100 protein-coding genes (1 of these 100 only partly in view) are annotated in these 100814 nt (G+C 41.8%); 29 read left to right on the forward strand and 71 right to left on the reverse strand.

All coding sequences use genetic code 11. The features are described 5' to 3' along the window. The 3 genes in view from AC1DOV_RS28265 to AC1DOV_RS28275 are tightly spaced (at most 51 nt apart) and all read right to left on the reverse strand, a layout consistent with a single transcriptional unit that may run on beyond the window. Positions 1-1052, reverse strand: the 5' portion of a protein-coding gene (locus tag AC1DOV_RS28265) for a sensor histidine kinase (RefSeq protein WP_477551613.1). The gene continues 724 nt to the left of window position 1, outside the view; the window shows 1052 of its 1776 coding nt (coding positions 1-1052); it begins with the start codon at positions 1050-1052; the stop codon falls past the left edge of the window. Between the two features lie 3 nt (positions 1053-1055). Continuing rightward, a complete protein-coding gene (locus AC1DOV_RS28270; RefSeq protein WP_477551614.1) occupies positions 1056-2630 on the reverse strand; it encodes a response regulator transcription factor in 1575 nt (524 codons plus the stop codon). A gap of 51 nt (positions 2631-2681) precedes the next feature. Continuing rightward, the gene (locus AC1DOV_RS28275) at positions 2682-3584 is read right to left on the reverse strand and encodes an ArsR/SmtB family transcription factor (protein WP_441882064.1); all 903 of its coding nucleotides are present in this window, start codon (positions 3582-3584) and stop codon (positions 2682-2684) included. 159 nt (positions 3585-3743) lie between these two features. Here AC1DOV_RS28275 and arfA point away from each other — a divergent pair, with 159 nt between their 5' ends. Continuing rightward, a complete protein-coding gene (gene arfA / locus AC1DOV_RS28280; RefSeq protein ID WP_477551615.1) occupies positions 3744-5255 on the forward strand; it encodes an arabinosylfuranosidase ArfA in 1512 nt (503 codons plus the stop codon). Positions 5256-5326: 71 nt separating this feature from the next. Here the strand turns inward: arfA and AC1DOV_RS28285 are convergent, their stop codons facing one another. The 10 genes from AC1DOV_RS28285 to AC1DOV_RS28330 all read right to left on the reverse strand — a co-directional run bounded on the left by AC1DOV_RS28285 (position 5327) and on the right by AC1DOV_RS28330 (position 11965). Next, positions 5327-5746 carry a GreA/GreB family elongation factor gene (locus tag AC1DOV_RS28285; RefSeq protein ID WP_477512628.1) on the reverse strand — a complete coding sequence of 140 codons (420 nt, stop codon included), beginning with the start codon at positions 5744-5746 and terminating at the stop codon, positions 5327-5329. Between the two features lie 636 nt (positions 5747-6382). Further along, positions 6383-6583, reverse strand: a complete 201-nt coding sequence (locus AC1DOV_RS28290; protein WP_339208498.1) for a hypothetical protein — start codon at positions 6581-6583, stop codon at positions 6383-6385. A gap of 134 nt (positions 6584-6717) precedes the next feature. Continuing rightward, complete coding sequence (locus AC1DOV_RS28295) at positions 6718-6978, reverse strand: hypothetical protein (RefSeq protein ID WP_076270117.1); 261 nt, start codon at positions 6976-6978, stop codon at positions 6718-6720. Positions 6979-7190: 212 nt separating this feature from the next. Continuing rightward, entirely contained in the window at positions 7191-8069 is an 879-nt protein-coding gene (locus tag AC1DOV_RS28300) for a TolB family protein (protein ID WP_477551616.1), read from the reverse strand. A 221-nt stretch (positions 8070-8290) separates the two neighbouring features. Next, positions 8291-8545, reverse strand: a complete 255-nt coding sequence (locus AC1DOV_RS28305; RefSeq protein ID WP_477551617.1) for a hypothetical protein — start codon at positions 8543-8545, stop codon at positions 8291-8293. Next, the gene (locus tag AC1DOV_RS28310) at positions 8542-9231 is read right to left on the reverse strand and encodes a metal-dependent hydrolase (RefSeq protein WP_477551618.1); all 690 of its coding nucleotides are present in this window, start codon (positions 9229-9231) and stop codon (positions 8542-8544) included. The genes AC1DOV_RS28305 and AC1DOV_RS28310 overlap by 4 nt, the downstream gene beginning before the upstream one ends. Before the next feature lie 63 nt (positions 9232-9294). Beyond that, on the reverse strand, positions 9295-9912 hold the full coding sequence (locus tag AC1DOV_RS28315) for a cyclase family protein (protein WP_477551619.1): 618 nt from the start codon (positions 9910-9912) through the stop codon (positions 9295-9297). A 190-nt stretch (positions 9913-10102) separates the two neighbouring features. Continuing rightward, positions 10103-10369, reverse strand: coding sequence for a hypothetical protein (locus AC1DOV_RS28320; RefSeq protein WP_441882046.1), 267 nt, complete (start codon positions 10367-10369; stop codon positions 10103-10105). A 180-nt stretch (positions 10370-10549) separates the two neighbouring features. Beyond that, entirely contained in the window at positions 10550-11269 is a 720-nt protein-coding gene (locus AC1DOV_RS28325; RefSeq protein WP_441882043.1) for an MORN repeat-containing protein, read from the reverse strand. A 147-nt stretch (positions 11270-11416) separates the two neighbouring features. Next, complete coding sequence (locus tag AC1DOV_RS28330) at positions 11417-11965, reverse strand: GNAT family N-acetyltransferase (protein WP_477551620.1); 549 nt, start codon at positions 11963-11965, stop codon at positions 11417-11419. 181 nt (positions 11966-12146) lie between these two features. Here AC1DOV_RS28330 and AC1DOV_RS28335 point away from each other — a divergent pair, with 181 nt between their 5' ends. Genes AC1DOV_RS28335 through AC1DOV_RS28350 form a run of 4 tightly spaced genes read left to right on the forward strand, consistent with a single transcriptional unit; the run spans position 12147 to position 15877 of the window. Next, complete coding sequence (locus AC1DOV_RS28335) at positions 12147-12362, forward strand: alpha/beta-type small acid-soluble spore protein (protein ID WP_339208485.1); 216 nt, start codon at positions 12147-12149, stop codon at positions 12360-12362. A gap of 56 nt (positions 12363-12418) precedes the next feature. Then, positions 12419-13765: a spore germination protein gene (locus tag AC1DOV_RS28340; protein ID WP_477512623.1), complete on the forward strand. Its 1347-nt coding sequence runs from the start codon at positions 12419-12421 to the stop codon at positions 13763-13765. Further along, the gene (locus AC1DOV_RS28345; protein ID WP_477551621.1) at positions 13758-14828 is read left to right on the forward strand and encodes a GerAB/ArcD/ProY family transporter; all 1071 of its coding nucleotides are present in this window, start codon (positions 13758-13760) and stop codon (positions 14826-14828) included. The genes AC1DOV_RS28340 and AC1DOV_RS28345 overlap by 8 nt, the downstream gene beginning before the upstream one ends. After that, complete coding sequence (locus tag AC1DOV_RS28350) at positions 14825-15877, forward strand: Ger(x)C family spore germination protein (protein ID WP_477551622.1); 1053 nt, start codon at positions 14825-14827, stop codon at positions 15875-15877. The genes AC1DOV_RS28345 and AC1DOV_RS28350 overlap by 4 nt, the downstream gene beginning before the upstream one ends. 11 nt (positions 15878-15888) lie before the next feature. On the opposite strand, the gene AC1DOV_RS28355 is transcribed toward AC1DOV_RS28350, so the two are convergent. Both AC1DOV_RS28355 and AC1DOV_RS28360 read right to left on the reverse strand, forming a co-directional pair. After that, complete coding sequence (locus tag AC1DOV_RS28355) at positions 15889-16407, reverse strand: GyrI-like domain-containing protein (RefSeq protein WP_441882028.1); 519 nt, start codon at positions 16405-16407, stop codon at positions 15889-15891. A gap of 81 nt (positions 16408-16488) precedes the next feature. Further along, the gene (locus AC1DOV_RS28360) at positions 16489-17358 is read right to left on the reverse strand and encodes a LysR substrate-binding domain-containing protein (RefSeq protein ID WP_441882025.1); all 870 of its coding nucleotides are present in this window, start codon (positions 17356-17358) and stop codon (positions 16489-16491) included. 118 nt (positions 17359-17476) lie between these two features. Between AC1DOV_RS28360 and AC1DOV_RS28365 the strand changes: the two genes are divergently transcribed. Together AC1DOV_RS28365 and AC1DOV_RS28370 are read left to right on the forward strand one after the other, a co-directional pair. Beyond that, a complete protein-coding gene (locus AC1DOV_RS28365) occupies positions 17477-18622 on the forward strand; it encodes an MFS transporter (protein WP_477551623.1) in 1146 nt (381 codons plus the stop codon). Positions 18623-18727: 105 nt separating this feature from the next. Beyond that, the gene (locus AC1DOV_RS28370; protein WP_339208474.1) at positions 18728-18916 is read left to right on the forward strand and encodes a hypothetical protein; all 189 of its coding nucleotides are present in this window, start codon (positions 18728-18730) and stop codon (positions 18914-18916) included. 70 nt (positions 18917-18986) lie between these two features. Here AC1DOV_RS28370 and AC1DOV_RS28375 read toward each other — a convergent pair whose 3' ends face one another. The 7 genes from AC1DOV_RS28375 to AC1DOV_RS28405 all read right to left on the reverse strand — a co-directional run bounded on the left by AC1DOV_RS28375 (position 18987) and on the right by AC1DOV_RS28405 (position 26241). Further along, positions 18987-19172: a hypothetical protein gene (locus AC1DOV_RS28375; RefSeq protein ID WP_441882019.1), complete on the reverse strand. Its 186-nt coding sequence runs from the start codon at positions 19170-19172 to the stop codon at positions 18987-18989. Then, positions 19169-20461, reverse strand: coding sequence for a Ger(x)C family spore germination protein (locus AC1DOV_RS28380; protein WP_477551624.1), 1293 nt, complete (start codon positions 20459-20461; stop codon positions 19169-19171). The genes AC1DOV_RS28375 and AC1DOV_RS28380 overlap by 4 nt, the downstream gene beginning before the upstream one ends. Continuing rightward, the gene (locus tag AC1DOV_RS28385; RefSeq protein ID WP_441882206.1) at positions 20458-21546 is read right to left on the reverse strand and encodes a GerAB/ArcD/ProY family transporter; all 1089 of its coding nucleotides are present in this window, start codon (positions 21544-21546) and stop codon (positions 20458-20460) included. Before AC1DOV_RS28385 ends, AC1DOV_RS28380 begins: the two co-directional genes overlap by 4 nt. A gap of 2 nt (positions 21547-21548) precedes the next feature. After that, complete coding sequence (locus AC1DOV_RS28390; protein WP_477512618.1) at positions 21549-23219, reverse strand: spore germination protein; 1671 nt, start codon at positions 23217-23219, stop codon at positions 21549-21551. Positions 23220-23434: 215 nt separating this feature from the next. Next, entirely contained in the window at positions 23435-24133 is a 699-nt protein-coding gene (locus AC1DOV_RS28395; protein ID WP_441882011.1) for an NAD-dependent epimerase/dehydratase family protein, read from the reverse strand. A 198-nt stretch (positions 24134-24331) separates the two neighbouring features. Then, the gene (locus AC1DOV_RS28400) at positions 24332-24787 is read right to left on the reverse strand and encodes a GNAT family N-acetyltransferase (protein ID WP_339208471.1); all 456 of its coding nucleotides are present in this window, start codon (positions 24785-24787) and stop codon (positions 24332-24334) included. Between the two features lie 548 nt (positions 24788-25335). Next, the gene (locus AC1DOV_RS28405) at positions 25336-26241 is read right to left on the reverse strand and encodes a cation diffusion facilitator family transporter (protein WP_477551667.1); all 906 of its coding nucleotides are present in this window, start codon (positions 26239-26241) and stop codon (positions 25336-25338) included. 366 nt (positions 26242-26607) lie between these two features. Here AC1DOV_RS28405 and AC1DOV_RS28410 point away from each other — a divergent pair, with 366 nt between their 5' ends. Next, on the forward strand, positions 26608-26856 hold the full coding sequence (locus AC1DOV_RS28410; protein WP_076270138.1) for a hypothetical protein: 249 nt from the start codon (positions 26608-26610) through the stop codon (positions 26854-26856). Positions 26857-27225: 369 nt separating this feature from the next. Continuing rightward, positions 27226-28023, forward strand: a complete 798-nt coding sequence (locus tag AC1DOV_RS28415) for a polysaccharide deacetylase family protein (protein WP_477551625.1) — start codon at positions 27226-27228, stop codon at positions 28021-28023. 49 nt (positions 28024-28072) lie between these two features. On the opposite strand, the gene csaA is transcribed toward AC1DOV_RS28415, so the two are convergent. Continuing rightward, a complete protein-coding gene (gene csaA / locus AC1DOV_RS28420; protein ID WP_441882001.1) occupies positions 28073-28402 on the reverse strand; it encodes a chaperone CsaA in 330 nt (109 codons plus the stop codon). Positions 28403-28722: 320 nt separating this feature from the next. On the opposite strand from csaA, the gene AC1DOV_RS28425 reads away from it, so the two are divergent. Next, positions 28723-29640 (forward strand): aldo/keto reductase, encoded by a 918-nt coding sequence (locus AC1DOV_RS28425; RefSeq protein WP_430061836.1) that lies wholly within the window; start codon positions 28723-28725, stop codon positions 29638-29640. Positions 29641-29722: 82 nt separating this feature from the next. Here AC1DOV_RS28425 and AC1DOV_RS28430 read toward each other — a convergent pair whose 3' ends face one another. The 5 genes from AC1DOV_RS28430 to AC1DOV_RS28450 form a co-directional block, all read right to left on the reverse strand. Further along, positions 29723-29977, reverse strand: a complete 255-nt coding sequence (locus AC1DOV_RS28430) for a hypothetical protein (protein WP_441881998.1) — start codon at positions 29975-29977, stop codon at positions 29723-29725. Between the two features lie 119 nt (positions 29978-30096). Then, the gene (locus AC1DOV_RS28435; RefSeq protein ID WP_477512952.1) at positions 30097-31242 is read right to left on the reverse strand and encodes a Ger(x)C family spore germination protein; all 1146 of its coding nucleotides are present in this window, start codon (positions 31240-31242) and stop codon (positions 30097-30099) included. Between the two features lie 2 nt (positions 31243-31244). Then, positions 31245-32717: a spore germination protein gene (locus AC1DOV_RS28440; protein ID WP_477551626.1), complete on the reverse strand. Its 1473-nt coding sequence runs from the start codon at positions 32715-32717 to the stop codon at positions 31245-31247. Next, positions 32714-33811, reverse strand: a complete 1098-nt coding sequence (locus AC1DOV_RS28445; RefSeq protein ID WP_477551627.1) for a GerAB/ArcD/ProY family transporter — start codon at positions 33809-33811, stop codon at positions 32714-32716. Before AC1DOV_RS28445 ends, AC1DOV_RS28440 begins: the two co-directional genes overlap by 4 nt. 226 nt (positions 33812-34037) lie before the next feature. Then, the gene (locus AC1DOV_RS28450; protein ID WP_477551628.1) at positions 34038-34610 is read right to left on the reverse strand and encodes a histidine phosphatase family protein; all 573 of its coding nucleotides are present in this window, start codon (positions 34608-34610) and stop codon (positions 34038-34040) included. Between the two features lie 386 nt (positions 34611-34996). On the opposite strand from AC1DOV_RS28450, the gene AC1DOV_RS28455 reads away from it, so the two are divergent. Next, entirely contained in the window at positions 34997-36199 is a 1203-nt protein-coding gene (locus AC1DOV_RS28455) for a serine hydrolase domain-containing protein (protein WP_477551629.1), read from the forward strand. Positions 36200-36280: 81 nt separating this feature from the next. On the opposite strand, the gene AC1DOV_RS28460 is transcribed toward AC1DOV_RS28455, so the two are convergent. Both AC1DOV_RS28460 and AC1DOV_RS28465 read right to left on the reverse strand, forming a co-directional pair. After that, positions 36281-36826, reverse strand: a complete 546-nt coding sequence (locus tag AC1DOV_RS28460; RefSeq protein WP_477551630.1) for a GrpB family protein — start codon at positions 36824-36826, stop codon at positions 36281-36283. Positions 36827-36879: 53 nt separating this feature from the next. After that, positions 36880-37653 (reverse strand): HAD-IIB family hydrolase, encoded by a 774-nt coding sequence (locus AC1DOV_RS28465; protein WP_477551631.1) that lies wholly within the window; start codon positions 37651-37653, stop codon positions 36880-36882. Positions 37654-37866: 213 nt separating this feature from the next. Here AC1DOV_RS28465 and msrA point away from each other — a divergent pair, with 213 nt between their 5' ends. Continuing rightward, positions 37867-38382 carry a peptide-methionine (S)-S-oxide reductase MsrA gene (gene msrA / locus AC1DOV_RS28470; RefSeq protein WP_339209569.1) on the forward strand — a complete coding sequence of 172 codons (516 nt, stop codon included), beginning with the start codon at positions 37867-37869 and terminating at the stop codon, positions 38380-38382. A gap of 50 nt (positions 38383-38432) precedes the next feature. Here the strand turns inward: msrA and AC1DOV_RS28475 are convergent, their stop codons facing one another. Genes AC1DOV_RS28475 through AC1DOV_RS28485 form a run of 3 tightly spaced genes read right to left on the reverse strand, consistent with a single transcriptional unit; the run spans position 38433 to position 40040 of the window. After that, positions 38433-38633 carry a DUF4177 domain-containing protein gene (locus AC1DOV_RS28475; protein ID WP_477551632.1) on the reverse strand — a complete coding sequence of 67 codons (201 nt, stop codon included), beginning with the start codon at positions 38631-38633 and terminating at the stop codon, positions 38433-38435. 34 nt (positions 38634-38667) lie between these two features. Further along, positions 38668-39207: a histidine phosphatase family protein gene (locus AC1DOV_RS28480; protein ID WP_477551633.1), complete on the reverse strand. Its 540-nt coding sequence runs from the start codon at positions 39205-39207 to the stop codon at positions 38668-38670. Further along, on the reverse strand, positions 39204-40040 hold the full coding sequence (locus AC1DOV_RS28485; protein ID WP_477551634.1) for an AraC family transcriptional regulator: 837 nt from the start codon (positions 40038-40040) through the stop codon (positions 39204-39206). Before AC1DOV_RS28485 ends, AC1DOV_RS28480 begins: the two co-directional genes overlap by 4 nt. A gap of 141 nt (positions 40041-40181) precedes the next feature. Between AC1DOV_RS28485 and AC1DOV_RS28490 the strand changes: the two genes are divergently transcribed. Then, positions 40182-42107, forward strand: coding sequence for a glutaminase domain-containing protein (locus tag AC1DOV_RS28490; RefSeq protein ID WP_477551635.1), 1926 nt, complete (start codon positions 40182-40184; stop codon positions 42105-42107). A gap of 156 nt (positions 42108-42263) precedes the next feature. Here AC1DOV_RS28490 and AC1DOV_RS28495 read toward each other — a convergent pair whose 3' ends face one another. The 5 genes from AC1DOV_RS28495 to AC1DOV_RS28515 form a co-directional block, all read right to left on the reverse strand. Next, positions 42264-42971 carry an aspartate/glutamate racemase family protein gene (locus AC1DOV_RS28495; RefSeq protein WP_477551636.1) on the reverse strand — a complete coding sequence of 236 codons (708 nt, stop codon included), beginning with the start codon at positions 42969-42971 and terminating at the stop codon, positions 42264-42266. Positions 42972-43014: 43 nt separating this feature from the next. Beyond that, positions 43015-43398 (reverse strand): nuclear transport factor 2 family protein, encoded by a 384-nt coding sequence (locus AC1DOV_RS28500; RefSeq protein ID WP_477551637.1) that lies wholly within the window; start codon positions 43396-43398, stop codon positions 43015-43017. A gap of 39 nt (positions 43399-43437) precedes the next feature. Next, positions 43438-44199 carry a hypothetical protein gene (locus AC1DOV_RS28505; RefSeq protein ID WP_477551638.1) on the reverse strand — a complete coding sequence of 254 codons (762 nt, stop codon included), beginning with the start codon at positions 44197-44199 and terminating at the stop codon, positions 43438-43440. Further along, on the reverse strand, positions 44192-44719 hold the full coding sequence (locus AC1DOV_RS28510; RefSeq protein ID WP_477551639.1) for a GNAT family N-acetyltransferase: 528 nt from the start codon (positions 44717-44719) through the stop codon (positions 44192-44194). The genes AC1DOV_RS28505 and AC1DOV_RS28510 overlap by 8 nt, the downstream gene beginning before the upstream one ends. 101 nt (positions 44720-44820) lie before the next feature. Continuing rightward, on the reverse strand, positions 44821-45699 hold the full coding sequence (locus AC1DOV_RS28515; RefSeq protein ID WP_339208447.1) for a LysR family transcriptional regulator: 879 nt from the start codon (positions 45697-45699) through the stop codon (positions 44821-44823). Between the two features lie 148 nt (positions 45700-45847). Between AC1DOV_RS28515 and AC1DOV_RS28520 the strand changes: the two genes are divergently transcribed. After that, positions 45848-46726, forward strand: coding sequence for a DMT family transporter (locus tag AC1DOV_RS28520; protein WP_441911789.1), 879 nt, complete (start codon positions 45848-45850; stop codon positions 46724-46726). 45 nt (positions 46727-46771) lie between these two features. On the opposite strand, the gene AC1DOV_RS28525 is transcribed toward AC1DOV_RS28520, so the two are convergent. Continuing rightward, on the reverse strand, positions 46772-47140 hold the full coding sequence (locus AC1DOV_RS28525) for a DUF4180 domain-containing protein (protein ID WP_475448452.1): 369 nt from the start codon (positions 47138-47140) through the stop codon (positions 46772-46774). 231 nt (positions 47141-47371) lie between these two features. Here AC1DOV_RS28525 and AC1DOV_RS28530 point away from each other — a divergent pair, with 231 nt between their 5' ends. After that, the gene (locus AC1DOV_RS28530; RefSeq protein WP_477551640.1) at positions 47372-50410 is read left to right on the forward strand and encodes a family 43 glycosylhydrolase; all 3039 of its coding nucleotides are present in this window, start codon (positions 47372-47374) and stop codon (positions 50408-50410) included. Positions 50411-50512: 102 nt separating this feature from the next. On the opposite strand, the gene AC1DOV_RS28535 is transcribed toward AC1DOV_RS28530, so the two are convergent. Both AC1DOV_RS28535 and AC1DOV_RS28540 read right to left on the reverse strand, forming a co-directional pair. Next, positions 50513-50821 (reverse strand): hypothetical protein, encoded by a 309-nt coding sequence (locus AC1DOV_RS28535; protein ID WP_339208444.1) that lies wholly within the window; start codon positions 50819-50821, stop codon positions 50513-50515. Between the two features lie 105 nt (positions 50822-50926). Then, positions 50927-51805: a helix-turn-helix domain-containing protein gene (locus tag AC1DOV_RS28540; RefSeq protein WP_441881947.1), complete on the reverse strand. Its 879-nt coding sequence runs from the start codon at positions 51803-51805 to the stop codon at positions 50927-50929. A gap of 116 nt (positions 51806-51921) precedes the next feature. Between AC1DOV_RS28540 and AC1DOV_RS28545 the strand changes: the two genes are divergently transcribed. Next, on the forward strand, positions 51922-52704 hold the full coding sequence (locus AC1DOV_RS28545; RefSeq protein ID WP_441881944.1) for a phytanoyl-CoA dioxygenase family protein: 783 nt from the start codon (positions 51922-51924) through the stop codon (positions 52702-52704). 85 nt (positions 52705-52789) lie between these two features. On the opposite strand, the gene AC1DOV_RS28550 is transcribed toward AC1DOV_RS28545, so the two are convergent. From AC1DOV_RS28550 to AC1DOV_RS28570, 5 genes are all read right to left on the reverse strand, one after another. After that, the gene (locus AC1DOV_RS28550; protein ID WP_477551641.1) at positions 52790-54232 is read right to left on the reverse strand and encodes a serine hydrolase domain-containing protein; all 1443 of its coding nucleotides are present in this window, start codon (positions 54230-54232) and stop codon (positions 52790-52792) included. Positions 54233-54356: 124 nt separating this feature from the next. Beyond that, the gene (gene coaW, locus AC1DOV_RS28555; RefSeq protein WP_441881939.1) at positions 54357-55166 is read right to left on the reverse strand and encodes a type II pantothenate kinase; all 810 of its coding nucleotides are present in this window, start codon (positions 55164-55166) and stop codon (positions 54357-54359) included. Positions 55167-55214: 48 nt separating this feature from the next. Next, positions 55215-55934: an SDR family NAD(P)-dependent oxidoreductase gene (locus AC1DOV_RS28560; RefSeq protein ID WP_477551642.1), complete on the reverse strand. Its 720-nt coding sequence runs from the start codon at positions 55932-55934 to the stop codon at positions 55215-55217. 234 nt (positions 55935-56168) lie between these two features. Beyond that, positions 56169-56987: an alpha/beta hydrolase gene (locus tag AC1DOV_RS28565; RefSeq protein WP_477551643.1), complete on the reverse strand. Its 819-nt coding sequence runs from the start codon at positions 56985-56987 to the stop codon at positions 56169-56171. 43 nt (positions 56988-57030) lie between these two features. After that, the gene (locus AC1DOV_RS28570; protein ID WP_441881930.1) at positions 57031-58638 is read right to left on the reverse strand and encodes an ADP-ribosylglycohydrolase family protein; all 1608 of its coding nucleotides are present in this window, start codon (positions 58636-58638) and stop codon (positions 57031-57033) included. A 222-nt stretch (positions 58639-58860) separates the two neighbouring features. Here AC1DOV_RS28570 and AC1DOV_RS28575 point away from each other — a divergent pair, with 222 nt between their 5' ends. After that, positions 58861-59751: an AraC family transcriptional regulator gene (locus AC1DOV_RS28575; RefSeq protein WP_339208432.1), complete on the forward strand. Its 891-nt coding sequence runs from the start codon at positions 58861-58863 to the stop codon at positions 59749-59751. A gap of 65 nt (positions 59752-59816) precedes the next feature. Here AC1DOV_RS28575 and AC1DOV_RS28580 read toward each other — a convergent pair whose 3' ends face one another. The 6 genes from AC1DOV_RS28580 to AC1DOV_RS28605 all read right to left on the reverse strand — a co-directional run bounded on the left by AC1DOV_RS28580 (position 59817) and on the right by AC1DOV_RS28605 (position 69024). Next, positions 59817-61790 carry a glycosyl hydrolase family 28 protein gene (locus AC1DOV_RS28580; RefSeq protein ID WP_477512327.1) on the reverse strand — a complete coding sequence of 658 codons (1974 nt, stop codon included), beginning with the start codon at positions 61788-61790 and terminating at the stop codon, positions 59817-59819. Positions 61791-61834: 44 nt separating this feature from the next. Beyond that, positions 61835-62731 (reverse strand): carbohydrate ABC transporter permease, encoded by an 897-nt coding sequence (locus tag AC1DOV_RS28585; protein ID WP_477512270.1) that lies wholly within the window; start codon positions 62729-62731, stop codon positions 61835-61837. A gap of 17 nt (positions 62732-62748) precedes the next feature. Further along, positions 62749-63669, reverse strand: coding sequence for an ABC transporter permease (locus AC1DOV_RS28590; protein ID WP_139991467.1), 921 nt, complete (start codon positions 63667-63669; stop codon positions 62749-62751). 73 nt (positions 63670-63742) lie between these two features. Then, positions 63743-65467 carry an extracellular solute-binding protein gene (locus AC1DOV_RS28595; protein ID WP_477551644.1) on the reverse strand — a complete coding sequence of 575 codons (1725 nt, stop codon included), beginning with the start codon at positions 65465-65467 and terminating at the stop codon, positions 63743-63745. A 145-nt stretch (positions 65468-65612) separates the two neighbouring features. Beyond that, positions 65613-67235: a response regulator gene (locus AC1DOV_RS28600; RefSeq protein ID WP_477551645.1), complete on the reverse strand. Its 1623-nt coding sequence runs from the start codon at positions 67233-67235 to the stop codon at positions 65613-65615. Beyond that, on the reverse strand, positions 67228-69024 hold the full coding sequence (locus AC1DOV_RS28605; RefSeq protein ID WP_477551646.1) for a sensor histidine kinase: 1797 nt from the start codon (positions 69022-69024) through the stop codon (positions 67228-67230). Before AC1DOV_RS28605 ends, AC1DOV_RS28600 begins: the two co-directional genes overlap by 8 nt. 272 nt (positions 69025-69296) lie before the next feature. On the opposite strand from AC1DOV_RS28605, the gene AC1DOV_RS28610 reads away from it, so the two are divergent. Next, positions 69297-69875: an SGNH/GDSL hydrolase family protein gene (locus tag AC1DOV_RS28610; RefSeq protein WP_477551647.1), complete on the forward strand. Its 579-nt coding sequence runs from the start codon at positions 69297-69299 to the stop codon at positions 69873-69875. Between the two features lie 93 nt (positions 69876-69968). Continuing rightward, the gene (locus AC1DOV_RS28615) at positions 69969-70388 is read left to right on the forward strand and encodes a VOC family protein (RefSeq protein ID WP_475448423.1); all 420 of its coding nucleotides are present in this window, start codon (positions 69969-69971) and stop codon (positions 70386-70388) included. A gap of 515 nt (positions 70389-70903) precedes the next feature. Here AC1DOV_RS28615 and AC1DOV_RS28620 read toward each other — a convergent pair. Beyond that, a complete protein-coding gene (locus AC1DOV_RS28620) occupies positions 70904-71056 on the reverse strand; it encodes a hypothetical protein (RefSeq protein ID WP_339208423.1) in 153 nt (50 codons plus the stop codon). 177 nt (positions 71057-71233) lie between these two features. On the opposite strand from AC1DOV_RS28620, the gene AC1DOV_RS28625 reads away from it, so the two are divergent. Beyond that, positions 71234-71713 (forward strand): GAF domain-containing protein, encoded by a 480-nt coding sequence (locus AC1DOV_RS28625; protein WP_477551648.1) that lies wholly within the window; start codon positions 71234-71236, stop codon positions 71711-71713. Positions 71714-71840: 127 nt separating this feature from the next. Here AC1DOV_RS28625 and def read toward each other — a convergent pair whose 3' ends face one another. From def to AC1DOV_RS28655, 6 genes are all read right to left on the reverse strand, one after another. Next, positions 71841-72359, reverse strand: a complete 519-nt coding sequence (def, locus tag AC1DOV_RS28630; protein ID WP_477551649.1) for a peptide deformylase — start codon at positions 72357-72359, stop codon at positions 71841-71843. Between the two features lie 3 nt (positions 72360-72362). Continuing rightward, positions 72363-72605 (reverse strand): helix-turn-helix domain-containing protein, encoded by a 243-nt coding sequence (locus AC1DOV_RS28635; protein WP_076270562.1) that lies wholly within the window; start codon positions 72603-72605, stop codon positions 72363-72365. A gap of 226 nt (positions 72606-72831) precedes the next feature. Further along, positions 72832-73488, reverse strand: coding sequence for a GNAT family N-acetyltransferase (locus tag AC1DOV_RS28640; protein ID WP_477551650.1), 657 nt, complete (start codon positions 73486-73488; stop codon positions 72832-72834). Between the two features lie 173 nt (positions 73489-73661). Next, positions 73662-74147, reverse strand: coding sequence for a nitroreductase family protein (locus AC1DOV_RS28645; protein ID WP_441882197.1), 486 nt, complete (start codon positions 74145-74147; stop codon positions 73662-73664). Further along, positions 74134-74478 carry a hypothetical protein gene (locus tag AC1DOV_RS28650; RefSeq protein ID WP_441881895.1) on the reverse strand — a complete coding sequence of 115 codons (345 nt, stop codon included), beginning with the start codon at positions 74476-74478 and terminating at the stop codon, positions 74134-74136. Before AC1DOV_RS28650 ends, AC1DOV_RS28645 begins: the two co-directional genes overlap by 14 nt. A 104-nt stretch (positions 74479-74582) precedes the next feature. After that, positions 74583-75167: a GNAT family N-acetyltransferase gene (locus AC1DOV_RS28655; RefSeq protein ID WP_441881892.1), complete on the reverse strand. Its 585-nt coding sequence runs from the start codon at positions 75165-75167 to the stop codon at positions 74583-74585. A gap of 175 nt (positions 75168-75342) precedes the next feature. Here AC1DOV_RS28655 and pdxR point away from each other — a divergent pair, with 175 nt between their 5' ends. Both pdxR and AC1DOV_RS28665 read left to right on the forward strand, forming a co-directional pair. Then, the gene (gene pdxR, locus AC1DOV_RS28660) at positions 75343-76848 is read left to right on the forward strand and encodes a MocR-like pyridoxine biosynthesis transcription factor PdxR (protein WP_441881889.1); all 1506 of its coding nucleotides are present in this window, start codon (positions 75343-75345) and stop codon (positions 76846-76848) included. A 208-nt stretch (positions 76849-77056) separates the two neighbouring features. After that, positions 77057-78403, forward strand: coding sequence for a VWA domain-containing protein (locus tag AC1DOV_RS28665; protein WP_477551651.1), 1347 nt, complete (start codon positions 77057-77059; stop codon positions 78401-78403). Between the two features lie 52 nt (positions 78404-78455). On the opposite strand, the gene AC1DOV_RS28670 is transcribed toward AC1DOV_RS28665, so the two are convergent. The 4 genes from AC1DOV_RS28670 to AC1DOV_RS28685 all read right to left on the reverse strand — a co-directional run bounded on the left by AC1DOV_RS28670 (position 78456) and on the right by AC1DOV_RS28685 (position 85564). Further along, the gene (locus AC1DOV_RS28670) at positions 78456-79601 is read right to left on the reverse strand and encodes a low temperature requirement protein A (RefSeq protein WP_477551652.1); all 1146 of its coding nucleotides are present in this window, start codon (positions 79599-79601) and stop codon (positions 78456-78458) included. 167 nt (positions 79602-79768) lie between these two features. Next, complete coding sequence (locus tag AC1DOV_RS28675) at positions 79769-80230, reverse strand: GNAT family N-acetyltransferase (protein ID WP_477551653.1); 462 nt, start codon at positions 80228-80230, stop codon at positions 79769-79771. 134 nt (positions 80231-80364) lie between these two features. Then, complete coding sequence (locus tag AC1DOV_RS28680; protein WP_477551654.1) at positions 80365-82494, reverse strand: GMC family oxidoreductase; 2130 nt, start codon at positions 82492-82494, stop codon at positions 80365-80367. Positions 82495-82969: 475 nt separating this feature from the next. Further along, positions 82970-85564 carry a GH116 family glycosyl-hydrolase gene (locus AC1DOV_RS28685; protein WP_477551655.1) on the reverse strand — a complete coding sequence of 865 codons (2595 nt, stop codon included), beginning with the start codon at positions 85562-85564 and terminating at the stop codon, positions 82970-82972. A 143-nt stretch (positions 85565-85707) separates the two neighbouring features. On the opposite strand from AC1DOV_RS28685, the gene AC1DOV_RS28690 reads away from it, so the two are divergent. Next, complete coding sequence (locus tag AC1DOV_RS28690; protein ID WP_477551656.1) at positions 85708-86583, forward strand: AraC family transcriptional regulator; 876 nt, start codon at positions 85708-85710, stop codon at positions 86581-86583. A gap of 296 nt (positions 86584-86879) precedes the next feature. On the opposite strand, the gene AC1DOV_RS28695 is transcribed toward AC1DOV_RS28690, so the two are convergent. Next, complete coding sequence (locus tag AC1DOV_RS28695; RefSeq protein ID WP_477551657.1) at positions 86880-87278, reverse strand: hypothetical protein; 399 nt, start codon at positions 87276-87278, stop codon at positions 86880-86882. Positions 87279-87455: 177 nt separating this feature from the next. Between AC1DOV_RS28695 and AC1DOV_RS28700 the strand changes: the two genes are divergently transcribed. From AC1DOV_RS28700 to AC1DOV_RS28725, 6 genes are all read left to right on the forward strand, one after another. Continuing rightward, entirely contained in the window at positions 87456-88412 is a 957-nt protein-coding gene (locus tag AC1DOV_RS28700; RefSeq protein ID WP_076270575.1) for an ABC transporter permease, read from the forward strand. Positions 88413-88424: 12 nt separating this feature from the next. Further along, positions 88425-89354, forward strand: a complete 930-nt coding sequence (locus AC1DOV_RS28705; protein WP_477551658.1) for a carbohydrate ABC transporter permease — start codon at positions 88425-88427, stop codon at positions 89352-89354. Between the two features lie 87 nt (positions 89355-89441). Continuing rightward, positions 89442-90935, forward strand: a complete 1494-nt coding sequence (locus tag AC1DOV_RS28710) for an ABC transporter substrate-binding protein (RefSeq protein ID WP_477551659.1) — start codon at positions 89442-89444, stop codon at positions 90933-90935. Positions 90936-91080: 145 nt separating this feature from the next. Further along, a complete protein-coding gene (locus AC1DOV_RS28715; protein WP_477551660.1) occupies positions 91081-92844 on the forward strand; it encodes a sensor histidine kinase in 1764 nt (587 codons plus the stop codon). Beyond that, a complete protein-coding gene (locus tag AC1DOV_RS28720; RefSeq protein ID WP_477551661.1) occupies positions 92819-93580 on the forward strand; it encodes a response regulator transcription factor in 762 nt (253 codons plus the stop codon). The genes AC1DOV_RS28715 and AC1DOV_RS28720 overlap by 26 nt, the downstream gene beginning before the upstream one ends. A 29-nt stretch (positions 93581-93609) precedes the next feature. Then, complete coding sequence (locus AC1DOV_RS28725) at positions 93610-95130, forward strand: ABC transporter substrate-binding protein (RefSeq protein ID WP_477551662.1); 1521 nt, start codon at positions 93610-93612, stop codon at positions 95128-95130. Between the two features lie 129 nt (positions 95131-95259). Here AC1DOV_RS28725 and AC1DOV_RS28730 read toward each other — a convergent pair whose 3' ends face one another. The 7 genes from AC1DOV_RS28730 to AC1DOV_RS28760 all read right to left on the reverse strand — a co-directional run bounded on the left by AC1DOV_RS28730 (position 95260) and on the right by AC1DOV_RS28760 (position 100522). Continuing rightward, on the reverse strand, positions 95260-96261 hold the full coding sequence (locus AC1DOV_RS28730) for an NADP-dependent oxidoreductase (RefSeq protein WP_477551663.1): 1002 nt from the start codon (positions 96259-96261) through the stop codon (positions 95260-95262). A 65-nt stretch (positions 96262-96326) separates the two neighbouring features. Beyond that, positions 96327-96665 (reverse strand): ArsR/SmtB family transcription factor, encoded by a 339-nt coding sequence (locus AC1DOV_RS28735; protein WP_430061946.1) that lies wholly within the window; start codon positions 96663-96665, stop codon positions 96327-96329. A 209-nt stretch (positions 96666-96874) separates the two neighbouring features. After that, on the reverse strand, positions 96875-97213 hold the full coding sequence (locus tag AC1DOV_RS28740) for a hypothetical protein (RefSeq protein ID WP_477551664.1): 339 nt from the start codon (positions 97211-97213) through the stop codon (positions 96875-96877). 123 nt (positions 97214-97336) lie between these two features. Further along, positions 97337-97930 (reverse strand): YdeI/OmpD-associated family protein, encoded by a 594-nt coding sequence (locus AC1DOV_RS28745; RefSeq protein ID WP_477551665.1) that lies wholly within the window; start codon positions 97928-97930, stop codon positions 97337-97339. 680 nt (positions 97931-98610) lie between these two features. Beyond that, entirely contained in the window at positions 98611-98964 is a 354-nt protein-coding gene (locus AC1DOV_RS28750) for a hypothetical protein (protein WP_477551666.1), read from the reverse strand. 102 nt (positions 98965-99066) lie between these two features. After that, positions 99067-99468 (reverse strand): hypothetical protein, encoded by a 402-nt coding sequence (locus tag AC1DOV_RS28755; protein WP_477512296.1) that lies wholly within the window; start codon positions 99466-99468, stop codon positions 99067-99069. A 529-nt stretch (positions 99469-99997) separates the two neighbouring features. Continuing rightward, positions 99998-100522: a hypothetical protein gene (locus AC1DOV_RS28760; RefSeq protein ID WP_477512297.1), complete on the reverse strand. Its 525-nt coding sequence runs from the start codon at positions 100520-100522 to the stop codon at positions 99998-100000. Positions 100523-100814 lie beyond the last annotated feature (292 nt).

Here is a 100814-nt window from a genome sequence, read left to right on the forward strand (position 1 = left end):
ACGTTAATATAATTATCGAAGTGATTGGCCGTAATACGCGACATTTGTCTAGCGAGCATCGTCAACGATTTCGTCAATCTTCTTGATATAAGAAATACGATAATAAGTGCACTGAAAACAATGGCAATACAAATAAGCGCGACAGTCTTAAAATCAACCATCTCGCTGAGCACTGCTTGCTTGTCGATTAAATTAACGAGATAAAAATCATAAACGGGCAGATATTGAGAGAGCACCAAGTTGCTTTTCCCCAACACGCTTACATCTTTAAAATCTAATTTTTGCTCGTCAATTTCTTTGGCGTAACCGAGCAGAGCATCTTCTTGTTTTCCTATAAGCTCATGACGATTGCTCGAAACGACCAAACCAGATCGATCCAAAATAACGACATCATTGCCTCTGCTTGTGAAGCTTGAATAAAACCGTTTAAATTCACTTTCCTTTATTGCAAAATAAACAATGCCGTATTTTTTCGCGCTCGTCTTTTCCATAAGTGCCCTGGATGCAACGATAATCGGATCTTCTGCTGACGTATCAACCATGTTCTCAATATCCAACTGATAGATTAACCGCTTTGGCGCGACTAGCGTATTCTCGGTTAAGCGGCTATTTCTTAGCTTCTCCAAGGAACTCGGCCAATAATAGCTGTCTGTCGAATGGTTTTTACCATTAATCCCTGTGATCGTAATGGTGACGGGGTATGCAGCGACATTGGACTGAATCCGTTTCATTTGCATGCTGGCCTCATAATAACTGCTAACCGACGAAATAGCGTTTTTATCCGGCTTTGTGAGGAAACCTTTTATCGAACCATTTTGCAGCACATTATTGGAGGCGGTGACGATCGAATAGTTGAAGGATTCAAAGTTCGCTTTAATTTGACTGATGATTTTAGAATTTGTAATGCTGAAGGTATTCATGAACAGCTTCTCTGACATTTGTATCATGACGGTAGAGGTAAGCAGCGACACGGCAATGATGCTGACAAGCGTAACCGTAAACATTTTTATAAATAGGCCGTGATATTTAAATTTGTCCAAAAAAACTCTCATAACCTAATCCCTCTTCTTGCCCATGTATTGTTTTCTATAATGACTAGGCGACAGACCTGTCAGCTTCTTAAATACTTTCGTGAAATAACTGTGATCTGAGTAACCAACCATGCCGCTAATCTCAGAAATGGACGCTGCGTCTTGCTGCAGCAGCTCAGCCGCTTTCTCCACTCTGATTTTATTCAAATATTCACTAAAGCCTTCTTTATTATGCGCTGTGAAATAACTAGACAAATACGATGGATTAAAATGAAAATGCTTGGCGATCTCCGTCAGACTAAGCGGCTCCGCATAGTTCTCCCGAATAAATTGCAGCAGCAGCGTCATATTCGGGTTGCTGCTTGCTGCTCCTCTCACCTGAACCACGTCATTCACTTCGTTAATAAATGCTTGTAAGAGCGCAGCTGCCTCGTTAACATGAGAAGATTCACCAATGGATTTGAAATAGGCATACTTCGTTTCATCTAACTTTTTCATCGCTGGGTCAAGGCGGCCCAGTAAAATCGTTATATTAAAAATGACATTGCCTAAGAAGGATTTAAACTCGAAAACATCGGTTTTATATTGGCTTGAACGGCTATTCACATAATTGAGCAGCTCGCCAAACGCTTCATCGAATTGCCGTCTGTTCAAAAGCTCAGTAAATTGATTCATGTTGAAGACATCAATTTCATCCGAGGTTTTTGGAAGTTTGCCATGTACGATCAAACGATTGGAGGGCGGAAGAAAGTAACGGTAGGAGTTTAATTTCAGAAAACTGTTCTTGTAGTTCGAACCAAGCTGCCTCAAATCATCAAATGTCTCACCGATCGTCCAACCAATCTCATTCAACCGCTCTCCCGACCAAGCAACAAGCTCTCTGCCTGCTCTTACCAAGCTATGCTGATCGCTTTGATCCATATTGACGAGAAGTGCTGCCATATTAAGTTCTACCGGCAGTGCAAAATAAACCGCCTGCGGACATTCGCTGCTGAGTACCGCTTTCATTTTGTCGAGCCAATAGGAATCATCATATCTTTCCCTGCTCATGCTGTTCAGAGACTTCAAATCTGCCCCAATCAGCCGATAGCTGTTATGAGGAAATGCTTCTGCAAGGACGTGGTCATCCACATCGATCTCGTAACCGGATATTAGCTTCTCTACAATATGTTTAATGGATAAAGCCTCGTTAGTTGATTCCACTAGCTTCAGAGACGGAATTTTTTGCGCCGTTCGTTTCACCGTGTCTAATAGCTGAATAGCTTCAAGCTTAGGTTTTAAAATATAGTCAACTACGCCGCTTTGAAAGGTCGACCTCACATAATCAAACTCACCATAACTGCTCAATATGATGACTTCAATCTCTGGATATCTTGCCTTTATTGCACGAGTTAACTCTTCTCCGCCCATAACTGGCATAACGATATCAGTGATCACAATATGAGGCTCGACGCGCTCGATCAGCTCAAGCGCCTCTTTTCCATTTGATGCCTCTCCTACAATCTGGAAGCCCTCCTGCTCCCAATTTAACAGATGCTTAATTCCCTGCCTGACTAATAGTTCGTCATCTACAATAACAACACGACATGAAATTTCCATTCGTAAACCTCCGCCATCCCCGTCATTTTTTTCTATCAAATAAGAAGGCAATCATTCATAATAGCTGCGAATAACAATATCTTGGTCATAATTCCCGAACCCTTTTCCATAAAGGGTGAGACCGCCGCGGCCATGCGACGTATCATCCGCCCTTATGCGGAATGTCCACTGCGAACGATTCCATGATACATCATCAATCGTCATATCAGAAATTTGCTGACCATCGATAAATGAACCTTTTTTATTTATTCGAAGCACCTTTAATAAGCCATACTGGTTAACGTCAGAATGCCACCAATCTGGTGAATAACGGCCTCTCATCCGGCCGAAGTCGCCAGGACTCGTCCACATGCCAAGCTTTTGCTCATTCAGAGTAAATTGAATATCTGACGGCCAATTCTCATTGACATAGGGTGCCTCTGATCCAATTTCAAATGATATTTCAATTTCCTGTACGACCTGATCCTTAAATAAATAATTAGGAATTTTGTATTCAACAAAACCTCTAGTGAACCATAAAATCCCTGCTTGAACACGCTCAGGATCCATAAAATAAGTGGGCATGTCATAATGCCCGATCATCTTCTCCGTCGATGCAATGCCGCAGGTCGGAGCAGCTTCAATATCCGTATAATGTCCAACCGGCATGGACACTTCCTTATATTTTCTAGAACTCTCTGCATATTTAGACAGTTTAACTTGGAGATACTCTGCCGACAAGGAGCAATATTTATAAGTGCCTCCATTTATTCTGCGCATTCTATAACTAACTAGGCCGGCATTTTGCAGCTTGTTGACATGGGTGCTTACAATTGCGCTGCTCAAATACAACTCTGCAGCAAGCTCCTTTATATGCATCTCTTTGTTGTTCAGCAAATCAATAATTTGCAAGCGCACTTCGCTCGCAAGCGCTTCGTATACACGCAGCGACGCTGCATCGGTTGATAAATACATGTGAAACTCACCCGCTTTTACAATTAGTAATTTAGTTAATCCTAAAGCAATTCACAACAATCGTATTGAATGTATTTATTTATTATGATAAATATTAGATATTAAATCAACAAATATGAATTAGTTAATACATTAATTCAACTAGGAGGAAAATTATTCATGTCTATGAAATCTACCATGCATATTGATAAAAACTTCACACTTTCCGCAGTCGACCCACGGCTCTATGGATCATTCATTGAGCACTTAGGCAGAGCGGTATATGGGGGAATTTACGAGCCCGGCCATCCTACCGCAGATGAAAACGGCTTCCGCGGCGATGCATTGGAGGCCATTCGCTCTTTGAATGTGCCAATTATACGTTATCCAGGAGGAAATTTTGTATCCGGCTATAATTGGGAGGATGGCGTCGGGCCTAAATCCGAGCGCAAACGTCTTCTTGATCTTGCATGGTGGACAACAGAAACGAATGAAGTAGGAACAAACGAATTTGCAGATTGGGCGAAGCTTGTCGGCTCAGAAGTGATGATGGCTGTAAATCTTGGAACACGCGGCATTGATGCGGCTAGAAACCTTGTTGAATATTGTAACCATCCATCAGGGTCTTACTACAGCGATCTTCGCATTTCACATGGCTATAAAGAGCCTCATAAATTTAAAACCTGGTGCTTAGGGAATGAGATGGACGGACCTTGGCAAATCGGGGCAAAAACTGCTGTGGAATATGGAAGACTTGCGAATGAAACGGCCAAAGCAATGCGCTGGGTCGATCCATCCATCGAGCTTGTTGCTTGTGGCAGCTCATCTAGCGGCATGAGCACTTTCGCGGAGTGGGAAGCAACCGTGCTTGACCTTACCTATGATCAAGTGGACTTCCTATCGCTTCATACGTATTACAACAATAACGAAAACGATTCCTCCAACTTCTTGGCAAAATCGCTTGATATGGATCAGTTCATTTACAGCGTAACAGCCATTTGCGATTATATGAAGGCAAAGAAACGGAGCAAGAAAAAGCTGATGCTCTCGCTTGATGAGTGGAATGTATGGAACTCGATAGGCTCAAGCCGAGCAGAAGAGCTTTGGCAAGTAGCTCCACCTGAATTCGAGGATGTGTATACACTTGAGGATGCACTGGCTGTAGGCTGTTTCCTGATTACGCTGCTCAAACACGCGGACCGCGTAAAAATGGCATGTATCGCTCAGTTGATTAATGTCATCGCCCCAATAATGACAGAGACCGGCGGGCCATTATGGCTGCAAACGACCTATTATCCTTATCTTCACGCTTCCGTTTATGGAAGAGGAACCGTGCTTCATCCGATTATTTCATCACCAAAATACGATTCCAAGGATTTCACTGACGTTCCTTTTTTAGAAGCAATCAGCGTTTTCAATGAGGAACTAGGTGAAATTACTATTTTCGCCGTCAATCGTCATTTATCCGAAGGACTTGAGCTTGATGTAGATGTGCGCAGCTTCGGCGATGTAAGCATTATCGAGCATATCGTTCTGGAGCATGATGACTTGAAAGCAAATAATACGAAAACGAACCCAAGCAACGTCGTACCTCATAACCGCGGCACTGCCAAAGCTGATCATGGAAACGTTAAAGCGATGCTCGGTAAAGCATCTTGGAACGTGATCAGACTTCAAACTAACAGAGGTTAATTAAGCCTCTCAGAATAGAAAATATACTAAAAAACCGCTGAAGCTATAGCTTCAGCGGTTTTTTTCTAGTTCTATTGAATATGAAGCATTCGCATTCGCATAGCTCCAGCTGGCGTCTCAACCGATATAATATCTTCTATGCGGCTCATCAGCAGCTGTCTTCCGACAGGAGAGAGGAACGAAATGTTATTCTGCTCCGGATCTGCGTCATGGGGATAAACAATTTTGAACGTATCTGAGGTAGCGTCATCCAAATAAGAAATGGTAACCTCGCAGCCTATAAATACGGTTGATGGCAATCGCTCATCCGATGATTTCAGCTCTTTCTCGACAAACTGTACATATTCGGTAATAAATTGATAGATTTGCTTACGCTCTGACTCCTGTTTGGGCGCATGCGCATCAAGAAAAGCTTGCTTCTCTTCTCCCAAAACTACGAGCTGAAGCCTTAGTTGATCTCTAAGGGTATTTAAGGGAAGACTATGGTTCATAGTATACTTCACCCCCTAAAGACGTATTGCGCAGCGGCAAGGTTTGGACGATGATTCGCATCATTTGCTGCTTCCTCCTTATAAAAATATAGGCCTCTAAGAGTAGAGGCCTTGCTCCCATATTATCAGACTTCAATCAGAAGTCCAATCTCTAGTTTTATTTGATCGAACCATTGAATTAACCTAGCGCTTCTCTATCCTCATTTGTCTCGCAAGGCAGTAGCACAAGCATTGTATAAGGGAGTTTCATATTGTATAGAAGACTACTAGGAAAGGAGCTGACAATATTGTCTTGCAGACCATTTTGTCCGACAGTCCGGGTATATGATCCTCCAGTAACGGTTACCAGAGATGTTTTCCATCCACAAATCATAGAGGTAGTTCACCAAGTAAACGTTGTTACACGTCATCACTGTGTTCCTTGTGAAAAACACCTTTATCAATACTGCTATGTTGATGAAAATCAAGTAGGTGGCGAACAAGAAAACAGATCAAACCGTTCGCATAAACGCCATAAAAGCGAGAGATCCTATATTTCGAGAGCAAAAAAGAAAAAATCAAAAAAATAGTTGAAAGACAAAGAGAGCCTTCTTTCAGAGGCTCTCACTTTGTTCACTTTTACATAGAAATGCGTATTTAAGGTGTTGTAGCATCATCGTTTGTTATGGCATCATCCGTCGTATCAGGGGTGTTATTGGCGCCGTCTTCAATCACGTTGCTGTTGCCATTATTGTTAACATCCTTATCATTATTGCAAGCGGAAGCGGTAAAAATAACAACTATACTCATCATCGTTATCAAAAGCAATTTATTAAGCTTTTTAGTAGGTTTATTCATGCTCAGTGCTCCCTTCAGCTTCGTTGTATGATTATTCTTAAACAATACTTACCCCGCAGGAAATAATTGAATCAACAAAAAAAGACCGGAATCGGTCTCTTTTCTTTGAAATCGCCTATGAAAACGATATAGAGTCAATAAAATGATCCTTTGCGCATCTCAGTAAAATGAAATAATCCAGATCGATGATTCGATTCTCTTACCTTGTCGATCATTTCGCACAAGCTTACCATCGTATCCGTATCTCTTGTTGATGAAGCGATCTGATACAGCGTATTAAAGCTTCCTAAAGCATTCTCTTTATTAACTGCCCCGCTCTTCAAATTACTTAACACTCGTTCGCTCTCACTGTTAATGAACCAAACTATCCGCTTTCTGAAATTCGAATTAGTCATGAGCAACCCTCCGCTGTCAATAAAATAGCACCTGTTTAGTATAGCTTCATGAATAATAAAACGTTGTCGAAGTAAGAAGTCGAAAAAAAATATTTCACAACAAAAATCCCGCTCCTTCACGGTTAGTGAGAAGAGCAGGAATATTGTCATGCTACTATAAGCATATATTCGTTCTAAATGATGTATGGATTCGCTCCTTCAAACAAAAATAATTATATAAATTTATAGCTAACAAAAGCGAGCTCGCGGCTATCCGGCGACCAAGAGTTCACATTGATTGTGCCCTGGCCGCCAAATAATTCAGCAATGACAGCATGTGGTCCGCCTTTGCTTGGCATTAGACGAATTTCAACATCTTTATTGGCAGGATGATCGTTCGGCTCAACATCACCCTTGCGGTATGTAATATAAGCAACGGATTCACCATCGGGAGACACATGTGGAAACCAATTATTGCTCTCATCAAATGTCATTTGAGTCTGCTCGCTTCCATCAACGTTCATGCGCCATACTTGCATCAAGCCAGTTCTTGTCGAATTGAACCAAATATGTAGGCCGTCCGGCGAATATTCCGGTCCATCATCCAGACCAGGCGTATCGGTCAGCTGTGCTTCGATCCCGCCGTGAGCCGGTATCGTATAAATGTTGTACTGACCATTCCTTTCTGCACAGTAAGCGAGCGAGGCGCCGTCAGGAGACCAGCCGTGCAAATAGCTTGGCGCTAACGGTGTGATTAGGGCAGGCAAACCTTCAGATAATGAAAATATATAAATTCGTGATTTTCCATCTTCCTGCGTGTGATGGCTTACCGCTAATTGTGTATTGTCAGGTGACAAAACATGATCATTGTTGCAATGATTGGCATACCCCGACTCGATCAGCTTGCTTTCCCCAGTTGCTAGCTCAAAGGTGTAGAGCAAACCTCCGCTGTTATAAATAAGATGGTTGCCGTCTTTGGTCCAGTTTGGCGCTTCAATTAAATGATTAAATTCAGCCAAAACTATGCGTTCGCCAGTTTTCACATCGATCTTTTCAAGCATGCTGACTAATGTGCGCTCTTCATTATTTCGGGATTCTTGTGCAGCTTCCATCTCATATCTACCGCCTTATATAAGTATAATTTCTAAAATCTGCATTCACTTGTATCACGGCACCTCATTCGTGAACACGTGTTTATACATATTAAAAAATAAATCCTATTTCTTAAATAGGACTTAATTCTATGTTGTTTTGATCATTATGAACACGCGTTAACAGGTACATCATACACAAAACGTGAAATCGCTGTCAATCCTTTTTACTCTCAAACGCCTTATTTCATTACATCATCTTTCACTTGTGTCTTCTTATATTCCAAATAACGCATAATGGCCACAGGCAAATTCAAAACACCCATTGCCATCATACTGTATATCGGCCATAAGTCTTGGAAAGTAGGCATATGAACGCCGTTGCCAACAGGTCCAGTTTTGGGCTGACTCGCATCCCATAGCGCGTACCAAAGTAAACAGACTGACATTACGATTATAAAAACACATGTGACAATGTAAATGACATGCCTAGTCATACCGTTATTTTCTCGCCTGGTTTCAGTACTTTTCCGTTAATCCCTCTTTCTTGCAGCTGCTGCACGAAGCTTTCAGCCTCTTGGCGAATGGCAGGAAAAGTATTGTAATGAACAGGCACAACCAGCTTCGCGTTATACCAGATTGCTGCTTGAAGCGCATCATCTATCCCCATCGTATAATGATCGCCAATCGGAATAAAAGCGATATCGATCGAATGACGGTCACCAATCATTTTCATATCGCCAAATAATGCGGTATCGCCTGCATGAAGAACATTTAGTTGTTCCATATTTACAATGTAACCGGCAGGCATGCCACCGTACAAAATGGTTTTGTCCTCTTCGACAACGATTCCTGAGGAATGGAACGCTTGTACCATTTTAGCTTTGGCAAATCCCAAATCTAACGTTCCGCCAATGTTCATGCCCATCGTTTTTACACCCTTCCATGACATATAAGCCGCGAGCTCCGGGTTCGCAACAACAGGAGCATCATTGTTTAATGCAATCTGATCCGCATCTAAAATATGGTCCATATGAGCATGAGTGAGGAGTACCGCATCCGTCTTTATCTCCTCCGCTTTCGTAGTGGCAAGCGGATTGCCTCTCAGAAAGGGATCTATAATAAGTGATTTGTCCCCCGCGATCAATTGAATACAAGAGTGTCCATGATAAATAATATCCATAAAAACATCATCCTCCTTCGTTTTAGTTGAAAGCTTGGGCTTGCTTTACGTCTCATTATATCGTTATTCTTTTACGCGTGCGATCACTCGTGCAATGGATGAATCCGCTTGAATAAGAAGCGGCAGTGCTATAATTTCAAAAGCTTGAATGCCGATCAGCCGCTTTACATTCGCTAAATTTTCTATAATAAAAATATTGCTGCCAAACAAGCTTTTATGAATGGAAAAAGGATAGCGGTCAGGCGAAGGGGTATCTAAACCGATCATTTTCACCTTTTTTCGAATAAGCAAATCAACAAAATCGGCGGTCAAAGCCGGATAATCGCTGAAATAATAAGGTTTCCCATAAAAATCGCCGTGCCCAGTATGTAAAATAACGATCTGTCCCTCATGAATACGTGTTTCGTACTCTTCTTTGTAATCGACTACTGCAGCTCCAGTTACATCCAGCAGCACGCCATCTCCAACAAATTGCTCGACTGAGGTTTCTGTCATATATTTCTGAATGTCCAATAAGTGCATCGGGCCGTCGATATGAGTACCTGCATGCATATTAATCGATAATTGGTGATTATTGTACCCATCACTTTGAAAATGATTGCTTTGCACCAGAGTCGTCTCTATGTGCCCCGGAAATACCGGCATTCCGTCATGAATCATATGCGTCAAGTCTATGATCATACTGCCACATCCTCCTGCATGAATTGTCTTTATCTTACATAAAAACTATATCATATCAGAGTTGATTACGAAAATGAGCTTTAACGGCAGGGAGAGAAAAAATCCAAAATGGACTTGGAGTAGAATTGATTTGATTTAGATCAAGTAACGAGGAGAGTGAAGCATAAGTTTGAGGTTTATTGTTATTTGGTTAAATTGAAGTTTGCAGGTGTGAAGCTTTAATGCCCAGCGATATTTTCATAACCAATTGTTTCAATTGCTTCTGCTGAAGCACGGCTTCCTTAACAAAAAAAGCTTCATCACGAATCAATGCTGCAAGTGTATCCATCGCTGCTTTGGCTGCAAGGAACTCATCTTCAAGCAAATAATAAGCCGCTTGATAGGCATATGTTTCATGCTGCTTCAGGATGGATGCTTTCCATTGCAGCTCACCATTTCTTATTAATGTCGTATTCACAGCAACTATTCACCCTCCTGAAGTACCTTTTCCACGCGTTGTATGGATAAATTAACTATACACAACACCTCACCATCCACCTAGTACCATGTTTCTGTAGTACTTGACAAACGTGAAGGAGGATTAAAAAAAGGATGGCCCCTTCAAATAAGGAGCCATCCGCTTAAAATCTATTATGCATTAAGCCAAAGGCACCCGCTTAGCTAAGCTTTCAAACTTAATCAAATGCGTGTTTACTTGTGATTGAATGCCTTGTAAATATTTAAGTGTCGCTTTGTTCTGTTTTACCAAAGAAGGGTTTTCGTTGAATGCGACAGCGTAATGCTTCATCACTTTGCCCTTCATGAACTGAATGGTTGAGAAAGTACCATTTTTCCATGCTTCCTTCATCTTCACATTCGTACCGATCACTTGAAGATTCATCGTTGCATCTTTGTAGTTAAAGCTATATGCTGGCTCATCTTTCACATGCAATACGGAATATCCTGCTGTGAACTTGTCATTCGTAAACTGACCGAATTGGATCTTATGCGATTGTACACTGCCATCCGAGCGGATAATCTTCGTATTCAATGAACCATTGCCTGATTTAATATCGTTTTTCCAAGCGCCATCGTATGTAATTTCTGTGCCTTCGCTTGTAGATCTGCTCACAAATTTACCAAGCCCGCTTCGTTTGCCGTCCACCCAATCACCTGAATACGTTTTTGTTTGGTACCAGGACATTGTTCCCTTTCCATGCGGTTTGCCGTTTTTCAATTGTCCGTAATAGACGACGTTTTTTGAAATTTCAAGATACTCTTTTTTAACAGCGGCTTCTGCGGTGGTTCCTCCACTTGTTCCTGCAAAAACAACGACTACCAGAAACAAACTTAGCATAAGTGAACACATTTTTTTCATTGAACATCACTACCCCATTCTTTGTTTGTTTAAATTCATTCTATTAGGCTAATACACACCCTATGCGAATTTGAAACATTTCCCAAAAATGATGTTCGGCTAAGCGGATCATTTTCTCTTTTTAATCCCATTTTATTTGATGGATTTCTACTGAGCAGCATCCCTATCCTCAGTAATAATCGCATAAATCGCATGGTCTTCCCAAACGCCATTAATTTTCAAATATTTAGTGGAAAATCCTTCGTATCTAAAGCCAGCTTTCGTAAGGACTCGGATCGATGGCAAGTTTCTTGGCATCACTCCAGCTTGAATACGATGCAAGCCGATTTGATCAAACGCAAATTTGACACATAATGATACGGCTTCAGTCGCATAACCTTTGCCGTTATGCTCTTGATCAAGGAAGTAACCCAGATACGCATTTTGAAAAGGGCCTCGCGCGATGCCTGATAATTCGATTCTCCCTATAAGCTTATTCGACTCGTTATGAAACACGCCAAACACAAAACCTTGATCATTAGCCGCAGCTTGCAGGCTTGATTCAATCATTTTTTTCTGTTCTTCGACCGTAAAATAATGCTCTGGCCTTATAGGCTCAAATGGCTGAAAAAAATGAAAATTCCTTTGTCTAATTGCAAGCAGCTCTTCGGTATCCTTTATTTCTAATGGAGACAGATATATTTTCTCACCTTTCACAAACCATCACTCCTAAGCTTTTTATTTGTGTATGAAATGCCATTTTCCGCATCAATGCAATACTCATTATACTCATCTTTATAAGCATTGTAATTTTTTCGAAAAATCTGTTTTTAAACTTGCATACATTTACAATTTACAAACCATAATAACCTTACATCCCATGAAGGAGTGATAAAACATGAGCAGAAGAAGTTCGAATACTTTAGTCGTACCGCAAGCAAGACAAGCCATTTCTCAAATGAAAACAGAGGCAGCACAGCAATTAGGTGTACAGTTCTCGCAAGATGGTTATAACGGTAATTTATCGACTCGTGATGCAGGCTCAATCGGTGGATATATTACGAAGAAGCTCGTCCAAATTGCTGAACAACAATTAGGTCAACGCAACTTCTAAACAACAGCCAAAGGCCCTCCGCTTTGTGGAGGGCCTTAACTACGGGGTGGTAAACCATGAATCAACCATTATCCATGAACTTATATGATCAAGTAAACCAATATTTCGAAGAAAGCTCAGACTTCGTCAAAGAGGATTTTCTCATTCATAACAGAAAAATTCAACTTTGCTATTTTGAATCTCTAGTAAACATTAATGAGTCTAGAAATTCTTTACTTCTGCTCGAGCTCTATTCCAATGAATCGATCGATGTTTTCGATCAGATTTTTTCTACTTTTGGAGGGGCTTATGTGAAATCTCTAGATGAGATCGCACAATCATTATTACGAGGGAGAATTGGCCTCTTTTCTGAAGACGGTTCCACCATTTTAATGCTTAATTTATTGCATCCGCAAATCTCCCGAGCGATCAGCCCCCCTCAAACTGAAAGTGTACTATTATCATCATTCGATGCGTTTACGGAAGATATCAATACGAATATCGGCATGTTGCGATCCAAAATAACAGCCAATCATTTAATCGTCAGTTCTTATTCAGTAGGCTCGTTTAATCCCCGCCAAGTCAGCATGTTTTACATAAAAAGCAGGTCTCAAAAAAAATTTGTAAACCATATCAACTCCCTTTTGGAGAAACATAAAGACACTGAAATTGAAAGCATTCAAGATTTATCAAAAATGCTAGGATTGCCAAAGTACAGCCTTGTCCCTCCATTCCTTTCAACTGAGCTTCCTTCAGAATCCGTTCGGCATTTAATGGAAGGCCGCATCATCATTTTTTTGGATCATCATCCCTTTGCAATGGCTATGCCTGGTTTTGTGACCGATCTTTGGAGTATGCAAGGGGATCGCAACTATCCATTCGTTTATATGATTACCATACGCATGGTACGGATTCTCGGATTGTTCGTAAGCCTTCTAGCACCAGGTCTTTATGTTGCCTTGGTTGCGGTCAATCCAGAGGTTCTTCGTATTCAACTGGCTTTATCTGTGGCACTAAGCAGAGAAGGTGTACCTTATCCCGCACTCGTCGAAGCTTTGTTCATGCTTGGCATTTTGGAGATGGTTATCGAAGCGAGCATAAGACTTCCAAAGAGTATAGGACCCACCACTACGATGGTAGGGGGAATTATACTTGGCCAAGCCGTTGTTCAGGCAAAATTGGTCAGTAATTTATTAATCATTATTTTAGCTGCGACAACAATCGCCAATTTCACGTTAGTCAGCTACCAAAATGCGTATATGATTCGAATCCTAAAATACGTTGTTTTGTTAATCAGCGCGGTTTATGGCCTGCTAGGCACGCTCGTTGGGGTCGTCTGGATTTGTTTTTACTTATCAAGTATGACTACTTTCCACTACCCGTATGTGAACTCGAGTATAAAATCTGGAGGTTCTAATGAGTAAATTCGCACCATTAACTACATTTTTTTTAGTTCATATTGCTACCATTCTTTTAGTTTTCCCTGAAAAAACGATCGCGTCTACAAAAAGCGGTCATTGGGAGCCTATTTTAATCGGATTTATGTTGGAATGGATCTTAATGTGGCTGTATCTAAAAGGTCTTGCTGGTTTTCCAAAAATGGATCTTGTCGATATTTTTAATGAAATAACAGGAAAATGGGCTGCACGCTTCATTCTTGCCCCGTTGCTCCTGTTCTTCTTTATCGATGTTTGTGTCATTCTCCGGGTTCACTCCGAAATGCTGACCGTGACCTTCCTTCCAGAATATCCGCTATGGTCACTTGCATTATTGGTACTCGTGCCTCTATATGCGGCTTGGAAAGGAATTCTTACGATCATAAGAGCAACTCTTATTCTTTTTATCATTTGTATGCCAGTGACACTTTTTTCGTTTTTCACTTCGTTTGGCAATTTTGATTTAAAGAATGGTTATCCGCTGTTAGATAAAACCTTTTCATTCATGGCCAGCGCTGATTTTTACTCGAGTTTTATTGCACACTCTGGATTTTTGTTCTTAGGATTTATCCCTCTCTATAAATATCCAATATTAAAAAAAAGCAAATCCATTTTTTTAACTTATGTGAGTTTGCTATTTTTTTATATTGCTCTCGTTTATATTCCGCTTTTTATATTCGGCCGCGAAACCTCGTCTCGCTTTCAATTCCCAACCATCATATCCATGGATTCCATCGATATCAGTTGGATTATGTTTGATAGACTAACATTATTTTTTATTACATGTACGCTCATTTCTGTTTTTGTTTATGCTGCTCTTCTACTTTGGATGATGATCCAATTAATTCAAAAGCTTTATCTCATTTCCTCTATACCCGTCATCGTGATCATTCTCGCTATTTCAGTCGTTGCGCTTGCAGGGTTTCTCCCCACTTGGAATGCTGTTCAAGTTCTCATCAATATGGATACATGGTTCCGCTTTTACTGTATTTTCGCGATACCTTTAGCTATTTTCATTATGGGTATGGTAAAAAGGAGGAATCTGGCATGAGATATAAGCCTCTTATTGCATTCATATTATTATGCTGCAGCTTCACCGTATTAGGAGGCTGCTGGAATAATAAAGACATTAATAAACGTATGCTGCCTGTCATTATGGGAATAACGGAAGGCAAGGAGGGCAATGTTCAAGTTTTTTTACGTATTCCAAGCCAACAAAACAACTCAACAAGAACGCTGCAAGCGGAAGCCAAATCAATCGACAAGGCTGTTGACATGCTCCGAACCCATGCAGAGGAGAGTGTTGATTTATTACACTTAAAACTGCTGCTCATAAGCGAAACCACGGCAAGAAAAAGCATTAAAGACGCCATCGAATTTGTTATCCGTTCAAAAGAAATTTCACCAAAAGCATTAGTCGCTATTGTATCTGGAGATTTCTCACAGCTAATGCACGATAAGAAAAAGGTGAATATCGGTTTATCCGCTTATGATTTTTTTGGCAAGGAGTCTGGTTGGACACCGAATATTTCCATTATTCACATTTGGGAAGCCTACCGCGGAATGTATGTACAAACAGAGGATACTGCAATCCCTCTTATTGCGAAAGGGGTTACTACGCCCTTCATGTCCCTCGGTTCTGCCATAATGAACAGGGATCGTATGGTCGGGAAAATGTCAATTGAAGAGACTCTAATATACAACCTTTACCAAGGCCAATATTCAGGAGGAACGGTTGAACTCATGAATAATGCAACCGTTATGATCGATAGTGCTCGTGTTCACAATGAAGCGAGTTGGTCTGGTTCCACTCCAAACATCAAGAGCCATATGAAACTAATAGGCGTTATTGAAGAAGAGGAGGGAAACCCTACGAATGCAGAGGTTGAAAAAGAGCTGGAAGCTTTAATGCTTAAGAGATACTCTAATCTACTCAGCAGACTTCAAGCTCATAAATCAGATATTTTGGGGCTGGGACAATATTACCGTAATAAGATGACTGAGAATCAAAGTGAAAACTGGAAAACAGTATGGTTTCCTAAGTTAAAACAAGAGTTTACCGTTAAAGTGATTATTAGAGACAGCGGTGATATCAAATAAAGCAATAGCTGTTACTTGATCAGCTTCTTCCGAACCGGATAGAGCATCGTGAAATCGAAGGTCTTGATGTCTGAATAAGGAATGGTCAACGCATTGATTGGCTTGAGCGGAACCGTCTCCATACCGAGTATACCGTCACGTTTATCTAGCTCGTAATCCGGTGACTGCTCCAGCCAGGAGAACATCTTCTCGTATACACCCCACATGCTCGTCTCATCGCCATACACGCGAGAGCTAGCACACAGTCCACCGCTAACTTCAAGCGCTTCAACGCCTTCAGGCACGATGCCAAACTCTTTAACCTTAAGACCGACCCAAAGTGTATCCACTTCCTTATCCCATTGCTGCTGAGGGATGAATACAAACGCTGATTGTACTGAAGTCAGCCGTTCATCGTCCAGCGGCACATGTTCAGTCAGCTTGCTCCAAGCCACCCTTGTACCACTCTTGTCTGGCGTCATTCCTGTCCGCACTGCCAGCGCCTTAAATGGCGCTACTTCGACCATCTCTATTTCAGTTTCCTCTTTCAAATGATCCTCTCCTCTCAGCCTATCAATCAATAATTCCATCTAAATTTTTACATAAAAGTAAACGTAATTGCAACTACTTCCTCAAAAAAACAGTTCCAACCGCTTCATAAAAACTTTAGCCGCACGACTCAAATATCGATCATTGCGATAAAAAATTTCTAACTCTCGCGTCGGTGAATGTTTAATCGGAATCGCACAGATATTCATCGAACGGAAGCTTTCAATCAATTGGCTTGGTTGTATGGTAGCCCCAATTCCTTCTGTTACGAGCTGAAACAAAGATGTAACAGACCCTGTCTCCATAATGGTGTGTATAGATATTTCTTGCTCTTTGCACCATGTGTCAATTAAATCACGCCCATAAAAACCTTTGGGGAACATTACAAAAGGGATCTCTAATAATTGTTCTGGCAAAATAATATCCTGCGCTGCCAAATGATGTTCTTTATTTACGTATAGGCTGTACGATTCGGTATAGAAAGGAATACGAGTTAACCTTGGATCTGACTGAATCGCTAGACCAACACCAATATCAACCTCATTGTTCAGCACTTTATTTGAAATATCAATCGATGGTATAACTTGAACCTTTGTATTTGGCAGTTCCCTGTGGAAATCAACGAGCAATGAAGTTAATCGATAATCGAGATCCGATGGCAGCACGGCTACTCGCAATTGACCAGCATCCAGATTGGTAAGATCGGATACCGCCTTTTTGGCGTTTTCTAATTGTTGAACAATGTTCAAAGCATAGCTTTCAAGAAGCTCTCCCGCCTCGGTTTTAACCGTTTTTTTACCAATCCGATCGAATAAAGGAACGCCTAGCTCATCTTCCATCACCCGTATTTGTTGACTTAACGTCGGTTGTGAAATCCCTAATTTGTATGCCGCTTCAGAGAAATGCAATTCATTGCACAACATAAGAAAGTATTGTAATTGTCTAATTTCCATAGTAACATCCCTTCTTTTATGATAGTTAAATGCTATCGTTTCTATAGAATATATAGTATTGAACTATTATAAATACAAAACTATAATGAGTGCAACAACCAAGAAGGGGATGTTTCCTATGCGTTATATGTATCTTATTTTAGTTATATTTCTTGTATCCTTGAATTTAAGACCATCGATTACTTCGGTCGGTCCATTATTTGATATTATTCAATCCCATTTAGGAATGAGCGGGGTCACCGTAAGTTTGATGACGACACTGCCCGTTCTTTGTATGGGGATATTTGCTGTTTTGGCGATAAAGTTGAATTCCCATTTAGGAATAGAAAAGTCATTGCTTGCGGCTATGCTCTTGATCCTGACAGCCACTTCCCTTCGTGTATTCGCAAATAGCAGTCTTTTCTTAATTACGACATCGCTATTCACGGGTATTGGAATTGGAATTGCAGGACCATTAATCTCAGGCTTTATAAAAAAACACTTTCCAAATAAGCCGGGTATAACAGGCGTATACTCTGTAGCTATGGTCATTGGAGCTGCGATTGCGTCCAGCTTCTCTGTGCCGTTATTCCATAAACTAAATGAATCGTGGCAGAACTCTTTAAGCTTCTGGAGCATTCTAGCACTGCCCGCTTCTCTATTGCTTCTCCCGCTTTTAAAGAAAAAAGGAACAAATAGTACCGTTATTCCGATCTCATCCTTGTTCGTCAAAAATAAACGTGTACAGTTGTTTACCTTGTTTTTTGGTTGTATGGCCGCTATTTTTTATTCGATAATTGCTTGGCTCGCTCCTATTGCTCAATCGTTAGGTTTAAGCCATTCGCAATCCGGTCTTGTCCTTACATTATTTACTGTTATTCAAATTCCTATTAGCTTCTTCATTCCAATGCTTGTAAGTAAAACTGGCCGTAGAAAAACTTGGCTGCTCGTATGCGGTGTTTCGGAACTGATCGGAATTGTTTTATTGCTTTTGCATTTTTCTCCATGGTTTGCTGCTGTTTTTCTAGGTATTGGTGCTGGCGGTCTGTTTCCACTAGCAATCCTTATTCCAATTCAAGAGGCTAAAAGTGCGGAAGAAGCCACATCATTATCAGCTGTCATGCAATTTGGCGGTTACTTATTAGGATGCATTGGCCCTCTATTTATCGGCTTCACATCCGATCTATTTGATAACTTTGCTCCGGCGCTAGCCATGCTAATGATCATCATCTTCATTTTGCTCGCTGCTAGTTTGAAGATAGGCGACAAAAAAGAAACAGTTTAATTATAGTCATTTATTATCTTTCAAACCTACCTGAACAGGAATTAAAATACAGTTATTGAAACAAATTGTTTTAACCATTACTTGAACGGAAAGGAGGAATAATCGATGGCAAAATCAAAAAGAGGACGGACGCTTTGGAACCTCCCATCTCGCGGCAGAGGCACCTGCCCTACTTGCAATCGTACTAGAATCAAATTGCTTTATCCGCGAGCGACAAAAAACGGCTCATCGATCACGGTATGCAAACGCTGCATTAATGCTGATCAATCACGAGTAGATGCTGTAACTGGATAAAGAAATTGCTTACTAATGTTGCGGCAACCATATAAATAAGGCCTCTGCAGTTAGCAAAGGCCTTATTTTTTTATTCCTCTCCGATTATTCTGACTAAAACAGGAACTACTAACGTGATGCCCGCTAATATACTTACACCAATCGCTCCTCTAAAATTTTTCTGCTTCCAAAGCGAAGGAGCAAGGCTTCCCACATATACGCAGCCCCAGATCGAGAATAAACCTAAAATAGTAAACAACACAACATGCTTGCTCATGAAACCTGATCACCTTCAATCGCAGGCCCTACTTGACCACCATATCGCCGCATGACAAAGGAAATGTTAACTTCATACTTCATTTCCTTCAAATGACTGCTCCAATTAAAAGCATCCCACTCTTGCACCGATGAAAAAGTGGATACCACTCGATTGTTGATCCGATAACAATCGACATTCCATTGATGAATGGTCTTGTTCAACAATTTAAGGGCGTCCTCATGCAATTGTTTTTGAATGGACTTCTCCAGTTTTTCGCGATTATTCGGCTGGGTATAATTCACTTTGGTTTGCACGCTGATCAGTTCTCCTTCCAATTTAACATCGAAGATTGCGGTAACTTGATCACCTTTTCTTTTTATTTTCAGTTTTGCTTGTCTATCGGCATTCATTGTCATGCTTAAATTGAGCTTCTTATCAGAAGGGTCATGGAAATCCCAAGTCGTTTCCTCCAATTCCCCGCGAAGCATATTTAGTATTCGTGTCTCTGATCCATTCAAATAACCAACCAAAGAGCTGCTTTTGTATATGGCGCTGCCAAAAAATTCTACAGGAACATCACCTGTACGTTTTATTTTCCCTGCATATTGATCACTCACAATAGGCTGTTTGGCATCTGGATTCAGATCTTTCTCATCAGAAGAAATGTTTGCTTTGCCTTTTTTAACATCAGGCCTAGGAGCTGATAATATAGAAATAGCACCTGTGCCTTTGCTTTCGACATCCATAATAAATTCATGAAAACGCGCTTGCTTCGGTATGGTGCCGCCTTGATTTTTGGGATCTAATTCAAGTTCAAACCAGAAGCTAACGTCCTGTTCAGTCGTTGGTTGAACAAATTGCAGGTAGTCCTTTGCTTTCCCTTTTACCGTAATCATATTAACGGTACGCCGAAATTCCCGATTACGAACCGCTTCGCTTAATAGAGGCATGACGCCCTTTCTGGCCAGCCCTTCGCCTATAATGAGCGCTTTAGAGTGAATAAGCGTTAATCTGCGAGCAATAAAGCTTTGGCTAAGAGCGAGTGCAGAAGCCATATTGGAGCCTTCAATGGTATGTACAATGACAACTTTATTTCCCCCTCCGCCTGAGCTTTGACCCATATCACTGAGCTTTGGTACCGCAATAGCAAAACTAAATAAGAAATCATTTTGTGGGCCTTCATCCACACCGATTGCGATCACAAAAGCCATATTTTCCGGGTCCAGCCGATCCCAACAGCCCGATAAAAAAATCAGGCTCGTTACTGTAACCACTATGGTGTTTACAATCCGAAATGAGCGTCTCACGCTGGTCTCCTCCCTTTACGGATGATGCCTACCAGCCATGTCAGCATAGGCAAACCAATCGAAATGATTGAACCATAGGTTCTAAGAATGTCCCGATCCCAAGCGATGGCCGTCATCTCGCTGTCTGGCAGCATGGCAAAGCTGAATATCGTTATCGTCAGCGGAAAAACGAGCGGCCGATGTCTTGGCAAGTGAAAAATTTGAGACAACGCTGAAGCTGTACAATATAAGCCCACCGCTAATTTAACGACTGTGCTAATTAACCAAACGATGAGAAACAAACTTTCCAAGCGCTGCAGCCATCGTCCATATACAATCAGCTTGCTAATTTCCATTAATGGCACGTTAATTCTCGAAGCTGTTGGATAGGGAAAGATAAATAAATAACATATCGTTGTGCTGAGCAGCAGGACAGACGAAACGATGATACACCACCAAGCCACTTTTCCCCAGTCCTTCTGATGTCGCATTCTTGGCAGAAGAAATCCGAGTACAAGCAGCTCGGAAAATAAAGAGCTCTTAATAACACCCAAAAAAAGCACATGAGAACGACCAGTACCCCATAAGGGTGATAAAGCTTTGGGCTCCATATGTGTCATTAAACCACCGATTAGCAATAGATAAACGCTTCCTACAATGAGGAATACAGTTATGGAGCTGATTCGGCCAATGGCTTCGATTCCTGTATGTGCGATAAAGGCAATAGGTAATAAAAGCGCAAGTAGAATAGCCATAAGAGGTGTTCTAGGCAAAATTTCAGAGGATATGATTTCTGAAAATTCACGAAGCACGATGAATGTAATCATATAGAAAAAAGTGCAGTACATCAGATTAACTGCACTTCCCAAAATCGGGCCTAATATGTCTTCCGTAGCCGTAATTAATGTACTATTTTCTGGACCATTGTTTATCACCCCTCTAATTGCCCACCAAGTAAGCGGACAGAACAGCATCGCAATAATAATAATAATCCAAGCTGCGGTGCCCCCTTCTTCTGCCAAAGACCTTTGGAAAGGCAAAAATATTTTTGTGATGATAAAAATAATGCCGATTGCAGTAGCCTCTCTTAATCCAATGTGATGCATTCTCACTTCTGCGCATCCCCTTGTTTGTTCGTCTCATCGCTTTCTGCCGCTTTACTGCTCGGAATTTTATTCGCATCTTTGGGACGGATCGAAAACGGACGATAAATTTGCTTATCGATTGCTTTTCTCAAAAATGAATCGCTGCTAGGTCTATGAGGTGTAAAAGGAGCTAGTACAGGAACGCCGAACGAATTTTCCGCTGCTCGCTTAGTCCAAAGCAATAATGACAGTAAAACAACGCCAACCAAGCCGAGATAAGACGCTGCAAGCAAATAAATGAAACGAAGCATACGTGTGGCGAACTGCATGTTATAGTTCGGAATCGTATAAGAAGCTAGCGCTGTTGTTGCCGTAATAATGACAACGATCGGGCTTACAATATTGGCTTGTACGGCGGCTTGCCCCAGTATCAATGCCCCAACGATACCAATCGTCGGACCGATAACGCTCGGAATCCGGACGCCCGCTTCACGAATGATTTCGAACATCAATTCCAGCATAAATATTTCTGCAGCTAGCGGAATCGGGACAACCTCGCGTGAACCGGCAATAGCAAGCATAAGTGTCGTCGGTATCATTTCTTGATGGAAATTAGCGACTGCCACATAAATACTTGGCAAATAGAGTGCAACAAAAAAACCGATTACGCGAATCGTACGGATAAAGCTGCTGTATGGCCAACGAAGATAAGTATCCTCTACCGTTTGCAGGAAAAGTGGAAAATGAGCTGGGACGATAAGAGAGAATGGTGAATTGTTCACCATAATACTTACATAACCATTGGCAAGATGTGCTGCGGTCCAGTCTGGTCGTTCGGTGCTGAGTATATTGGGGTAAATCGAATTCGAATGCTCCTCAATTAATTGTTCAATCGTGCCGCTATCGCCGATGTAATCATATCGAATGCTTGCAATACGTTTTCTAACCTCGGCTACAAGCTCTTCGTTTGCAATCGTTTTAATATAAACAATCGCTATTTCTGTCCGCGAGAGCGTGCCTACAAAACCAGTCTCCACGATGAGGTCTGGCGTCCGCAGTCTTCGTCTAATCATCGATAAATTTGTTTCTAGTTCCTCCGTAAACCCTTCATTTGCACCGCGTACGACAACCTCCGTTCTCGGGGTATCGATGGCTCTCTTTTCCCATCCTTTTACCACAACGAGTATCGCTTCAGCTACGTCATCAAATAAAATGGCAGCGGAGCCTGCCAATATACTATCTGTAATTCTTCCTAGATCCACTTTTGAGGTGACTTTTCCATCTTTAAATGTATCAGCCATCAGAACATCTATATCCAGATCTTCAACATGCTTCATCTCTATATTCATTATAGGTACCATGACACAACGATCCAGATGCTTCCAATCTACTTGTCCATCCATGAAAAGAACTGCACCCTTTTGCCCATGTTGTCCTACTGTCACTTCACGAACGATTAGACCACGATTGCGAGGATAGGTGAAATGAGCCTTAAACCATTCTAGATTTTCAGCGAGGCTTCGGGATAGACGTCCATAATCTTGAGTGTAATCACTTATCTGAGGCATTGTGGCGCCTTCCGTGGTCTCAAGATTTTGATCCGCTTCTCCACCCCAGTTTCCAAGTGAAAAGTCATTTTGGACAAAAGACAAATCAGCTCTAAAATATTTCCCTAATTTCCCTTTGGCTTTCATTTCATTCCACTCCCTTACGGAAGACTTTAGATGGTTCCCCTAAGTTTCCCAGTCTAAGATGAGCGTAGTATGTACAATTACAGATATTGTTATTCTGCTCTGACCTAAGGTCCTCTTAGGATAGAAGCTCAAAAAAAAACTTCCCTCTATGCTGCCAGAAGGGAAGTTTTCCAATATGTATTCAGCTTCGTTCTCGTTTATACATCCATAAAGCATTATTTCAATTTAGCCGCCTTCGCCATATCTTTACTCTCTAATATGGAAGTCTCATAACCCTCGTTAACGATATGAATCATCGCTATGCCCAGTTCTCTTAACGTAATGACATGCTTCGGAAAAATAGGCCGCAAAACAGGGTACAGCCAAGTTAACAACCCATAAAAGCGATGGACGTTTTTTAATCCCTTTGTCGGATGTATGTAGCCTGGTCGAAACATATAAGCTCCTTTGAAGGGCAGTTTCAAAAGATCATTTTCCGTTTTCCCTTTCACCCGTGCCCACATGCTTTTGCCCTGTTCCGTGTTGTCTGTTCCTCCCGCGGTTACATAACAAAAGGTCATATCCTTGTTTAATTCGGAGAGCAGATTAGCTATATATAAGGTTAAATCATATGTAATTCTGCTGTATTCAGCCTCTTTCATACCTACAGACGATACGCCTAGACAAAAGAAACAGGCATTGTAGCCGCTTAACCTGGATTCAATACTAGATAAATCAAAGAGGTCCGGTAATATAATTTCTTTTAGTTTTGGATGGGTTACGCCACATGGCTTGCGATTTATGACTAATACCTGCTCCACTTCAGAGTGATTAAGGCATTCATGGAGCACCCCCTCTCCCACCATTCCAGTAGAACCAGTAATAATGGCTCTAACTTTCTTTCTCGCCAATGTATCGCTAGTCGGCATGGACATCACAATTCCTCCTCTTGAAAATCAGAGCTGGTTACAGCTTCGACACTCCTATGCTTATATTAAACGATCCATCCTCAATAATCATATCGATATTATGATTTAGGTATCATAATTCTTAAACATTCTTTCATATGAACTCAGCAAAGGCTGCCGTCTCGTTTAGGACGGCAGCCTTTGCTGTGCGAAATTTTATTCTCGTTATTTGTGAACAGCTTGCTTGAAGCTATACTTCGCAAGTACTTCTCCCCAAGGAGCATAACCTTCTTCTTTAAAACCAGCTTTTGAGTAAAGCTTCCTTGCTCGCTCATTTTCCGGTTTATATCCAAGGACAATAACATCCGTTCGGTCACTTGCATTTTTTATTTCATCAATAACCAGCAGCATTGCTTTAGAAGCATGACCTTGTCCTTGAAATGCTCCATCAATCATAAACCGATAAATCCAGTAGTTCCCATCGTCTGGGTCAAGCCCAAACATTGTAAAACCAATCATTACCTCATCATTGTAAATCGCCCTCGTTACAAATCCTTTTAAAAATTGCACTTCAGCAATCGAATAAATATTAGGTGCGATATATTTTTCTTGCTCTGGTTTTGGTTTAAGCTGTGCACATTGTTCCCAATTACTAATGTCTAATGCCTTTAATGTAATCATTCCTGGATTCCTCCCTGTATTTCAGGAAAAACCATCTATCGGATTTCCCTAAGTGATAGACCTCTCGAACAAATCGATCATTTGAAACTGGTCATTTCTCATAACGCATCACTCCTTTTATAAAGATAGCTACAATACACATCATAAACGACTTATTCGCAGCTTGGGTGATAAAGAATGCCTATAACTGAAGTTTACTGAACTCAAAAATATCATTTATTTATCATGACAGATCTCGAGTCATTCATTGCATCGTAGGAGAACTTAGGATGATATACAACCCCCAACATAAAAGTAAGGGAATGCAACAAGCAATTAATTTAACGATCACTATAGCTTTGCTTTTTAATTGTTTCATCATCAATACCCTCCGAATGCTAAATATTCCAATTACAAGATAGACGACTAATCGCGAGCCTTTGTTGCGTTTAGGTATACAGCTGAGTGGAACCATTCATTCTTCTATCATCCTTAACCTGTTGAAAAACATACAAAAAAACGGATGCCACAGCACCCGTTTTTCTGCATTCGTATCGGCTTAACTACCTTTACTCTTTCTGAGTGTTTTCCATATACCATGGATTTAAATGAACAAGAACCTCTTCCACCATCGGATTTTGCGCTTGAATCACTCGTTTGATTTCTCTGCTAATGTCATGGCCTTCTTGTACGCTTAATTCAGCCGGAATGCCTACTCTTACATCTACAATAATGTAATGTCCGTGCTCTCTACCCCGTATTCGGTCAATTCGCTTTACTTCAGGTATCGACTTAACGAGCTCTGAAATTTGTTCCATGCTCACTTCATCAATATTTTTCTCCATTAATACGTCAACAGAGGTTTTTCCCATTTGAATAGCCAGCTTTAGGACAAAATAAGCAACAATGATTCCTGCGAAGGGATCTCCATATTTTAGAAAATGAATATTGTAATGTTCACCTAACATGGCTAGAGCAATACCAATAACTGCTGCCAGTGATGCGTATACATCCGCTAAATGGTCATATGCAGTGGCGATTAAGCCGCTGCTATTCGTGTTTTTGCCAATTCGCATAGTGTAAACATAAAGCCACTGTTTCCATACGAGTGAAATGGCTGCTGCAATGAGGACAAGCAGTGTTGCTTTATGTGGCGGTTCCATCATTGCCATTACGGAGTGATAGCCCATATAGAGCGCAGCAAGGACAAGTACAACCGCTACAATCCCTGCTCCGATAACCTCAGCTTTTCCGTGTCCATACGGATGATCCTCATCCGGCGGTCGCTTTGATATCATCATTGAGACTAATGCTGCTGCAGTTGCAAATACATCTCCTGCGTTATGAACGCCATCTGCAATAAGCACTTGGCTGCCAAACAGCAAACCAACAGTAAGTTTCATGACGGTCAATACAATGTTGCTAATTAAGCTGTTCCAAATCGCGAAAGTTGATTGCTTGTTTGTTGCATCCATTTGAGTAGTCAATCCTTGAGCACTTCCTATCTTCTATAGCCTTAAAGGTACCGTGTCATTATACAAAACGAAATTCATGTGGGTCTAGAGAAACAGTCTTGCCCCGTGTAAGAAATCTTCCCAGACACCAATAGAGTTTGAATAAACTAATTTTGTTGCTCATGCGCAAAACCAGAAAAATCCAATAGAATGAGAGCTTTTATACCACATCGCATAATAAAAACAGATTTTAGACTAAAAAAAGGCTCCTGTAACTCTACAAATAGCCAATACCTATCTACTCGTTCATTCATAGAATAGTCAGTAAGAACCCTCTACAGTCAAGCTGCTTTAAATAGTGATGAAAGAAAGGGATGCTGAGCTATTATGGGATGCGAATTGGGACGTGTCATCATTGAAAGAAACGAAGGCACGATTATTTTTGGGAATGTTGGCAGAATAAACATCAATATAACCAATATAGCCGGAAAAGGAAGCAGCAGTGATTCTAGCAGCAGCGATAGTGACAGCGGCAGCGATAATAGCGATTCTGGTCAGAATTCAACCGATTCCTCTGATTTAAGATCAATATCAGTTAATTTAACTAGAAAATTTCTAAAAAAGAAACGTAAATAGATTTAATAACAGCCATTTGGTTATCAAAGCAGGTCAATCAATAAAGGGGACAACGGATGATGAGACTTATATTAAATAGTCTCAGAGTGCCGCTGTCCCCTTAAAAAATTCATCTGCTTCATCACTGATGGCCAAAGTCTGTCCATCATTCTTCTTACATAGTGTTACCAATTAACAAATCAATAATCAGTAGCTGATGTCGATTTTTGCGAGATTTTACAACATAGAAACAAGTTAGCCATAGTGCTGACACTTTTATTTTTTATACTGACTAAACAGACATCCCAAAGTTATATGCCACAGTACAAAAAGAAAGGACAAAAGAACCATCGTAATCAAAACATCTTACACAAAACGAGGAATTAGATCATGCGAAAACTTGCCCTTTGTATTATTTTAATCATTGTTACTCAAATATCAGCATGCAGCAGCAGTCCAAATCCTATCCAAGCAACTGTAAATGACACAGATGAACAACTAGAAACAAATTTAATTACTGTAAAGCAGCCTTCCGAAATCGATGATGACAAAAATAATAAAACGATATATTTAACCTTTGATGATGGCCCCTCTTCAGCTACCAATGAAATATTGGACACGTTAAAGCTATTTCACGTGAAAGCGACATTTTTTATGTTGGAACCAAAAATGCGACAATCTCCAGAAATCGTTAAACGAATTGTAGAAGAAGGACATGCCGTAGCTTTGCATGGTGTCACACACAATAAAAATCGATTTTACCGTTCGGAACAATCTGCGCTGGATGAAATGAATCAAGCTCAAAAAACACTTGAGAAAATTACAGGCATCTCATCGGTTCTAATTCGTACGCCTTACGGCAGTGTACCTTATTTAACGGATTCATTCAGGAAGGTTTTAAGTGACAACGGGTATAAATTGTGGGATTGGAACGTGGACAGCAGCGACTGGTCTATTTCAAGCAAAGATTATATTAAAACGACAATTTCTCAGATACAAAAATTAGAGAAATATGATGTGACCCCTATCGTGCTCATGCATGACCTACCAGAAACAGCAAAGCATTTAACTAAACTTCTTACCAGCTTAACAAACGATGGTTATGTACCAAAAAAAATCGAAGCTGACATGGAGCCCTATAACTTTAATTGCTACGATCGCTGTCGACGTGTGAACGTGGAAAGCTAAATAGGTTGCCGATTATATCGGCAACCTGTTCTTTTTTTGATGAACTTCCTCACGCAATTGGCGTCCCATTCGGAACGGGTTGATCAGGCTTTAAAAGAACTACATCACCCTCCGATGGGACTCCACCAATGACAAGCACCTCGGATTTAAAGCCCGCAATACGTCTAACAGGAAAATTCATTACTGCGGCAACTTGACGGCCAATAAGCTGTTCTGGTTCATACCGTTCTGTGATCTGTGCCGATGAATGCTTGACACCAAAATCCCCAAAGTCGATTTCTAATTTTATTGCAGGTTTTCGAGCTTCTGGAAAAGGTTCTGCATGAATAACCGTACCAATACGAATATCTAATTTCATGAAATCCTCAATTGTCACCATATTTGCTGCCCCCAATTAATAAAAAGTCGTGATTAAATACCTTCCAAGTTGAAACTATTTTTCCAGAATACCGAATTCACGTTTGTATGTAAATACCAGACTGCATGGATAGAGATGCCGTGCTCACGACCAGCGGACACATATATCATTTTATCCTTTTTGTAAACATTGAAATACGGCGGCCTTTTGTGAGACAATCATAAGGCACAATTGTTTTAGGAAGGCGTTTACATAGTTTGTGCAGCAACAAATAGAACACTCTTCTATTTGCGATGAATCCATTAAACAAAGCTAACCAATCTCGAAGGAGGACTTAAATCATGAGGACGATGAAGCTTGGAAGCAGTACACTAGAGGTGCCGGTGATTGCAGTCGGTTGCATGCGTATTAATTCGCTGGACAAGACCGGTGCCGAACGTTTTGTTCAGACGGCGCTAGATAAAGGTGCGAATTTCTTTGACCATGCTGATATTTATGGCGGTGGAACTTGTGAGGAAATATTCGCAGATGCTATTCATATGAACGATGAAGTTCGCGAGAAGATTATTTTACAATCAAAATGCGGCATTCGTCCTGGCATGTTCGATTTCTCCAAAGAACATATTTTAGAATCGGTAGATGCAATTTTGAAGCGACTGAGAACGGATTACTTGGACATTCTGCTTTTGCACCGTCCAGATACATTAGTCGAGCCGGAAGAAGTAGCTGAAGCTTTTGATCGCCTTGAAAGCTCTGGTAAAGTACGCCATTTTGGCGTATCCAATCAAACACCAATGCAAATTCAACTTCTGAAGAAATCGGTGAAGCAGCCTCTAGTCGCTAACCAGTTGCAACTAAGCATTACGAACGCGACTATGATTTCGAGCGGATTTAACGTAAATATGGAAAATGATGCTGCTGTGCACCGTGATGGCAGTATCCTCGATTATTGCAGACTGAACGATATTACGATTCAGCCTTGGTCTCCCTTCCAATATGGATTTTTTGAAGGCGTATTCCTTGGGAACGATAAGTTCCCGGAATTGAATAAACAAATCGATGAAATTGCTGAAAAATACAATGTTAGCAATACAACAATTGCTATTGCATGGCTTTTGCGCCACCCTGCGCATATGCAACCGGTTATCGGTACAATGAATCTTGACCGCCTGAACGATTGCTGCAATGCGAGCGAAGTTCATTTGACACGCGAAGAATGGTATGCCATTTATCGTGCTGCCGGAAACATTCTTCCTTAACAGAAGCATAGGGTGAGATATTCCGTCTTGCTACTATAAAACAAGGAAACCTCAAGCCGCTATGGACTTGAGGTTTCTTTATTTAAATCAAAGCTATAGCAAGAAGCGTAAACAATGACAAAGTCAGTAGACCTGCCCCAAAACCATAACCATAACCATATCCATTACCGTACCCATTACCATAATATGCTGATGTTCTTACCTTGTCCGATGTCCGTAAATATATATTATTTCTATCAACATTTACGATAACGCCTTCGTGGCAACGGCCATCACGAGTCCGAACACGCACTCTACAGTTCATATTATTTCTGCCGAAACGATACATTTCCTCCATTAAAGCTCACCTCCCACTATCATGCTCCTTTTAATCTATGATTAGTAGAGGCTTCATGATTGTGCTCTTGTTACAAGAGTTGCGAGGAAACTTGCTTAGAGTCCAAATGACTGCTTCAATTAATTTTTTGTCCCCTTATATTTCCCCGTATTCATTAGATTGACATTTACTTGAATGTTCTTGATAGAATCATTTTTCAAGAAAAAATCATCGGTGCTGGACAAGCGCCGAAACTCCGCGGGTGATGACTGATAAAGCGATTGTCTGAGATGAAACGGGTCGATTTGGGACTTTAACGCTTTACTATAGGTGTTCATGATTTCCTTGCGGATGGCATCAGCAGCACATTCCTTCAAATGGTTAATGGTTACGTCTTGCATTAGCTCAATGACAATGCCCTTTGCCTCAACTTCAAGATTATAGCGAGTTTCTCCCTTTTCCGTTTCGGGTCTAATTTTCATTCTAGGAGATGAAAATTCAATAACGGCAGCCGGTGAGCCGTGGGCATTAACTTGAAGCGGTATACGTTTCAGTCCCTCTTCCGCCCATCTAATCCCTAGCAGATCCCGTCCTGACATCCATCCTATCATCTTGTTTTTCTTGAAAAAATAACCACCTGATAGGCTGAACATCGGCTTTGGTTGTTCGTCTTCCGACCAATCTTTAGAATCAAGGTCAAGTGATGGAATCATTGCCGGCTCTCCAGGTTCATTTAAATCCGCAATAACGCGATTTACAGTAACAGGAAGGATTACGGAAACGATTGAATGCATTTGACTAGCCGTAAACATGATCGTTTCCAGTGGGGATAAATTCAAAATCGATTTCTGAATAAATATTTCTGGCAAGCTCCTCTTTGTTCCATAGATCAGAATATTGTACCTTACTTCCCTGTAACGATTAATCGCGCTAAACACATCAGTGACACCCTTCTTGAGCACCGCTTCTGTCATAACAACAGCTTTAACATGACCCCAAAACACCTGCAGCTGGGATGTTCTGCTAATGTCAGTTAATGCTAATGCCATGGTTTTCCCTTCCCCTTTGCCTACCCATACGGGGACAGCTTTACCAAGACTAACTTGTTCACTATGCGAGATATTTGAGAAATTGAGTATTTGTGTGTAGGCAATCCATTTCCCGTCCTTAAAGTCGACGCCAATAGCCGTCGCATATGCCATATTTTGAATTTCCGGCATACTCGTGCAACCGCTTAGAATCATAATACTGCACAGAAGCACGCTTATTGCCCGGAAAATATACATGTCTAATCCTCCTTCTTCTTATCGGGATCTTTCGTTTGCAGCGCGGTAGGTCGTTTGTTGATTTTATCCCACGGCAATCTCAAGAAAGAAATAAGCAGCTCCCTGACGGATAGCGGAGATAAAGGCGCCAAATAGCTTACGCCAAATGATTTTATAGTACCCATGTAACCAATGAGCAGTACCATACCTAAGATCACGCCATACATGCCGAGAATTGCGGATAGTGTAAAAAAGAACAGCCTCAAAATACTAACCTGCGTGCTTAACGTCTGATTCACTAGAGTTACCCCCGAAACGGCGGTAATCGCACCAACTACAACAACTGACGGCGAAACCAAACCCGCTCGAATGGCTGCATCTCCAATGATCAACCCCCCAATTGACGTCAGTGTCTGACCGATTGCGTTAGGAAGCCTTACTCCCGCTTCCCTAAATATTTCTAGCAGCATGAGCAGCAAAAACATTTCCATATGCGAAGAAAGCGGCAGCCCCAGCCTAGTCACGGAAATGGTAGCCATCATTTGAAATGGAATTTGGTCTTGATGAAACGACACTAACGCAACCCAAATGGCTGGCAAAAAGATAGACAGGAATAAGCTGATTCCTCTTATTATTCTTGAGAATGAAACATACGCATAGTTGAAATGGGCATCCTCTGGAGATTTTAAAATAAGTGATAGACCCGCTGGCGCAATTAACACCATCGGCAGCCCATCGATAATGAGTACTACACGGCCCGAAAGCAAGCTTTGGACGGCATAATCGGGTCTTCCGGTAAAATCCATAATCGGCAATAGCTTGAATTTGAAATCAGACAACAATTCCTCTAGCTGGCTAATGCTGATTAAACCGTCAATATCAATCTTTTCCAATCGCGCATGTAAGTCCTCCAATATCTTGGGATTAATGATGTCATAAAAGTAAAGAATCCCTATCCGCGTCTTTGTTCTTCGTCCTATTGTCAAATTATCTACATGGAGAGAAGGGCTTCGAAGCCGTTTACGGATTAAGGCAATATTTACAGTAATATCTTCAACGAACCCATCCCTTGGTCCCTTAACCGAAATTTCTGTACTGGATTCGTATGGTTGTCTTGTTGGCTTATCTGCTATGCTTACAAAAGCCACTTTATTGTCTTCTGTGAATATGAGCAGCAGATCCCCTTGAAATATAGCCTCCGATAGCGCGTCCTCGGTCGCTTCTGTAAATTCCGTAATCGACAACACATTCGACAACCGCACAATTGGATCCTTGAATGAGCCCTGTTCTTTAAAGAGTCGATTAAGCTCTGGTAAAATAAACTTACCAATGTCGGCTGAATGGCTCAGTCCTTCTGCAAAAGCAATCACGACTTCAACGCTTTCTTGTTCTCCAAAGTGGCAAGCTTGGATTTTGACATCTGATGAACCCTCAAAGAGAGCCCTTAAGCTTTCCTCATTCCAGATCTCTGACTTTGACTGCGCTTGTCCATTCATGTTTTTCCCTCCTTTGAGGCAGATCCTAAGAACAGGGCGGCAATCATCCATAAAAATGAAAAGGACAACAATACCGCCAGCGAGATGGGCATGTAATAACGATCCATCCATAAATAAAAGGTATATTCGTTTACTCGAAACAGTGACAGAAGGATATAACTCACCATAATGATAGCTATTGCCCAGTGTCGACTGCGTGCTTGACGAAGAGAAAGCAATTCAACGAATAAATACACAGATAAGCTTATGCGAACAATCGCGCCAGACAGCCATTGAAAGATGGATAAAAAGTCTAGATGCTCAACAAATTGCCCAATTTTCACGAGCCTCCACTGCTCGTAAGGCGAAGTCATTTGATGGGATGCTTCTATGGGACCAAACTCTGTAATCGCACCAACGATAGGTCCCAGTGAAATGACGATGGAAAATACGCCATATAAAAGCAGCTGCCAAGCTCGAACTTTCGTCTTCAAATGATGCTGCAGCACGATAAGCGCCATCAACTCCACAAAACCTGCGCCGGAATAAACCATTCCATTCCAAACCGGGCCCCATCCATGCTCAAGTACAGGCTTTAATAACGAAAAATCTTTCATTGGAGAATTGAATGAACCGACAAAAATGCCTAACAACGCAACAAGCGGAAGCAACACTCCTGCAACGATCGCAATGACCTTTAATCCCCACATAGACATGGCTGTACAAAATAATACCAGTGAGACAACGAGCAGCATCTTAGGAGTAGAGGGCAAATAATTTGTAACATGCCATGTAGCCGTATGGATGACGGTCATACCGCCAATGAGATACATCTGAATACAAACGGGAAGGATAAGGAGCCAAGAAACAAAAGGGGAACTCCTGCGGGATAGCCACTTTTTCCACTCTTGCTGACCTGATCGGTTCATTATCCAGACCAATAGCAAAATCCAAATAAGAAAAAACACACCTGTCATCAGTACAGTAATCCACGAATCACGTTTGGACGCAGACAAAATCATCGGATTTACAATAACGTGGCTGGCAAGGCCATTCATTAATGAAAACATCATAAATATTTGCACAAAGCTGATTTTATTACCCGAACCGCTCAAATGAAATCACATCCATATCTATACAATCCGTAAATCCTCACTCTATTTTGGTACTAATTTCAATTTAATATTCCAAAAGAAGCAAGTTGCACAGATTCAATTCAAATCATGTCTGGGATCAGCCTAATAAAAAATGGCAGCCTTGGACGAAAAAACACGTCATAGGCTGCCATTCATATGTAAAGATAGGTAATCAAAAATATTTTCTTGCTAACGTATCCGTTAGCTAAATAAAAAAATCCTCATTCCATAGTCTTATTACCTCTTTTAGTTCTAAATTTTCAAAACTTAATTTATAAATATCTGGTTTCTTTAATTGATTTAAAAAATCCAAACCATAACTTGAATCAAAATAATTGATCATCAAAGTCATTACAAGACCATGTGTTCCAATCGCTATTTTTTTCCCAGAGTGTTCTTTTAATATGTTTTTTATCACTGATATCGATCTATTCTGGCAATCAGAATTAGACTCCCCACCCGGTAAAGCATAATCAAAATCATAAAATTTCTCTCTAATAACGGACATTAAATTTTCAATAATTTCTTCAGCAAACTGCCTTTCTCTGAGATCTTCAAATGTTTCGATATCCAATCCCAAGTTTTGTGCCAATCCCTCAACACTCAAGATTGCTCGGTTATATGGGCTAGATATAATAATATCTATTCCTTCTTCTTTAAGAATTTCTGTAACTTTTTCAACATCGCTCTTGCCCTTTGTGGTGAGTCCTCTTGTTCTTTCAGTTCCTTCATCGTATGGTGATTCAGCATGCCTAACCATATAGACGATGGTGTTCATATAATCCTCCTTGAATTGTTGATTTATTATATTACAGTGATTTCACATAACGTGATATTCAAAGTTCGTGAATATTCCGTCTCAAAAAGCATTCGCGAAGTCATTTAGCTATCCGGCCCGTTAATTAAGTGGCCATCCTCAGTCTAATACTCTATTTTTCTAGTCTACTACTTTATTTTCCAGTCTAACACTTTATTTTCTTCTTACATGGGATTCTAGTTGATTACTTTCAAGATAATCATTTCATTCATTCAAACCTCCAGTACGAACTAGTCTAAAGTCGAGGCAACAAACTCGACTGCGGTGCGAATTTATTTTTTACTATATCTGGTAAAGTTAAGAAATGTTATAAATAGTCGGCCTGAGAAACGGCGGAAGGTGGCGTCATGATGGAGAAGAAAAGGAAGAAGGGTCGGGTTTGGAAAATCATTGGACTTATTTTGGGAGCACTTATAATTGCTTTCGCAACGATTACTTTCATTCAGGTTGATTTCTCTAACCCTAAGGATCTTGAGAAATTCGTCCAGGTCAAAATGAAGAAATCAGGCATGACAGGTATATCCATCGCAATAATCAAAGACAATCAAATTGATCGCATTATTAATTACGGAGACGCCGATAAAGAAAAAGATATACCGATCACAAATGACACGGTATTTCAGATTGCTTCCGTTTCCAAAACAGTGACTGCCACGGCCGTCATGCAGCTTGTTGAGAAAGGAACCATTCAGCTGGATGATGACATAAATACGTTTTTGCCGATAAGTATTGTTCATCCTAAATTTCCAGACACTCCCATTACATTCCGCATGCTGTTAAACCATACTTCAGGAATTGATAACAATTGGAAGCTGTACGACAGCCTCTACACTTCGAACAGCGGTGGTGGCGACTCAACGGTTACACTCGCGCAGTTCATGAAGGAATTTCTCGTTCCGGGAGAAAAATGGTACGACGAAGAAAAAAACTTTACGAAAGATAAACCTGGTTCGGCGTTCAACTACAGCAATGTCGGATATGGTTTACTCGGCTATTTAGTCGAAGAGATTACCAAAACACCTTTTCCGGAATATACGCAGCAGCATATCTTTGACCCGGTGGGCATGAAGCATACCAAATGGCTGCATAAAGATTTATTAAGCAATGACGTACTTGCCGTGCAATATGATGCAAAACATAAACCGCTGATGCCCTATTCGTTCCCGACTTATCCAGACGGTACGCTGAAGACAACGACTACCGAATTTGCTAAGTTCTATCTTGCCATCATGAACGGCGGGAAGGCCGAGAACGGAACCATCCTATCGCATGCCACATTTGATGAGATGTTCAAACCTCAGTCGGATAATGGCAATCAGGCACTCGGATGGAACTATTCAGCGCTGGATAGTCTTTACTTGAAAGGTGTCAGCAAGGGCAAGGTTATCGGACACAACGGCTCTGATCCCGGAGTGCTCACGATAACGATGTTTAATCCAGACAACAAGTCGGGTTTGATCCTCTTTTTTAATCATGAGCTGAGCTTAAGTTTAAAATCGCTGAATCTTCATGCAATGGTCAAGCGCCTAGTTAAAGAATCGGGTATGTAAGAACATAAAATTCTATACATGTAGGAAAGGAGGAGCTGCGCTTGCATGCTGCTCCTCCCTTCTTAATAAGAAGTTACTCCTTCACATATCTGAAGCCGATGGTTTCCAACCCGCTTCTTGCGACCAAATATGTGCTTTCTGAATGATATCCCAAACGATTGGCCCTTTGCCTTCTACATACTTGGAGCGTTCATCCTTATAAAGCTCAAACAATCGATGTTTCTCCCGAGCGTATCTAAAACAGTCCTCAGGGTGCGCACGCAAATAATCTCTAAACAATAAAGTTAATTGTTCTGAAAAACTACCTGACTGCCGTACATGAATATGCGTTCTTCGACTGCCCGGTATTTCTCGAAAATACTTTTTCGTTTTATCTGCGTTTTCTTCTCGATATACGAAGCCTATTTTCTCCATCTCACTCTTATGATTTATGATCGTTTCAAAATCAATAACGGATAATTGAATATCAATAATGGGCTTCGCATCTAAACCAACAATCGAAGTTGAGCCAACATGGTCAATACGAACGACCAAATCTCCCAAAGCATTTCTTATTTTTAGAGCGATATCATTAAATCGATTTTTCCATTCTGGATCATGTTTTGCAATTATCCATTGTTCCTCCATAATGAGCTCCTTATGTTGCTGTTCTCTAATAAAATCTTATCACTCAAAAGCATTTATGAATTCATTGGAACATGCTTGCCAGCAAGCTCCTTCAGTTTCTCTACGATCTGTTCTTCGCAATTGCCCGCGAGCGGAATCACTTCCGATGCATAAGGAGCCAGCTCATCATGATGGCCAATCATAACCGCATGTTTCGCGTTTTGAAACATCGAAATGTCGTTGGCATCGTTCCCAAATGCAATAAATTGTTTGGCTTCCACCCCTAATTTTTGCAGGGCACTCCATTTATGAATATTAGTTGGACTAATATCAATGACACCTTCATTACGATGCCTGTGAATAACAACTTCTAGGCTTGCAAGCTTTTGTTCCAAAACTTCTATATCATTCGCGGTAAGGATTAGTATTTTTACGATGGTCTCCAGCGACTCTACTGCAACAAGCTTAGCAAGCTTGGAGGCATCAACATTTTTTAATATCGGATGATCTAAAGAACCGGTGTAGGCATAATCCCAATGGCTATCAATCAAATATGTCGCTTGATGCGCTTCAATATGCTTTAACATGTTAAGGCGTAAATCTTCATTAAAAGTTTCTATAGCGATCATGCTGCCATCCTTAGAAATAAGAGAACCATTTCCTCCTATAAGAGAAAAGTTGTGAAAACGTTGATGAAGAACAGGAAGCATATCTCGAATGGGACGAGCGGAAGCAAAAATAACTTCATGCCCTGCTTGAGTTAATTCCTCCAAACCACTTAAAATCTTTTCTGAAACAGGCTGTCCTTTAAAGCAGATGGTTCCATCTAAATCAAAAACAAAAATCATAAGTAATCCCCTACTTCCAAATGAATGTCATGTACTATTTGATTATAAATAGATATAATTAGATTCAATTAGTTTACTGCAAAAGCTTTGGAATTTCTAGACAATGTCTCTAATGAAGCCACCAAAGTAATAGACTGATTAAATGATCAAGCTTATAATAAGTGTTCATACGAACGCTTTATTAATTAGTTAAGGAAATGGGGAGAGCAAATGATACAAAAAGCAACGTTTGCCGGGGGCTGTTTCTGGTGTATGGTAAGTCCTTTTGAAGAACAGCCCGGCATACATGGCATTCTGTCCGGCTATATGGGCGGAACGCTAGAGAACCCTACTTATGAGCAAGTATTGACTGGTGAAACCGGTCATTTGGAAGTCGTACAAATCACTTATGATTCGGACATCTTCCCATATGAAAAATTGCTTGAGCTTTATTGGCCGCAAATTGACCCTACAGATGCTGTAGGACAAGGCAATGACCGCAAGAGCCAATACCGTGCTGCCATCTTTTATCACACAGAAGAACAGCGCCAGCTTGCTCAATTATCCAAGGAAGAGCTTGGAAAGAGCGGCCGTTTTGACAAGCCGATTGTAATAGAGATTCAAGAAGCGGAAGTATTCTATCCAGCGGAAGAGTATCACCAGAACTATCACCGTAAAAATCCAAAGTTCTATAAGGAATCAAGAGTATATTCTGGCCGTGATGCAATTATCGAGAAATACTGGAAGTAGAATATAACTTTGTTTTATGAATGACAGAAAAAAATAGGGACGCGACACTTTTACGTGTTTGCGTCCCTATTTGATATGAAACGTTCGAAAATAATTTCATACGCCGTTGGTTTTCCGTGACCATTATAATGTGTCGGTAAAACCTGCACTAATCTCCATCCTTCTTTTGCATATTCATCGATCGTTTCCCGATGTTTTGCCTCGGAGAAAAACCCGCCCAATGACGTTTCAACATACATATATTCGTACAAACCTATCGCCTCCTTGTACTATTATTAATCTAGCTCAGCCATTCCAAATTCGCTGTATAATTGGCAATTCACCTTCAAACTGCAAATGATAGACATCAGGATTAGACAAGGCTGCCCATTCCTCAAAACCGAATTTAGTATCATAATGCTTAAGCAGCAAGGACATCAAGTTTCCATGGGTAACGATAGCCACATTGCTAAACTGGCTATTTCTCACATCGGTTATTACCGCTAAGGCACGATTCATCGCAGAAGTACTGGATTCGCCGCCTTCATAACATATCTCCAGATCTGTAAAAGTATGACGAAGCATTTCAAGCCAGTTAACATTGCTTTCGCCACATAAAACCCGTTCTGACAAACGGTCATCCACATGACAGTTTACCTGAATTTTTTCAGCTAATGGAGAAATAGATTGAATGGCCCTTAGGAACGGACTCGAAATGATATGCTCGATATGTTTGCCATGCAGAAATTCAGCTACTCGCTCAGCTTGCAGATAACCTTCTTCAGTAAGCTTAGCACTTGGCAATTGCCCTTCTGCCTTGCAGTGTCTGACTATGTAGATGTTCAAGAGTACCCCTCCGCCTCTATAAATTGATTAGTTCTGTTTTTTCTATATTCCGAAGGAGTAATGCCTGCAATGGCTTTAAATGATGAAGAGAAATAATGCTGGTCGGCAAAATTCAGCTTTGTAGATATCTCGTTGATGTTTAGATTCGTGTTAAGCAAATATTGCTTGGCGAGCTCTATTTTGCGATTGCGAAAATAAGTATACGGCGTTATACCATAACATTCTCGGAATAATTTAATAATGTAATTTTTCGAATAACCAAGCTGCAATGAAACATCGTTAATATCGATAGCATTCTCGATGTTTAAATCCAAACATTGTTTAATACGCTCAGGAATAGAGAGCACTTTATTTTCCAAATGGTTTTTTAAATGCAATATGATTTTTAACACAATAACTGAAATCTCATCTGTAATATCAGAGTAGTTTTTTTGATTGGCAGACGCAATATTAATAATTTCATTCATATAAGAAAGAATGTTGCAATCTTTCACAATATAGGTGTCTTCTGGCAAGTAATGCTTAAATAAACTTTCAGCAAAATCCCCATTAAAAACGACCCATATTTTAACCCACGGATTTTCCTCGCTGGAATAATACTTATGATAACTATTTTTAGTTAAGAGATATACATCATTTTTCTGAGGATACAGCGTTTGGGATTCTATCTCGAGCACACCGCTTCCATCCATTATATACTCGAATGAAAATAAATTTTCACCTTTTCTCTCGATGATATAATTCTTGTCGCAATAAGAAATTCCTGCCATTACGATGTTCAATGGAAGTTTAGGATCTAGCAGATGCCAAAAGCTATAAACAGTTTCTTTCATTTTGATATTCCTCACATCTATTGTGATAACTTCTATTATCAGACCGTAATTTGTATGATAAATTGTATATTACAGCAACAGATAACATTATTCAATCGTTTTGCATTTCATTCATTTTCATCTAACTTAGGAGGAATTACTATGATTATGCGAGCTCCAGCTGTCCCACTTATAACTGTAGATCCTTATTTTTCTGTTTGGTCTATGGCTAACGAACTGAATGAAGCTGATACCAAACATTGGACGGGCCAACCTCATAAATTAGTCGGTACCGCTGTGGTTAACGGAAAAGAATATTGTTTTATGGGCAGCAATGATAATGGTATAAAAATGAAACAAACAGGTGTAGATATTAATGCATTATCCAGCAAATATCGTTTTACATCTGATGAAATCCATTTACTCGTTACGTTTACTACCCCTCTTTTAATGGATGATTTAAAGCTTATGTCTAGACCTGTGTCTTATATTCATGTACAAGCCGAATCTAACAATGGCGAAGCACATGATGTGACTATAAAAATAAATGTCGATGATGAGTTATGTCAAAACTTTAAATATGAATTCCCAGTCGATTACAAAGATATTAGCGAGCCGGATTTTACCTGCGGCAAGATTGGAAGCAAATTTCAAAATGTTTTAAATAGAGCTGGTGATGATCTTAGAATTAACTGGGGTTATTTATACCTCGCTTCTAATCATGAAAAGGCTTCTGTCGTCGATGTAGCCAATACACATGAATACGGTACGGTAAGCCATAACATTGAGCTGTCTATCCCTGTAAATACAGGTGAAAACGCAAATGCGCTTTTTGCTGTTGCATATGATGACATCAAAGCAATTGAGTATTTTAATGAGCCGCTTAATGCTTATTGGAAAAAAGACGGTGAAACCATCGAAGATGCCTTGAAGCAGGCTCTAACTGAGTACGACAACCTATTTGAAAAGTGTGAACAGTTCTCATCCACTCTATTTGCAGAAGCTGCAGAATCAGGCAACGAGAAGTACGCGGAACTAGTATCCTTAGCCTACAGACAAGCTATTGCAGGTCATAAGGTTTGTGCGGATATCGATGGAAACGTTCTCTTTATATCCAAAGAAAATTTCAGCAATGGCTGTGCAGCTACGGTAGACGTTACGTATCCATCCATACCGCAATTTTTGATTTACAACCCAGAGCTCGTTAAGGGGATGCTGCGCCCTATTTTTAAATACGCTGCTACTGATATTTGGTATTATGATTTTGCACCACACGATGCGGGAACCTATCCACTCGTTAACGGCCAAGTCTATAGTCACGGCACATGCCCTACTTGGCAAATGCCCGTTGAAGAATGTGGAAATATGCTGATTTGCACAGCTGCTGTTGCGGTCACGGAGAATGATGTATCTTTTGCCAAAGAGAACTGGGACCATCTTGAGAAATGGTGCAATTATTTAATCAACAATGGTGTAGATCCTGACAACCAGCTGTGTACGGATGATTTTGCAGGGCATCTCGCGCATAACTGTAACTTATCGATTAAGGCTATTATGGGTATCGCAAGCTTTGCGATTCTAAATCGTATGGCTGGAGACGAGAAAAAGTCAGAGGAATTAATGAATGTTGCAAAAGGAATGATAGATAACTGGCTCGTCATGGCTGCTAATGAAGACGGAACCTACCGTTTAGCATTTGACCGTCCTGATTCCTTCAGCATGAAATACAATGCGGTATGGGATCAATTATTCGGTCTCGAATTGTTCCCTAAAGATACATTTAAAGCTGAGACTAAAGCCTATTTGGAGAAACATTCAGGTGAGTTTGGCCTCATGCTTGATAATCGTGACACTTACACCAAATCGGATTGGATCGTTTGGAGTGCGACGCTCTGCGACAATAAGGAAGATTTCAATTCCATTGTAGACCGCCTCTGGCATGCATATGATAAAACAGAGAGCCGCGTTCCAATGAGCGATTGGTATTCAACAAGCACTGCAAAGATGGTAGGCTTCCAAAACCGTACCGTTCAAGGCGGATTATTTATTAAAATGCTTATGGATAAAGAGATTTGTAAAATCAAGTAGATCGTATAATTAAAGGCGACCCTTAGCGGTCGCCTTTTCCATTTCATCCATTTGCATTAATTTAATATCTGATTGTTTATATGATGTTCCATATGCACTAGATAGTCGTGAAAAAGCCATACCAATGTCATAAGTTGATGATATCAACTCTGAACGTTAGCGGAAAATCTCCTCACTTAAAGCAAAGTCAACTGCACACTCCGCATGAATTCTTGCTGTATCATATAATGGGACAGTGCAATTTTCTTGCGATACGAGCAGTGTTATTTCTGTACACCCAAGAATGATAGCTTCTGCTCCCTGCTCACTAAGACGATTAATGATCTTTAAATATGATTCTCTGGATTGTTCGTTTATGATTCCAAGGCAAAGCTCTTCATAGACGATATCATGTATAATCTTTCGTTCTGACTCATTAGGAATAATGACATCAAGCCCAAACTTTTCGCTTAGTCTTCCCTTGTAAAATTGCTGTTCCATTGTAAAAGCCGTACCAAGCAAAGCAACCTTCTTTATTCCATCTTTAATTATCTCATTTGCTGTTGCATCTGCGATATGAAGCAGTGGGATGGATACCGCATCCTCTACTTCTTTGGCCATTTTGTGCATCGTATTCGTACATATAATAATGAACTCTGCTCCGGATAATTCTAGTTTTTGTGCACAATCAATCATGATCGCAGTTGCTTCGTCCCACTTCCCCTGTTCCTGGAGAGTCTTGATTTCTTCGAAATCTACTGAATACATGATACTTTTTGCAGAATGAAGTTTCCCTAACTTTTCTTTTACCTTTTGATTAATGGTTTGGTAATAAAGCACAGATGACTCCCAGCTCATGCCGCCTATCAGACCTATTGTCTTCACGGTGAAGCACCTCCAATGAATGTTATTCTGTTAGCAATTATCTTCAACTATAATCTTCTATCATAAAAATTTTTCCGTCTACCAGCCCAAATATTGATTTTCCTTTTAACTGTATTTTGTCTCCTGCGCCTAATCCGTTAGGCAAATCAACAGCAAGTGTTCCTTCATAATCAATCTGCACTTCTACTTTGTCCTTTACAGCATGATAGCTCATGATTGTCTGACAGCGGCTAGAGAACATCTTTGAGGATTTTTCCGCCAATTGTATAAACTCTTGTATACCTCTGGTTTCAGTGTTAATTTCGCCATTGGAAACATTCCTGAATATAATATCGATATGCAAAAACTTAACCATTCCCGCTACATCTAATGAATTATAAGCAGCAACATAATTATTAATGATTGCTTTATCCGCTTCACTAACCATGATCATTGTCACCTCACATTTTAGCCTTACACCCATCGCTCATTTCGAATAACACTTTTTTTGTTTACAGCCATATATGACTTTAGAATCAAAATCGTGGTTAGTTAAAATACGTTCATAGTCAGCAGGATCGAGCTTACTTAGGTCGTCTACAAATGCAACGGCTGCGGCTTTACTATCTTTCTGATTAGGGTCGCCTCCGATGGCAAAACCCGAAGGGCCCTGATACGCTGTAAACAACCACTTGTTGTTTGCATGATCCTTAGCCTCAAATAAATACGAATAAGCATTTTCATCATCATCCGTCTCAATTAAAGGAGTACCGAATAACGTTATCAATTTACCACGATACATAGCTAATTCTTCACTATTTGTGCTTATGTGCATGATTTGTGAAGTTAGATTAAGCCTATTTTTCTCTTTGATAAGTGTATAGTCTAAATCACTATATTCCTTAGCTTTAGCAGCGCTGCCATCATCAATGGCTGCTGTTCGCCAGTTGTGTATAATTTTCATAAAATTCTTCGTACCTGGAGTGACATAATAACTAGCTTCTGGCAGCTTATCTTTTTTTCTTTCCAATTCAATAACTAAATTTCGTTTACGTGAAGGACCATTATATTTGCCCACATATTGAAAAGTAGTTAAAGAGTCGAGACACCATAACTTACAATCCTGACGAACGATATCCATTGCATCGTTAATCTCTCTCTGACTAGCCTGATCACGACCATTTACAAAATAGAAAACAAGCATCATTAACAATACAGCTAATACTATAGTCAGCAGCCTTCTAGACATATTCATTTTCTAAAATGGAATATTGATAGGAATCATGCCATTTTTCGTTATGGCGCATATGCTCCCTAATATGTCCTTCATATTTCATCCCTATTTTTTGCAGCACTTTAGCCGATCCAATATTATCTGGGCGACAGGTTGCATATATTCGATGAAGATTGAGCTCACGGAATCCAAATTCAAGCAAGGCAGCCGCAGCCTCTGATGCGAAGCCACTTCCCCAATAGTTATGATTAAAGCAATAACCAAGCTCTCCTTGTGAAGGTTTGATGATGTGAATTCCACAACCACCGATCAACTGATTGTTCTCTTTCATGACCACTGCGAGTTCATAACCAAGTCGAGGCTGTTGCTTTTGCATATCGGCTATCATATTCATATAGCTTTGTGTATCCTCTTTCGAGTTTGGTCCCCATAACATGTACTTCACTACGACCGGATTCGATGCATACACATGTATATCTTCGAAATCATTGGTTACAAAATCTCTTAAAATTAACCGTTCCGTCTCAATGATCACATTCAGCAACCCCCTTGGTTATTTAATTTTTAGTATATTTTACTATGAAATCCCTTTAAACTCTACTATCTTCCTGTTCTTTCGTGCGGTCAGCCCAGTTCTTATTGCTCCCAATTCTCCAACCATTGCTGGACATAATTTACGAATCGCCTTGCGGAGGGTGATGCATTTTTCATGGATTGGACGGCAATTCCGAGTGAACGGTAGCTGCGCTCCTCTAGTTCCATCACGCACACCTTATGGTCGCGCCCTTGAAGAACAAGCTCAGGGAGGATACTGACGCCAAGCCCATTCTCCACCATGGCAATAATCGCAAAATCATCCCCTAACGAAAACTTAATATTGGGTTTAATCGATGCGTGATCTAGAACCCGCCTGACATCATAATCAGAACCTTCGCTCGAAATGATGAACGGTTCATTTTCGAGTTTGGCTAATGGCAAATAGGACAGCTCACTTAGAGGATGATCCAGCGGTAAAATAGCCAGCATTCGGTCCTTCTTTAGAGGAATAACCTCAAATGTGCCGCGAGTTGGAATAGATATGAAGCCACAGTCAATTTGACCTTCTTCAATCCAGCTTTCTATTTCCTGATAGTCGCCTTCCATCAGCTTAATTTCAATGGTCGGATACTCTTTCTGAAACTGCTTAATCATGCCAGGAAGCCAATGAACCGATACGCTGGTGAAGGTGCCTATACGGATCGTACCTGCCTCCAAACCATGGATTGATGACACGACCTGTTTCAACTGTTCGTTCCAGTTTAATATTTCACGAATTGGCTTTAGCATCTGCTCTCCATTTGCCGTTAATTTTATCCCCGACCGTCCTCGGAGCAGGAGGGCAAAACCCAATTCTATTTCCAAGCTTTTGATCATATGACTTACGCCCGATTGCGTGAATCCTAGCAGATCAGCAGCTTTTGTCAGACTCCCTTGTTCAACTACTTTCATGAAAACTTCGTATTTATTAATACTCATCGATAGCCCGCCTTTAACATGAGGTTTACTAATGTATATCATAACAAACATTCAATATACTTGTTAATCCTTCCTTAGTATACTGTGTTAGTACTTGGTATCCACCCAGTTCGATTACTAACACTTGCTAAACAAAGGATGGTACAGATTGAAGCCGCTGAAAGCCGATTTTCTTATTTTAATGATTACGTTATGTTGGGGTTCATCCTACATTTTTATGAAGCTGGGGCTGAATTCAATTGAAGAATTTAATTTGATTGCTCTTCGCTGCGGGTTTGCGTTCCTTTTATCGGCCGCCCTCTTCCACAAAAGCTTGCGTCAAACCGATCTGAAGACGTTAAAATATGCAGCATTGCTTGGATTATTATTATTTGGTGTATTTACAGGCATTATGTTTGGTCTAAAAACGACCACAACTTCTAACGCCGGATTTTTAATTAGCTTAACCGTTATATTTGTCCCTTTAATTTATGTCACCGTGTTCAAGAAAAAACTTAAGCTTAGCCTCGTCATTGGGGTTTGCCTTGCTATTATAGGTATTGGATTTCTTACATTAAACAGCGAGCTGCGAATATATCCGGGAGATTTCTTATGTATGATGGGGGCTCTATTGTATGCCATACATATTCTAATTACCGATTCTGCGGCGAAAACAACGAATACATTGAACTTAGGCATCTTACAATTGGGATTCGCAGGTGCTTATGGCTTGTTCTTCTCTTTTCTATTCGAAACGCCCAAACTTCCTAATACATCAGAAGGATGGGTAGCCGTACTCGTATTAAGTATCGTGTGCAGTGCATTTGGCTATGTGGTTCAGCCCTTAGCTCAGAAATATACGACTCCTATCCGAACCGGGCTTATTTTTTCGCTCGAACCGCTGTTTGCAGCCTTGTTCGGGTTTGTATTCATCAATGAAATATTGCCATTCAAAGGTTATATCGGCGCAGCGCTTGTATTACTCGGTGTTCTCGTATCCGGATGGCACGGTAGCAATAAGAAACAGAAGCAATTAGCTGTTTCATGAGAAAAAGGCAGCCAATTACCCTTGGCTGCCTTTTTCTTTATAGCATTAATTGACATTGTGCAGTGCGTCGAGTGCAGCTTGTTTATCTTTTAGAAAGAAAACCTGCTTCCCCTTATTGCATTCATAAATAAAATCCTTCAAGCTTTTGCTTTCATAACCATCAAAATCTCCAACGATTGCGATTTTAACTTGATAATTCGTGTACTTCTGCAAAATCTCCCCGGCAAGCTTTGTTTTTAAATCAAAAAATTCCTCTGTTATATTCGCTTTGTGGATCAATAGTTTATGGCAGCCATCTGTATAATTCACAGTTGCCATCAAGTCCAGTGCCCCTTGCACGTCGCTTATAACAATTTCTGTGCTCTCTATAATTGCAACTTTGGAATTCCCCTTCTGATCAATTTCGATTTCCATCATTACTCCACCTTTCGCTAATATTCCATACTTTAACACATACCCTCCATCTGATAAATAAAAGGGCAGAAAAACGCAAAAAAAGCCCGTATTTTACAAATCTATAATCGATAAAAAATGGTAAGTTTGAAGCAATCAATAGGACGAGAAAAGGAGGTAATTTGAGAAGCAGCTATGGAGCAATACTTCCCTACTTTGCATGATAAGAATGAGAAATCAGGAGGCTTAACGATGAAAAGAGTACTAGGAATACTTTTGGCCATGTTTGTGTTTGCAGGCACGATTGTTATACCCGCAAATGCTCGTGCTGCTGATGCAGTAGTGGACGGTCACGGATTGCTGGGCGAGTTTTTTAAATGTGAAAAGAACCCTAACAATCGTGAAGATATTACTATTTTTAATTTTAATGATTTTCGAGGAGAAAGAGCGGTCTCCAATCTAAACGGCGATTCTTTTGCAAGCATTTTCAATCAGCTCTCAGGAACCCCCGATTTTAATACAGCACGTTTTACAGGTACAATCGTTCCAAAATATTCAGAAGACTACACCTTCCATATGGTTGGTGATGATGGTTTCAGACTATGGGTTAATGGAGCATTGATCATTGACTTCTGGCAGCAAGCATGGGAAAAACCACAAGTTAGCACCTCTATTTCATTAGAAGCAGGCAAACATTACGATATTAAAGTTGAATACTTGCAAGGCTGGGGAGGCACTTGGCTTAAGATGGAATGGGAAAGCGCTAGCCAAAGCAGAGAGGTCGTGCCAGAATCAGCACTTTATTTGCCTACAGATCGTGTACTCACGACTAAGAAAGCTGATTTGACCGCAGAAATTCAAAAGGTAGATTACTTAACAGAAAACTTTGCAGACAAAGTAGCAGAAAGCGTAGTAAACAACTTAAACGCTGCTAAAATAACTGCGACAGAGCTTCTTGCCACTATTGATGACAAAGAAATTAGTGATTTAGATAAGGTTGCTTTGCTCGATGATGCAATAAAGACCGTATCGATTGCCCGTTCTGACTTTATGAAAGAAATGGGAGTTACTAGCTCCTCCGTATCTGATAAATTTAACAACCCGCTGTATCAAGGACAGGACCCCTTTGTAACGTACAAAGATGGTTTTTATTACTTTGTTTCTTCAAGCAATTTAGACTCCAACAATAAAGTTTATGTATCCAAGTCTCGTACCCTGTTAGACCAAGGCGAAAAAATTATGGTATTCGATTCCCAAGGAACACAAACTCGGATTTTTGCACCTGAGCTCTTCTTCTTTGATGGCAAATGGTATATCTATTATTGCGCTGACTTAAAAGAGTTTGATTACAAGCATATGGCAACGGTTTTGGAATCTGTGACGGACGACCCGCAAGGAGCGTACGTAGATAAAGGCGCCATATATGCAGGTGAAAACGGTGTTTATAAACAAGCCAATGATTTCACGGTCTTCGACTACAAAGGACAACTGTATGCAGTTTGGGGCACTTTAGGCTCCGGCGAACCCATTGGCCCTGCAATTGCTCCAATGGATAACCCCTATACAATTACAGCAGACCGCTCCTTCCTGCCAGGCGGCGGCGGTGAAGGCCCTCGTGTATTGCAAAAGGATGGGAAAGCATTTATTACCATGTCCGAAGGTGATTATGCATCAAATGGCTATCGTTTATCTTATTTTATGAATACCGATGGCGATTTTTTGAACCCGGATTCTTGGACGCGCACAAATGATGTTTTCGTTGCTACAGATGATGTTTCCGGCCCTGCCAGAGCAGGTTTTGTCAAATCGGCAGATGGCAAGGAAGATTGGATGATTTATCATTCGCGCGTATATCAAGATACTGGGCGCAACTGGTGGCGGCAGGTCAATATTCAAAAATTTGGTTGGAATGCAGATGGAACACCTCATTTCGGTATCCCTGTATCGCCATATGAATGGCAGGACTTGCCTTCTGGTGATTTAGGACTCGGAGATATGTATCAAGCTGAAGATGCTATTCTTTATGGTGAGATTACGAAAGACAACAGTCATGCAAATTATCAAGGAACGGGTTATATTAACCTGCCCAAAAAAGCTGGTGCAGAAGCCAGTTTTGTAGTGAATGCAGCTGAAGATGGTGATTACATCGTGGGTGTTAGATACGCTTATGGTGTGCAGGTCGATGGTGAATCTACAAATAATCCTACGACACAGTTGCCCGCAAGAGCAAACATCAATGTATATGTAAATGGCATACAAGTAAAAACGATTGGCCCAGATAAAACGGCGATCAGCTGGGATGAATGGTTTACCGCTTCTGAGCGTTTACGCTTAAAGGCTGGCAAAAATGTGATCAGTTATCGTATTGATAATGGTTCGATTGGCAATGTGAATTTGGACTTTTTGACGATGTATAAAGCCGATGTTCCTAACCTCAATCCCCCTGCTGAAGACGAATTAACGGGGACACTTACAGGTGCTTCACACCTTTCATTAGGTGAAAGCCTCGAAGTAAATTACGGGTTAACGCATGTGTCGACTAAATCAGAGGATGCCATTTATGCTCAGGATCTCACATTTGATTATGATGCCGACAAGCTCGCATTTGTTTCGGCGGAGTCCATAAAGAATGGTCTTATCGTTATTGATTCTAAAACGGACGTTCCCGGACAAATTCGGATTTTGCTTGCAAGTCAAGGTGCAGATCATGCTGTCATCGCCGATGGAGAATTGCTTAAATTAAACTGGAAAGCGATTAAAGAGTCATCTAATACGAGTATTACACTCTCGCAAGCGAAGCTTGCCAATTCAGCAGGCGTGGAGACGACACTTGCTCCTGTCACGCATAATGTTAAAGTCACGAGCACGATTGAGCTGAACAAAGAAGCTTTGAACGCCTTAATTGCACAATCAGAGGCAGCCGTTCAAGCAGCTGTAGAAGGCAGTTCGCCAGGACAATACCCTGTTGGTTCCAAAGCCGCTTTGCAAGTAGCGATTAATACAGCCAAAGCAGCAGCCGATAAAGCTGTAAACCAAGCGGAAATTGATCAAGCGGTTACCGCCTTGAATCAAGCACTGCAAGCATTTAAAAACGCAGTCCATGTCCCAACATCAGGAGACACGAATTCAGATGGAAAAGTGACCGTTGGTGATCTTGGTATTGCAGCAGCCAGCTATGGCAAAAATTCAACTAGCCCTGATTGGAATGCGATCAAAAAAGCAGATATCAACCATGATGGCGTCATCGATATTGTTGATCTGGCCTTTATTGCAAAAACGATTGTACAATAAAGTTATCCATTCAATCATCAATTAAAAAAAGCCTCCTGCCAGTAAAATCACTTTACGGATAGGAGGCTTTATTTTTCACGATATTACATAAAATATTGCTTCTTACCCTTCCACCACGTCCGCACCCAATTCGCTCGCAACCTCAATCATCTTAGGGATCACGGCTTCATTCGTTCCGGACACATATATATCTCCCTGATAATGCCTGAACGGGATTGTGATATCGCCATAGCTCCACATAAAAAAATCACCATCAATAGACATCGTAGTTTCCCCTTTTACAGTGAAAACGGATGTATACGAAAAATCAGGTTTGGCAGCAAAATAACTTTTACACTCTTCCAAAGATATGTTTTGCTCCAAATGGTTCTGCTCTTGCATTGTCCTTGTAATTCTATAGCGTTGACTCATAAAGTTACCTCCACTATTGTTCTTATGCTGATCAGCCAGTTAGTCCAGCAACATTAACCTTACACTCTTGCTTCCAGATATTCAACCAATTCCGCCATAATAACGCTACAATCCATTGCGGAACTGTCTTGGCGTCATACTCATGTGTTTGCGAAAAATCCGATTGAAGAAGCTGACATCTTGAAATCCGGAACTATATGCGACATGTACAACCTTGTTGCGATGATCCTTCAACAATTCGCAAGCATGCCTGACTTGAAGGGAATGCTTGTAGTCCATGAGGCTCATGCCTGTCGCTTTCTTAAATTTTGCGGTGAAGGATGATACGCTCATGCCGCAGGTTTGGGATAGCTGATTCAACGATAACGGCTGTCGATAATTTTGTTCTACGAAATGCAAAATAGAACTCATCCATTCCTCTTTCGGCAGCGGACTATTAGTATTGTTCTCGTTGTTATCCTGATAACGACTTAACAATACCAAACACTCGATCCAATTTGTTTTTATGACGAGCTGATAACCTACCGGCTTTTCATAAAACTCCTTGTGAATTTTTTGGAGAAGAAATTCCAATTGCCCCCGCTGATGCTCGTTCAATGAAATATACGGTACAAAAGAGGCGTTTTTCCTTAGAAAAGGAGCGAGATAAAAGAAATTGATGAAGGCGGGTATTTGCAGCAGGACGCCCAATTCCTTCTGAAGCAGTTGCTTCTCAAATAGCAGATTGTATACGATCGTTTCTTCCCCATCGGTATTAAAGTAGCCATGATAGGTTTGCGGCTCGATGACGAATACATCACCGGTTGCTAGCGGATATCGTTGATCGGCCATTTCATGCAGCGCTCCGCCCTTAACCACATACACAAGCTCAACAAAATCATGTGTATGCGCAGGAATGACCTCACCTTTTTTAATTTGATAGCGCTGTATAAAAAAAGGAAACTCTCTGTCCTCGAAAAATGCATTTCCATTTAGAATAGACATTTCAAGCCCATCCTCCTTAGCAGATCGTCCTACTTTTTTTGTAGATCATCCAAGAATTCGAACGGCTCCCTATCGTAAAGTAAACCTAAGAACTTTATATAAAAGGGAGAATGGTTATGTTGAATGATAAGAGGGTTTTGACTGAAAAGCAAATCATTTTTTATCGGGAAAACGGTTTTGTTCAAGTGGATAATGTGCTTTCCGAGGACGAGCTGCAAGAACTGAGGACGTATTTGGAAGAAGCAATGAGTGATACTACAGGGCGCTCCATTCAGACGGACCAAGCTGGCGGCTCTTACTTCAAAGTGCTGAATCAGCGTGTAAACACATGGAGAGATCATGGTGGGATGGCCCGGTTCGTGTTAGGCAATCGTTTTGCAGATATGGGCAAGCAGCTTACTGGATTTGAAGGAATCCGTTTATTTCATGATCATGCTCTTTTGAAGATGCCGAATGATTCCAAGCCAACGCCTTGGCATCAAGATTGGCCATATTGGCCGATGCAGGAAAGCGGAGCATTCTCTATTTGGATCGCGCTGGATGATGTGGATGAGAACAACGGCTGTATGATGTTTGTTCCAAAATCGCAAAAAATAAAAAATTTAAAAAGCATCGACTTAGTTGCTCCAAATGATATATTTGCCGATGCAGGAGCTCAAGACGTGGATAGAAACACTGCGGTAGTCGTGCGTATGAAAGCCGGAAGCTGTACCTTTCATGACGGGTTGACGTTCCATTATGCGAATGCCAATCATACCGATAAACCGCGGCGCGCGCTTGCTATTATTTTCATGCCGGATGGCACAATATTTAGCGGAAAGCCGCACAGCTGTACGGAAGGATTGGGTCTAGCAGCTGGAGACCGCATACAAGGGGGATTGTTCCCGAAGCTAGCATAAAAGATAAATTTCAAACTACTATTCAATAATGTTACTTAATCACAGTTATCTCAAAAAAAAAAGCCGCATTTAATGCGGCTTTTAACTATTTCACTTCCGTTTTCCGTCCCCGAATTTCTGACTTTTCAGCTAATACATTTGAGTTTTGACTTAATACAATGTTGTCCCCATCAAATAGAATGTGGACATGAATAGAGAAAGGCGTTTCAATTAACCTCAAGGTCAACTGAAGCGTGTTTTCCTGCTCCCAGGCAAAGCTGCCAACGAAGCGTTGATATTCTCCCTGAAACAGAGGCGTCGTTCCCTCTACCCAGGCACCTCGACCAAGCTTAATCGTATATTCAATATCCTCCTTGCTCAGAAGGACGACGGCTTTATTAGCCTCGAAGGATATAGAAATGCTTTTCCAAAGCGGTTCGTTTTGTTCGAGCGTATATTCAATGCTGTCAATGATGGCTTCCAATGGTGAATCCGGCGGCAGCTGCGGCAGCGGTAGCGCTAGCTGCTGCAATTCATCCGCAAGCTTCGAATATGCATCCTGATTTGCAGGAAGTGACGAAGATTCCATTGCTGGGAGCAAGTGATCCCAGACCACATCCAGAATACCTTGCAAATCATTTGTACCGCTTGTCATTGCCAGCACCGCATTTTGCTCCGGCATGACGATACAAAATTGACCGAATGCACCGTCACCGCGGTACACTCCGTGTTGACATCGCCAGAACTGGTAGCCATAACCTTGCGCCCAGTCACTCACTCCACCGTCTCCATTGGATATTTGTGCTGACGTTGCTTCAGCAACCCAATCTTCCGGTAGCAGACGCTGTTCATTCCACAAGCCTTTCTGCAAATATAGCTGGCCAAACTTAGCAATATCCTCCGTGGTAATGTTTAGCCCCCACCCACCAACATGGATTCCCCGAGGACAAGATTCCCATGTCGCACCTTCAATGCCAAGCGGTTCAAACAACCGCGGCTGCAAATATTCAAGGAGCGTTTGACCAGTCACCTTCTGCAGTATGGCTGCCAGCATATATGTAGCCCCACTGTTATAGACAAAATGTGTACCAGGTGCATGCTCAACAGGAGCATCCAGAAACGCCTTGACCCAATTTCCATCTTCACACTGCTGAAGCTTACTTGTTGTGTCCTGATCATGGCCTGTTCCCATCATCAGCAAATGACGGATTTCCATCGCAGCTAAATTAGAATTTATCTCGGCTGGAACATCTTCCGGAAAAAACGATACAACCGCATCGTTTAACGACAATTTCCCTTCAGCAGCAGCGAGACCCATGGCAGTTGAGGTAAAGCTCTTGCTAAGCGAGAACAGCATATGAGGAATATCTGATGCATAAGGCTTCCACCATCCCTCTGCTACTACCTGTCCATGTCTAAGCAGCATAAGACTATGCAGTTCCAGTTTTTTTTCTTTTACAGTATTTAAAAAGGCAATTACAGCAGCGGAGGGTATTCCTTGTGCTTCCGGCTGACTTCTGGGTAAATGAAGTGTAGTCCGTTCCATCATTTCATTCCTCCTTTATACTACTAACTTACTGCAACTTCAGAGGACTGGCAAGCACTTTTGTTAGCGCTATCATAGATGTCTCGTTGAACCATGTTTCCATAAATAACATACTTACTAGCTGAGTTTATTTACTCACATGCAGCAAAGCGCCGATGGCACCTGAATACTCCCCATTTTCGAGAAATATAGGATTTGCCCCTCTAAGCCTCGTATAGCTTTGTACCACATCTTTAAGAAATTCATTTCGAATAAACGACGAACCGATGAATACGACAGAGGATACGCCGCATTGTCCAGCCGCAAGAACACTAACGGTCGCCACCGTTTCCCCTACCATTCCAATGACAGAAGCTAGTAGTTCTTCTTTTTCCAAATCTGCTTTCGATACCATGGGGTCAACATTCCCGAAGTTGCTGGCTGTTAAATCTCCTGGTATAGGGGGCACTGTCCCCTTATAAATTTGACTTACCTTCAAATCTATACGATCTCGTATACCTTTAGCAGCTAAAGGTACAATGCTGTCATAGTCATTTAATCCTGTAAGCAGCTGTGATAGCCCCATCATGGTGCCGCCACCGACCCCGGTACCGCCGACGCGCTGCTGCTCGGTTTTGTCTATATGGTGAATTGAAGTTCCGGTGCCAACATTCGTTAATATGTATGACTCCTCCGTTATTCCACTTGTTGCAAGAAGATGTCGCACACCACTCGATGTTGCTTCAAATTCAACGATTTGTTCAGCTTTTTGACTTAATAACGATCTCAAAAAAGTGGCTTTACCGCCAGTCGTACAGATCTTAATGTTATCTAATCCGTTTATCCAAGATGCCACATGCTCCAAATCAGCAATAGGAAACTTTTCAAATTCGAGCAGATCATTTTTCATATATGCGACTTTGATAAGTGTCCCGCCAGCATCAATTCCAATATTCATCTTGATTTGTCATCTCTTTTCTCCCATTAACATGCTTTGTCCGTACAATCATACACTCGAGCTGAGCATGGCTGGAATATTTATTTCTTTCACACAGGAAGCCCTTGAGAGATTCATTACACATTTTACCAAGGATACAATATCCTGAAGGGGGATCTGTGTCCCATTATAATTCGATAAAACCTTCTCTATTCCATCTTCGTATGGGATCTGAGTTGCAATTTCGCCTGGGTTTATACAGGTTACACCTATTCCGTACTTCTTCACATGCTCCCGCAAAGAATTGCTTATTCCACGCAATCCGAATTTCGAGGCAACAAATGAAATTTGTGTACTGTCATTATTTTCGAGACCTGATGTAGATCCGATGAAGAAAATTTTTGCGTTGTTTGATTTTTTTAAATTCGGCAGCAGCTTCTGGATGCAAGTAATTGCGGATGTTACATTTACATTTATAATATTAACGATTTCGTTAGGATCATCTTTCTCAAAATCATAGTCATCCATAAATCCTTTGCTTTCCCATATCCCAACATTATATATGAATACGTCTATGACAACATCACGTAATATACTCGCAATTTTATCGCTTGCTTCTGCTAATGCTAGATCTGCTTCAATCCAATAGCGATGAACACCATCGTTAAGTTCCAAACGATTCGGACAGCTTCTAGAAACTATCCATACGTTGTCCCCCGCTTCCGGTAATCCCTTAACGAATGCTTCACCGAGTCCTTTACTCGCTCCAAAAATAATAAAGTTTTTCATATAATCCTCCCATGGTTTTATTTCATAATCACTATTACATTCGTATACTTTATATATAATAATGTTTAATTAATGAGAAAATCAAGTCTATAAGAGTAGGCGGTGCGTTCTACAATACCATGATCCTTTTCCAGCTCGGCCACCATCTATTAGAAATCAATTAAAAACAAGCAACAGCTCCTTATCATCATTCGATAGGAGCTGTTGCTTGTTTTTAACGTTGTAAACTATTATTTATGGAGCTTTACCCTCTACTACTCTCCAACCTCGTTTTTTCAACCATTCTCTGCACAGCAATGTCCACGTTCCGACACTTGCATCGTTCTCGGCTAATCCCATACCGTGCGGACCACTCTCGAACATATGCAGTTCACAAGGAACATGATGCCTATTTAATGCTTGTGCGAAGAGAAGGCTGTTCTCCACCGAAACGGCCTCATCGTCTGCCGTATGCCACAGAAAAACAGGTGGTGTATCCGCGGTGACTTGCAGCTCATTAGATAAGTCGTGTCTCTGCTCCTCCGAAGGAAATTCTCCTAGCAAATTTATCATTGAATGATGATGTCGGTAATCACCAAAGCTAATAACGGGGTAACATGCGATAACCAAGTCGGGACGACTGCTTTCCCTCTCAATTGGATCAAGATCCCCCATTCGCCCTCTGTCGTAATGTGTTCCAACTGTGGACACAAGATGACCGCCTGCGGAAAAACCTATCACACCTACTCGTTCCGAATCAATATTCCAGTCTTTTGCATGATGACGTACATAACGGATTGCACGCTGAGCGTCAAGCATCGGAACAGGATATTTATAGGGCGCGAACCGATACTTCAGCACGCAAGCAGAAATGCCGAGACTATTTAACCATCGAGCGATAGGCTCGCCTTCATTATCAGCGAGCATGCCATAGGCACCACCCGGGCATACAATGACAGCTGCTCTAGGAACATCACTATCAACCAAATAAGGAGTTAATGTTGGCTCTCCCTGCGGTTCTTCGGTAATCAGATGCGGTGCACCTTTTGGCCAAATTACAATCGGAGTTGTCAATGTATACCCTCCAAGCTGTTATGGTTATGTTTTAGCAGCTAGTTTAAATAATTGATCGAATCATATGGGCTGCTGGAGCCTTTGAACGATCCTCCACAAGAGATACATTTTCTTCTTCGGCAGCTTGGGGCACATTCAATAAAACGATGGGAATTAGACCCTTCGTAGGCCGACCAGCCGATGTGATCTCGACGATCAGATCATACCGCGGCTCCTTTAATGCATTAGGCGTCAACTCGAAGAAAAGCTCATTATAGCCAACATTGCAGTGATACTGCTCAAGCGGTACGCTAATATTCGGTCCTGGAGACACGGTCCAACCCTCCGGCAAATGCCATTTGACGTTTAACCACTGCTGTATAAACATCTGGTTGTCCAAGACAAGGCGGAACCTTTTTGGCTGAGCCTCCGATACAAAGGGTTCATTCCGATAATCCAAATAGACCGAAAAGATTTGAAAGTCGTAATGGACCATAAATGGGCTTTGCTTGAACAAATCGGAGGTTTCACGATAAACCCAGCAGTTTACTCTTTTCGGATGATTATATAAATCCTTATCCTCTTTAGTCTCGATTGTATATCCGCGTTCCGCATTTACATAGTCACAATACTCGCTTCCAAGAAAAATCGGTGTCAGCTTTAAGATGCGATCCGTAAGTTCCGTCACCGTCTTCGGGATCTTTAAGCCTTGATCTCCCAGATTGATGCATAAGGTTTTGATCTCGTCCCCAATAGGCTCCAGCCATTCCGACGGCACACGCTCAGGCTCGCCAATAATCCCCATAATGGCGCCAAGTGTTGCCGCTGTACAATCGGTATCTTCACCGCAATTATTCGCGATACAAATGCTTTTGCCAAAGTCGCCTTCTCCGTAAAGCCAGCCGATGATAGTAATTCCAACGTTGCTTGGCGCATCCCAGCCCATTTCCCCGACAGGAACTTCATCCGTCAACAGTTCCGGAGTCATCCCGATAATACCGAAGCTGCCAGGAAGCTCAGTCAGCACACGAATTCGAGCTTCCTGCCAGCTCATACCCGAACGATAACATTCTATAACTGTCCGAACCGCTTTTGCAGATCCGCAATCATCTGGAAGGTATGAAAGTCCGATGTCGATTAACTTATACGTATCGCTCTCTACGAAAGCGGCGCTTTGGATGGCTGCGAAGAACACTTCCGCATAGACACCCTCGTGACTGTGATCGACAACCGCATCTTCAAAAGCATATTTCACAGCGATATCCGGATGGCCGGGTGCGAGACATGCCCATATCTCCGAGCGAATAAAAGCCCCATTGCTGTCACGGAATTTATTGTTTACATAACCGGATAACGGCGGCACGATTCCCATCCGCATATTGTTTTTCCCTGCACCGTATTCGGCCCAGTTAGGAACGATATAAGACAGCCAATATTCGCCCAATATTCGTGAATTAATCATTTTCCCGTGTTTCTCTGCTGCATTTAACCACACCAATTGCAAATCCAAATCATCGTTAGGAAGAACTCCTTGCGTCAGATCATGGGTGTAATAAGTGACATCGAGCACCCCGCGTTTGCATTCAAATGGCGCTCCGAGCGTCCCTCCGACGTTTTTCCCGATCCAACATCCGCGCACTTTGTTCTTATACTGGTCTAATGAAATTTTCATCGTTGCACCTCTTATTCTCATAGTGGTTACATCCATGAGTTTATCAACGAAACAGTACGAGAAACATCGACATTGTTAAGGTTTAAAAATAAATAATGTTAAAAAAAACCGTTCCATTTCATCGATTCTATCGGTTCATATTCGTATGTTCGCAGTGTTGTCAGAGGTACCATAATCTCCTATAATTAATTGATCATATTTAATAGGTACGGGAGGGATTTCATGTCTTTTTTTACGATGTCGAGGCTCGCGAGCCTTGATGTGAGATGGGCTGGCATACAACAGGGCAATGATAACCTCTATATGATGGAGCATTCCAATCCTTTTTTTGAACTGATGGTCGTTGCCGAAGGACCCATTTATCTGCAAGTGGAATCCGAACAGCTGGAGCTGAACTCCGGAGATATCTTCATTTTAAAACCGTGGGAGCGACATTACAGCTGGAAAAAAACGAACCCCAAAGCCAATTTCTTCTGGGTTCAATTTTCCTGCACGCCTTCTCTGAAGGAAGTCGGAGACTTGGCATCTGGCATCGATTATTCGCTGCTGGAGCACCAGGATTTACGTACCTTTGAATATGAGCATGTCGATGAATTGATCCTGCCTAGGCATTTTCAATTCCCTCGTCCTTATGAACTTCTTTCCCAATTCGAAAAGCTGCTGGAGACCTTCTCAAAACCAGAAGTATACTTTCGTTTTCGCTCAACGCTGCAATTTGCGCAAATCTTGGAATCCATTGCTTTATCTATTTTAGTCGAATCCAAAAATCAGCGTTACATTCCCGAATCATTTGTTATTTATCGGAAATTGGTTCGTCTATTAGATGAAGCATACACCGACAACCTGTCAAAAGAAGAAATAGAACGCAGCATGGATCGTACGTATGAATATTTGTGTCAAATCTTTAAGAAATATTCAGGTACAAACATCATCAAATATACGAACATGTTGAAAATTCAAAAAGCAAAGTTTTTATTAAAAAGTACAAATCGATCGGTACAAGAAATCTCTCAAGATGTCGGAATCTCGGACACCTTTTATTTCAGTAAATTATTTAAACAATATGAGAAAATCAGCCCTACCGCTTTCCGTGAACGCATGCATCCTTCCTGATAGCAAACACAAAAAAACCTGCCCATAACAGGCAGGTCAGCAGCTTATTTTCCGTTTTTTTGATGCTATTTAAATTTTATATCCGAATACTTCCCCTTAAATTCGATAAACTGTTTCATGTTAGTAGAAGACAATAACGTATTGTTTATTTTAAAACGGTTAAATACGATCCCGCTCACATTATGGCTGTCGTCAACGCCGCTAATAAGAGATTTTCGTGGAAGCTTGCCGCGGTAGATAATGTTGTTAAAGGAGACGTTGCTCACAGAACCAGGCGCAATTCCAGCAGCCATCTCATCTGTCTTGATTTGAAAAAGCATAGAGTCCCCCGGAGCTTCGAACTCATCGATATGAATATTTTTAAAGGCAATATTGCTTATCTTGTTCCCTCCTGTTGCCCAAATTTGAATCGCACCATTATATTTATTCAGATCCCATACGCCTCGCTGATTCAAAATATAGATATTCTCAAAGTTAACCTTATCGATCGTCGCATTTGGCGTATCGCCAAGCCCAAGCAATATCGGACGGGCATTATCTGCCCAAAAAATCGAATCCTTCACCGATATATTCGAACTCTCTCCATAATGATAAATGACAAAATTATCGTCCGTCGTTCTTATGAATACGCCTGAAACCTGCGCATTTTTGCTGCCTGAGAGGTGAATGCCATCAGCATTAACCATCGAACCGAAAAAATTTATGTTTTTGATCGACGTTTGATCCGTAAAGTTCATAACGACTGACCACATCGGATAATCGATCAGTGTAATGCCTTCTACCTTTGAATTAGTGCTTCTCGTAATCCATATCGCCCCGCTTCGTCCCTCAGCGTAATTTCTAGGCCGCAAAAGATCACCACCGTACATGATACCTCGGCCTTTAATTGTAATGTTGCTCAAATCATCTGCAGAAATTGACCCTTTGACAAGCGAGCCTGGTGCCAAATAAACAGTCGTATCGCTCTGACTGATATAAAACGCTTCTCCTGCATGCCAATTGCCATAACCGGTAGACGACATATAATGAGTAGAATCATTGCCGTCAGTCATTTTGGAGTAACTGGGGAATGCCCCATTTACCGCTTTGCCCTTTGCAATATTTGTAGAATCGTCTCCCTTTTTATAAAGCTTAAATTCGCTTGCCAATGATGTCATTACATAATGACTTGATCCGGTATTACCTAGTAGGACAAGCTTTACATATCTCGCGTTCACATTACTCAATAAATCGGTGACTGTTCCTTCCTTATTATTCTCATACCCATCGTAGACTTTTACATACGGGTCGTCTTTTCTCTCCTTGGCCTCAATCACGAATCGTTGGGGCCCTTTTGCAAACCACTGGGAGTCGGTTAGCTGCTGTACCAAATCAAATTTTTCCAGTTGAACAGTTTCCTCGAGATCAAGCTCAACCCACATCCCTTTTGGCAGCTCGTGCTCGCCCGGCTTAAAATAATACGTATCTTTTCCCGTTGGCAAATAAAGCGGGATCGGGTCGCCAGGATTTATAACATAAACGTTTGCGGCATTCTGTGAAGGTGCATCGTTCTCAGGCATGTTTGAAAGGATATGCAAATTGCCCTCACTCCAGCTGCCATTCACCATAATGGTGGGCTTTAATGGAGCTATGCTATTTTGCGTGAGCGAAAAGGTTAATGTTTTCCCTTCTGTTTTTTTAGCATTAATTCCATAAGCCGAAGGGCGTATTTCATAATTTTTGATTTTTTCCTTGTTATACGTTACCTTAAACTCTGCTGTACCTGAAAAGTCTACGTTAACCATGGCTGCATCCGTTGGCACATCTTGCTCCTTCTGCTCGCCGTTTTTTACGTTATAAACATAAAGCTCTTTCCACGTCTTCTGGCCGCTCTCTCTTATCCAAACCGAAAAACTATTGTTTTTTTGCTGCCAAGCAGGCGTATCCCAAGTAACGATTTTTGAAGTGCTCTGCTTATTTTCCTGATTCACAGCATGCGCCTCCCCAACATTCAAAAAAGTTGCTATCAAAAAGAGCACAAGCAACAGCTTCATCTTCATCACAAACCATTCCTCCCGATATGAAGTCATGATAATTCTTAAATCTAACCTTTCACGCTGCCAAGTACGATGCCTTTCATGAAATACTTTTGCAAAAAAGGATAGAGAACAAGCACAGGCAGTGCTGCAAGAAAAATTTGCGAGGCTTTGGTCGTACGGTCTGATACCTCAGCAAGCGCCTTCATATCTTCCGCTGTCAGGTTTCCCCCTGCCGTAAATAATTCCGTACTTACAACAAGTGTCTGCAGATACGTCTGCAACGGATAATTCATAGGCGAGTTCATATAGATCAGTCCATCGAACCAAGAATTCCACTGTCCTACGCATGTAAACAACAGAATTGTCGCAAGTGCAGGAATCGATATCGGAACCATCATTTTCCAAAGCAGCTGCCAATGGGTACATCCGTCAACAAGTGCAGCCTCTTGAATTTCTTTCGGTGTACCGCGAAAGAAATTCAGCAGCAGCACGATGTTGAACACCGCCACAGCGCCTGGAAGTACAAGTGCCCAGATCGTATCAAGCATATGGTAATTTCGAATGACCATGTAGGTTGGGATTAATCCCCCGCTAAACAAAATGGTTACAAAGAAGAACCACACATAGAAGGTTCGCATTGGAAACTCCGTCCGTTCCTTCGACAACGGATACGCGGAAATAACAACCACCAACAAACTGATGATCGTACCCAGAACAACCCGTACAATAGAAACAAAAAGCGACTGTAAAAATTCCGGTTTGGACAGAGCGTACTTGTAGGAGCTCAGCGTAAAATCAACTGGCCACAGCTTGACCGCCCCAGCCGTCGCCGCCGAGCTTGAGCTAAACGACAGAGCCAATATATTAATGAGAGGAAGCAAACAAACAACAGCTAACGTAATAAGGAAAACATTATTGCAGATAAGAAAAACTTTTCTTCCCAGTGAATCATTGAAGTCCATAACGGTCTCTCCTTTCCTTAAAAAATACGGTAACCAGCAATACGATAAGCAAGCCAGTACGATGCTCCTACAAAAATCAAAGATACCACCGATTTGAACAAGCCGACAGCTGTCGCAACCGCATATTGAGCATCTATAAGACCTAGTCGATACACAAAAGTGTCCAGAATATCTCCCGTACGATAGACAAGCGGGTTATACAAATTGAATACTTGATCGAAGCCAGCATTCAGCACGCCCCCAAGCCCGAGTGTCGCCAGCAGCACGATGATGGGAAGCATGCCTGGCAATGTCACATGAATCGTTTGTTTCCATCTGCCTGCCCCATCCATAATGGCGGCTTCGTATAATGTAGGATTAATGCTTGTAAGCGCAGCGAGATAAACAATCGTGCCAAACCCGAATTCCTTCCACACATCCGTGACAACGAGCACATAAGGAAACAGCTTATCATTGCCAAGAAAAAATAGCGGTTCCATTCCAAACCAGCTAATCACTTCATTCAGTAGTCCCTGTGATGGTGAGAGAATATCAATCAGAATGCCGCCAAGAATGACCCACGATAGGAAATGCGGCAAATAAATAAGAGTCTGCACCGATCTCTTGATCGATGATTTCCGCACTTCATTAAGCAGCAATGCCGTCACAATAGGGGCAATTTGACCGAAGATGATTTTCAGAAAAGCAATAAAAATGGTGTTCCATAATACTTGGCCAATCCCAGGCATTTGGAGCATAAACTCGAAATTGTTCCAACCCACCCATTTGGAATCGAAGAAGCCTTTAGCAGGAATGAAATTCTGGAAGGCAATGACGATTCCTGCCATAGGGATATAATGAAACATGATTAACAATAGAATTCCGGGCACCAGCATAAGATGCAGAGGTAGATGCTTCTTCCAAGATCGTCTTCTTTTGACGGTCGCCGCTTGCAACATGATCATTCCTTTCTAAGCTGATAGAGTAAGAAAGGAAGCAAGCCATTCGAGCTGCTTCCTCTCCCTTCTCAGGTTATTGTTTAGCCTTATACCATTCGTTTACTTCAGCCGTAATTGCATCTCCGCCAAATTTCTTCCAATCCGCTACAAACTTATCGAACTCGCTTACATCCGATTGCCCCATAATAATTTTCGTGAACACTTCCAGCTTCATCTTATCCAGTGTGCTTTTCTTGGCTGTCATCGTTGGCGTGCTTGGTCCCGAATATTCATCAACCAGATACTTGTTATCCTTCACGTAGTCGCTGACTACATTCATACCGCCTCCTGGTCCAGCCCATTTATAGGAAGACCAGGCCTGCCCTTCCTCGTTGCTGTCTATAAATTTCCCCGATAACCACAACTGGTAGAGGTCATAATGATGCTTTACATCGGCAATCGGATTATCTACATACTTCCCTGCATCAACCGATTCCTGAACACCTCGGTGAATATTTATCAGCTCCAGTGGATCACTTATGATAACAGCTGCAAATGCCGCAACATTAATTTCCTTGTTTTCTCCCCCGTACCAATAGGCGTCCAGACGTCCTTCCGGACCATATTGCTTCTCTACTGCAAAATTAAGCAGCTTCACGAGCGCTTCCGGATGCTCGAACCCTTTGCGAACGACATAATAATTCCCAACCGGAATGCCGCCTGAGGTACTTGCTGGCTGGTCGTCAAAGGAAATGAGTGGATACGGCTTCCAATCCGACTTTTCCTTCTTATAATGATCCGTCAAAGGCCACCACACGGCACCCTCGCCTGAGTAGAACATGCCCGTTTTGTTACCGGCAATTAATTCGTATGCTTTAGACTGATCCTTGACCGCAAATTCTGGATCGATCAGACCTGCTTTGAACAGATCCTGCAGCTTCTGCAGCGCTGGCTTAAGGCCAGGTTGAATGTCACCGTAGATAAGCTGCCCTGAGTCATCTTTGACCCACCGTCCCGGATAAGCATGGAAGCTTTCGAAGAAGCCCATTAAGGAGTTCAGATCCTTATGGATTCCGCCCAGCCCTAGCGTGTCCTTCTGGTTGTTGCCATCAGGATCTTGATTCGCAAACGCCTCGGCAATGCGATATACGTCTTCCATCGATTTAGGCTCTGGCAAATTAAGCTTCTTCAGCCAATCCTGCCTAATCCATAACATCTGAGCTCCGGTACCTGTGAAGGTAACACCAGGCAGGGCAAGCAATTTCCCTTCGAAAGTAGAGGCCTTCATTCCGTTGCCACCATCATTACTTATGACTTGCTTGGTTTTCTCCGAAGCGTATTTCTCAAATACTTCCGTCATGTCCTCGACCATATCGGCATCGACAAGGCGCTTCAACTCATTAGCTGACACCGTCAAAATATCAGGAATATCGCCAGATGCGATGGTCACATTCATCTTTTGCTGCCACTGTGTCTGTGGAACGCTCCACTTATTGATCAGCTTAATACCCAGCTCCTCTTCATAAGAGCGATACCAAATATTGTTATCTATGCTGTCACCCTTCTCGAACTTGATAGAAGGAGGCAGCCACCTCACCGTTGTCACTTCAATCGCAGGCTCATATTTGCCAACCGGATCAGCGGGAGCTGGCTTATCATCCGTATTCCCTGTCCCTTTGCTCTCACCTGTATTTGCACTGTTTTCTTGCTTGCCCTTGTTTCCACTCGCACCGTTATTCGTAGTGCTGCATGCTGATGTTAAGAGAAGCATGACTGCTGTAGCGAGAATTAAATATCGCTTCAAGCTTTTGTGTTGCATGTTCAATCCCCCTTTTGTTGTAAACGCTATCACTTGCATGAATAAAGTATAAGCCCGCTACATCGACTTACGTAACAGGCCATTTCTTTACTTCTGCTTATCTATTTTTTACCTTTGTGCAAAATTTGCCGAGCACGCCCATCCATCATCGTTCTTCCAGCGATCGGTAATCCTGTGGGGTATAACCGCTTGCTTTCTTGAAGAATCGTGTAAAATGGGGCGGTGAAATAAAGCCAAGCGCGGCACTTATTTCATGAATTTTCAGATCTGGTTGAAGCAGAATCCGCATCGCTTCTTTCAGCTTAGCCTCATGGATATAAGTGAGCACGTTCGTACCTGTCACCTTTTTGAAAGCTCTGGATAAATAAGACGGATTCCATTGTACAATCTCAGATAAACGCACCAAAGAGAGATCCTCTCCTAGGTGATCGTGAATATAACTCTTCACAAGATCAATGGTTCGGTCGCGGCGTTCAGCCTGGTCCTGCTGCTGCATCTCAAAAATCGTCATTGCAAGTCGATAATAATAATCCATATATGATGCCAGATTCACTTGATCAGCTGCCGGCTGCATTAATACCGACAAATCAATGCGTACCGATAGGCGCTCCTGCAAATTAAAACGATGAATATGGCGCAGGAAAACAAGCGATAGCGCAGAGTAAACCGATTCCATTCGCATAGGCTCAGCTTTGAAGCGAGCCCAGGCCGAATCGAAAGCTTCGGCTTGGCCGTTTGCTAAATATTCGCCAAACAAATCCGTTTTGCGCAGCATCTTCGCAAGGTAAAGCTCGGTCTCGTCGAATTCAACTTGAACAACACCGTTTCGATCACCGGATTGACGATGATACTCATGCTCCAGCATCGCCCATCGGTCGGCAATGTCATCCCACTCGCAAGGAGACCTGTCCAGCAGAAAAAATAGTGAAATATGGAAAGAGAGCTGAAAGGCAGCCTCTGCATTCTCCGCATATTCCCGAACCGCTAGACGAGTGTCGCTCCACAAAGCAGATTGTTCAAGTTCAATCGGTTCGCTTAGATGACTGGCTGCCGGTTGTATGAACCAGACCATTGTTTCCTTGTCCACAAATATATACTTCATATGCAGGTGGGAATAACCATACTGCTCCTCGATTACCTTCATCCCTGCATGCAGCTGCGCCTTTCCAGCCTGCCGCGATCCAGAATCCAATCCGATCAGTTTAGCCATCATAAGGAGAACTGGACGCTTCGGATCGAGCGGAATACCCAGCTCCTCGAATTGATTGGATCTGCTGCGCCTATCAAATGATTCATCATAGAGAAGTTCGCTTAACAACTCGTTTTGAAGCAGCGGCAGCGTTTGCTCCATCTGCTGCATCGCTTTGCCCATAAGACCTTCAATCTGCTGTTCTCCGGCGATATCCTCTGCCAGCTTGCCAATCGTATCCAAAATTTTCTCATGGCCCTCCGTCTTAAGAAGATAGCTGGTATTGTCATAATGGATAGCCTCGTATACATAATCAAATTCGCTATGCCCGGTCAAAAAAACAACTTTGCATCTAGGCCATAACCTGCGAATATGCTTGTGAAGCTCCAGACCGCTTAAAACAGGCATCCGAATATCGGTCATTACGATGTCAAATCTTCCCCTCCTTAACCATTCGAGAGCGCTCTTCGCAGAATAAGCCTTATATAATTCGAACTCGATTGGAAAACGTTCCTGCAGAAGTGTATAGAGGCCGTCCGCAATATCAGGCTCGTCATCAACAATTAACAATCTAAGCATACTCCTTGTCCTCCTTCCATATGGTCAAACGAACTTCCAATCCTCCAAGGCGGCTGCGCTCGACAACGATTCCGCCTCTCTCCCCGTATTTCATCCTTAACCTTCGATGTATGTTTAGCAGGCCAGTCGTTTCAATCGTACTCTCATCCGTTCTCAGCAGCTTCTCTAGCGTCTCCAGCCGTTCCTGATCCAATAATAGGCCATTATCTTCCACACGAATGAACAAACAATCCTCTGCTTCTTCAAAAGTGATAGACAGAAGTCCGCCTTCCTCTATATGATCAAATACATGCTCGAAAGCGTTTTCGATTAAGGGCTGAAGAATAAGGCGCGGTACCTTAACCTCAAGGTAAGCAGTTGGAACTTCGCCGCACTTGGCCTTCATCCGCAGACGAAAGCGCCTACCCTGAATTTCAGCATAAATTGTGGCATGCTTGGCCTCCTCGAAAAGCGGTACTTCATCTGAGGAATTGCGGGTAATGTACTGTAAATAGCTGCCCATCTGTGAAGCGAACTGCTTGGCGCTGTCATGATCTTCTACCGCAATCATGTTATACAGCGTGAAATAGCTGTTATATAGAAAATGCGGGTTAATTTGTGATTGCAGATGCTTCAGCTCCGCTCGTTGAACTAATATTTTGTGCGTATATACTTGTTCAATCAAATCCCGCATATAACGGGACATTTTATTAAAGCCCTGGAGCAAATATCCGAACTCACTGCGGCTGTTCTCGGTAATCGTTACGTCCAATTCGCCCTTCTCCATCTTCCTAAATGCGCGCAGAAGCGCCAGCAACGGCCGATGGATCATACGGTACAAGGAAAGACACAAAACAATAATAAAGAAGAGGAATACGGCAATTAACACCCAGAACAGCTGCTGGTAACGATGTAAATTATTGAACAAATGCTTCTCAGGAACAAAATGAATGAGCGAGAACCCAAGAAGCTCGGAAAACCGAGAGGATACGAGCACTCTATCATCTCCCTCACCGACACTCCTGATATTCTCGTATTCATTTGGTGCACCCGATTTATATTGATCGATGTACTGATCCAAATAGGGATTCTCATAATGATGAGTGCGAATAATAAAATCGCCGTTTGGGTCGCTTAGAACGGAGCCGCTATTCTCGCTGCTCTCTAAAGAGGAAAGTGATTTGCTTAGCTCATTCGGTGAAAGCTCCACAATAATGGAATACATCGCATTTTCCGCTTCGTACAAACCACGCACCTCGTGAACAAGAACAATATACGGAATATGATTGAGGAAATAGATCGCTTTTCCCGGACTTTTTCTAGCCAGCTCACTAGTAGCATTAAATTGTTCATGCATCATCGCGCCCGTTCCCTGCATAGCGGATATCGTACGGTTAAGGGAGGGAATATGTACGGACACATCCGATATATATACGCTGCTGTTTTTTAGTGCAAACAGCCTGTCCTGTACCATTAATATAGCTTGGCTTTTGTCATATTGATTCATGTAGTCTGGAATAACCGCCAGCTTGTTCAGCGATTCGTCGTTAATTAATTCATACTGCAGCAGTTGAATCCGTTCGACTTCTTTCTCCATCGCACGTATATTTGCATCAACCCTCGACTCCATCGAGTTGGATATTTCCCTTCGCAGCAGCTCCCTGCCTCCAGAATAAAAGTTGTTCCCGATCAAGATAATCGGTATCAGCAACAATGCCAGCAATAACGCGAAACGAAGCAACAGTGAGCTCTTTATTCTGCTAAACCCTGTACGGATAAATACCGCCTCCATTTTTGCTAAGATTGCCATGAAGCAGCAGCTTAGACTCGTTTTTTGTTTCCACTTGCAAATGATGCGGCTTCACCGTATACACTTTTTCATTATTTAGAAGATTGTGCTCAAAAGCAATACAAACACTAGTTTAATGTTAAGCGATTTCATGTGCTTTCAACATTGACGTTTTTAACATTTGGACAGAAAAAAGACTAGATAAATCAATAGCTTGATTCATCTAGTCTTCGACTCCATTACATCGATGTCTTATACTATAGGTATACATAAAATAGAAAGAGGTGCCCGATATGTGGAAACACTTTGTAGCTATAGGTGATAGCTTTACGGAAGGTATTGGTGATGAAGTTGAGGAGACCCCATTAAAGAGCTGGGTCCATCACTTCGCCGAGCTGCATGAGCCCACATTAAAATACACCAATTTGGCTAAACGTGGATTGATAACCAAAGAGATTCGCTTAAAGCAGCTGGAAGAGGCTCTAGCACTAGAGCCCGACTTAGTCAGCCTAATCGCAGGCGCAAATGATATTTTAAAAGGCCGCTGGAACTTCAATGAGTATAAGTCGGAAATGGAGCTCATGATAGATGCGTTAAGCAAGTCAGGTGCTGCTGTTATAATCGGAAATCTTCCCGACTTTACAGCTAGATTGCCTTTACCTGATGAAAAAAAACGAGTAATAAAAGAACAGCTGCTGCAAGCAAATGAAGTCGTTCGTTCACTTAGCAATGAGTACAAATTAATGCCTATCGATTTCTGGAATCATCCAATGGCTGAAGACAATACCTTTTGGTCTAAGGATTTGATTCACCCCAACTCCATAGGATACAGAAAAATTGGCGAAATCATCTTTAATCGCTGCTCAATTTGAATGAAACAAACGGCTATTTCTTGCTATGAGCAAGAGAGAACAATAAATATACAGGATTTAATTGTTTATGATTGTTTAAATGGAGGAAATTCTATGAGCAAAAAAGCAGGTCTAATTCATCATATTGAAATCTACGTCTCAAATTTAGAGCATTCTTCAGAATTTTGGGGATGGTTTCTAAGTGAACTTGGTTATGAGGAGTTTCAGAAATGGAGTCAAGGGATAAGTTGGAAGCATGAAGAAACATATATTGTATTCGTTCAAACAGAGGAAAAGTACCTAGATACCACTTATCATAGGTGTCGTGTAGGGCTGAACCATTTGGCATTCCAAGCAGAATCCCGTCAGCAAGTCGATAACTTCACCAAAAAGTTGCGAGCACGTGGTATGAAGATATTGTACGAAGACAAACATCCGTATGCAGGAGGGGAGCATAATTATGCAGTGTTTTTTGAAGACCCCGACAGAATTAAGGTTGAACTGGTTTCAACGCTAACGCAGAACGATAGTTAAATTAACTACTTTTTCTTCCTTTAATGACAATACAGTACATATGCTTATTTTATATTCGTGTACGATGGCGTTTATTTATTAATGTAATAGTTTGCGTAAAACCTTAATCCAACGTGGTTCATACGCTTCGCTAATTGGACCTCCAATATAATATTTGTTATCCGGGTCCATTTCAAATATTTTTCTAAGACCTTCAGACAGCTCATATTTAACAATTGGTGAAGTCGCATCCGATTTAAAATAGTATTGCTTACATAATGGACATAGTAAGATTAATGAGACGTCTGATAGATATGCATAAATGTTAAGCTCTTTTCCACATAAATCACAAGGAATAATTCGTTTACGATTCAACCAATTAATGAACGAACCCATTATCATTCCCCCATAGAAAATATCACTTCTTTCCCATTTCGCGTCTTATTTTACGACTAATTACCAACGGTGTAAACAGCAAAAAAAAGTCCCTAAAGATAGGGACTTTTTTTTCTGATTTAAATATACGTGCCATTAAATCATTTTTCCGAAAGTTCAATTTCTTGCTTTGTTGCTTCGTCAGCTGGTTGGTCGTTTTTCACATATTCATCTTGGTCACTGCCCCAAACATAATCGTAATTCGTAATGTCTGGCTTGTAGTCTTTTTTCGGATTGTCTTTATTATTTTCCATAACTATCACTCCTTTTTGTTAGTATGCGTTCTCCCATTGAAAATTAATCCATTTGATTTCCACTGCTTCATTTGCCGGTTATTTCGAAAAGTTTAAATCTTATTAGGGAGTATGCTAAAATGTGATGTACAACAAAAAATAATAAACTAATCCCGTTTAAGATAAAGGAGTCGAACGATGTTTCATCAAGAACAATACGAAGGATCAAAGGAGCAAAAATACGATTTGGCCATCCGGCAGCTTCAAGCTTTGCTGGAGGGTGAATCTGATGTAATTGCCAACCTGTCCAATGCATCGGCCTTGCTTAATCAATTTTTAGATCGTATTAATTGGGTTGGATTTTACGTGTATCGGGGCGAAGAACTAGTCCTAGGACCTTTTCAAGGATTACCCGCTTGCGTCCGCATTCCTCTACATCGAGGCGTTTGCGGGAAAGCTGCCAGCCAAAGAGTAACTGTCAGAGTTGGAAATGTGCATGAGTTCCCGGGACATATCGCATGTGATGCCGCATCCCAATCCGAAATTGTTATTCCAATCATTATAAACGACGAGTTGTTCGGCGTTCTCGACATAGATAGCCCTGAGCTTGATCGTTTTGATGAGGTTGACCAGCTTTACTTGGAAAAGCTCGTTAAGCAACTGATTCAGCACTTGTAATACCAAATAGCCTGTCTTAACGATAACCCGCAACTTGAAGGTCATATTCAAAAAAATAACGAGCCCTAGAATCGCTTCTAGTGGCTCGTTTTAGGTTGAGATAACATTGAATTTTAACAATCCTCTATTACAAATTTGTATAGGATAACTTGCATGCCTCGATAAGATCTGCCCGTTCATTCGTCCCCTCTACAAAAAAAGAATTCTCTTGGATAAGATCGATATACAGCGTTCCATTTAAGTGGTCCACCTCATGTTGTATGCATCTCGCCAGAAAACCCTCTGCTTCAATAACGAGCTCTTCACCTGATCTAGTTAACGTTTTCACTTTCACATGTTGTGATCTTTTAACTATTCCATAATATCCTGGAAGAGATAAACACCCTTCAGAGCCAACTTGTACACCGCTTTGATAGACGATCTCCGGGTTAATCAGTTCAATTAGCCCATCGCCACAATCCATGACAATCAATCTTCTTAGAATGCCTATTTGAGGAGCAGCTAGACCAGCCCCATCATTCGAATCGTAGAGTGTTTCAGCCAAATCATCCAATAGCTTTAAAATTTTCGTAGTAATGCTTTCAATTGGCTTAGCTTTCTTTCGAAGAACAGGTTCACCAAAAGGCAGAATTTCTTTTATAGCCACAAACTAAGCCTCCTTGACTTGCAAAGTTGGGGTATGTACCCAAAGATCATTAGGTTTACATTCTAATGCAGTACAAAGTGCATCTAACGTTTCAGCCTTCATTTGTTTCGGTTTACCTGATATTAGAGCACTGATTGAAGGAGCAGAAAGGTTATAGTTAGCCTTATCCTCCAGCAGGCGAGCCAGTGCTGCACCCGTCCATATTCCTCGATCAGCCATCATTTTTCTGAGCATCCATTCAAGCAAGTTAAACACCTCTCGACACCGCATTAGGCAGCAACTAAAATAATTAGGCACTGCCTAAATTTAGAGTATCATTAAATATAAATTTTCTCAACAAATGAGCTCACTCTTTTTGTTCAACACTCTTGACTACAAAAAACACAAAAAACCTCTAAACCGTGTATCTTCACGCTAGAGAGGTTATATATTTAAAAATCACTTTTCAATTGAATATAATTGGTACAAGTCCCTAACGATTTGGGCCTCTTTGAAGACGTTCTTGAAGATTGGCTCGCACCGCTGGCCATTCCTCGGCAAGTATCGAATAATAAGCTGTATCTCTAATACCCCCATCACTTGCAGGGACATGTGCCCTTCGAATACCTTCAAAAGCAGCACCAAGCCGTAATATCGCTGAACGAGAACGTAAATTGCGAGCATCTGTTTTGAGCGAAATTCTAGTCGCCTTCCACGTTTCAAACGCATGGGTAAGCAGAAGAAGCTTAGATTGTGTATTAACTCCTGAACGAATAACTGATGCTGCATACCAAGTGCTGCCGATTTCGGCCACGGTTGGCGGTTTCTCATCCGAAGGCGATGGTCCACTCGCAACGCCTGGAGGCCATGGAGGCGGCCATGAGAAAACTTCTAAATCCAGAAATCTTGTAGTTCCTACAATACGCCCTGTTTCAATATGACGGACCACAAATGGCACTGCACGGCCTTTCTCGTAGGACATTAATGCACACTCTATGTATCGTTCGGTATCCACCCGCCCATTTGGCACATTCGTATACGTATAAAGTGACCGATCTTCCGAGGCTGCGGAGCAGAGATCATCGACGTGGTCCATTGTCATTGGTTCGAGATGGACTAGATTCCCTCGAAGGGTGACTGGTGTTAGCATGGAATCACAACCTTTATATATTAATTATTTGTTGTTTGAAATTCAATTTGTGGAATTGCTTTAAATATAACGTTACGAATTGGTTAGTCAAAGTGAATATTTCTTGCTTTAGATCATTCACTAATGACAAAAAAACTCCCCACAGACAAGCAATACTGTAGAGAGGTTTATTTTTAAGAGAGATACGTAATCTTGGAAGCAATTGATGTTCTTGGCTTAGTATTTGGAACTTCTGCTGGATAACCAATTCCAAATACACCAATAACATCGTAATCTTCCGGCACATCTAAAATGGTGCGGTTATGAGCCAAAGCCCCCAGAGAAGCCCAATACATACCAACACCAGCTTCATGAGCGGCTAATAAGAAGTTCTGTACAAAACATGAGACAGCCATAACATTCTCGTCGCGTTCAAATGAAGTCGAACCTGGTTTAGACAATACTCCAATAACGACAGGCGCTTTGCCAAAGTCCGTTTTATGATTTAATTTAGTTCTTGTTTCTGGTCCAATAAACAGGAGCTCCCAAGGCTCGTTAAAGCGATGGTTTGGCGCATAGCTGGCAGTCTCTAGCCAAGAAATCAAATCACTTTCGGAAATGGGCTGAGAACTGAATGATTTGATACTTCTACGGGCTCTGATTGCTTCAGTTACTGTCATTTTTCTCATCTTCTCCAATCCTGTTATTGTCGCTTTCAGGAGCTGCTTCGCGAAGCTCAAACGACTGGATAAACTCCTGAATAATCGCATCCGTAGCTTTTAATTCACCGCTTATAACTAGTTTGATGGCGTCGTATTCTGGCTGATTCAGTTGATGCAGTAAAGTTGAGCGCTTCGTTTGAAGTCTCTCCAGGAATGCAATCGCTCTGCCTCGGCGAAAGGTTTGAGCGCTTGAAGTACGCTCATGTCTTCTACCGTCGTGTTCATGTCCCCGATCTCTGTGTCCTCTGTGTTCGTGATGCCCTATGTGTCCGTGTCTTCCCTCGCGCATCGTTACTCCTCCTCAAGTTGTATACATTTGTATACAAACGGTTTATGTATACAAATGTATACCGACTCGAAGTGAGCTGTCAAGAAATTATTTGTTTACCATTTTTATTTAGAGAGATAAGACTCCAGCCTTGCCTTAACCGACGGCCATTCCTGATTCGTAATGCTGTACATTACTGTATCGCGAATATAGCCGTCACTTAACACGCGATGGTTGCGCAGCACCCCTTCTCGAATGCCACCGATGCGCTCAATAGCTGCCTGTGACCTCGTATTACGAAGATCCGCTTTAAGCTGTACTCTGATCATGTTGTGATTGTCGAATGCTTCGCGCAGCAGCAAATATTTGCATTCGGTATTCACCCTTGTCCGCCAAACGCTGGGGTTCATCCAGGTGTAGCCGATTTCCAAACCGCGATGCTCTGCTGAAATATCGAAAAATCGGGTACTCCCAACAATTTTATTCTGTACCTGATCCCATATAACAAAAGGAATGCAGGTTCCCGCTGCCTCTTCTTTTTTGGCTTGCCCAATATACTGCTCGGCATCAGCTAACGAAGAAATCCCTTTCAAAGACACACCCCAAATCGGTGTGTCCTTTGCCGCTTCCAGCAGCATGTCAGCATGATGCTCCTCCAACAAGGTCAGCTTTGCGCGCGTTCCTTGCAATGTGTTTTTTTCTGTATTCATTACCGTGACCTCCGATTTTATATAAGAATAGTATCTCTGTTATGGTGTGGATTCCGTATTGCTTGTTTACTTGAAATGTGAGATTGTTGTCATTATATGATGCATATCGGATTAGTAATAGATCCATTTTCGATCCATTTCATTAGACCACTTTAGAAACGGCAGGTAAGCAAACATGACTATTTATTTAGCTTTAGAGCCGTATAAGGAACGTTACACCACCAAATATGAGATGTTGTACCATGCGCTGCGGGATGCTTTGATGGAAGGCAAGCTTGTCCATGGGGATAAGCTTCCTTCTAGCCGGGAACTAGCGAGGATGTATGGATTTTCACGCGGTACAGTTTCGAATGTACTTGAAGCACTCGCAGCTGAAGGCTATGTGGCTCCCATGACCGGCAGCGGAACATACGTTAGTTATCAGACTACGAACCTTTCTTTGCTCCCTTTTGCCAAGAGAGAAATACAATTGTCTGAATGGGGGGAGCGGATTGCAGGCATGGCAGTTCATGTCAGGGAAACAGATACCCACATTGATGGGACGGATAGCCATCAGACATTAGTAAATGATGGTTCAGAGCATTCAAAATGTTCCGAGAAAATATCCTTTCAACTGGGAATAACCGACATGAGCTCGTTTTCGAAGGAAGACTGGAATCGGTGCCTGTATGATGAAACAAGGAAAATGACAGAAAAAGCTAATATCGATGCACACAAGCCGCTTGGTGTGGAAACTTTGCGCGAAGCCATCGCTAAGCATCTTCAGCGCTATCGGGGTATTGTTGCTAATTCGGAGCAAATTGCGATCGTAAACGGATCGATGCAAGCAATTGCCTTGTTGACACAGCTTTTAGCAGGCTCTGGGGATGCCGTCGTAGCCGAAAGCCCCGGTTATTATGGGATTCGGAAAGCTGTGCTTGCTTCAGGAGCAATGTTGATTGAAGGTGAAGTTGACGATCAAGGACTAGTTCCGCAACCGTGGAATGCCAAGCTGCTTTTTGTTACACCGAATCGCCAATACCCAACGGGGGCTGTGTTGAACATGGAGCGAAGGCAGCAGCTGCTCCAATGGGCCGCTGATCAGAGTGCATTTATCGTCGAGGATGAATATGACAGTGAATTCCGCCACCGAGGCAAACCGATTGAGACGCTCAAAAGTTTGGAAACTTCAGCTGATCTCGTCATATACACAGGAACATTTTCCAAAACGATGATGACGGATATAAGGCTTGGTTTTGTTGTTCTGCCGAGAGTTTTAGTCGTGCCCTTTGCTAGAGCAAAGGCGTTATATGAGCCGCATCCAAGCGCAATTCTTGAGCAGCGGGCACTCGCCTCGTTCATGAATAGCGGGCTGTATGAACGGCATTTGAGACGAATGAAGCGAATATACAGCCACAAATTCACTCTTTTGCGCGACGCGTTGAAACGATTGACCATTCCGATTCGCTGGGTTGAGGGAGATGCAGGTTTGCATATATTCGGTTGGTGGACAGGAGCACAAGAGGATTATGATGCTTTTGAGAAGGCTTGCAGGGAAGCAGGCGTCGAGTGGGTGAAAGATCGAACGAACCGTAATCGGATTGGCATAAGCCTCGGCTTTTCCCACCTCACTGACGATGATTTGACAGTCGGGATAGAAAGAATGAGCAAAGCTTGGAAGCACATAGAATCAACATTTTAAATTCCAACAACCAAACCCATTCTCACCGGACACCAAACCAAGCTAATCAGATTGATTGTTAAGCATGGATAATCTATTAAATTACACCTATCTATTAAAATAGTTCTCTATTCAAACCTATGATATAATTCAACCATTACAGCGTAAGGTTTCCATAATATGCAGGTTATCCCTCACATTCTCAGTACGAGACAAGGAGAGTGAACGTATGAGTACTTCTACGATTAAATTAATAACAGGCGCTAATGCTCCACTTGGCGAGGCGGCCACAGTGAAGGTTTCCATTTCCTGCAAGAATTCGCCAGCAGAGCTCGATGTCAGCTGCTTTATGGTAGGCTCTGACGGTAAAGTTTCATCCGATGATTATTTCGTATTTTATAACCAGCCTGCGGATCCCGGGCGCATCGTGCAATTCACTCCACAAGACAAATGGAATAGTGAATTTATCATTAATCTTACAGCCCTCCAGTCATCGAAGGTTCAAAAATGCGTATTTGCGATCACCCTTGATGGACCAGGAACGTTCGCAGATGTAAAGGGATGCCAAATCACTGCCGAAACCTCGGTGAATAAAGTTGTATATGAAATAACAGAAGGAAATGCTGAAACCTCACTAGTGCTCGCCGAGCTGTACCTGCATTCAAGCGGCTTTAAGCTTCGTGCGGTTGGCAAAGGTTTCCACGGTGGTTTGAAACCGCTCGCAGAAGCTCATGGCGTAAACGTTGCTGAGGAAGAAGATACAAGCAGTCCCCCATCCCCTGCAGTTCCGACGATTCAAGCCGATCAAGCACGCTCAAAAGCTGTATCCGAAATCAAAGCTGCACGCTCAGGCGCAGCGAGTTCCTCGGCAAGTGCTGCGCCATCTAAAATTAATTTGAACAAAATTGATTTGTTGAAGCAAAAGGTGGCTATATCGCTTCGCAAAAAAAATATCGATCAGCAAAAAGCACGCGTAGCTGTTATATTCGACGCCTCTGGATCCATGTATGCTCTCTACGAAAAAGGCGTCGTGCAGCGAGCCTTTGAGCGGGTACTTGCAGTTGCTGCAAGCATGGATGACGATGGCATGATGGATGTCTGGTTCTTTGCCTCGAAGAGTCAACGAATGAAGAGCGTAAACGAAAATGAATACGAAAATTACGTTAAAAATACATATCCGGCCCCTCGCCTATTTGGTGGACTCGGCGCTGGTAATAATGAACCTCTCGTTATGGCCGATATAATCAAGAAGTATACACAAGAAGAGCCTTCAAAAATGCCAACCTATATAGTCTTCTTCAGTGATGGCGGCATCTATGAAACGAAGAAAATTTCGAAGCTGCTTATTGATAGCTCCGGTCAAAATATATTTTGGCAATTTGTCGGCCTCGGTAATGCCGACTTCGGCGTGCTGCGTAAGCTCGATGATTTGAGGGGACGAGTACTCGATAACGCCGATTTTTTTGCGCTGGATGATTTGGACCAAGTTAGTGACGAGGATCTGTATGATCGACTATTCAATGAATACCCGCAGTGGCTGAAAGACGCTCGGGCCAAAGGTATCATCAGCCCATAGCAAGCAGCAGACAAGTCGATAGTCATGAGCACCGTTCAGCAATGATCCGTGCTCATGGCTTTTTCACGTTTTGCGTTGTTAATTTTGCATATACAACAAAAAACACCATCACTTCTCCAATGATTATGTAATTGGGAAGTACAAGAAACAAATCCACTGTAAAAAAAGCGACTAGCAACCCTAAGAAAAGCATTAAATGTGATATGCCCAATCTTTGATGTTCATGTCTATACTTATGGAAAACTAATGAGGTTGAAAAAAAGTAGAGCAATACAGATCCAAACATATAACCTAACATAAATAAATAATCTAATTGTTTCAAAAATAACAACTGAATCGAAGCTGCGATCATACACATCGATAAATAAATGAATAAATGTCCATAAATAATCGTTTGTCCTGCAGTCTCTATTGATTTGTTTACTTTCTTCTCGACGTTATCAAAATATTGCCACCACATAGCGATGATTAACACAAAAGTAATTAACGCAAATAAGATAGATTGCCACGTCCAGTTGCTGGACTGCAATACAGCTAGTATGCTGATTACGGATTCGCCAAGCAGAATAAGGGTAAACAGTGAGAAGCGTTCTAATAAATGATGAGTATTTACCGGGCTTTTCACTAAATATTTTCGACCGATTAAAGGCAGCAATATGTCTACAGCTATTCCAGCATACAAAACGGCATAACGTATCCACGAGTCAAAAAATAATGATGATGCAGATATGACCAAACCAATCCAAAAGCGACTCCCTAAATACTGAGCAGTGATTTTTTTATGTGCTTCTTCTGTCTTATGTACCGCTAAATATTGAATGGCCGTCATAGCTCTTAAACCAATATAGCCTATTAAAAATGAAACATAATATTGATCAAAATCAACCGATAAGCTAGCCGTCATTATTAATACAAAAAATAATTGTAAAATCAGAAATATTCTGTGAGACAAGACATCTTGTCCGAAGCGATTTACAAAAAGCGATTGTCCCACCCAAGCCCACCAAATCGGAACAAAGATTAAAACGAATTTCCCTAAGTATTCTACTGGAATGGTGCCATTCTCGACATGCAGCAGCACATGAGCTGCTTTTGAAACTGCCGCTACAAAAAGCAGATCATAAAACAGCTCCAGCCAGGTAACCTTCTTTTCAGCAGATCCTTCTTTCTGTTGTAATCCTAATACTTGCTTAATCATGGTTAGTGCTCCTTTTCGATTGGGGTGCTGAACCCCCGCTATCAATCTTTTTAAGTACTAACCTATCTTAGCGGATGTGGACGAATACGAATAGAGAAATCTGATTATTTTCTGATCGAGCAAAAAAAGAAGAGCAGGCTATCGCAGCTCCTGCTCTTATTATAAAATTAAAAATGCTTTTCCATCGCTTCATCGCAGCGAAAGAAGCCATTTTTGGAGTAAAATTGTACACTATTGCTGCTCGGCCAAACCAAAAGGAACTCGACTTTATTTTCTTTTGACCAAAGCTCCATGACCAATTGAATGTCGCTGCCGATTCCTTGATTTCTAAATGCTGGTCGCGTATATACGTTGGTCACGTATCCATAATAAGGGTCCGGGGATTTACCGGGTCTCGGTACTTTATGAATGAGTTGAAGATACATATGTGACACTATGCTTCCTGAATCTTCTGCTACCCAAATATACCAGTCTCCGCTTTTCATTGCTTTAACTAAGAATTCATAACAAGTCTGATGGAACTCCTCGTAGTTTAGTGTACTATCGCTGTTCTCCTCTTCCGAGAACACCCAGCGCATTCGAACAAGTTCATCGATATCTTCCAGAGTAGCAAGGCGTATAATGGACATGATTACCTCCCTTTTTTGAACTGCACAGATGCAGTTCTTCCCTTACGCTTCTCTAATAGAAAGATGACCATCCGAGGGTTTAGCGAGTCTTTTTATGATTCAGTTTTTTGTTACTATGCTTCTATAATTTTTCGCTACCCTTGTTTCACGAGGTTCTCTGCAGTACGGAAAGCTAAAGCCATGATCGTCAACACCGGGTTAACACCGCCATTGGTCACGTGAACAGATCCGTCGCTCACCCAGAGATTGTCGTATCCATGTACACGACCTAAGGGATCAGTCACGGAAGTAGAAGGGTCATTGCCCATGCGAAGTGTACCTGCCTGATGTTGTCCGGCGCTAAGCCCGCCACCTGCCCGAGTTTGCCAAACTTCACTTGCCCCAGCAGCCCAGAGCCACTTCTCTGCTTGCTCTCCCAGCATGGCTGAAGCTCGCAGCGACTCAGGATGGACGCTACCCGAGAGCTGAGCAACAGGTATGCCAAAGCGATCCTTTACCGCATTCGATAGCCGCACTCGGGATTCCGCGCTCGGGATCTCTTGGATCGGCCCCTGAATTTGGCTGGTGCGCAAGAAGCTCTGCCGCATGGTTTCCTTGCCTGCGCTCCCCCATCGTGCCGCATTCGGGGCAAGTGCTCGATACCAGTGAATAAGCGGCAACCGAGTGAACTCGTTGGCAAGCAGCCCTCCCCCGATAATGCCCTCGTTACTATGGTCAAAGCGGAAAGTGGCAATGCTCACTCCCGGACCAAGACCGTCTTGAATCGGTTCATCAAAGAGGCCGTATGCACCAGAGTAGACGTGCCCTTGAAGGTTTCTTCCTACTTGTCCGCTCCGATTGCCGATTCCATCCGGTTCTGATTCCGTTGCCGAGTTGAGTAGGAGGCGTGCGCTTTCGATAGCTCCGGCAGCAACTACAACATGCCCCGCACGTATTATCCGTCGCTGGATTGAGCCCTCCAATTGCTGCACGAGACGAACCCCGGTAGCATGTTTTCCACCCTCGGTTTCAATGCGCTCCACAGTGGTATCACAGATCAGGTCGCAGTTACCAGTTGCGATTGCCCTCACTAACATCGTATTATGCCCGCCATTCTTGCTATTGGTCGGGCAGGCAAATCCAACACACTGTCCGCACCGGCCGCAAGCTGGCCGACCATCCCTATCAACGGAGTTGATGAGCAGCGGCACCGGACCCGCTTCCCATCCCAACTTTTCTGCTGCTCTTGCTAGACGTTCTGCCTCCAGCGTACGTGACAGCGCTGGCATTGGATAATCCTGTCGTCGCTTCCCGCGTCCAGAATGGGCATTCCCATCACCAGAGACGCCAACTTCCCACTCCGCCTGCATGTAATACGGTTCAAGTTCTTCATAGCTAATCGGCCAATCGCTCAGCGAGCTCCCATCTGGTATTCCATAGCGACTCGCCATGCGGAAGTCATCTGGATGAAATCGCCATGCCTGCGCTCCGTAAACCCGTGTCCCTCCACCCAGCGTCATTGCATTATTATGATAGTCCCCATCAATAGGCGACGTAATTCGCTCATCTCCGCCCGCCAATAGAATCGTACGAGGGCTGCCTTCCATTCCTGGTCCAGTGTTATGACCATATTTGCTAAAACGATGGTTGCGCAAATGATCACTGCCTACCTGACTGTAACGAAGCCAGCTTCCACGCTCAATAACGAGAACTTGAAGCCCTGATTCAGCTAATACAGCCGCCGCTACCGAGCCGCCAGCGCCAGCACCTATGATGACCACATCATATTGCTCCCGAAGCTGATCGAAGTTTTTTTGCGGTAAATCTATTTCTGGGACCGTGTCAATGCTTTCCGGGACAGTCCCCGGACGAAACCCGATCATTTCCCATGATCTTCCTTCACTATTCCCGCCAAGCTCCGGGCTTCCATAGTATCCTTCAACGACCAGACACAATAAAGTGTCAAAGAAACGTTTGGATGAAACAGGCCAGCCGCCAAAAGAATCATGCTCAACGTCGCGCAACAATCGATCCTTCTCATGAGGCGATAGTTCCGAAAAAGGTTGGTCATGGAGAGCTAATGCCTCTGCTTCCAATGCACGAAGTCCTGGTTCTATTAGATCCGTCCAGGCAGCGGTATCCTGAGCAGCAATACGTTTCAGGTATGCTATAACTCCTCCATCGGTCGCCGACGGCCATGCATCTCCTGGAATCAGTTGATCTGCAACCGCTTCCAAAATTAAAAGAAGCTCGCTCGAAATATACTCTTGATCGTCAATCCTCATCGAACCTCCACCACCCATTGGCTTTTAACAGCAGCGTCTTGACTCATCCTCATGCACGCCCCTCCTTTATTTGCACAACGATACCTTACCAGCTTGCTTCACGCAGTCCCCAAAGTTCTTCATGCACCACTAACCTTACTTTTTAACCTTTTAAAATGACACGAATACATCTACTTAAGTATAGCTTCATTTCCATATTATACTTTTCACCGAGTTGTTCAAGTGTTTTTCATTCTTAGTTCATTCCAAAATAGTAAACTACTATTCCTAATGATTAAAATTAATATAAAACAAAAAACCACCGTTTCTGAGAACAGTGGTTATAGGCTTAAGTTCGCAAATGCCCATAAACTAGAGCTTTTCTGGATGTTAAAACGCATATCAAGCATACGTACAAATGCCGCTTTGGTCGAAATAGTTAACTTAATGAGGTAGGATACGTTCTGTCAGACTGGATAAAACTAACCTCTTGCCTCTAAGCATGCTTAATTAAAAGCATGTTTCCCGCATCAATGATAATCGGCGGTTCAAAATGAATCCTATCTTCTACGATGATATAAGCCAAACTAGCATCGCCTAATTCGATTTGTTTAATCGTTTCGATTCTATCTTCTGGTAATGCAATCGATTTTAAGACCAGCTTGCCGCCCAGTAATTGCAGCTGAGTCTGTGTCTCGTTTTGCTCGTAGACGCCCCAGCCCATGTCAAGCGACCATAACGTTCGAAACTTATCCACATCCGACTGAACAGGTTTGAATCCGATCATGCCTTCGACCATGTCATATTCGAAGCCGCTGAAGGCTTGCAGCAAGGAGTAACTGGCCATAGATCTCGCGTAGTTGCTGCCGCATTCGATCTCGTTCCACGGATTGCGTTTCTCGCCGTCGTAACGCTCCCGGATCGCTTGAACAATGGAAACCCCCTCATCGATGAAACCCTCTTGAATCATGTGCGCAGCCGCTTGGTATTCGAAGCCGGTCATCGTCTCCGAGTTATAAGTCAGTGGAATCGCTGGCTTATGTCGGCCCTCTGGCCAAGTGCAGATCACGAGTCCGCCCTCGTCGTTTAGAGAGTACAAGCGCCAAGTATTCGCTTCCCGCCTCATGCTGGATTTGAAATTATACCGATACAACGACTTCAAAGCTGTACGCATCTGTTCCTTATCGAAAATTTCGCCCAAACCGCATAAATTAGCGTGCCATTGTGCAATGACTTGGTCAATGGCGCAGCCTTCCCCAATCTGGTATTTGATTTCCCCTCGTTCATTGTTCCAATACGTGCTGACGGTATCCGTGTCGAATTTATCGAGCAGCGATTTATCCGATAAATCGACTTGTTGCACGTAGTACTCGCCGTTGAACAGATGCTCGTCGATCCATCGTTTCCCCGATCGAAACAGGCTGTCAAATTCGTCAGCAGTTTCACTCTCACCCAAGAATGCCGCCATCTCCGCTCCCGCTTTAAGGGCCGCTAAGTAAAATCCGCTCAGCCAAGAATTCGGTCCGTATAGCTCCATGTCAAGAGTGTGATGCTGCCTGCCTGACAATACGCCCGTTTTATCTGGATCCCATTTGTCCTCGTTAGTATCGGCCCAAGCGTACGTAATGCTTTGCTTGATTTCTGGCCAGACAGACGTAAGCCACTCTGTATTGCCCGATATTTTCCAATCTCGATATGCTTTAATAACGCCGCCGAATTGTCCATCCGCGCAAGCACGGGAATCCATCCGCTCGCGTCCGAGCGGGAGCATTAACCGGAATGACATTCTCCCGTCTTCGCGTTTGTTGTATTTAAAATCTAAATCCCGCATGCTGCGCTCTAAGCGTGGGAACAGGAAGGGCAGAGCATAAGCATAATTCCATACATGCGTACAGGAACCTTCGCAACAGCCAGTATCTTCGATGCTGCCTTCGAATCCATAGAAGGAACCGTCGGTTAGACGAAGTGTTGTTGCCGATTTGACCACGGATAAATTTGCAGACACCGCATCCTTGATAACATCGGGCACAGTCGATGAGAACAACGCATCTTTGAACCTAACGGTCTCACTGTAAAGACGATCCCAATGGTCAAACGCATATTTCGCGCATGCGCTGGAATCCTCAAACAGCGTCGCATAATAATTTTTCCAGCTGTTAGAGCCTAGCGGATTGGGATTCCAATAGTTTTCCACGTTTGGAAAGTTCCAACTGATCGTGAACCGAATCTTTCTCTTTTCTCCGGGCTTCAGCTCAATATGAGCAGCAAGTGATGCCGTGTCTTTGCGAACCAAAGGCGGCTCAGTCACGGGATACTGCCGATTTTGCAAACGTCCTTGCTGCGTGAAATCATGCCAGAACATCTCGAGATTGTCGCACCAGCCGCCGCGATACCAGAATTCTTGGTAGCTGACATCTGGTGCATCAGTTGACAGTGTGATATCGCCGAACTGATCGTGCGCATCGTCATGCTGGTCAGAGCTTAGCTTAATCATGTGTATGCATTCGCCTTCGGTGCCTTCCATCATGCTGTATCGGTGATTTACCTTTTCCGTCGGAATGGGGTTGCCAGCCGAGAGGCATAACGTGTATGCAATCGTTTCATGATTTGTATTTTCAACTTCCCACTCAAAAAAAGCCGCGGGAAGACTCGAGTCATCCTCTTTGAGCGGTATGAACGGATTAAAGGCCACTAATTCGATTCGCCCGGGGAAATCGATTTCCGCGAATGACATGCCTGCCAACGGGAATTCGCCCCTGAATTCGACCTCTCGAAAATGCGGCATACCCGCCATCGTCTGGCTTTCAGGTCCGAATCCGTATCCGCTATGGAGCGGAGCACCGCGAAGATGCTCGCCGACGTATGGCGCTTGCAAATCGCCGTTCAACACCCGCGCATCCAGCACTTTTCCCTCCCGCTCCGCCTTTATTGCGAAGTGGCTAAAACCGTTGAAACTCTTCTTGTTTGGACGGTTGAATATTTCCCAGTCCACCAACCGGCCATTGCCTGCAAGACCGATGCTTCCGCTGCCGATTCCTCCAATCGGAAAACTTATTTCTCTCATTTTAGTACCCTTATACGCCTTTTTCACGCTTATACCCTCCCTTAAGATCATGGTATACTTGAACAGCAATCTACCTTCATCTTAATGGAATATAAGCTTTATTCCTGTATATATAAGATCTATTTTTTATGTATAAAACGATTATTTTATAATGAAAGAGGCAGATTACGATGAAATTAGAGGACTACATCATCGCTCCTTATGTTCGCGAATCAGATTATGCGATCCGTCCACCTTTTTTCCTAGGCGAGCGCAATTTGCTGGATTATATCATTTTTTACGTGCAGGAGGGTTCGTTCGAAATCGAGGTCAACGGTAACGTTCATCTCTTGAAAGCAGGAGATCTCTGTTTGCTTCAGCCCGGAGATGTACATACAATCAAAGGCATTACCGATACGATCAATCCTTACGTGCATCTGGATTTCTTTTATAATTCAGAGAAAGATAAGAGCTTTATCACGCGACCAGGACAATTGGACATGTCCCCCTACTCCACCTACACACAACCTAGATTGCATGAATGCGATTCCTTACTCATTCCATTTAAACTTGAAACTCCGCACTCCGTTAAGCTGCGTGACCTCGTCTTCAAGATCATCGAATGCTGGCAGTCACAAACCTATCTAGGCATCATGGAAGCCAATCAGCTGGCTTATGAATTTCTGACCGTGATTTTCAAAAGTTACATGAAGCCACAAGCTGCCTCGTCATCTCGTCGTCCTTTCTTGAACTGGATTACGTCCTATTTAGCGTTTCGCATCTCAGAACCTATCAATGTTAGTGATATGGCCAAAAGAGCAGACCTTTCTCCCTCTCGATTCACAGTACTATTCAAGAAACAATTTAATATGACACCTTATCAATACTTACTGAACTTGCGTATCCAGCATGCTCAGGAGCTGTTGAAGGAAGGCATGTCCCTGCAGCAGACGAGTGAATATTGCGGTTTCACTGATGTTCATCACTTATCCAAAACTTTCAAGTCCATAACTGGGGTCAATCCCGGTTATTTCAAAAGGAACTATGATCAGGAACGACGTCATTAACTACATTTGCCGCCTGTCCGTACCAATCTTTTTTCTTTAACTTGAACCTTTATCCGGTTTTACACCAATAAATACTGGCAAGCTTTTAACCAGCTGGCCTTTCCCAATCTCTCTCGGAAAAAATGCAATGAATAGATCGGATTTGCCCACCCTTTTTCATGTAAACGAAAGCTGAAACGAATAGCCATTTTGATAAAAACTGTCCATCCATTTACGCATGAGGCCTAGCTTGGCAGCTGTCTCTGGATTCATCATCTGTATATAGCCATAGGGAAAGGACATTTCTGTGGTATCCCTTAATTTGCGTTTCGCAAATGAAGTACCTTCGTATGTTGGTTAAAATCTGAATCCGTCTCATAACCCCGCATTGCCGCATCAGCTGGAATATCCAGCAGCTCCGCCGCCAGCGCCAGCGCGTCTTCAGCAAAGACCCTTTCTTTCTCCCAAATCGCCTTTAGTTCCACAGGGTTCACACCAGGTGAACAAACCTCAGCCCATTTTGAAGGCAGCCCGTTCCGTTTTCGGGGACGACTCCCCTCGAACATCTCGTTGAATAGATCCAAGTCATTGATTATCGTATCGGCCATCCTGCCATTCCGGTACAGACGCATGAAGAGCAAGTCGCTATCATGTACGAGGGTACCAATAGCAGGGACACCAGCAGATGCCGAGATGGAAGTGCCCAGCGCGTCCATCGCATCCATGTCCTGTTCTTGAGTCCATTCTTAAAGTTCTGTAAAACAGAATGATCGAATCTAACGTTTGTTGACTATAGTATCAAGTTTGTTATCTAGAAGCATCAAATCCTCCTATTATACAATGAGCTTAACAAGTGCAACACATCCGAGAAGACACCGAAAGGAGTAAAAGGCATGAAATCGACAGTTGAACTTCAAGATAAAAGAAAGCGCTTACGAATTCGTTGGCACAAGCAGGATACGGAACTCACCCTCTTGGCATTGCCTACAACGATATGGTACATCCTGTTTTGTTTCTTACCTATGTTCGGGATCATTATTGCCTTCAAAAACTTCAAAATTAGCGGCGGGTTTTTGAGCAATGTATTTAATAGTCCTTGGGTAGGCTTCAAAAACTTTGAGTTCTTATTCAAGTCAAATGACGCTTGGATCATTATTCGAAACACCATTGGATACAACATTATTTTTATCGTTCTAGGTATTGTGTTGCCCGTTCTCTTCGCTATTATGATCGGGCTGCTCCACAGCCGCAAAGCAAGCAAAGTCTATCAGACGATGATGTTCCTCCCTTATTTCTTATCTTGGGTTGTCGTATCTGCTGTAGGCTGGGCGTTCCTAAGCTTTGATAAAGGGATTCTTAATCAATTGCTCGTCAACATGGGCGGCGATCCTGTTAACTGGTACATGGAGCCGGCTTACTGGCCGTACATTCTAATTCTCTTAAATGTATGGAAAGGCTTAGGTTATGGCATGGTCATTTATTTGGCAACCATCACAAGCCTTGACAGCACGTACTATGAAGCAGCTGTAATTGATGGCGCTTCCATATGGCAGCAAACACGTTTTATTACATTGCCAATGCTCAAACTCGTTATCGTCATGCTGTTCATTCTATCAGTTGGACGTATATTCTACACCGATTTCGGCTTGTTCTTTCAGGTCACGCGAGATTCCAATTCATTGTTTAACGTGTCTACCACCATCGATGTCATGGTGTATAAACAACTGAAATCCGCTACCTTAGGAATGGCAGCTGCTGCCGCATTCGTACAGTCCGTTCTGGGTTGTGCAACTATTCTAATCGCTAATTGGATTGTTCGCAAAATCGATCCAGATAGCGCGATGATGTAAGGAGGTAAGACCATGTCAACGAGAAAGACTTACGAAACAGGTCTTGAGAAATTCAACCGTACAAGCAACGTTGTAAACCTATTTTTCAACCTGATCTTTATCGTCTTGGCGCTGATCTGCGTCATACCCGTAATTGTAGTGCTGTCCATTTCACTTTCCAGTGAGGACTCCATACGTGAGACAGGATATCATCTATTGCCGGTTGCATTATCAGGCGAAGCATACGCTTATGTGATCAAGCAAGGAACGATGATTTTGCGAGCGCTCGGCGTATCCGCTCTTGTTACGGTGGTTGGTACTGTGCTCGGTATATTTCTTACCACTTCCATGGGCTATGTCCTTTCTCGACCAAACTACAAACTGAAGGGCTTTCTAACTTGGGTCGTTTTCATCCCCATGATATTCAATGGCGGTCTGGTTTCCAGCTACTTCATTAATACTAATCTATTAGGACTAAAAGACAGCGTCTGGGCACTTATTCTGCCGCTTGCCGTCTCTTCATTTAACGTTATCATTTGTAAAACCTTCTTTAAAAGCACAATTCCTGACGGGCTGATTGAATCAGCAGAAATTGATGGTGCGAGCCAGCTGCGAATCTTTTTCTCCATCATTCTGCCGATTTCCCTGCCGGTCATTGCAACCATTGGACTATTTCTCTGCTTCTCTTATTGGAATGACTGGTTTCAATCGATGTTATACATCAACAACCAGAACCTATATTCTTTGCAGGCACTGCTTAACAGCTTGATGAGCAATGTCGATGCGCTTGCCAAAAACGCTGCAAGTATGGGCGTTAGCTATGCCGTGCTCGTCGCAACGATGCCGAAGGAATCTGCCCGCATGGCTGTAGCGATTATCATTGTTCTGCCTGTAGCCTTCGCCTATCCGTTCTTCCAGAAATATTTCATTTCCGGGTTAACGATTGGCGCAGTTAAAGGATAATCAACGAAATAAACCAAGCCTGCTTGGTTTATGATAGATCACTGTATAACGCTTACGGTGACACAACTTCAATAAGGGGGAAATGAAATGAAGAAATCTTGGAAGTTCATCTCTACGCTTTGTATTCTCACACTACTGGTGAGTGGCTTAGCAGCCTGCTCCGGCTCAAACTCTCCAGCTGCAACAAATGCTCCGTCAACGACAGACGCACCAAAGGACGGCGAAACACCAAGCAAGGATATTCCGACGCTCATCTGGTGGACGATCGGCGGCCAAGTACCTAATAACTTCGGCAAAGCGATCGATGCTATGAATGAATATACAGCGGAGAAAATTGGTGTAAAAATTGACATCAAAGTAGCCAGCTGGGGTGAATGGGACACCAAAATCAACACAATTGTGAATACTGGCGAACCCTTCGACATTATGTTCACAAACAGCGGTAAATACAGCAAGCAAGTGGCTATGGGAGCTTTTGCCGATATCACTGATTTAGTTCAAAGTGATGCGCCTGACTTATACAAATTGATTCCTGAAAAGGTTTGGGATGGCACGAAAATTGGCGGCAAATATTATTCCGTTCCTACTTATAAGGATTCGGCACTAACGCAATATTGGGTGTACGATGATAAATACGTCCAAAAGTACAATATTGATATCAACAACATCAAAACCCTGCAGGACCTTGATCAACCGCTTCACAACATCAAGTCCGGCGAAGGCAAAAGCTTCTACCCATTGCCGATGACGCAAGGTGAAGGCTTGAATGGTTTCTTTAACAATTATGATGATTTAACACTAGGCTTCACTCCAGTTGGCGTAAAAGCTGACGATGCATCACGTACGGTTGTTTCTGTTCTTGAGCAGCCTGATGTTATGGCCGATCTGAAGCTCCTGCATAAATGGTACCAAGATGGCATCATCAACCCAGATGCTCCGACTAAAACAGAGAATGATAAAGGCAGACCATTCTTTGCAGCTCAGGCATTTCCGGGTGCAGAAGTAAGCTGGCAAATCAATGATGCTGTTGAAAAATATGATATGGTTCAACACTTTGGCCCTATTTATACAACAAGCACGATCCAAGGCTCCCTGAATGCGATTTCTGCGAATTCGAAATATAAGAAAGAAGCATTGAAGTACCTCGAATTAGTCAATACTGATCCAAAACTACGCAATATGCTTGCATTCGGCGAGCTAGACGTAGATTACAAAAATGTGGATGGCGAAAAGGTTATCGAGCGTACTTCTGATACTTGGCCGCTGGCTGCATACTCCCAAGGTACATTCTTTAATCTAGCAGTTACCAAAGGTGCTCCTGAGGATCAATGGGATCAAGTTAAAAAGCTGAATGACGCAGCGACATCTTCCACAGTGCTAGGTTTCGCACTGGACATCAGCAATCTTCAGACTGAAGTGGCAAATTGCCAATCCGTATGGGATAAATACAAATATGAACTCATTACAGGCGCATCCGATCCAGAGAAAATGATTCCGAAAATTACTGCTGAATTAAAGTCTGCTGGTATGGATACGATTATGAAAGCGGCTCAAGAGCAAATTAATAACTACTTCAAGTAAGTTAAGTAAGTTAAATAAGCATCCCCTATTGAGACACTCTGTATGGGATGCTTATTTCTTGCTATCTATGAAGCTTCGCTTAATCATGATAAAGTGGTATGGAAACCACTTGCTTTAAGGCGAGCTGCTGCAATTGAGGTGCCATATGAGCTCTTTTTTACAAATCAAAATTTATCGTTACAAGTTTATTGCCTATGTCGTCTTTGTCGTAACTATCGGACTCGCTCTTGGCATTCTGACCTGTGTCATGCTGCTGAATCAGTGGGTTGGTGATGCTCGTTTAGAGGCTGCAAATGCGTTCGCAGGTGTAGAGAATGAGCTGCAGTACGATGCTGACCGAATTGAGGCTTACATGCAGCGTATATACTCCAATCATAGTCTAATGGAAGATGCTCGCAGCTTTTTGAACAGCAGTGTTGAAGGCTATTTAACCAATAGTCTGCAAAACAGCCAATTCTCACAGCCGTTGGTATCCTTCCCAGAGGATATTAAAACCTACCTGTACAGCTGGGCGCAGGGTGAAATTACGCAGGTTAGTCTGCATACCAATCAGTATAGCAATGTTGTACGCTTTAACGAAAACGGAATTGCAAGCTTCATATTCGGTCTTCCAAATACAGACGAAGCTTTTCACGATACGATTCTAAAAGGCTTCGTATATCGCAAGAAACTATCGGATACATCACTGGGCTCTAAGGAATTAGGGGAGCTGCGCTTCTTGGTCAGCAGCGATCAAGTCTTTAAATCTATACAAAATTATCGTTTGGGAAAAGCTGCTGCAGTCAGTACCTCTGGTGAGGTCTACCTTATCGGCAGCGGGCAGGATCAGAAATTAGAGGAATTATCGCGTCTCGCAGCGGCGAATGGACGCAGTCATGGCGTTATTTCACAGGGCTTGTTCAAGCATATATTTTATATTACCTTTCCATCCACCAAGTTTAATTTCAAGTTCGTTAGCATCGTTGATTTATCCATGCTGATTAAGCAGCATGCCAGGATGCTGCTTACCATCTTTCTGATCGTAATAACGACCATGATAAGTGTACTACTGCTCATTGTGTATAATATGCGGGATGATTTCCGCTTCCTGCACCGCATTATTCAATCGATTGGTCGCGTGAAATCTGCTAATTTCACACCTAATCGCCCTGCCCGTTATCGTCGAAATGAATACGGCATGATTGCAAGGGAACTAGATGATATGATTCAGCAGTTAGATAAGCATATCCGCAATGAATATTTACTTAAACTAAAGCAGCAAGAAACCGAGATGAAAGCGCTTCAGAATCAAATCAACCCACATTTCCTCTATAATACGTTAGAGGTCATCCGCTCCACTGCTCTAGTTAATCAGGACAGAGATACCGCTGATGCCATTGCTACCTTAGGGGCGCTCTATCGCGAAATCGTCAAAAAGGAAAATATTATTTCGATTTCAAGTGAGCTGGAATTGTTGCAAAAGTATTTAGAAATTATGGAGTTTAAATATCCAGAACGTTTTTTTTATCAGGTCAATGTAGATCCTGCGCTACTCTCGATCCCTACCGTAAAGTTCTGGATGCAGCCTTTGGCTGAAAACTTTTTCATCCATGGCTTTAGCGCAAGCAATGAGTTTAATTTGTATATCGTTAACGGCTGGGAAGCCGAAGATTATTATGTATTGGAATTTGTGGATAATGGGCGTGGTATTGGGGCGGAGCGTTTAAATGCAGTGCGAAGCACACTATCCAACCAGGATGATACTTCTTCCGAGAGTATCGGTTTGCGCAACGTCTACACGAGGCTGCACTTCTTTTACGGGAAAAGCTTTTTTATAGAGATTGGAAATAATGAGGAAGCTGGAGTTAAGATTTCTGTACGGATTCCAAAAGAGGTGATTGAACATGTACAAACTGCTGATAATGGATGATGAACCACAGATTTTGGAGGGGATGAAGCGAATCCTCGACTGGAAACAATACGGTTTCAGTCGAATAGATACGTGCGAATCTACGGAAGCCGCCATGTCCAAGGTTGTAGACCTGCTGCCTGATGTCGCTATTTTTGATGTCTGTGTTGGCAAGGATCTTGGTTATGAAACGATTCATAGACTTAATGAGCTCCAAATCCCTACCAAATATGTAATTATGAGCGGCTATAGTGAATTCAAGTATGCCCAAGAAGCCATTCGCTGTGGTGTGAAAGACTATCTGCTCAAGCCATTAGATCGTACAAAGCTGCAGCAAGTGATTGAGAAGATTATTGTTGAGGATCTCCATGGTACGATAGGTAATGCTAGCTGTGAGAGCCTGAACAAGGACCCGGTACTCGGTGTAAGTTATGACAGCTTATCCAAGCTGGTTAACCGCATTTTGCTCATGATCAAGACGGAGTATGCTCAGAATATTACTTTAAAATCAGTGGCAGAACGTTTCCAGATGAACAGTACCTATCTCGGACAATTATTTCTTAAAGAATCCGAAATAAAATTTTCAGAATATCTAATGGCTTACCGTATGCTGCTTGCACAAGAACGAATTCAATCGACAGATGAGAAGATTTCTTCTATCGCGCTTTCCGTCGGCTACAACAACCTCAATTATTTCTATACACATTTTCAAAGCTTTTTCGGAAAATCTCCCTCTGATCTGCGGGGAAAAGGTTAACAACGAACTCGGCAGAAAGGCGGATATCGATGCAAAAGCACTCTAGATACAGATATATCTTCATAACATTCAGTATTATACTGCTGCTCACAGCGTATACAACCGGTTGCTCCCGGCAAGCCAGCAAAAACAACAATGATAAATATCATGGGGACACGGTAAATCTGATCTATTACACAATTGGAGAGCCTGACAAAGATCTGAAGCTCGTAAATGATAAAATTAATGAAATTATGGCTCGTAAAATTGGCGTGACCATCACCTATATTAAGGTGGGTTGGCAGGAGTATGAGGATCGGCTGAACACGCTCATATCCGCAGGTAGCCCGTTCGACATTGCTTTTGCCCCCAACTATGCAACTACCGCTATGCGCGGCGCATGGCTAAAACTTGATGACTATCTTTTGAGTCTAGGTAAGGATTTGTACGACACGATTGACCCCACCTTCTGGCAAGGGGTACGAATGAATGATGGAGGCATTTATGGTGTACCGACCAATAAAGAACTGGCTGTACGTGATCATTGGATGTACCCTGCTTCGATCGTAAAAAAGTACAATATCGATATCACCAAGTATAATACGCTGGAATCGCTAGAACCATTGCTCCGGATGATTCAGCAGAATGAACCAACCTATATACCAATGGAATTAGATCGGGATTCACAAAATTTCTTCGCTCTCTATGGCTACGAGTATATTTTGAATCACAAAGTTCCGTTAATGGTGAAATCACTGGACCCTAACTCTAAGGTCGTGAATATTTTTGAAACAAAGGAAGCCCGGCAGATATTAGACACAATGCGACGGTATTATAAAGAGGGCTTCATTAACAAGGATGCTGCACTGCGGGAGCCTGGCGGACTTAAGCGTGGGGATCAGGTATTCTGGAAATCCTCAGGCGGCGGCCCACTCTCGGATACGAATTGGAGTAAGGATCGCGGCTACAAGGTTGTATCGAATCCTGTAACCCATAGTGTCGTCACTACGGAATCCGTCCGTGGCGGAATCATGGCCATTAATGCCAACACCAAGCATCCTGTTGCGTCTATTAAGTTTCTGAACCTGCTTAATACAGACCCTGAAATACGAAACCTATTTAACTATGGAATTGAAGGATTGCATTACACGCTAGGTGAACATGGGCAAGCGATCCCCATTCCCGGCAAAGACAGCCTAGGCAACCCGATCCCGGATGCACCAGCGAGCTATGCAGGAGTACAATATACACAGGGTAACTGGTTTATCTTGAAAACTATAGGCGGCGATAACCCGGAACCGCTCGATAAGTGGGATCAATTCCGCAAATACAACGCTGAAGCAATCAAGTCCACCATTCTAGGCTTCACGCCTGATCTATCTAAGCTGACCGCCCAAACCGATAACATCGAGATGATTTGGAAAAAATACTATCCAAGCCTTATGACCGGTACAGTCGATGTTGACACAATCCTCCCCAAATTTAACGAGGAGCTAAAACAAGCAGGTATCGAAGAGGTGCGGAAAGAAATACAGAAGCAATTGGATGAGAAGCGAAGCGCAAAGAGGTAAATGCTATAATGCTTCCCACATCCAATCAGCGAACCGATCCACACAGCCTACTATTGAATATGTACTTGAGCGGAAAAGGCAGCCGATATCGGTTGCCTTTTGTCATTCTACTATTTTACTTGGTAAAACTTACTTTATTTTAACGACTACCTTTCCTTTAGCCCTTCCGCTTTCAAGGTATTGAAAGGCTTGCCCTGTATCTTTAAAATCAAACACTTTATCAATAACCGGAATAATGTGACCCTCTTCTATAAACTTCTTAATGATCTTTAATTGCGCTCCGCTTGGTTTCATAAAGAGGAAATGATATCTCGTACCGCTTTTCTTCTCAAGGGCTGTAATTTTACGGCTCACAATGGATAGAACGGCCGTCTTCAACCAGCCTAATTTTGCTTCTTTGCCAAATCTGGAGTTAGGCAGGCCGGAGACCGATACAATTTTTCCGTTTGGTTTCAGTACCTGGAATGATTTTTCCAATGCTGTCCCACCTAAGGTATCGTACACCGCGTCATAGCCTGTAAGCATTTCTTCAAAATTCTCTGTTTTATAATTAATGATTTGATCGGCTCCCAGTGAGTTGACCAAATCATAGCCTTTATCACTTGCTGTTGTGGCGACATAAGCGCCCATCCATTTGGCCAGTTGGATAGCAAAGGTGCCTACACCACCAGATCCTGCATGTATCAAAATCTTTTGCCCTTTTTGAAGATTCAAAATATCGTAAAAGGCTTGGTATGTCGTAAGTCCGACCAGTGGGATTGATGCCGCTTCTTCAAAATTTAGGTTTCGTGGTTTTAGAGAAATATCATCTTCATGAATGGCAATATATTCAGCTAACGTTCCGATCCTGTCTTTGCGTGGTCTTCCATAAACCTCATCGCCGGGTTTAAATGCGCTCACGCGTTCACCAACCTTCGTTACTACCCCAGAAAAATCATTTCCGAGAACTAAAGGAAAGTCATACTTTAGCAGTAATTTTACTTTTCCTTCTTTTATTTTGAAATCGATAGGATTTAAGCTTGCCGCATAAATCTCAACTAATACATCATGTTCTCCAATTGTAGGCATTGGTCGTTCCGTCATTATTAAGGGTACATTTTTACCATATCTCTCAATCGTTATAGCCTTCATTATTATCACTCCCATTAAGATCATTCGTTTAAACATATAAACATATAGAACAAAAGAAATTCATTTTATTCCATTGAAGATTGCAAAGATCCGCTACACTGAGCTTCAATAGCCTCAATTAAAGATTTAAGTTGCTCTAATGGTTTGCGGAGAGTCAGGACATAGTAATTTTCCACGCTCTTTTTCTCGTAACTAACATAGCCAGACTGTCTTAATACCTTCAAATGATGGGAGACGGCAGGCCGGGACAAGTCAATTTGATCCGCTATAGTATTAACATTAAGTCCAGCTTTATGCTGTGCAAGCAGCAAAATTATGGCTTGACGTTTTTCGTCTGTAAGGACATCCAGCAAGGGAATGGAATCTTTAAATTGCTGTACAATCTGTTCAGTATTTTGGCTCATACACTCCACTTCCGTTCATTCGTTTAATTATATAAACCTATTATAACCAACTTTTTGATAAGATCAAATTTTTTATACAATACCTATACTGGCGGAGCAGCGCTTGTATCCGTTCTTATCCGCAGAATCATAATTAACTATTTTATATTTAGCACTATCTTTAATTCATTTTACAAATCGCAATTCTCATCTATGTATTTCAAGCATACTTAGTTTCTTTTTGCAGTTGGAAATTCCACAATTTGAATGTTAAATAGATCCATAACCGCAAATACTGCCAAAGCAAATCCGCTATTCCATAACGCATGAATCCAATTTTCTTCAAACTTCTTCTTGCATTCATCAATAATAGTTTGGTTAATAATAAAAGGAGTTGTTACAGCCATCTCTGAGTAGAGATGATCAGTTAAATCCAACTTATCAACCATCCAATTCAGCCCTGCCAGAGTTCCCTTATCATTTTCCATTGTAGCCTTCTGATGTGAGTCAATCCAGTTAAGCAGCTGATCTTTTCGCTCCTGAGTCATCTCCACAGTAACAATGAACATAAAATCACTCTTTTACCGTTTAGTTTAAAAAGCCAATAGATTTCATTATAAGTCCCATTAGCTAAATGGTATTTAGCGACTTGGTTCTTCTATTTCTTTCGAACAGGAAAACAAATACACATCCTAATCATTTAAACCCTTTCCATCCAAAATTTGCTGCTTATATTTTTCAACCCTTGACTCGCGAGTTTTGGATTGTTTGGGTTCAGAAAAATAAAAAATGTACACTCTTTGCCGTCCTGGCGTCAATGCTTCAAAAGCAGTTTTCAAGGCAGGCATTTCATCTAATTTGTTTTGAAATTCATCAGGAATTGTGTATTCTGTATTCTTTTTAAAAACCACTTCCAAACCGGCTTTTTCAACTTCAATGGCTTCATTAATATAGGATTTCAAGATAGCTTCCATTTCAACTATTTCTTGAACGCTGGTGAACCGAATTTGGCGTGCCGCCTGTACATTTTCTGTTTGTTGGATTAGGATGCCATTGGGATCTTTTAACAAAACACCTTTGTGAAACAAAAGCGCGCAATATTCTTTAAATCCATGGATTAAAACTATGTTTTTATTCTGAAACGTGTAACAAGGATGCATCCACTTATATTCTTCGGTCAGCTCACAGTCAAGTACGATATTTCTCAACTTCTTATATTCTTCTTTCCACTTTTTAGATTTACCTATAAATCCATCAACCTTAAGATTCAGTCCACTATTTGTCATCAAGGAATACCCCACTTCATCATATTACTATTATGTTTTTAATAATAAGCAGATCATTAATAAATCTACTGGATTACTTTCTAAGCTTGTCCCTTTTTGTGCCCGCTCCAAGCTGATGGACACCGACTAATACCGTGTCATCACTTTTTCATCAGTTGCACATAGTTTCCATTGTACTGCATTTTTATGGATTGTACAGTTTGCATACAGACTCTATTATAAATCACTTTTTTATCTTATCAAATTCATTGTATACAACCAAATTTATAGATATACCCTCACAAGATATTACCATGCTAGTTGACTCATGAGGGCTTTTGTTTCCTGCTGTTCGCCTCATACTTGTGCTTGTTGGACAATCGTTCTCATTGTTATATGAAATCAGTCTATTTTTACATTTTGGCACTTTAAACAAACAGAATAAAGGCCTCCGGAACATTCCGGAAGCCTCTCCATTCATTCCTCTTTTATGCCTAACATCGATTGAGCATACTGGCGATATTCATCTTAATTGATTTTTTCGGCGAACACTGCGATTAGCACCAGATAAGCTGTATATCGCTCCACGATCTGCTTAGCCACCGTACGTATTCCCTATGGTCATACCGATCAAGCAGAACAATTAGATCTAGAAGTTATAGCGTTCAACCTTCCCTACTCGTATAACTTGAAGAATGTATTCAATCTATATTTCTTGGTACGAAACATACGTTAGAAAAACTGAGTCCATCATCCATATCTTCGCCATCAAGAGTTTGTAATAAATGATACTGAGCAATTTCTCTCTCATTTATCTCAACATTCAATGTGGTTTGAACAAAATATTTTGGATCGTCCCATCGATAATTAATAACTAGGGCTATTCTCTCATTTGAAAGCTTTGTCGAAGTTGAGATATCATTACTGTTAAATGCCTCAACAAATTCTTTCGGCTCATCACTAAGCCAAGAGTTTACATATACCCAGAATCCCTCATGTACTTTTTCAAAAGAATTGTATTGCTTAGCGAACTTCTCCAATTCAAAAGCGTTCATATTTTCCCCCGACATCTCAACAAGTAAGCAGTATCACAACAAACTGCTCATTGTTTTTTTTAACTATTTACCCATTAACTCAAACTGTCGTTCACAGTTAAACTATCTTTTATTTAAAAGTAGCAGTCTTTTAGCCAAATAATCCTTTTCTATTGTTTTATTCACTAGGCCATACTTATTTTTTTCATATAGCTTATCGTTTTCTACTGTAAGGATAGTTATGGGTTTATCTAATGTGGTAATTCCTTGTTGAATACTTATTAATAAATTTGAATGTACTTTATTTGACTTTCTCAGAGGTTCAGAGTTTGAATGGATGGTTTCTCCCTTAATATTAATTCTCCCTTCCTCATTACGCCACCATCTAAATGTTTCGATTGCGGAGAGTGACCAATTTAGGTATTCTATCCACCCATCTCCGTGTTCTAGAAAATAAATGATCTCATCACTAGGTCCCGGATCAAATAAAGCATCTGCAGACCATTCTCCTACTATTTCATCCATACTTTTAAACCTCCATAATTATCAATTCTATCTCTTCGTTATGTAAGATTAGGAGGGTCAAAAATCATCATGCTTAAACTAAAAAAAAGTATAAAGGATACAAAACTGAACAAAACGAACCGTGATTTTCTTATATTTATTTTTCTGAAAATTGTTCGATTGCTAAATATTAAAATAGCTAGAAATGTAGTTAATAATAAAAGAGTTATGGGTAGAAGGACGATTATTACATCTTCTTCACCTCTCATATCAGAACCATCATGAAATCCCATAAAATAACCTATTACATATATACATGATGCACTGATTTTTATAATGTATGGAAACATCTGCGCTAAAAATGAATTAATGATTCCACCTAGTATTAGATATAGAGTTTTCAATTACACACCTCCACTCGTGAATAGAGAAATTTTTCATATTGTTTTTTACTATTTGAAAGTGCTCTCTCTGTTGCTTTGAGCTTATCGTTGGTTGATTGAATCGTTTCAAGCTTAAGATTCATGGATTTCACCTTTATTCTCAGTAGTTAGAAATTAACAATCTTCCCCATTCCTTTTAATACCTCAAATATTTTAGTATCATCTCTAGGATCGGGATTTTTTCCATAGCGAATTTGGTATATTTCCTTATCACTTCCTTTAAGCCAATTAGAAGAGATTTTTGGAATATCAATATCATGACTATATAGAGATGATAAATTGGACCAAAAACTACCTAAAAATATTCTTTCGTTACCCACAACTACAACAAAAGGTTTACCGCTTGCAGGTACTTTTCCTTCTAACTTTTCCTCTAGACTAATGCTTTCCTTCATTATGAATTCATGTTCGATCCAATTATATGTTCTCATTTCATTGGCTGTAAGCACAGGTATAGTTTCTAAAGGTAGATCATTAAGCTCTTTACTCATCGCATCAGTTGTAGATAGTTCTTTAACTAAATAGATGGAGAATTCATTAACATCGCTCTCCTCATTACTACTATTACAACCCATAATCAGGAATAGCATAATATTCAAACTTACAAATAATTTAATTGCAGGTAATTTCATAAGAACCCCTCTCTTTAATTTTGACAATCATAACTGAATAGACGTTAGATATTCGAAAATGTTTTATTTTATGGTATATCATCCAATATTAACTTATTCATCTCAACTAAGCTTCTCGTAAACGCAACCAGGCTACCGATTAATTGATATGCTCCCCAAATAGTAGACAGGTGAAATAATAAAAAACCTGTTGCTATGAGGGGAGCATTTTCATGTCTAAAGTTAAATATTCCGCATCAGAGAAACTTACCATAATCGGAGAGATCGAAAGTGGTGAACTTGGCTCTATGGC

The organism is Paenibacillus sp. 01T47 (assembly GCF_056398245.1).

What these genes read in the sequence shown, in the direction of transcription:
- AC1DOV_RS28285 (WP_477512628.1), bottom strand. Translation starts at nt 5,746, where the DNA reads ATGAACCATAGTCTTCCCTTAAATACCCTTAGAGATCAACTAAGGCTT.
- AC1DOV_RS28455 (WP_477551629.1), top strand. Translation starts at nt 34,997, where the DNA reads ATGATGGAGAAGAAAAGGAAGAAGGGTCGGGTTTGGAAAATCATTGGA.
- AC1DOV_RS28435 (WP_477512952.1), bottom strand. Translation starts at nt 31,242, where the DNA reads ATGTATATTTTCCGGGCAATAAGCGTGCTTCTGTGCAGTATTATGATT.
- AC1DOV_RS28295 (WP_076270117.1), bottom strand. Translation starts at nt 6,978, where the DNA reads ATGACTAATTCGAATTTCAGAAAGCGGATAGTTTGGTTCATTAACAGT.
- AC1DOV_RS28430 (WP_441881998.1), bottom strand. Translation starts at nt 29,977, where the DNA reads ATGGAGGAAATGTATCGTTTCGGCAGAAATAATATGAACTGTAGAGTG.
- AC1DOV_RS28655 (WP_441881892.1), bottom strand. Translation starts at nt 75,167, where the DNA reads ATGAATACAGAAAAAAACACATTGCAAGGAACGCGCGCAAAGCTGACC.
- AC1DOV_RS28580 (WP_477512327.1), bottom strand. Translation starts at nt 61,790, where the DNA reads ATGAAGATGAAGCTGTTGCTTGTGCTCTTTTTGATAGCAACTTTTTTG.
- AC1DOV_RS28440 (WP_477551626.1), bottom strand. Translation starts at nt 32,717, where the DNA reads ATGAATGGACAAGCGCAGTCAAAGTCAGAGATCTGGAATGAGGAAAGC.
- AC1DOV_RS28335 (WP_339208485.1), top strand. Translation starts at nt 12,147, where the DNA reads ATGAGCAGAAGAAGTTCGAATACTTTAGTCGTACCGCAAGCAAGACAA.
- AC1DOV_RS28695 (WP_477551657.1), bottom strand. Translation starts at nt 87,278, where the DNA reads ATGGACGCGCTGGGCACTTCCATCTCGGCATCTGCTGGTGTCCCTGCT.
- AC1DOV_RS28750 (WP_477551666.1), bottom strand. Translation starts at nt 98,964, where the DNA reads ATGAACGCTTTTGAATTGGAGAAGTTCGCTAAGCAATACAATTCTTTT.
- AC1DOV_RS28600 (WP_477551645.1), bottom strand. Translation starts at nt 67,235, where the DNA reads ATGCTTAGATTGTTAATTGTTGATGACGAGCCTGATATTGCGGACGGC.
- AC1DOV_RS28365 (WP_477551623.1), top strand. Translation starts at nt 17,477, where the DNA reads ATGCGTTATATGTATCTTATTTTAGTTATATTTCTTGTATCCTTGAAT.
- AC1DOV_RS28385 (WP_441882206.1), bottom strand. Translation starts at nt 21,546, where the DNA reads ATGCATCACATTGGATTAAGAGAGGCTACTGCAATCGGCATTATTTTT.
- AC1DOV_RS28645 (WP_441882197.1), bottom strand. Translation starts at nt 74,147, where the DNA reads ATGACAGTAACTGAAGCAATCAGAGCCCGTAGAAGTATCAAATCATTC.
- AC1DOV_RS28340 (WP_477512623.1), top strand. Translation starts at nt 12,419, where the DNA reads ATGAATCAACCATTATCCATGAACTTATATGATCAAGTAAACCAATAT.
- AC1DOV_RS28545 (WP_441881944.1), top strand. Translation starts at nt 51,922, where the DNA reads ATGTTGAATGATAAGAGGGTTTTGACTGAAAAGCAAATCATTTTTTAT.
- AC1DOV_RS28560 (WP_477551642.1), bottom strand. Translation starts at nt 55,934, where the DNA reads ATGAAAAACTTTATTATTTTTGGAGCGAGTAAAGGACTCGGTGAAGCA.
- AC1DOV_RS28625 (WP_477551648.1), top strand. Translation starts at nt 71,234, where the DNA reads ATGTTTCATCAAGAACAATACGAAGGATCAAAGGAGCAAAAATACGAT.
- csaA (WP_441882001.1), bottom strand. Translation starts at nt 28,402, where the DNA reads ATGGTGACAATTGAGGATTTCATGAAATTAGATATTCGTATTGGTACG.
- AC1DOV_RS28325 (WP_441882043.1), bottom strand. Translation starts at nt 11,269, where the DNA reads ATGAAAAAAATGTGTTCACTTATGCTAAGTTTGTTTCTGGTAGTCGTT.
- AC1DOV_RS28700 (WP_076270575.1), top strand. Translation starts at nt 87,456, where the DNA reads ATGAAATCGACAGTTGAACTTCAAGATAAAAGAAAGCGCTTACGAATT.
- AC1DOV_RS28570 (WP_441881930.1), bottom strand. Translation starts at nt 58,638, where the DNA reads ATGAAAATTTCATTAGACCAGTATAAGAACAAAGTGCGCGGATGTTGG.
- AC1DOV_RS28730 (WP_477551663.1), bottom strand. Translation starts at nt 96,261, where the DNA reads ATGAAGGCTATAACGATTGAGAGATATGGTAAAAATGTACCCTTAATA.
- AC1DOV_RS28405 (WP_477551667.1), bottom strand. Translation starts at nt 26,241, where the DNA reads ATGGATGCAACAAACAAGCAATCAACTTTCGCGATTTGGAACAGCTTA.
- AC1DOV_RS28310 (WP_477551618.1), bottom strand. Translation starts at nt 9,231, where the DNA reads ATGGATATTATTTATCATGGACACTCTTGTATTCAATTGATCGCGGGG.
- AC1DOV_RS28305 (WP_477551617.1), bottom strand. Translation starts at nt 8,545, where the DNA reads ATGACTAGGCATGTCATTTACATTGTCACATGTGTTTTTATAATCGTA.
- AC1DOV_RS28710 (WP_477551659.1), top strand. Translation starts at nt 89,442, where the DNA reads ATGAAGAAATCTTGGAAGTTCATCTCTACGCTTTGTATTCTCACACTA.
- AC1DOV_RS28665 (WP_477551651.1), top strand. Translation starts at nt 77,057, where the DNA reads ATGAGTACTTCTACGATTAAATTAATAACAGGCGCTAATGCTCCACTT.
- arfA (WP_477551615.1), top strand. Translation starts at nt 3,744, where the DNA reads ATGTCTATGAAATCTACCATGCATATTGATAAAAACTTCACACTTTCC.
- AC1DOV_RS28585 (WP_477512270.1), bottom strand. Translation starts at nt 62,731, where the DNA reads ATGGACTTCAATGATTCACTGGGAAGAAAAGTTTTTCTTATCTGCAAT.
- AC1DOV_RS28590 (WP_139991467.1), bottom strand. Translation starts at nt 63,669, where the DNA reads ATGTTGCAAGCGGCGACCGTCAAAAGAAGACGATCTTGGAAGAAGCAT.
- AC1DOV_RS28615 (WP_475448423.1), top strand. Translation starts at nt 69,969, where the DNA reads ATGAGCAAAAAAGCAGGTCTAATTCATCATATTGAAATCTACGTCTCA.
- AC1DOV_RS28745 (WP_477551665.1), bottom strand. Translation starts at nt 97,930, where the DNA reads ATGACAAATAGTGGACTGAATCTTAAGGTTGATGGATTTATAGGTAAA.
- AC1DOV_RS28595 (WP_477551644.1), bottom strand. Translation starts at nt 65,467, where the DNA reads ATGCAACACAAAAGCTTGAAGCGATATTTAATTCTCGCTACAGCAGTC.
- AC1DOV_RS28415 (WP_477551625.1), top strand. Translation starts at nt 27,226, where the DNA reads ATGCGAAAACTTGCCCTTTGTATTATTTTAATCATTGTTACTCAAATA.
- AC1DOV_RS28530 (WP_477551640.1), top strand. Translation starts at nt 47,372, where the DNA reads ATGAAAAGAGTACTAGGAATACTTTTGGCCATGTTTGTGTTTGCAGGC.
- AC1DOV_RS28760 (WP_477512297.1), bottom strand. Translation starts at nt 100,522, where the DNA reads ATGAAATTACCTGCAATTAAATTATTTGTAAGTTTGAATATTATGCTA.
- AC1DOV_RS28465 (WP_477551631.1), bottom strand. Translation starts at nt 37,653, where the DNA reads ATGATTTTTGTTTTTGATTTAGATGGAACCATCTGCTTTAAAGGACAG.
- AC1DOV_RS28610 (WP_477551647.1), top strand. Translation starts at nt 69,297, where the DNA reads ATGTGGAAACACTTTGTAGCTATAGGTGATAGCTTTACGGAAGGTATT.
- AC1DOV_RS28505 (WP_477551638.1), bottom strand. Translation starts at nt 44,199, where the DNA reads ATGTCTAGAAGGCTGCTGACTATAGTATTAGCTGTATTGTTAATGATG.
- AC1DOV_RS28300 (WP_477551616.1), bottom strand. Translation starts at nt 8,069, where the DNA reads ATGGAAGCTGCACAAGAATCCCGAAATAATGAAGAGCGCACATTAGTC.
- AC1DOV_RS28345 (WP_477551621.1), top strand. Translation starts at nt 13,758, where the DNA reads ATGAGTAAATTCGCACCATTAACTACATTTTTTTTAGTTCATATTGCT.
- AC1DOV_RS28525 (WP_475448452.1), bottom strand. Translation starts at nt 47,140, where the DNA reads ATGGAAATCGAAATTGATCAGAAGGGGAATTCCAAAGTTGCAATTATA.
- AC1DOV_RS28640 (WP_477551650.1), bottom strand. Translation starts at nt 73,488, where the DNA reads ATGCTAACACCAGTCACCCTTCGAGGGAATCTAGTCCATCTCGAACCA.
- AC1DOV_RS28550 (WP_477551641.1), bottom strand. Translation starts at nt 54,232, where the DNA reads ATGATGGAACGGACTACACTTCATTTACCCAGAAGTCAGCCGGAAGCA.
- AC1DOV_RS28755 (WP_477512296.1), bottom strand. Translation starts at nt 99,468, where the DNA reads ATGGATGAAATAGTAGGAGAATGGTCTGCAGATGCTTTATTTGATCCG.
- AC1DOV_RS28410 (WP_076270138.1), top strand. Translation starts at nt 26,608, where the DNA reads ATGGGATGCGAATTGGGACGTGTCATCATTGAAAGAAACGAAGGCACG.
- AC1DOV_RS28620 (WP_339208423.1), bottom strand. Translation starts at nt 71,056, where the DNA reads ATGGAAAATAATAAAGACAATCCGAAAAAAGACTACAAGCCAGACATT.
- AC1DOV_RS28360 (WP_441882025.1), bottom strand. Translation starts at nt 17,358, where the DNA reads ATGGAAATTAGACAATTACAATACTTTCTTATGTTGTGCAATGAATTG.
- AC1DOV_RS28735 (WP_430061946.1), bottom strand. Translation starts at nt 96,665, where the DNA reads ATGAGCCAAAATACTGAACAGATTGTACAGCAATTTAAAGATTCCATT.
- AC1DOV_RS28270 (WP_477551614.1), bottom strand. Translation starts at nt 2,630, where the DNA reads ATGGAAATTTCATGTCGTGTTGTTATTGTAGATGACGAACTATTAGTC.
- AC1DOV_RS28315 (WP_477551619.1), bottom strand. Translation starts at nt 9,912, where the DNA reads ATGATCATAGACTTGACGCATATGATTCATGACGGAATGCCGGTATTT.
- AC1DOV_RS28680 (WP_477551654.1), bottom strand. Translation starts at nt 82,494, where the DNA reads ATGAGGATTGACGATCAAGAGTATATTTCGAGCGAGCTTCTTTTAATT.
- AC1DOV_RS28575 (WP_339208432.1), top strand. Translation starts at nt 58,861, where the DNA reads ATGTCTTTTTTTACGATGTCGAGGCTCGCGAGCCTTGATGTGAGATGG.
- coaW (WP_441881939.1), bottom strand. Translation starts at nt 55,166, where the DNA reads ATGAATATTGGAATTGATGCTGGCGGGACACTTATCAAAGTCGCATAT.
- AC1DOV_RS28425 (WP_430061836.1), top strand. Translation starts at nt 28,723, where the DNA reads ATGAGGACGATGAAGCTTGGAAGCAGTACACTAGAGGTGCCGGTGATT.
- AC1DOV_RS28485 (WP_477551634.1), bottom strand. Translation starts at nt 40,040, where the DNA reads ATGAAAGAAACTGTTTATAGCTTTTGGCATCTGCTAGATCCTAAACTT.
- AC1DOV_RS28690 (WP_477551656.1), top strand. Translation starts at nt 85,708, where the DNA reads ATGAAATTAGAGGACTACATCATCGCTCCTTATGTTCGCGAATCAGAT.
- AC1DOV_RS28720 (WP_477551661.1), top strand. Translation starts at nt 92,819, where the DNA reads ATGTACAAACTGCTGATAATGGATGATGAACCACAGATTTTGGAGGGG.
- AC1DOV_RS28605 (WP_477551646.1), bottom strand. Translation starts at nt 69,024, where the DNA reads ATGGCAATCTTAGCAAAAATGGAGGCGGTATTTATCCGTACAGGGTTT.
- AC1DOV_RS28275 (WP_441882064.1), bottom strand. Translation starts at nt 3,584, where the DNA reads ATGTATTTATCAACCGATGCAGCGTCGCTGCGTGTATACGAAGCGCTT.
- pdxR (WP_441881889.1), top strand. Translation starts at nt 75,343, where the DNA reads ATGACTATTTATTTAGCTTTAGAGCCGTATAAGGAACGTTACACCACC.
- AC1DOV_RS28290 (WP_339208498.1), bottom strand. Translation starts at nt 6,583, where the DNA reads ATGAATAAACCTACTAAAAAGCTTAATAAATTGCTTTTGATAACGATG.
- AC1DOV_RS28370 (WP_339208474.1), top strand. Translation starts at nt 18,728, where the DNA reads ATGGCAAAATCAAAAAGAGGACGGACGCTTTGGAACCTCCCATCTCGC.
- AC1DOV_RS28490 (WP_477551635.1), top strand. Translation starts at nt 40,182, where the DNA reads ATGATTATGCGAGCTCCAGCTGTCCCACTTATAACTGTAGATCCTTAT.
- AC1DOV_RS28715 (WP_477551660.1), top strand. Translation starts at nt 91,081, where the DNA reads ATGAGCTCTTTTTTACAAATCAAAATTTATCGTTACAAGTTTATTGCC.
- AC1DOV_RS28540 (WP_441881947.1), bottom strand. Translation starts at nt 51,805, where the DNA reads ATGTCTATTCTAAATGGAAATGCATTTTTCGAGGACAGAGAGTTTCCT.
- AC1DOV_RS28390 (WP_477512618.1), bottom strand. Translation starts at nt 23,219, where the DNA reads ATGAAAGCCAAAGGGAAATTAGGGAAATATTTTAGAGCTGATTTGTCT.
- AC1DOV_RS28650 (WP_441881895.1), bottom strand. Translation starts at nt 74,478, where the DNA reads ATGCGCGAGGGAAGACACGGACACATAGGGCATCACGAACACAGAGGA.
- AC1DOV_RS28375 (WP_441882019.1), bottom strand. Translation starts at nt 19,172, where the DNA reads ATGAGCAAGCATGTTGTGTTGTTTACTATTTTAGGTTTATTCTCGATC.
- AC1DOV_RS28515 (WP_339208447.1), bottom strand. Translation starts at nt 45,699, where the DNA reads ATGAGTATTAATAAATACGAAGTTTTCATGAAAGTAGTTGAACAAGGG.
- AC1DOV_RS28450 (WP_477551628.1), bottom strand. Translation starts at nt 34,610, where the DNA reads ATGAACACCATCGTCTATATGGTTAGGCATGCTGAATCACCATACGAT.
- AC1DOV_RS28400 (WP_339208471.1), bottom strand. Translation starts at nt 24,787, where the DNA reads ATGATTACATTAAAGGCATTAGACATTAGTAATTGGGAACAATGTGCA.
- AC1DOV_RS28670 (WP_477551652.1), bottom strand. Translation starts at nt 79,601, where the DNA reads ATGATTAAGCAAGTATTAGGATTACAACAGAAAGAAGGATCTGCTGAA.
- AC1DOV_RS28675 (WP_477551653.1), bottom strand. Translation starts at nt 80,230, where the DNA reads ATGTCCATTATACGCCTTGCTACTCTGGAAGATATCGATGAACTTGTT.
- AC1DOV_RS28500 (WP_477551637.1), bottom strand. Translation starts at nt 43,398, where the DNA reads ATGGTTAGTGAAGCGGATAAAGCAATCATTAATAATTATGTTGCTGCT.
- AC1DOV_RS28705 (WP_477551658.1), top strand. Translation starts at nt 88,425, where the DNA reads ATGTCAACGAGAAAGACTTACGAAACAGGTCTTGAGAAATTCAACCGT.
- AC1DOV_RS28740 (WP_477551664.1), bottom strand. Translation starts at nt 97,213, where the DNA reads ATGTTCATTGTTACTGTGGAGATGACTCAGGAGCGAAAAGATCAGCTG.
- AC1DOV_RS28395 (WP_441882011.1), bottom strand. Translation starts at nt 24,133, where the DNA reads ATGTCCATGCCGACTAGCGATACATTGGCGAGAAAGAAAGTTAGAGCC.
- AC1DOV_RS28535 (WP_339208444.1), bottom strand. Translation starts at nt 50,821, where the DNA reads ATGAGTCAACGCTATAGAATTACAAGGACAATGCAAGAGCAGAACCAT.
- AC1DOV_RS28350 (WP_477551622.1), top strand. Translation starts at nt 14,825, where the DNA reads ATGAGATATAAGCCTCTTATTGCATTCATATTATTATGCTGCAGCTTC.
- AC1DOV_RS28725 (WP_477551662.1), top strand. Translation starts at nt 93,610, where the DNA reads ATGCAAAAGCACTCTAGATACAGATATATCTTCATAACATTCAGTATT.
- AC1DOV_RS28460 (WP_477551630.1), bottom strand. Translation starts at nt 36,826, where the DNA reads ATGGAGGAACAATGGATAATTGCAAAACATGATCCAGAATGGAAAAAT.